Below are 107,685 nucleotides of genomic sequence, written 5' to 3'. Positions count from 1 at the left end.
CACCCGCCGGTGGACCGCGGCGACGAAGCGGTCCACCGGCGGGTGGGGCGTCCGGAGTTGGTCCACCGGCGGGTGGGGCGTCCGGGGTCGGACTATCGGCGGGTGGGATGTTCGGGGTCGGACCACCGGCCGGTGGGGCGTCCGAGGTCGGACTACCGGCGGGGGCGTCCGGGGTTAGAAGTTCTTGGTGCGGACGGACCAGGGGGACTTGTTGGCCAGTTCGGACAGGATGTACGAGCGGGCCGTGGCGTTGCCGTTGAGAGTCATGTCGAGGAAGTGGACCACGGTCGTCATGCCGTCGGTGCGCTGGGAGCCGGTGATGAAGCCGGTGTGGCCGGCCTGCGGGTGCTCGGCCAGTACGGCGGGCACCTGGACCAGGTCGTAATTGGCCCGGGTGTTGTCGTAGGCGATGTCGGAGGACCCGCCGTCCATGAACAGCACCGGGCTGTGCAGCTTGTTGAGCTCCGAGCGGGAGTACCCGAAGGAGCCGTCGGCGAACAGGCCGCTGTCGAGGGAGATGACGCTCTTGACCCGCGAGTCGGCACCGGCGATCAGCGCTTCGAGTCCGCCGCAGGAGTGGCCGGCGGTGGCGACCTTGGACAGGTCGAGGCGCTGGTAGAGCGCCGAGCCGCTGCGGGAGTTCTCCTGCTGGGCCCAGGTGATCGCGTCGGTCAGCAGCGACGGGATCGGGTTTCCGCTCGCCACTCCGTTCGAGGAGCCGTCGACCGACGCGGTGTCGACCACGACGAAGCCGTGGGCCGCGATGAACGTCAGTATCTGGACCACTTCGCTGCCGTCGGTGTGTGCGCAGGCGCCGTTGCCGAAGGCCAGCACGGGCAGGGTGCCCTCGACGGCCGACGGGTTGGACGGCCGGTACACGGTGTAGCGGTTGGTGCCGTAGGCGCCTTCACGGGTGACCGAGTAGTTGTTCTCGATGGCCGGGCGGCCCGACGTCGTGGGGGTGGGCGTCGGCGTGGGGGTCACGGTCGGCGTCACCGTCGGGGTGGGAGTGGGGGTGGGGGTGCTGGTGCCTCCGCTCCAGGTCCACTTCTGGTTGTTGCCGCCGTGGCAGGTGTAGAGCTGGATGGTGGTGCCGTTGGCAGTGCCCTGTCCGGTGGCGTCCAGGCACAGTCCGGACTGCACGCCGCTGATGGAGCCGTCGGAGTTGACGCGCCACTGCTGGTTGGCGCCGCCGTGGCAGGAGTAGATCTGGATCTTGGCGCCGTTGCCGCTGCCGCCGGCGTCCAGGCACTTGTTGCCGTAGACCTTGATCTCACCGGCGGAGGTGGAGGACCAGGTCTGGTTGGTCTGGCCGTTGCAGTCCCACAGCTGGACCCCGGTGCCGTCGGTGGTGGAGGCGTTGGGCACGTCCACACACCGCCCGGACGCGACACCCCTGATCGCGCCGTTGCCGCCGCCGCCAGGCCCGGTGGGAGTAGGCGTCGCGGTCGGCGTCACCGTGGGCGTCGGGGTGGGGTTGGGAGTGGCCGAGTTGAGGGCGTTGAGTACCGAGGTGTAGGCGGCCTTCTTGTTGCCGTTGCCGTCGAACAGCAGCGCGGTGGCGCCGGAGCCGAGCCAGGAGTCGGTGTCACGAACACCCCACACGGTGATGCCGACGCAGCGGGACACCGCCAGGCAGTCGTTGGTCACCGACTGGTAGGTGCTGGCCGAGCCGCCCTGGATGTCCAGCTCGGTGATCGCCACGTCCACGCCGAGGGCGGCGAAGCTGGAGATCGTGGTGCGGTAGTTGCTGCTATAAGGGCTGTTGCCGTTGAAGTGCGACTGCAGGCCCACGCAGTCGATCGGCACGCCGCGGGACTTGAAGTCGCGGACCATGTTGTAGACGCCCTGCGTCTTGGCCCAGGACCAGTTGTCGATGTTGTAGTCGTTGTAGCAGAGCTTGGCGGCCGGGTCGGCGGCGCGCGCGGTGCGGAAGGCCACCTCGATCCAGTCGTTGCCGGTGCGCTGCAGGTTGGAGTCGCGCCGCCCGCCGGAGTTGCCGTCGGCGAAGGCCTCGTTGACCACGTCCCAGTAGGCGATCTTGCCCTTGTAGTGGCCCATCACGCCGTTGATGTGGTTGATCATCGCATTGCGCAGGTTGCTTCCCGACATGCCCTGCATCCAGCCCGGCTGCTGGTTGTGCCAGGCCAGCGTGTGGCCGCGCACCCGCTTGCCGTTCTGGACGGCCCAGTTGTAGACCCGGTCACCGGCGCTGAAGTTGAACTGGTTCTGGTTGGGCTCGGTCGCGTCGATCTTCATCTCGTTCTCGGCCGTCACCATGTTGAACTCACGGTTCGCGATGGTGGTGTACGCCGAGTCACCGAGCTTGCCCGAGGCGATGGCCGTACCGAAGTACCGCCCGCTCTGCGCCGCCGCCGCACCCAGCGTGCTCGCCGCGGCGTCGGCCGGGCCCGGCAACGTCAGCGCCGCGACCGTGCCGAGCACGCCGAGAGCGCCGGCGAGCGCGACCCGAAGCCCTTTGAGCGGTCGCTTGGTTCCGGTGGGGGGTAGGGCGTTTGTGCCCATGCCTGAACCTCCATGAGTTACTGAATCAGGAAGAAGCGGGGAAGCCGCGCGAGCGGCATGGCCGGCGGGATCGACGCCACGTCCCGTCGCCGGAACGCACACCACCGAGGCGTCGCGGACGGCGTCCTTCGTCGCAGCACCACCGAGCTGGCAGGAGGAGGCCGCCTCGGGGAGTCAGTCTGGAAACCTGGCCGAAACAAGTCAAGGCCATCGCGAAACTTTCGGTTTCCCTGAAGTTCGCATATGGGCTCTGACCTCGGTCATGGCGGTCTGAAAATTGCGGTCGCGCCGGGCCGGGGAACGACATCGGGGTGTAACTTTCATCACCGCCCTCGCGAAGCCGGGTGCGGTGGCGGCCAAAACGGCAGATGAATCCCTCCGTCGCGTTCGCCGGCCGTCGCGCGCGACGCCCTGGGGCCTTGACTGCACGTTCCGGCTCGTATTTGCTCCGCCCAACCACCACCTCGACCCATCCGACCGAGAAGGGGGCGCGATGTAAGGTGACGCCGTGGCGATGGCGATTTGTGTGTTCTGCGCGTCCAGCCAGAAGATCGATCAGAAGTACCTCGACCTCGCGGAGGAGGTCGGCACCGAGCTGGCCCGCAGGGGGCACACCCTTGTCAGCGGCGGAGCCACGGTCTCGTGCATGGGCGCGATCGCCGGCGCCGCCCGCCGGGCCGGCGGGCGCACGGTGGGCGTGATGCCCCAGGCGCTCGTGGACCTGGAGATCGCCGACACCGACTCCGACGAGCTGATCATCACGGGCGACATGCGGGAACGCAAGGGGACCATGGACGCGCGCTCGGAGGCGTTCCTGGTGCTGCCCGGCGGCATCGGCACGCTGGAGGAGCTCTTCGAGATCTGGACCGCGCGCGTGCTCGGCCTGCACGACAAGCCGCTGGTCATCCTGGACCCGTGGGGCCTGTACGAGCCGCTGCGCCGCTTGGTCGACGGCATGTACGAGCAGGGCTTCACCCGCCCGAACGTCTTCGACGCCATCTCCTGGACCACGACGGTCACCGAGGCCCTGGAACACCTGGAGAAGCCCGCGCTGCCCCTCACCCCCCACCCCGACGAGATCGGCGAGTCGGCCACCGGCTGACCGGCCCCCCGTTCAGGCGGGTCGGACACGGCCGACCGGCGCCCCGTTCAGGCGAGGCCGCGGCGGGCCAGGGCCGGGGGGCGCCTGCCGGCGAGCGACTCGGTCATGTCGACCGCGCGCCGCACCTGCTCCTCGTGGTCGGTGCGGAAGACGCGGGCCCCCAGCCAGGCGAACACCGCCGCCGCGGCGAGCTGGGCGGTCTCGTCGCCCGACAGGGTCACCACGACGGTGCACCCTGCGCCGGCGAGCCGCTCGACCTCGGCGGCCGACCGGGCCTCCGCCCAGGAGGGGTCGAGCGGGCGGTCGGGGCCGGTCACGAGCACGGGCGTCATGCGACCGATGCTGCCATACCGGTGCCGCCATACCGGTGCCCCATGCCGGTCGCCTCACCCGGTGGGCTGCTCCGAGCGGCCCCTCCGCCGATGCGCGGCGGCGTACGGGATCAACAAGGCGCGCTCAAAGGCACCCATGTGGCACGATTCGTATGTGCTGGTCCTTCTCGCTGTCGCCGCGATCGCCGTGCTGTACTGCGTGGTCATCGTCTCGCAAGGGCGCGGCGGCGAGCTGACGGAGTTCGCCCCCGACGTCCCGCCCCTGGAACTGCCCACTCCGCGGCAGCTCACGGCCGTCGACTTCATGGCGCTGCGGCTGCCGATGAGCCTGGTCGGCTACCACACACAGACGGTGGACGAGACGCTGCAGCGGGCCGCGGTGGCCATCGGCGAGCGTGACACCCACATCGCCGTGCTGGAGCAGCGCGTCGCCGAACTGCTGGCGGGGCGCGTCCAGGCCCGTCAGGAGGCGCAGACGCGGCCGTCCTGGGCGCCCGCCGCCGAGCCTGGGCCGGTCAGGAAGGGCCAGGGGCTGGCCGCCGCGCCGCACCCCCTCGGCGAGTCCGAGACGCTGTCCTCCGGGCCGGAGGGCCCGTCGCGGTACGACGGCGCCACGGGGCCCCGGGTGATCGCGACGTCGGAGCCCATCGCGATGCCGGAGGAGTATCCCGCGCCGCCGAGGACCTTCTCGGGCCTGACGGCCCGCCCGCTGGACGAGCGGCCGGCGGAGGAGGGGACCGCCCCGGGGCCGGGCAGGCGCTCGCCGGACCCCGAGCCGGGCTCGAAGCACCACCAGCCGCCCGCGCCGGAGGCGCCGCGGGACGCCGGCGCCGCCGCGTCCGAGCCGGACGGCGAACCGCCCGCAGGGCACGGCGCCCCAGGCGGCGACACCGCCACGGCGGACGACCGCCCCGAGTCCACCGGCCAGAGCGGTAACCTCGACGTTCGTGGAACCTGAGCTCATCAGATGCGGCTGGGCGACCAGCGCTCCGGACTACATCTCCTACCACGACGATGAATGGGGCCGGCCGGTCCGCGGCGATGACCTGGTGTTCGAGCGGCTGACGCTCGAAGGCTTCCAGTCGGGCCTGTCGTGGCTGACGATCCTGCGCAAACGCGAGAACTTCCGCAAGGCGTTCTCCGGGTTCTCCATCGAGGCGGTCGCCGCGTTCGGCGAGGCCGACGTGGAGCGGCTGCTCGCCGACGCGGGCATCATCCGCAACCGGGCCAAGATCGAGGCGGCGATCGCCAACGCCCGCGCCGCCGCCGCGATCCCCGGCGGGGTCTCCGAGCTGGTCTGGCGCTACGCCGACCCCTCCTCGCCCGTGCCGCGCACCCTCGCCGACCTGCGGCCGACCACGCCCGGCTCCACGGCCCTGGCCAAGGAGCTCAAGCGCCACGGCCTGCGCTTCATCGGCCCGACCACGGCCTACGCGCTGATGCAGGCCATCGGCCTGGTCAACGACCACGTCGCCGACTGCTGGGTGCGCGACGGCATCGCCTGAGAACGGCGGGAGCGTCAGCGGCCCTCGTAGACGGGCCGCTGCTTGGCGAGGAACGCGCGGGTGGCGCTGTGGTGGTCCTCGGTCTTGGCGCAGGCGTCCTGCAGGTCGGCCTCCATCGAAAGGGCGTCCTCCAGGGGCTGCGCCGCGGAGAAGTCCAGGGCCTGCTTGATGGCGCCGTACGCGAGCGTGGGGCCCTGCGCGAGGCGCACGGCCAGGTCACGGGCGCTCCGCGCCAGCTCCTCGGCCGGCACGACCGAGGTCACCATGCCGAGCCGCGCCGCCTCGGCGGCGTCCACGGGGTCGCCCAGCATCAGCAGCTCGCGGGCCTTGGCCGCTCCGACCAGACGAGGAAGGGTCCACGAGGCGCCGGAGTCGGGGGCGAGGGCGATGGCGCTGAAGGCCATCGCGAAACGGGCGTTCTCGGCCGCGACCCTGAAGTCGCACGCCAGCGCCAGCGACACGCCCGCGCCCGCGGCGTAGCCGTTCACCGCGGCCACCACCGGCTTGCCCATGCCGGTGATCGCCAGGACGATCGGGTTGTAGTGAGCGCGGACGGTGCCGTCCAGGCCGGCCCCGGCCGCGAGGTTCTCGGCGTGCTCGCGCAGATCTTGGCCGGCGCAGAACCCTCGCCCGGCGCCGGTGAGCAGCACGGCGCGCACTTCCGCCTCGTCCCGGGCGCGTTCGAGCGCTTCGAGCAGGGCCGCCTTCATCACGACGGTCAGGGCGTTCATCGCGTCGGGACGGTTGAGCGTGATCGTCGCGACGCCCTGCTCGACGGCGTAGAGCACCTGCTCGCCGCCGGGCCGCGCGTCCATCGGCTGCTCCATCAGTGGACTCCTTTGTCCAGGTTGCGGTCGACGAAGGCGGCGGCCGCCGGGAGCAGCCGGGCCGCCTCCTGTTCGAAGTAGGCGCGGGCCTTGTCGCCCGGCCAGGCGGGCGGGAGGAGTTCGGCCGGCAGGCCGGGATCGCGGAACAGGAAGTTGCGCCATCCGTGGACCAGCCTGCTCCGCGCGGCGAAGATCTGGTCGTCCGGGGCGTCGCACGAGACGGCCCCGACCAGGTCGGCGGCCTGCCCCATCCACTCCTCGTAGGCCCGCGCGATGGCGCCCAGGTCCCACGCGCGGGCCACCAGCTCGCGCGGGTCACCGTCCAGAGTGCTCACGAAGCGGTCGGCGCGGACCCGCTGCTCCTCCAGCAGGGCGTCCAGCTCCGGCGAGGCGCGCGGCCCGACCCAGGTGGTCTCGCACAGGGGGGCGTAGCCGAGGAAGGCCAGGTCGGCACGCAGCCGCTCGCGCCTGGCCCGGTCGCGCACCGGCTGGAAGACCAGCACGTGCCACCGGCCCTGCCACACCGCCGAGCCCGTGCGGTAGATGCGCGAAGCGGCCTCGTCCAGGCGGCGCAGGCACTTGGGCGTGAGCGCGTACCCCGGCCCCTGGGCGAGCCGGACGGGGGTGAGCCAGTCCTGCCGCACCATCCGCGAGATCGCCGTGCGGACCGCCGGAGCGGCGATGTCGAGGGGGGCCAGCAGCCGCACCAGGGCGGCCACGGACGCCCGTCCGGCGCGGATGCGCAGGTGGTCGCCGTAGAGGTCGAAAAGCGCGGCGCGGGCGTTCACATAGACCAGTTTGATCGGCCGCAGGGCCCCGGACAACGCATTCTGGGAGGAGATCGTTACCCATGCGCGCTCGCGAGGCGGGATAATGGGACGTCACAGAAGACGTGAAAGCGGCGGGCGGCCGGGCGCGCACACGAGCGCGGCGGTGTCGTCCGGCCGAGGCAGGAAGGGATACACGCATGGCGGCGATGAAGCCGCGGACTGGCGACGGTCCGCTGGAGGTCACCAAGGAAGGACGGGGCATTGTCATGCGGGTCCCTCTGGAGGGTGGCGGCCGGCTCGTCGTCGAACTCTCACCGGACGAGGCCAGAGCCCTTGGCGACGCTCTGAAGAACGTCGTCGGCTGACATACCCCTGATACGACCCATCGACACAGGCGACTTGACGGCCCCGGCGGCCGGGTCAGACCCCCACGCCGGGGCTGTCGCACTTTCCAGGCCGGGGAGGCCACCATGCCCATCGAGACCGAGCTGAGCTTCGTCGACTCGCCCGCGCAGGACGCCGACCTGCTGGCGGTGCCGTTCGGGAGCGAACTCACCGCCGAGGTGGAACTGCCCGTGCCGGTCCCCGCCCTCCTCGCCCACCACGATGCCAAGGGCGATCCCGGCGAGGTCGTGGAGGTGCCGGTCTCGCACGGCGACGCGGTGCGGCGGGTCCTGCTGTACGGCATCGGCGACGGCGGGCCGCGCGCCCTGCGCAAGGCCGGCGGCGTGCTCGCCCGGCGGGCCCGGGGACGCCGGGCCATCGACATCGCCCTGCCCCCCGGCTCCGGCGAGGCGGGCTGGGCCGCTCTGGCCGAGGGAGCGCTCCTGGGCTCCTACACGATGCGCATCGGGGCGGTCCGGGCCAGGGCCGTCGAGGAGATCCGCCTGTCGGGCCCCGAGCGGGCCCGCGCGGCCGTCGAGCGCGCCGAGGTGACCGCCCGCGCCACGGCCCTCACCCGCGACCTGGCCAACACCCCGTCCTCGGAGAAGAACCCCGCCTGGCTGGCCGCCCGCGCCGCCGAGATCGCCGGGCGCGAGGGCCTCGCGGTCAAGGTGTGGGAGCCGGGCGAGCTGGCCGAGGGCGGGTTCGGCGGCATCCTGGCGGTGGGTCAGGGGTCGGTGAGCACGCCGCGGCTGATCCAGCTCTCCTACGAGCCCGAGGCTCCCGCGGGCCCGCACATCGTGCTGATCGGCAAGGGCATCACCTTCGACAGCGGCGGCTTGTCCCTCAAGCCGACCGAGGGCATGAAGTTCATGAAGACCGACATGGCGGGCGGCGCCGTGGTGATCGCCGTGCTCGGGGCGCTGCGCCGGCTCGGAGTGCGGGCGCGCGTCACCGGCCTGGTCGCCGCCGCCGAGAACATGCCCTCGGGCAGCGCGCAGCGGCCCGGCGACGTGATCACCCACTACGGCGGCCGCACGGTGGAGGTGCTCAACACCGACGCCGAGGGAAGGCTCGTGCTCGCCGACGCCCTGGCCTACGCAGACGACGTGCTGGAGCCCGACACCGTCATCGATCTGGCCACGCTCACGGGCGCCGTCGGCATCGCGCTGGGACGCGACATCGGCGCGGTGTACTCCACCGGCGACGACCTGGCCAAGGAACTGCTGGAGGCGGGCGCGAGGTCCGGCGAGGCGCTGTGGCGGATGCCGCTCATCGACGAGTACCGCGCCGCGCTCGACTCCGAGATCGCCGACCTGGCCAACGTGGACTCCGCGAACAAGTACGGCGGCGGCTCCATCACCGCGGCGCTGTTCCTGCGCGAGTTCACCGGCGGGCGGCGCTGGGCCCACCTCGACATCGCCGGCGTGGCCCGCAGCACCGCGGACGACGGAATCTTCACCAAGGGCGCGACGGGGTTCGGCGCCCGTTTGCTGCTCGACTGGTTCACCGCGCACTACGCCTGAGCCGGGCCGGCCGCCGGCCATGCCGGGACCGGGCCCACCGCGCACCACGCCTGAGCCCGGCCCGCCGCCCGTGCCCGCCCGTCAGTTGGCGATCTTGACGGCGGCCAGGAGGCCGTCGCCCAGCGGCATCATCAGCGCGCGCAGCCGGTCGTCCGACCTGATCAGCTTGCCCAGCTCGCGGATCGCCACGGTGTCCGGGTCGCGCTGCGCCGGGTCGGCGACCCGGTTGTGCCACAGCGCGTGGTCGAAGGCGACGATGCCGCCGAGCCGCAGCAGGCGCACGGCCTCCGCCAGGTAGTCGCCGTACTCCTGCTTCGCGGCGTCGCAGAACACCATGTCGTAGCCGCCGTCGGCCAGGCGCGGCAGCACGTCCAGGGCCCTGCCGCCGATCAGGCGCACCCTGCTGCCGGAGAACCCGGCTTCCGCGAAGGCGTGCCGTGCGAGCCTCTGGTGCTCGGGTTCGGCGTCGACGCTGGTCAGCGTGCCGTCGGGACGCATGCCGCGCAGCAGCCACAACCCCGAGACGCCGCAGCCGGTGCCGACCTCGACCACGGACCTGGCGCTGATCGCGGTGGCGAGGAAGCACAGGGCCGCGCCGCCGCCGGGCAGGATCGGGACGGCGCCCACCTCCATGCCGCGCCGTCTCGCGGCGCTGAGCACCTCGTCTTCGGAATGGAACTCCTCCGCGTAGGCCAGCGTGGCCTCCACCGGACTGGTCGGCGTCGGGGCCATCGGCCTCTCCTCCCCGCCTTCGCCGTGGCACGTATTGGTCGCAGCCTAGGGGAGTCGGGGCCGAACGGGAACTCACGCCACAACGGGTACGTTGCACGCTTTGAACGACCTTTGTTCAAGGCCTTCGAAGAACACGGTCCGGCCTCAATGGCCGGTGGGTACGCAGGAAGGGACGAAAGCAGGCACTATGGCTGTAGCGGTGGTCCCGGAGAGAGGAGTGCTGGTGGAGGACAACCACCAGGCCGATACTCCCGACAGTGCGTCGCCGGGGAACGATCCCCGGCTACCCGACGGAGGTTGGACGCCTCCCACATGGGAGGAGGTCGTGCGCGCCCATTCAGCGCGCGTCTATCGCCTCGCCTACCGGCTGACCGGCAACGTCCACGACGCCGAGGACCTCACCCAGGAGGTCTTCGTCCGGGTGTTCAGGTCGCTGTCGAGCTACACGCCGGGCACCTTCGAGGGCTGGCTGCACCGCATCACGACGAACCTGTTCCTCGACATGGCGCGGCGCAGGCAGCGCATCCGCTTCGAGGGGCTCGGCGACGACGCGGGGGAGCGTCTGCGCGGCCGCGAGCCGTCCCCGGCGCAGGTGTACGACGACGCCCAGCTCGAACCGGACATCCAGGCGGCGCTCGACTCGCTGCAGCCGGAGTTCCGCGCCGCGGTGGTGCTCTGCGACATCGAAGGCCTGTCCTATGAGGAGATCGCGGCGACGCTCGGCGTGAAGCTGGGCACCGTCCGCAGCCGGATCCATCGCGGTCGCAGCCAGTTGCGCGAGGCGCTCGAGCACCGTGCGCCCCGTCGCGACGAACTCCCCCCGACCGTCAGCAGGGAGGGAGCATGAGCCATCTCGGAGAGCGCGCCTCAGCGCTGATCGACGGAGAGCTCGGCCACGCCGAGCGCGAGCGCGCCCTGGCGCACCTGACGTTCTGCGCGGACTGCCGCGCGGAGCTGGACGCCATGCGGGCGCTCAAGAGCCGTCTCAGGTCACTCGAACCGCCCGCCGTGCCGGCGGACCTCACCATGTCCCTACTGCGGATGTCCGAGCCGGGGGGCCCCGTCCCGCCGCGCGTGCGTCCCTTTCCCACTCCGTCGTACTCGCTGAACGGCGCCCCGGCCGACAACCGGCCGGGCCGCCGCGGCGGCTTCTCGGGGCCGGGACGGCAGGCGGGCGGCCGCCGCGCCGGGTACGTCGCGGTCGGCGTCGCCTCGGCGGCCGTCGCACTCGGCACCTTGTTCATGGTGGGCGGCGTGAACAACCGGCCGCCGGCGCCGCCGGTGGAGATGTTCGCCAACCAGCACCGGGCGACCGCGCCGGCCGGCCAGGTCGTGCCCGGAAGGGGCGTCACGCCCACCAGCCACCCCTGACGCCCGGCCCGCGCACGGCCGCGCCGTCAGGCCGGGAGCCGGTCCCGTGCGGGCCGCTCCCGGCGCTGTAGTGGCTCCAGAGGCCGGTCAGCGAGCGGTCCGGTCTACGTCACGGCCGGGGCGGGCATACGATCGGAGGGACCCGTCAGGGCGTTTACGGCGCTCGTATGCGGTCCGAGCGACAATCTGTCGTAGCCACGTAGACCGGCCTCGGGAGTGAGCCTTCGATGACCGACGAGACACGTACCTTCGACAGCGGGGACGTGGACACTCCACCCCAGCGGTCCGGGGATGGCTCGACATCGGAGTCTCCAGGCGGCGGCATGCGGGTCAGGCCCGAGTTCCTGCCCGCGTCCGACGCGTGGCCGTCCGGCGAGCCGGGGCGCGACCCGTTCGCGGGTGAGCACTCCGGCCGGGGGCGTGAGGCCTCCACCGCCCAGTACGGGGCGCAGGGGCGCGATCCGTTCGCCGCCGAGCCCGGCGCCCCGGCGCGCGACCCGTTCACCGCCGAGGGCGGCACCATGGCGTTCGGGGCCGAGAGCCACCGGCCGGCCCCGCACTCCGGCGACGCCACCGGCCTGATCCCCTTCGCCGCCGAGGGCAGGCGGCCCGGTGACGACTCCGCCTCCGGGTGGGGCAACCCCGCCGGCGGCCCGCTGCCGCCCTCGCCGGCAGGCCCTGGAGGCCCCGCGGGCTTCGGCGGCCCCGGCGGGTTGTACGGCGCGCCGCCGCCCCCGCCGCCGCGTGGCGCCTACGGCATGGGCCCCGGCTGGGCGCCGCCGCCCGGCGCGCCGCCGGCCGAGACCGGCGGCTCCGGCTCGCGCGGCCCGCGCACCGGCGTGCTGGCCACCCTCGCCGTCGTCATCGCGCTGGTCGCCTCGATTCTCGGCAGCCTCGGCACCTACCTGCTCACCCGGTCCGGCGGCTCGGGCATCAACCCCTCCTACAGCCTCGGCACGCCGAGCGGCGTGGTCGTCAACCGTCCTCCCGACTCCGTGGCCGGCGTGGCCTCGAAGGTCCTGCCGAGCGTCGTCTCCCTCGAGGTGCGGGGCAACAGCGAGGCGGGCACCGGCTCGGGCTTCCTGATCAAGGGCGGGTACATCGTCACCAACAACCACGTGGTGGCCGCCGCGGCCCAGACCGGCACCATCAAGGTGACCTTCAACAACAAGAAGTCCACGACCGGCACGATCGTCGGGCGCGACCCGAGCTCCGACATCGCGGTGGTCAGGCCGGCCGACACCTTCGGCGCCCCCGAGATCTTCCTGGGCAACTCCGACCGGGTCGTCGTGGGCGACCCCGTCATCGCGATCGGTTCGCCGCTCGGGCTGTCCGGCACGGTCACCACGGGCATCGTCAGCTCCCTCAACCGCCCGGTCACCGCCGGCGGCGAGAGCGGCTCTGAGTCGTCGTTCATCAACGCCATCCAGACCGACGCGGCGATCAACCCCGGTAACTCGGGCGGCCCGCTGGTCAACGCCGCGGGTGAGGTGATCGGCGTGAACTCGGCCATCGCGACGCTCGGCAACTCCTCCTTCGGCGGGCAGAGCGGCAGCATCGGGCTCGGGTTCTCCATCCCGGTCAACCACGTCCGGCGCATCGCCGAAGAGCTCGTCACCACCGGCACGGCCAAGAAGTCCCGCATCGGCGTCTCGATCGACGAGAACTACACCGGCGAGGGCGTCCGCATCGCCGCCGCTCCGCAGGGCGGCCAGCAGCCGGTCACCCCTGGCGGCCCGGCCGACAAGGCGGGGCTCAAGCCCGGCGACGTCATCCTCTCGGTCGACGACACCCCGGTGACCCAGCCGTCGGAGCTGATCGTCACCATCCGCAGCAAGGCGCCCGGCGACAAGGTCACCATCAAGTACCAGCGGAACGGCAGCGAGCGCACCACCACCGTGACCATCGACGCCGTGCCCGTCCCGACGCCGCAGCCGTCCTGATCGGCGTCGGCTCATTGCGCCCCATGCCGGGTCACGCATTACTCTGGGAAGAACCATGTCGCCGTCGGACGAACCCGGCCGACGCCAGGCGTGGGCGTAGGAAAGCGTAGGAGATCACCGTGTTCGGACTCGGCTGGCCTGAGGTCTTGGCACTCGTGGTCATCGCCCTTCTCGTCTTCGGGCCCGAGAAGCTGCCCCAGGCCGCCGCCCAGGCGGGCCGCACGCTGCGGCAGATCCGCCAGATGGCCAACAACGCCAAGAGCGACCTGCAGGAGAACCTCGGTCCCGAGTTCGCCAACTTCGACCCGACCGACCTGCATCCGAAGAACTTCGTCAGGAAGCACCTGCTCCAAGATCTCGAGGACGACTGGAACCGACCGGCCGCGGACCACACCCCCGGCCAGAGCGAGCCGTACACCGACGCCTACGGCGGCACGGCCGACGTGTACGCCACCACGGCCGGCGACGAGCTCGGTTACGGCGAGATCCCCCCGTACGACGCCGAGGCCACCTGAGCCGCGACACCGAGGCCGCCTGAGCCCGTGCGCCGAGCCGCCTGAGCCGCCTGAGCCGGTGCGCCGAGGCCGCCTGAGCCTGTGACGCCGGGCCGTCTGGGCCGGTGACCTCCGAGGCCGCCGCGACGTCGAGGCCGGTCCGAGCCGCACGACATGCCGAAGGGCCGCCCCCGAGACCGGGGGCGGCCCTTTCGCGTGTCCGTCGTAGGACGGGCCCTCCCGGTCGCCGAGCGGCCGGAAGAGCGGGGCGCTCAGCGGCCGGACGGGGACAGGCCCAGTTGCAGGCCCTTGAGGCTGCTGGACCGCCTGCTCAGGCCGTCGGCGATGCGCCGCAGCTCGGTGGCGGCGGGGGAGTCGGGGTCGGTGAGCACGAGCGGCTTGCCCTCGTCGCCGCCCTCGCGCAGGCGCAGGTCGATCGGCACCTGGCCGAGCAGCGGGACGCGCGTGCCGAGGGTGCGGGTGAGGCCGTCGGCGACGGCCTGGCCGCCGCCCTCGCCGAACACCGCGATGCGCTCGTCGCAGTGGGGGCAGGGCAGCCACGCCATGTTCTCGATGACGCCGGCGATCTGCTGGTGGGTCTGCGAGGCGATGGACCCGGCGCGCTCGGCGACCTCGGCCGCGGCCTGCTGCGGGGTGGTCACGACCAGGATCTCGGCGCCGGGCATGCGCTGCGCCACCGAGATCGCGATGTCGCCGGTGCCCGGCGGAAGGTCCATCAGCAGCACGTCCAGGTCACCCCAGTAGACGTCCGCGAGGAACTGGTGGAGCGCGCGGTCGAGCATCGGGCCGCGCCACACCACCGGGCTGTTGCCCGGGGGCTTGAACATGCCGACCGAGATGACCTTGATGTCGTGGGCCACCGGCGGCATGATCATGTCTTCGACCTTGGTCGGCCGGTCGCTCACGCCGAGCATGCGGGGGACGGAGTGCCCGTAGATGTCGGCGTCCACGACGCCGACCTTCAGGCCCGAGGAGGCCATCGCCGCGGCCAGGTTGACGGTGACCGACGACTTGCCGACCCCGCCCTTGCCGCTGGCGACGGCGAAGACGCGGGTGAGCGAGCCGGGCTTGGCGAAGGGGATCTCCTTCTCGGGGCCCCGGTTGCCGCGCAGGCTCGTCTGCAGGGTCTTGCGCTGCTCGGCGCTCATGACGTCCAGCTCGACCTGGACGCCGCTGACGCCCTCGACCTTGGAGACGGCGGCGGTGACGTCGCGGGTGATCGTGTCGCGCATCGGGCAGCCGGCGACGGTGAGGTAGACGCCGACCCGCACCACCCCGTCGGGGGAGATATCGACGCTCTTGACCATGCCGAGGTCGGTGATCGGCCGGCGGATCTCCGGGTCGTTGACCGTCGCCAGGGCGGCCGTCACCAAATCTGGGGTGGGTGCCATGGATCCATGCTACGAACCCAGGGCCGATCCGACGAACTCCGCCTCTCCTGTAACGGACGGGAGTGATCGGCGAGGAGGCCGCGGCGGCTTCACGCGGCCTTCCGGGACGACCGCGCGACGTCCATGGTGACGGAGATCACTCGCGGGAGCGGGCCCCGGCGGCGGGCGGCGGGGCCGGGGAGCACGGCTCGTGGCGCACACCGACCGGCTCCGCGACGCGACGCGGTCGCGCGCGTGCACTACTCCCGCTGAGCGCCTACTCCCGCTGAGCGCCGCCGGCGCCGTCGGGACGGGCCGGGGACTCGAGGATGTCCTCCCGCAGGTGTTCCAGCTCGCCCCTGATGTAGTCGCGGGTCGCCAGCTCGCCCAGCGCCAGGCGCAGCCCGGCGATCTCCCGGGTCAGGTACTCCACCTCGGCCTGATTGCGCTCGCCCGTCAACCGGTCCTGCTCGCCCTGCACGCGGTCGCGGTCGGCCTGGCGGTTCTGCGCCAGCAGGATCAGCGGGGCCGCGTACGACGCCTGCAGCGACAGGATCAGCGTCAGGAAGATGAACGGGTAGGGGTCGAACGCCAGGTCCCTCGGGGCCAGGGCGTTCCAGAGCACCCACACGGCGATGAACCCGGTCATGTAGACCAGGAAGCGGGCCGTGCCGAGGAACCGGGCGATCTGCTCCGACAGGCGGCCGAACGCCTCGGGGTCGTAGTGCGGGCGGATGGTGCGGCGGATCTCGCGGGGCTGGTCCAGCCGGTTAACCGCCACCGCCCACCTCCCGCGCCGGGCCGCCGGTCGCCCCGGGGAGGCCGTCCCCGTTCGGCTCGCGTTCGTCGCGCTCGCGCCAGTCCGGCGGCAGCAGGTGGTCCAGCACGTCGTCGACCGTGACGGCGCCCACCAGCCGGCCCAGCTCGTCGACCACCGGGGCCGCCACCAGGTTGTAGGTCGCCAGATAGGACGTCACCCCGGGCAGGGACAGGTGCGGCCTGATGGGGTCGATGCTGCTGTCGATCGCGCCGCCCACGAGCGAGGACGGCGGCTCGCGCAGGAGCCGCTGGAAGTGCGCTACGCCCAGGAACTTGCCGGTCGGGGTCTCGCTCGGCGGCCGGGCGACGTAGACCTGCGCGGCGACGGCGGGGGTGATGTCCTGGCGGCGCAGCTCGGCGAGCGCCTCGGCGATCGTCGCGTGCGGCGGCAGCACGATCGGCGTGCTGGTCATCATGCCGCCGGCGGTGTTCTCGGCGTAGGTCAGCAGGCGCCGGACCGGGGCCGCCTCGCGGGGCTCCATGCGGGCCAGCAGCGCCTCCGCCTGCGCGGCCGGCAGGTCCTGCAGCAGGTCGGCCGCGTCGTCGGGGTCCATGGCGGCCAGCACGTCCGCCGCGCGCTCGGCGTCCAGCCGGCTGAGGATGCCGATCTGGTCGCGCTCGGGCAGCTCCTCCAGCACGTCGGCGAGCCGCTCGTCCTCCAGCGCCGAGGCGATCTCCGCGCGCCGTTTGTCGGGCAGGTGGCGCAGGGCGTTGGCCAGGTCGGCGGGGCGGGTCTCCTCGAAGGCTGCCAGCAGGCCGGCCGCGCCCTGGTCGGCCTGCGCCACGCCGAACCCGGTGACGTCCGACCAGCCCACGACCAGCGTCTCGCCGCGCCGCCGCCGCAGTCCGCGGCCCGCCGCGCCGCGCAGCACCGCGACCTTGGTGATGAGCCACTCGCCGGTCCTGCTCTGCTCCATGGCCAGGTCGAGCACGGTGACCTTCTCGCCGGCGAGGTCGACCGACAGGTCGAGCAGTTCGCCGATGGCCAGGGACTCGGTGGAGTGCTTCTCGAAGCGCCGCAGGTTGATGGTGCCGGTGAAGATCACTGCGTCGGCCTCGATGCTGCGAACCCGGGTGATCGGCAGGAACACCCGGCGGCGTGGCTGCACCTCGACGACCAGGCCGTGCACGCGCGGCGTGTCGTTCGGGCGCATGGCCACCACGACGTCCCTGGCCCGGCCGATCTGGTCGCCCGCGGGGTCGAACACCGGGGTGCCGGCCAGCCGGGCGACGAAGATCCTCACCTACCGCAGCGTACGAGGTCGCGGCACGCGCGCCGCGCCCGGCCCCCGTAAAAGCCGTCTCAACCTACGGTCGCACCTTGATCCCGCCGGAGGCCATATGACAGGATCAAAAGCATCTGACGGTCATTACAGGACGGTGGCGTATGAGAGGCGGAGTGCTCGCCATAGCGGTCGGGTCGGCCACGTGCTTCGGGTTCTCCGGCTCGATGGCGAAACTCGTCGGCCTGGGCGGCCTGACGCCCCTGCAGGCGGTGTGGGTGCGCATGGCGGGCGCCGCGCTGCTGCTGGCCGCGATCCTCGCCGTCTTCCGGCCGCGGGCGCTGCGCGTCCCCAAGGGGCGCCGCGGCTTCTTCACCGCCTACGCCCTGATCGCCGTCGCCGGGGTCCAGGCGCTGTTCTTCCTGGCCATCACCCGCCTGCCGGTCGGCGTGGTGCTGCTGCTGGAGTACGCCTCGCCCGTGCTGGTCGTGTGCTGGGTGCGGCTGGTCCGCCGCGTGCGGCTGCCGCGCGCCGCCTACGCGGGGGCGGTGGTCGTCCTCGCCGGCCTCGGCGTCGTGGTGGAGGTCTGGCACGGGATGGCCCTGGACGGCGTCGGCCTGCTGCTCGGCCTGATCGCCTCGGCGTGCTGCGCCGGATACTTCCTGATGAGCGACGGCTACGGCGACGACGTCGACCCGCTCGGGCTCATCGCCTGGGGCATGGCCGGCGCCGCGCTGGTGCTCGCGCCGCTCGCCCGGCCCTGGGAGGTGCCCTGGAGCGCCTTCGGGACGAGCGTCACCGTCAACGGCCGCACCATCCCCGTGCTCGCCGCCGCGCTCTGGCTCATCGTCGTCGCGACCGTCCTGGCCTACGTCACCGGCGTCACCGCCGTGCGGCGCCTGTCGGCCGCCATCGGGTCGACCGTGTCGTCCCTGGAGGTGGTCGCGGGCGCGGTGATCGCGTGGGCGCTGCTCGCCGAGCGGCTCGGCGCCGCGCAGATCATCGGCGGCGCGATCGTCCTCGGCGGGGCCCTGTTGGCTCAGACCGCCACGTCGGGCGTCAGCCGCACGATCGAGGCGCCCGAGGCCGCCCACCGGCCCGCCAGCCCCGTCGCGTCCGAGGCGTTGAGCCGTTCCTTGACCAGGGCCGCCAGCGCCCCGGCCTCGGTCTCCGACGGCGCCGACTGATCGACCGGCGCGACGTCGGCCTCGAAGGAGACCAGCTCGGCCCCGTTGTCCTTGCTGCGCAGCGTCACCCGCACGCGCGAGGACTCGGCGAGGCCGGGAAGCGCCTGCTCCCCGCCGCCGGTGACCAGGTAGATCGCGCCGTCGTGCCAGACGTGCCACGCGAGCCGGTCGCGGCCCGCCAGCGAGACCCACAGGACGCCCGACTTCTTGGCGCCCTCTTCGATCAGCGAGAGACTCATACCTCGCAATCTACGGCCGGGGTCCCGTGCCGTCCCACTCCTCGGGCGCCCGCGGTCGTGCGAGCGCCCGAGGAGCCCACCGGCCCACCGGCTCAGCGGCTGGGCGGCTGGGCGGGCTCACAGAGCTCAGCGGCTCATGTGGCTCATGTGGCGCAGCGGCTCATGTGGCGCAGCGGCTCATGTGGCTCGACGGCTCAGCGGCCGGCGAGCTTCCAGGCCGCGGGGAGCAGGCCCGCGGCCGCCACGACCTTGATCGCGTCGCCGATCAGGAACGGCACCACACCGGCGGCGAAGGCGGCAGGGAAATCCATGCCGGTGGCCACCATCAGCCACGGCAGGCCGACGGCGTAGATGAGCACCGTGCCGAGCGTCATCGTCGCGAGGGTGCGCGCCGGGGTGCGGTCGCCTCCCCGGCCGGCGAGCGCGCCGACGACCGAGGCCGCGAGGATGAAGCCGACGACGTACCCCAGCGTGGCGTTGCCGCCCGAAGGGGCGAACCACGGCACCCCGAGCTGGCCGATCAGCAAGTACAGCGACATGCCGAGGAAGGCGCGGGGCAGGCCGAGCGCCGCGCCCGCCAGCAGGACGGCGAAGGTCTGCAGCGTCAACGGCACGGGGGTGCCCGGCAGCGGGATGCTGACCTGCGCCGCGAGCCCGGTCAGGCCCGCCGCCCCCACGACCAGCACGACATCCCGAACCAGCTTTCCGGGGATGAGATCGGACAATACGGCGGGCCGAAGCGCCGCAGAGGCATCAGAAGCCATGACTATCTCCCTTACCGAGGCTATGTACGTCATTGTCCGTACAAACACTCGGAAATCGGTACAGGATCCGTGCCAACAACGGGTCCCCCCCTTTGTGACCGGCCCACAGCGGGCCGAGGAGGCCGAGGAGGCTAGCGTGTGCGCATGCGCTCACGTCGTTCGTGCCTCGCCGTGCCCGGCAGCAACACGCGTTTCCTGGAGAAGGCGCAGGGCCTGCCCGCCGACGAGGTCTTCCTCGACCTGGAGGACTCCGTCGCGCCGCAGGCCAAGGAGCAGGCCCGCAAGAACGTCGTCCAGGCCCTCCGCGAGGGCGACTGGTCGGGCAGGACCAGGGTCGTGCGGGTGAACGACCTGTCCACCGCCTGGACCTACCGCGACGTGATCGACGTCGTCGAGGGCGCCGGGGACGTGCTCGACTGCCTGATGCTGCCCAAGGTCGAGGACGCCGTCCAGGTCGCCTGGCTCGACCTGCTGCTCACCCAGATCGAGAAGGCGGCCGGGCTGCCGGTCGGGCGCATCGGCGTGGAGGCGCAGATCGAGAGCGCCCGGGGCCTGGTCAACGTCGACGCCATCGCCGCCTCCTCGCCGCGCCTTGAGACGCTCGTGTTCGGCCCGGCCGACTTCATGGCCTCGATCAACATGAGGAGCCTGGTCGTCGGGCGGCAGCCCCCCGGATACACCGAGGGCGACGCCTACCACTATGTGCTGATGCGCATCCTGATGGCCGCGCGTACCTTCGACCTGCAGGCCATCGACGGCCCGTACCTGCAGATCAAGGACCTCGACGGGTTCGGCCTGGCCGCCCGCAGGTCGGCGGCGCTCGGCTTCGACGGCAAATGGGTGCTCCACCCGACGCAGATAGAAGCGGCCAACGAGGTCTTCTCCCCCTCACAGGAGGACTACGACCACGCCGAGCTGATCCTCGACGCCTACGAGCACGCCACGACGGTGGACCGCCGCGGTGCGGTGATGCTCGGCGACGAGATGATCGACGAGGCCTCCCGCAAGATGGCCCTGGTCATCGCCGCCAAGGGCCGCGCCGCGGGTCTTCCCCGCACCAAGGCGTTCGAGCCCCCCGCCTCCTGACCGCGCGGCGCCGGCTCAGAAGGTCACGCCGAACGTCGTGAAGAACCAGAACGACGAGGTCAGCCAGAGGCCGGTCAGCGCGGCGAAGGCCAGCCCGCCGAGCAGGGGCAGCGTCCAGCCGGGCAGGTCGCGCTTGGGCAGCGAGAGCATCTTGGCGACGAACACCCCGTAGAAGAACGAGCCCAGCAGCGAGTGGACCAGCACCCGCGGCACGTCGAACTGCGCGCCCAGGGCGTACAGGCAGTGGAAGGCCACCGGCACCGACACCAGGAAGGCCGCGCGGCCCGACCAGCGATGCAGCGTGCCGGTCCAGGACGGGGCCCGCAGGCCGGGGATCCTGCCGTACATCGCGAGCGCCGAGACCAGTTGGACGATCGCGAGCACGAACGCGGCGGTCGCCAGCCACGACTTCATGGCCTGGGCGCCGGAGAAGCCGGCCAGGCCCACGGCGTATCCGGTCGGGGTGTGCGCGCGCCCGTAGACGCCGAGGGCGACGGCCACCAGTCCGCCGACGATGAGCGGGACGAGGTAGGGCGCGGATCCGGTGACCCGCGCGGGCGGGTCCTGCCGCTGAACGGGAGGAAGATCGGGGACGGTCATGGCGGGCGTTCCTTGTCGTGAGGGAGATCGTCTGGGCGTCGGTGTCAGAGGGTGTCGATGAAGGCGTCGGTGTCCTCGGGGATCAGTCGCGTGCCGCCGACGGTCACCGGGGAGCCGGGGGTGAGCCTCGGAGCGGCCTGCGCCGCGTCGCCGACGTCCACCAGGCCCACCTGGCGGCCGCCGGGCAGGACGATCCAGCCGCCGACGACCTTGGCGCCGCGAACGACGGCGGTCGCGCGGTACAGGCCCGACGGCTTCTTCACGAGCGGGGCGGAGAAGCGCCACTTGGCCTTGCCGACCTGGAGCCTGCCCTGGGCCTTCCCGCCGCCGAGCGCCGCGGTGATCAGCGAGCCGCCCTTGCCCGTCAGGGTGAGCGTGTTGTTCTCGGCGGTGCCCTTGAGCCACGACTCGATGCGGCCGTCGCAGAAGTAGGCGACCGCCTTGCCGTTCTTGATCGAGACCGCCACCAGCCCGCCGTTGCCCTGGGCGATGCCCGCGTACTCGGCGCGCTTGGGGGTGGGGTCGGCGGGCTCGGCGGAGGGAGAGGCGGACGCGGTCGCGGCGGCCGTCTCGCCGGGCTCCGGGGCGACCGAGGTGGTCGCCTTGGCGGCCGGGGCGCCGGCGGAGGCGGAGGAGGCGGAGGCGTTGTCGGTGCGCGGCATGGTCTGCGCGCTCAGGACGCCGATCCCGAGGGCGAGGACCACCCCCGCGCCGAGCGTGTGAAATGGCCCTGGCCTTTTCATGATCTACTCCTGAAGGATGTCGGGTTGTCGCATGCAGCATCGATCCTGGGCACGGCGGCGTCTATGAAGAAATGCGCACAACGGTTGCCAGGATCGAGAGGTTCTCCCAGAGCGCCGGGCGACCGCCGGGCGGTGAGAGGGTGCGAGGACAATGACGTATATGCACGACCCGTCACAGGCGCACCAGTCACAGCCGGATTCCGGGTCCACGGGCCAGGAGCATCCGCCCGCCGACCGGCCGCCCCACCGGCACCCCGCGCCCGGGAACGGCCCGGCCCCCGCCCCGGGCACACCGGCCCAGAACGCGCCCGCGCCTGCGTCCGGCACACCGGGCGAAGGCGACCTCGTGAACGATGCCGGCACACCGGATCAGGGCGGTCCTGCGAACGATGCCGGTGCGCCGGGTCAGGGCGGTCCGGCGTACGGAGCCGGCGCGTCGGGGGAGGGCGGGCCTGTGCGGGGCGATGGGGTGCCGGGAGATAGCGGGCCGTCGCAGCGGCCGGCCGCGCCGCCGTCGTCGCAGGGTGATCGGTGGCATCAGCCCGGCCCGCCGGCGGGCGGCGATGTGGGGTATCAGCCCGGCCCGCCGGCGGGAGGTGATCCGCGGTACCGCCCCGGGTCGCCGCCCGAGGGGGTTTCGCCCGACTACCCGGGTCCGCCGGGCCATCCGGGCGGCCCGCAGGCGTGGCAGGGGCCGCCGGAGCCGGCTCCGTGGGCCGTCCCGCCGTACTGTGGCGCGCGCTATGACCACCTGGCGCGTAACGCGGCCCACCGCTGGTGGCGCCCGATCGTGGGGACGGCCATCATCGCCATCGCCTTCATGGGCGCGGGCCTGGTCGTGATCTTCGTCGGAGTGGTCGTCGCCGAGTTCACCGGCGTCCCCGTTCTCATGTCGGACGACCGGCTCTTCGGGCAGCCGGTGTTCGAGCTGGCCGTCCTGCTGCTGTCGATCGCGGTGGTCCTGCCGGTGGTGTTCCTCACCGCGTGGCTGGTCCAGCGCCGGCGGCCGGGGACGCTCTCGTCGGTGGCCGGGCGGCTGCGCTGGCGGTGGCTGCTGCTGTGCGTCGGGGTGGCCTTCGGGGCGCTGATCCTCGGACAGGCCGCCATGATCGCCACGTACGCCGTGACCGGGGAGGACATCGGCGCCCTGTTCGGCTGGGCCGGGTGGGGCCGCTTCCTGCCCGGGCTCGTGGTCATCCTCCTGCTGGTGCCCTTCCAGGCCGCGGCCGAGGAGTACATGTTCCGGGGCTGGGTGATCCAGGCATTCGGCGCGTACGTGCGGACGCCGTGGCCGGGCATCCTGCTGGGCGCGGCCCTGTTCACCTCGCTGCACGCCTACACCGACTGGGGCATTCTCGACGTGTTCAGCTTCGGTGTGCTGATGGGCTGGCTGGCGGTGCGCACGGGCGGCCTGGAGGCGCCCATCGCGCTGCACGTGGTCAACAACGTCCTGAGCTTCCTGCCGGCCGCGGCCGCGGGCGAACTGGAGGGCGCGATGCGGCAGGGCGCGGTGCCATGGCAGGCCCTTTCCGGCACCCTGGTCCAGTTGACCTTTTTCGCGGTTGTCGTCGTAATAATCGCCCAAAAGCGGGCAATTCAGGCTGTCGCTCGATAAATCTGACTAGAGAGGTCTCGCCAGAATGCCCCTCGGCGTGTTGCCCTAAAGATGTGCGGGCCGGTGGTCGGCCCCAGGGAGGTGCGCGGTGCCGGCGAGGGCGAGAAGCGGCCATGGTTCTGTCCCGTTATGTGATCACCGGGCAGGGTTTGGGTATCGGTACGATCGCACGTGATCCGTTGCACGGGCGACGGATGCGCTGGAGTCCGGTGGAACGGTCCCAATATGCGGACCGAACGCCGGGGTAGCCTGCCGACGAGGAGGTGCTGAGCGTGGTCTCGGGCCCCCACGACCCGCGCTCGTCATGGCGGCCGGCGGACGACGACGCCGACCGCGACGTCACGCCACACCCTTCCAGGCCCCGCCAGGCCCGGACTTCTCCCCACGTTCTGCACCACTCCCCGCCGGGGCCGTCCGACTCGCCTTCGCGCGGCCTGCCCCTGGACTCCCCGTGGGCCCTTCCGCCCTTCGGCGCGCCGACCCCGGACGAGCGGCCCCCGGCGGACGATGACGACGAGCGCGCCGCCCAGGCGTCCAGGCCGTCCTCGGCGGGCCGCCATCCCTACGCGCGGCCGTACGGGGGCGGAGCCGCCGAGCCGCGCCACAGCGCCGGCCGGGCGTCGCCGGAGCCGCCGGTGGAGACCTCCTCCGCCTGGGCCCCCGAGGCCCCCTCCCCGCGCGGCGTCCCGTCCGAGCACACCCCCCAGTACGACTACGACGCCCATCCCGAATACAGCGCCGAACCGGGGTACGGCGCCCAGCGCGACCATGGCGCCCGCTCCGACTACGGTGCTCCGGCCGAGTCCGACTACGGCGCTCCGGCGGAGCCCGACTACGGCGCTTCCGCGGAGTACGAGCACGAGGTGGCACCGGTGGGGGACGAGCCGGCCTGGCCGCCGCGCCGCATCGTCGACCGGCCGGACAAGCTGGTCGCCTCCGGGCCCCCGCGCACGCCGTCCAGCGGGCCGCCGGCGCAGGGGATCTCGCGGGACCTGCAGGGTATCCGGGTCGAGCCCAGCATCCCGGCCGAACCCGAGGACGAGCCCCGCGCCCCGCGCCGATCGCGCTCCCACGGCGCCCCGTCCCCAGGCGCGCCCCAGCAGAGCGACCCGTACGCGCCCGGTGACCGGTTTCCGCGCGATCCGTACGCGCCCGGCGACGCCACCAAGAGCGACCCGTACGCGCCCGGCGACCCGTTCCCGCGGGATCCGTACGCGGCCGGCGACGCTTCCGAGAGCGACCCGTACGGGACCGCTGACCCGTTTCCGCGTGATCCGTACGCGGCCGGCGACGCCGCCCAGAGCGACCCGTACGCGCCCGGTGACCGGTTTCCGCGTGATCCGTACGCGGTCGGCGGCGCGTCCGGTAGGGACCGGTACGCGACCGGCGGGTTGTCCGCGCAGGGGGATCCGTACGCGGCCTACGACGACTCCCACGCCTCCGGCGATCTCTCCGATGAGGCCGCCACGGCGGGTGACCCTTACGCGGTCGGCCACGGGGCTCACGACGTCCCGGCGTTCGGCGCACAGCCCGAGGAGCGCATCGGCCGGCCTCCCGCGGGACGGACGGTGCCGCCCGACGTCCTGGTCGCCTCGGGCCCGCCCCGGCCGCGCGGCGGGCGCGGCCGCCACCATCGCGACCAGCCCGCCCCCCGGACTCCGCGCCCGACCCGCCGCCCCCAGTGGCGTGGCCGGGGACGCGGCCTGCTGACCCCGATCTTCGTGGTCGTCGTGCTGCTCGCGGCGGCCGGCCTCGGACTGGTGATCGTCAACTGGGTGAACTCCCCGGCCAGTTCAGGACTGCGGCTGGCCGCGGGCGACGGCGGCTCGGGCGACCAGGCGTTCGTGGCCCCGCCGGGCGTCAGCGGCAACGGCTCCAGCCAGGTGCTCAACGCCGTCACCTCCGTCGGCTCGACCGTCGTCGCGGTCGGCAGCGACACCACCAGCCCGGTGCCCCGGCCGCTGTTCCTGGTCTCCTCCGACCGCGGCAGGACCTGGCAGCTCGGCCGGGTGAGCGGGGCCACCGGGTACCAGCCCGCCGGGTCGGCCGGCCTGGTCACCGGCGGAGAGGGCCGCTGGCTCGCCGCGGGCACCGAGGTGCCCGGCGCGGCCGGGGTCAGGGGCATGTGGACCAGCACCGACGGGCGTTCGTGGACGGCCGTCGACCCCTCCCGGCTGTCGGCCTTCTGGAGCGGCGACCGGATCACCGACCTGGCGCGCACCGCCGGCGGCTTCGTGGCCGTCGGCTCCACGACCTTGACGGACGGCGGCAGCGGCCCGGTGGCCTGGGTCTCGCCGGACGGGCTCGCCTGGAGCCGCGTCGACACCGGCGAGATCGGCGCCACCGACAAGGTGCGCGCCATCCGCGCCGTCGTGGCCAGGGGGGACGCCGTCGTGGCGCTCGCCGACCCGGGCAAGGGCGACACGACCTCGGTCATCCTGCGATCCCCCGACGGCGGCAGGACCTGGCTGCGCACCGCCGCCGCGCTACCCGGCGTCCGCCCGGAGCCCGGCGCGCTCGCGGTGACCGGCAAGGGGTTCCTGCTGGTCCCGACCCTGCAGAAGTCCGGCGCGGGCGAGGTGCGGGTCTACTGTTCCGAGCTCGGGGACGAGTGGCGCCAGTGCGGGGTGATCGGCGGGCTCGGGCGCGAGGCGACCGGCGTGCGCGGCCTGGCCTCCTCCGCGGCGGGCGTCGCGGCGGTCGCCGAGTCGGGCTGGGAGAGGTACGCCGTGTTCACCAGCACCGACGGCGAGAGCTGGACCGAGAGCACCGACCTCGGCCAGATCCCCGGCACCCTGCGGGGCCTGGCGATCACCGACGCGGGCACGCTGGTGGCGGCCGGCGACCAGCGGTCCGGCGGCCTGGACAACCTGCCGGTGCTGATGATGGCCGACAAGGGCGAGCCCGCCGCCCCGGTGCCGCTCGCGCAGATCAGCGGGCTCACCCGCTCGGCTCGCGAGACCACCGCGCTGGTCACCGCCGGGGAGTCGTTCGTCGCGGTCGGCTCGGTCAAGGGCGACGCCGGCATCTGGACCAGCGCGACCGGGCAGAGCTGGAAGCCGGTCGCCTCGCCCGCACTGGGAGGGGCGGGCCGGCAGGCGTTCAACGACGTCGTCCACGGCCCCCACGGCTGGCTCGCGGTGGGCAGCACGACCGCCGACTCGGCGTTCGTCCGTCCGCTGCTCGCCACCTCCAGCGACGGCAAGACCTGGCGCGCGGGCCCCGAGTCGCCCGCGCTCGGGGCCTCCGGGCGGTACGCCGTGGTACCGCGCGTGGTCGCGGCCGGGCGGAAGGGCTACGTCCTGGCCGGTGACGACAGCGGCCCCGGCGGCGTGGTGGCCGCCCTGTGGTTCTCGCCCGATCTCAAGCGCTTCTCGCGGGCCGCGCCACAGAGCCTCCCGGCGGGCGGCGCCGACGTGCGCGTCGAGGACATCGCCGCCACGGGCGACGGCTACCTCGCGGTCGGCGGGTCGGGCGCGGCGGGCCGCACGTCCGGGGTGGTCTGGTCGTCGCGTGACGGGCTGAACTGGACGGCGCGCAAGCGGGTGATCCCCGAGGGGGCCCGCTCGGCGAGCCTGCGCAGGGTCGTGGTGCACGATCAGCGCATCGTGGCGGTGGGCGGCGCGACCGACGACAAGGGTGCGGAGCGGCCCTTCGCGGCCGTCTCGACCGACGACGGTGTGACCTGGGCGTACTCCTGGCTGCCTGCCGACGCGACGGCGACCGTGCTCGATGTCGCGGCATCCGGTGACGGGCTGGTGGCCGTCGGCTCCTACGGGCCGCCGGCCACCGAGGACAGCGCGGTCTGGACGTCCCAGGAGGGTACCGACTGGCAGCGGCACACGCTGACCGGCGACGGCATGACCGGGGACGGCGCCCAGTGGCTCGGCGCCATCGCCGTCGACGGCGACCGCGTCGTGGCCGTCGGCCGCTCGACGACCTACACCTCCGACCACCTCACCTTGTGGCGCACATCCTTCAGCCGCTGACCTCCCGTCCGGCCCGCCCGGGACCGTGGCCCGCCCGCCCGGGACCCCGGCTCACGCGCCGGATGCGGCGGGGAGGACGTGCCAGGTGGTCAGGACCTCGAGGAGGCCGGAGGTGAGGGGGAGACCGGCGAGCTCGTCCGGGGCGAACCAGCCCACGGCGGCGGCGTCGTCGCCCGCGTGCGGCGTCCCCGCCCCGGCGGTGGCGAAGTAGTCGTGGATCTCGTACACCACCCCGCCGGGACCCGGGCGCTCCACGGTGCCCGCGAGCTCGCCGACCGACACCGTGAGCCCCGTCTCCTCCATCAGCTCGCGCCGCAGCGCCGATTCGTCCGACTCGCCCGACTCAACCCGGCCGCCGGGCAGTGACCACAGCCCCTCGCCCGGCGGCCGCCCGCGCCGGACGAGAAGCAACCGGCCCGCGCCGTCGAACACCACTGCGCCAACGCACCTCTCCCGCATGTGCCAAGATTACGCCGCGATAACGGGATGGCCCTTGACTTACCCGCGCCGGCGGAAGCACCGTGGGTAACTGTGAGAGCCGCGCCCACCTGCCCTCGGTGTTTCGGCACGCTACGGCCGCCAAGCGCATGGTCAAGCGCTTGGCGTTGCGGCGTGCACGGCGCCGTACTGCCCTTCCACACCCGGCGTCCCTCCAGCGAGGCGCTGGAGGCGATCCGCAAGGAATCCGCGGTCCCCTTCTGGCTGCCGTGGCCGCTGCCGCCGAACTGGCTGGTGACCGGCTTCGGCGACGCCGGCGACGAGCGCACGGGCGCCCGCGCGGGCGTGGTGGTCTGCTCGGGTCCCTCGGTCACCCACGGGCCCGCCGACCTGATCATCGTCGCGGAGGAGCCCGGCATGGGGCTCGGCGCGGCCTTCGCCGGCCTGGACGGCCCCGACCCGGGTCCGGGCTTCGACGCGGGGCCGCCCAACGCCAAGGTCGAGGCGCGCGGGCACCCCACGGCGCTGTGGTGGGTCGAGGGGCCGCCCGACCGCGCCGTCTATGTCGGCGAGGCGATGGGCGACTGGCTGTGGGTGATCGGCTGGCCGGCCGAGGCGGGGTGCCTGGTCGCCCTGGCCCAGCTCTCGCTGCGTGACCTCCGCGAACACGACCAGGAACTCGACCTCCCCTACGGGGCGTTCTCCCCCCGGCTGGGCGAGGAGCCGTGACCCCCTCCGCGAGGCTCCACGGCCGTCCCCGGCGGGGGGACGGGCCGGCCCGAGCCGATCGGCGACAATGCGTCCCCGGTAAATATCGAGACGGGCACGAGTGTTCGGTAAGGTCGTGGCCGTGACAGCGCGTATCGAGCGAGTGGTGACCGAAGGCGTCGTGACGATCGACGGCGCCGAGCACAAGGTCGAGAACAACACCTGGATCGTGGGCGACGACGAGGAAGTCATCGTCATCGACCCCGCGCGCGACGCGGAGACGATCCTCTCCAACGTGGGCGACCGCGAGATCCTCGCCGTCGTCTGCACCCACGGCCTGCCCGACCACGTGGGCGGGGCCATCGAGGTGGCGGCGCGCGACGAGGCGGTCGTGGCGCTCAACCGCAAGGACCGCCAGCTCTGGCGTGAGACCTGGGCGGAGACCTACCCCGACATCGACATGGAGGACGAGGGCATCTTCGGCGTCGCCGATGTCGAGCTGGAGGTCATGGCCACGCCCGGCGTCACGCAGGGCGGCGTCTCGTTGTACGTCGAGGCGCTCGGGGTGGTCTTCACCGGCAAGACCCTGCTGGCCGACGGTCCCGGCAAGCTCGGCGGGGAGTATCCCGCCCTGGCCGACCAGCTCACCGCCATCGGCGAGCGGCTGTTCACGCTGCCGACGGACACGCGGGTGCTGCCCGCGCACGGCGAAGAGACCACCATCGGCGAGCAGGAGCCGCACTTCGACGACTGGCTGGCCGGGTCACTGACCCGCACGGGAGCGGCCGACGACGATGACGAGGCCGTGGCCGAGGGGCCGCTGGCCGACGGCACGCGCGTGTCGGGGATCAAGCTGAGCTTCGACGAGTGACGTGCAGCAACTCGGCCTGGAAGGCATGCCGCGACGGCTGTACTCCTGCACGCCGTCGAGGCTGAACACCTGGCTCGACTGCCCCCGTCGCTACCGCTTCACCTACCTCGACCGGCCGGCCCCGCCGAAGGGGCCGCCATGGGCGCACAACAGCGTCGGCGCCTCGGTTCACAACGCCCTGGCCGGCTGGTGGCGCGAGCCGTACGAGCGCAGGACCCCCGCCATGGCGGGGATCCTGCTCACCAAGGGCTGGATCACCGAGGGTTTTCGCGACCTGGAGCAGTCCACGCTGTGGCGCGACCGCGCCAGGGCCATGGTGTCGGGCTACACCAGCACGCTCGATCCGGCGGACGAGCCGGTCGGCGTCGAGCGGACCGTCGCCACGCGCACGGCGGTGATCGCGGTGTCCGGGCGGGTCGACCGCATCGACCGGCGCGGCGACGAGCTGGTCATCGTCGACTACAAGACCGGCCGGCGCCCGCTGACCGAGGACGACGCCCGCTCGTCGCTCGCGCTGGCCATCTACGCCGTGGCGTCCTCGCGCGTCCTGCACCGCCCGTGCCACAGGGTCGAGCTGCACCACGTCCCGACCGGCGAGGTCCTCGCGTGGGAGCACACCGGCGAGTCGCTCGGCCGGCACTTGAGCCGCGCCGAGGACATCGCCGTGGAGGCCTCCGAGGCCGACGAGCGCTACCGCGAATGGTCCGCCGCCAAGGCGACGGCCGGCGCGAGGGCGGCGGGTGCGAGGGCGGCCGGCGCGAGGGCGGCCGGCGCGCCGAGGGCCGCTGCGGCCGGGCCCGTCACCGTGCCGCCGCAGATCGACGCCGGCTTCCCGCCGCGTCCCGGCCCGGTCTGCTCGTGGTGCGACTACCGGCGCCACTGCCCCGAAGGTCAGGCGGCCGGCTCCGCGCACCAGCCCTGGGACGGCCTGGCCGCCGAATCCGGCTGACCCCGCCCCCCGGCATGGCCGGCCGCTGACGGCGCCGGAGGTCAGATGTGGGGGAGATGTTGTTCGGCGTGGTTCCAGAAGCGGGTCAGGGCGTGAGCGGTGGTCTCGGGTGCCTCCACGGCGGGGGAGTGCAGGGCGCCGGGGACCACGACGCATTCGGCGTCGAGCCGCTTGGCCATCTCGGACTGGATCGAGGGGGACCAGCCGTCGTCGTGCTCGCCGTAGAGCACCAGCGTGGCCAGGCCGACCTCACGGAGGTCCTCCAGCCGGTCGGCGGTGTCGAGCACCTGCCGGGCCATCGCGACCAGCCCGGTCAGCGAGTTGGAGAACAGCCTCCTGCGCAGGAAGGCGAGGATGTCGTCGGGCAGGCCGGCGACGATGGCCTCGGGTTCGAGGCGGTGGGTCCACAGGTGCGCGAGGCCGACCTCGGGCAGTTCGCGCAGCATGAGGCGGCACGCCTGTTCTCTGGGCCCGGTGATGCCGGACGGGCCCGAGCTCATGAGCGTGTACGAGGCGAGCTTCGTGGCCCCGCCGATGACGGCCTCGCGGGTGACCAGGCCGCCGAAGGAGTGCCCGAGCAGGTGGACGGGCTCGCCGTCGCCGACGGCCGCGGCGACGTGGTCGATGTCCTCGCCGAGGGCCTCACAGGTGTAGGCGGCCGGATCGTCGGGCCCCTCGGTCTCGTACTGCCCGCGCATGTCGATCGCCACGACGCGGCGCCCGGCCTGGGCGAGCGTCTGGAAGATCGCGATGAAGTCTTCCTTGCTGCCGGTGTACCCGGGCACCAGCAGAGCGGGCCAGCGCTCGGGGACGCCGCTGACGGGCAGCGCCTCCAGGGCCGCGAACGTGCCCACGGGAGTCGTGATCCGCTGCGCGCGGACACCGGGAGGCAGGGTCAGGAATCGCGGCGTGCTCACGCGGCACCACAATACTGACGGTCCATCAGCGTGACACCGTCAAACGCCCTATGCCGGTTTGCTGGTTGACTTTCCACTCTCTCACCCGATCAGATGGCGGTTCACCGCGACCAGCGCGCGCCGTTCGAACGGCGGGCCGCCCCCAAGGGCGTCCCGCCGTTCCGGCCGCTCAGGCCACGGAACTTCATGTGCCGCCTGGTCAGCCCCTCCGGGGACGCTGGTTGGACGGCCTGCGGCGCTGCTGCTGGCGCTCGGAGGCCGCGGAGGGGGCCACGTCATCGTCGGTCGCCAGGTCGGGCGACCGGAAGATGATCGAGAACGGAGAGGGCGGGATGATCCGCTCCGGCTCGGGACGCGCGACGGACGCCTCGTGCGCGACGGGCGCGACAGGCGCGACGGGCGCGGGAGGCGCCGCCGCGTCGAGCTCGTCGACGCCGATCAGCGCCTCCTGGGCGACGGGCGCGATCGCGTCGTCGTCCCGCACGACGGGAGAGGCTGCCTCGGCCAGGGCCTCGGTGAGGGCCGCCCTGTTCGCGCCCCTGCGGGAGCGCTTGAGGACCGGCGCCTCGGCGGCGGCCGGTTCCGGGGCCTGCACGACCGTGGACGGCTCGGGAGCCTGCCTGACCGCGACCGGCTCGGGAGCCTGCGCGACCGTGGGCGGCACGGGCTCCGGTGAGGTCGTCACGGCGGGCGCCGGGGCGGTGAGAACGGCCGGATCGGCGGGCTCGGGGGCGAGGATGTCGCCCTCGAACACCGTGCCGGCGTCCGTGCCCACGGGCTGCCCCGCCTCCGCCGCCTGGCCGGCGCGGGTGCGGCGGCGCTGGCGGTTGCGGGCCGGCCGTTCGCGGCGCTCCTCGCGCTCCCGACGGTCGTCGCGGTCACGGCGGTCGTCGCGGTCACGGCGGTCGTCGCGGTCACGGCGCGAGCGGTGCCGGCCGGTTTCGCCGAGGTCCTCGATCTGCTCGGCCTCCAAGCCCGCACGGGACCGCTGCGCACGCGGGAGCACGCCCTTGGTGCCCTCGGGGATGTGCAGGTCGGCGTAGACGTGCGGGGAGGTCGAGTAGGTCTCCACCGGCTCGGCGAAGTCGAGGCCGAGGGCGTTGTTGATGACCTTCCAGCGGGTGAGCTCCTCCCACTCGACGAAGGTCACCGCCACGCCGGTGCGCCCGGCCCGGCCGGTGCGGCCGATGCGGTGCACGTAGGTCTTCTCGTCCTGCGGGCAGTCGTAGTTGACGACGTGGGTGACGTCGTCGATGTCGATGCCGCGCGCCGCCACGTCGGTGGCCACCAGGACGTCGACCTTGCCGTTGCGGAAGGCGCGCAGCGCCTGCTCACGCTGCCCCTGCCCGAGGTCGCCGTGCACGGCCGCCGCGGCGAAACCGCGCTCTTTGAGCTGCTCGGACACCATGTCGCAGGCGCGCTTGGTCTCGCAGAACACCATCGTCAGGCCATGGCCCTCGGACTGGAGCATGCGGCCGACGATCTCGATCTTGTCCATGCGGTGGGTACGCCAGACGAACTGGATCGTCTTGGAGACGTCCTCGCTGTCGGCGTCGGCGTTCTCGGCGCGCACATGGGTCGGGCGCGACAGGTAGCGGCGCGACAGCTGGACGATCTCGCCCGGCATGGTGGCCGAGAACAGCATGGTCTGCCGCTCGGCCGGGACGAGCTTGATGATGCGCTCGATGTCGGGCAGGAAGCCCAGGTCGAGCATGCGGTCGGCCTCGTCCAGGACCAACATGGACACCTGACCGAGGTCGAGGTGCTTCTGCTTCACCAGGTCCAGCAGGCGGCCGGGCGTGCCGACGACGACGTCCACGCCCTGCTTGAGCGCCTCGATCTGCGGCTCGTACGCCCGTCCGCCGTACACGGTGAGGATGCGGGAGCCGAGCTTGCCGCCGGCGACCACGAGGTCCTCGGTGACCTGCAGGGCCAGCTCGCGGGTGGGCACGACCACCAGGCCGCGGGGCTTCTTGCGGTTCTTGCGGGGTTTGCCGACGCGCTGGAGCATCGCCACGCCGAAGGCGTAGGTCTTGCCGGTGCCGGTGCGCGCCTGGCCGATGACGTCCTGCCCGCTGATCGCGAGGGGTAGGGCCATCTGTTGAATCGGGAACGGGGAGACGATGCCCTCGGTCTCCAGGGCATCGGCGATCTCGGGTATGACTCCAAGGTCTCGGAACGTGGTCAGCTCGGCCTGCCTAAGTCTCCTGCGAAGGCGGGCTTCCGGGACCGCTGGCAGAAGGAACCTCGTGCCGGGTCCGCGCGGAAAAGCCAACCCTCATCTCGTCTCGGCGACCGCCGCGGCGTAACGCGCGTGGGGGCTATCAGGCGATGATCTCCCTGAAGACATACTGCGGTCGCACTCTTACAGAGCAGTGTACTCGATACCACAAGAGTGAGCCGATTTCTTGGTGTTCGACATCGCGAACGGCCGTGTCTTCAGGGGTTTCTCCCGCCTCGAGGCCATCTCCTGCCCCCCAGAACGGGCTCCGCGGACAAGGTTCGCAGCCGGGGTGCACGGGCGGGGGCCCACGGGCCGGGGCGGGACTCGTACCCTGCATCCATGAGTGATTCCCCTGCCGGTGTGGTCGATCTGCTCGGCGTCCTCGCCTACGCCGAGCTGACCGCGTTCCTCAGGCTCGCCGAGGACGCCGCCACTCTCGCCCCCACGCTGACCGACCGCGCCGAGCTCAGCGATCTCGCCGCCGCCGAATACGCCAACTTCCGGCTCCTGCGCGACCGGCTGTCCACGCTCGGCGTGGACCCCGAGGGAGCCATGGCGCCGTTCGTGGCGGCGCTGGACGACTGGCACGCGCAGACCAGGCCGGGCGACTGGCTGGAGGCGCTGGTGAAGGCGTACGTCGGCACCGGCATCGCGGCCGACTTCTACCGCGAGGCCGCCCGGCACGTGGACAAGGAGACCCGCGAGATCGTCGACGAGGCGCTGGCGGAGGAGGTTCGCTCGCAGTTCGTGGTGGAGCGGGTGCGCGCGGCCCTGGCGGACAACCCCAAGCTGGGCGGCAGGCTCGCGCTGTGGGCGCGGCGCATGGTCGGCGAGGCGCTCAGCCAGGCCCACCGGGTGGCGGCGGCGCGCCCCGACCTGGCCCTGCTGCTGGTCTCGGCCATCGCGCAGGCCCAGGACGACGCCGCCTCCGAGGCCGCCGGCGCACAGGCCGAGGCGGCCACCGACCTGGTGGAGATCGGGCGGTTGTTCGCCCGGCTCACCGAGGAGCACGGCCGGCGCATGTCGGCACTCGGCCTCGTCCCGGGGCCCTGAACGCGGAGTTTCGGACTTCTGGCGGAACAGGTGCCGTGATCGAGGGGCGCGAATGCCCCGAGCGGTTGTAGCGTGCGAACATGAGGGCCTCGCGCCGCTACGGCAGTTTCCTGATGAGATGTGGACCGAACCGCTGGACATCCCGGCCGGTGTTGCGAAGGGGGAGCGCCGGCTGCCCGGCGGTCAGTCACAAGCGGGACGAGGTGCGGCCCGCACGCCGTCCCTGTGGTTGCTCGCTCCAGTCGCGAGAGGAGTGCGCGGGCGTGTAGAGCCCGCGACGGTCGTCGCCGGGGGCCTCAGCGCGGGCCCCCGCTTCACCGCCCGCGCCCCGGGGGACGCGCCCCCGAAGCGGACGGTCAGACGGTGCCGCCGAACCCGACAGGACGCGTCTCGTCGCCGCCGATCTCGACGAAGCCGAGCGCGGACACCGGGACGACGATGCGCTTGCCCTTCACGTCGGTGAGGGAGAAGACCCCTCGATCGGCCGCCAGGGCGTTGCGCAGCTCCTGCTCCACGTCTTCGACGGACATCTCGGTCTCGACGATGATCTCTCGGTGCACGGAGCGCACGCCTATCTTGACTTCCATCGGGCTGCCTTTCGACGTCGGCGGGGAAGATGTGCTGGTGCCATCGTTACTCTTCGGCGGGTGGGCGACCGGCGTTGATCGCGTCAAGCGAACAGCCGGAGGCCGTTGATCGCCGCAGGCGAACAGCGGTACAAGGGCTCAGGTGGTGCGGGGGAAGCCGCCGATGCCCCGCCAGGCGAGGCGGGCCATGAGCTGCGTCGCGACGTCCTTGGGGATGGAGCCGTGGCTGGCGAGCCAGTAGCGGGCGCTCACCTCGGCCATGCCGACCAGGCCGACGCCGAGCAGGTGGGCCTCGTCGCTGGAGCAGCCGGTGTCCTCCTGGATCACCTGGCTGATCATCTCGGCGCTCTCGCGCAGCGAGCGCTCCATGCGCTGGCGCACCGGCGCGACGTTGCGCAGGTCGGACTCGAAGACCAGGCGGAAGGCCTCACCCTGGCTGGAGACGAAGTCGAAGAACGCCCCGATGGCGGCCTGGACGCGCTGCTTGTTGTCGGTCGTGGAGGCCAGCGCCTCGCGGCAGCGGTTGGCCATGTCGTCGACGTGCAGGTCGAGCAGGGCCAGGTAGAGCTCGAGCTTGCCCGGGAAGTGCTGGTAGAGCACCGGCTTGCTGACGCCGGCCCGCTCGGCGATCTCGTCCATCGCGGCCGCGTGGTAGCCGTTCTCCACGAAGACCTCCTGCGCCGCGTTCAGCAACTGGCGGCGACGGGCCATCCGGGGCAGCCGGGTGCCCCGGGGCTTGGCGTCCGGGGTAGCGGTCACGGGTCTCTCCTTGAGGACGGTTCACCCGCCGCGCGGCCGCTGGCAGCGCGGCGGTCGGTGCTGATCATGGTTCCGGTGCGAGGTTGACATCCTACGCGCGGGTAATCGGGATCAGCGATAGTCGTCGTCGTCCAGGTCCACGACGCGCTCCTGGTCGGCGGCGTCGGCCGGGTCGGCGTCGTAGGGGATCTCGAGCGGCCACTCGCGCCGTTCGCCGCGAATGATGAGGTGCTGCTCGATGGCGTCGGCCTCGGGGACCTCGGTCCGCAGTTCCTCGGCGACCTCGTCGAGGGGCTCCAGCGCGTCCAGCGGGACCTCGCGGCCGCTCAGGTCCATCTCCGACATCTTCCGTCCCTCCGTAGGCGGTGAGCGCTCGGTTCGCGCGCTCCATACCCCGATGCGTCCAGACTACGGCCCTTCCCCGGCCTGACTTCGCTCCGGCGGCGTCATGAGGTCGCCGAGTCGTGCGACGCGGTCGAGGACGTCCTCGGCGGTGAAGACCAGGTCGCCCGGACGGGCGCAGCCGGCGACCTCCTCCCAGGTGATCGGCGTGGAGGCGGTGGGGACGGGGTTGGCGCGCAGCGAGTAAGGGGTGACGGTGGTCTTGGCCGGGTTGTTCTGGCTCCAGTCGATGAAGACCTTGCCGGGGCGGAGCTTCCTGGCCATCTGGCTGACGATCTCCTCCGGGCTCTCCTTCTCCAGCCGCTGGGCGAGGGCCTTGGCGTACCCGGACGGGTCGTCCTCGCGGCCGGTCCACGGCACGTACACCTGCATGCCCTTGTTGCCGCTGGTCTTGGGGCACCCCGTGAGGCCGTCCTCGGCCAGCGCCTCGCGCAGCCGCAGCGCGACCCGGCAGCACTCGACGATCGTCGCGGGGGCGCCCGGGTCCAGGTCGAAGACCATGGTGTCCGGCGGCAGCGCGCGGCCCTCCTCGTCCACCCGCCACATGGGGGTGTGGAACTCCAGCGCGGCGAGGCCGGCGAAGTAGACCAGCGTGGGCAGGTCGTCGACGATCGCGTACTCGATGGTGTCGCGGTCCTTGGTGCTGCCCGGGGCGGGCAGGCGGGCCGTGCGCACCCACGCCGGCGTGTGCGCGGGGCGGTTCTTCTCGAAGAAGAACTGGCCGTCCACGCCGCCGGGGTAGCGCTTGACGGTGAGCGGGCGCCCGCTGAGGTGGGCGAGCATCGCGGGCGCGACCCGGCTGTAGTAGTCGATCACCTCTGCCTTGGTGAACCCCGCCTCGGGATACAGCACTTTGCCCAGGTTCGTCAGGGTCAGTTCCCGTTGATCGACCTTGACCCGGACCTTGTCCGCCACACGCACCACTTCCCCTGAGGTTTCTTTTCCCGTGCTCTCGTCCATCACCGTTCGAGCAGATAGTGGCTTGACCGGATACGGCATTCCACACTGGGTATCTGCCCATTTGGATACTGCTTTGCGCCCTTGCCGCTAGCGAACATGAGTTCGATAGCGGGGCTGAGGTGAGGAGAGGTCATGCGTAGCATCTGGAAGGGTGCCATCTCGTTCGGTCTTGTCACGATTCCCGTGAAGCTGTACTCGGCCACCGAGCAGAAGGACGTGTCGTTCCACCAGGTGCACCGCGAGGACGCCGGCCGCATCCGGTACAAGCGGGTGTGTTCGGTGGACGGCGAGGAGGTCCCGTACTCCGAGATCGCCAAGGGCTACGAACTGGCCGGCGGCGAGATCGTGGTGCTCACCGACGAGGACTTCGCCGACCTGCCGCTCAGCACCTCGCGCCGCATCGACGTGCTGCAGTTCACCCCGGCCGAGCAGCTCGACCCGATCTTGTTCAACAAGTCGTACTACCTGGAGCCCGAGTCCGCGGGCGTGAAGCCGTACGTCCTGCTGCGGGACGCCCTCGAACGGACGGGGCAGGTGGCGATCGTGAAGGTCGCGCTGCGCCAGCGCGAGTCGCTGGCCGCCCTGCGCATCCGCGAGGGGGTGTTCGTGCTGGAGACGATGCTCTGGCCCGACGAGGTCCGCGAGCCCGGCTTCGAGTTCGTGGACGAGGACGTCGAGGTCCGGCCGCAGGAGCTGCAGATGGCCGAGTCGCTGATCGAGACCATGGCCGGGGAGTTCGACCCCACCGAGTACCACGACGCCTACCGCGAGGCGCTCCAGCAGGTCATCGAGGCCAAGGTCGCGGGCAAGGAGCTCGTGCGGCCTGAGGCGGCCGAGCAGGCCGGCCCGGCGGTGGACCTGATGGCCGCGCTGCGCGCCAGCGTCGACGCGGCCAAGCGCGAGCGCGAGGGCGCGCGTGAGAAGGCCCCGGCGGACAAGAGGAAGCCGGCCGCGAAGGCCGCCGCCGGCCAGGCTGAGGAGAAATCGGAAAAGGCGGAGAAGGACACCAAGAAGCAGGCGCCGAAGCGCCGCGCCCGCAAGTCCGCCTGACGGCCGCCGTTTCCGCCGTGCGTCATCCACGGCGGGGACGCCGGGCACCGGGCAGGGGAGTGCCGGGACATTTCCCGAAATGGACGGAATCAACCCTGAATGGTGGCGTCGTCGAAACGCCTGCGGTCACCGAGCGCGGGGAAGGCCCCGGAGCGGAAATCGCTCCGGGGCCTTCCATTAGGTGCTAAGCGGCCTGTCGTGCCTCCGGGTGGGCTCGCCACCCGGAGGGCCGCCTAGGATCTTCGATCAACGGTCGCCGTGGTCGTCGTGCTTGTTGCCGTGGTGCTTGTGGCCGTGCCAGTGGTGCTCGGGCTTCCAGTGACGGCGGTCGTCGCGGAACCAGTTGTTGTGCCCGCCGCCGTGGCTGTTGTGGCCGATGATGGCGCGGAAGAAGCGCGCCTCGACGACCTTGAAGTAGCAGTTGCGGTGGCCGCCCCCGTGGCTGTGGTGGTGACGACGGTGCTTGCTGAAGCCCTTGCCGCCGCCCCAGTCGCCGTCGCCGTCGTCGTCCCCGTGGCCGCCCCAGCCGCCGTGGCCGCCGTGGTGACCTCCGTGGCCGCCCCCGTGGTGGCACTGGCCGCCGCCGAAGCCGCCGCCGCCGCCGAAGCCGCCGTCGAAGCCGCCGAAGCCGCCGCCGAAGTCGTCGCCCCAGCCGAAGTTGGTGGTGACGGCCGCGGACGCGGACGCGCTCGTGGCCGTGGTCGCGCCGAGGCCGACGACACCACCGGTGAGTGCAGCGGTGACGGTCAGCATGGCGGCGTATTTCTTGACGTCGGGCATTGCGTTTTCCCCCTTGACGCATCGGGTTGCCCAGCGGATGCATTTACTGGATTAGGAAGTAAATGCCGGATGACTCGTTATGAGTCTTCCCACATGTCTAGTTTTCCGGGCGACCCATACGACAAACGGTGATCGCTGCCTTTTGGCAGCTACTTAACCTGCCCTTATATCTTTCAGATCGTTATTTCCCGATTTGTCCGATATTTCCCGCGATCTTGTATCCTCTCCCCCCACCCCTCAGGACCCCAGCCCCGGCCCGCAGGGGCCCCGGCAGTCCTGGACGGGGGTTATCGTCGAAACCGAGGGTGAACGCGAGGGGGAAAGACGGTGGACGAACCGATACCGCACTGGCCAGGAGAGCTGCTCGACCTCGGCGATTTGGCCGTCTATGTGCGCTCGACGCCCGAGGGGCCGCCCGAGAAGGCCGTGTTCGTGCACGGGCTGGCGGGTTCGGCCACCAACTGGACCGACCTGATGGGCGAGCTGCGGGACGAGGTCAGGGGTTACGCCCTCGACCTGCCCGGAGCGGGCTACTCGCCCGAGCATCCCGGGGGCGACTACTCCGTGGCGGCGCACGCCGCGGCGGTGACGTCGCTGATCGAGAGGCTCGGCGGCCCGGTCCACCTGCTAGGCAACTCCATGGGCGGCGCCGTCTCGGTGCGGGTCGCGGCCACCCGGCCCGACCTGGTGCGCACGCTCACCCTCGTCTCACCCGCGCTGCCCGACCTGCTGCCCCGCTACGGTCCCGCCCGCGTCGCGATGTCGGCCACCCCGCGCATCGGCGAATGGGCGATGACCCGGCTGCGGGCGCTGCCGGCCGAACGGCGCATCCGCGCGACCATGGAGATGTGCTACGCCGACACCGGCCGGGTGCACCCCGACCGGCTGGAGGACGCCGTGGCCGAACTGCGCCGCCGCGACGAGCTGCCCTACGCCGGACCGGCCCTGGTCGGCTCCGCCCGCGCCCTGGTCGGCGAGTACTTCCGCCGGGGCGAGGAGAACCTGTGGCGGCTGGCCGGGCAGGTCACGGCGCCCACGCTGGTCGTCCACGGCCGGCACGACCGCCTCGTGCACCCCCGGATGGCCGCGCGCGCGGGCCGCACGTTCCCCGACGTGCGCCTGGTGCTGCTGCCGCACGCGGCGCACGTCGCACAGATGGAGTGCCCCGGGCTCGTGGCCCGCCACGTGCGCCTCCTGCTGCAGGACGGCGCCCGCCGTCCGCTGGCGAGGACGGGGTGAAATATCCGCAGAAAGCCCAGATGTCGAGGGATACGACCTTCGTCGGATAAGATCGCCGATTCGGGAATGCGGGGGCGACCGGGTTAGGTTGTGACAGACGGCGGGGCGCGTAGCCTGACGGGCGAGCCGCCAATTCGTGAATCCCCTGAAACGGGAGCGTAGAACTGTGTCGTTGCCACCGCTGGTAGAGCCGGCCGACGAGCTGACCGTTGACGAGGTGCGCCGCTACTCTCGCCACCTGATCATCCCCGACGTCGGGATGGCCGGGCAGAAGCGGCTGAAGAACGCCAAGGTGCTGTGTGTGGGCGCCGGCGGCCTCGGTTCCCCGGCCCTGATGTACCTCGCCGCGGCCGGTATCGGCACGCTCGGCGTCGTCGACTTCGATGTCGTTGATGAGTCAAACCTTCAGCGGCAGATCATCCACGGCCAGTCGGACGTCGGCCGGCTGAAGGCCGAGAGCGCCGCGGCGAGCGTGCGCGAGATCAACCCCCTGGTCAACGTCGTCATCCACAACGTCGCCCTCACGACCGACAACGTGATGGACATCTTCGCCGCCTACGACCTCATCGTGGACGGCACCGACAACTTCGCCACCCGCTACATGGTCAACGACGCGGCCGTGTTGCTGGGCAAGCCCTACATCTGGGGCTCGATCTACCGCTTCGACGGCCAGGCGAGCGTCTTCTGGGCCGAGTACGGGCCCTGCTACCGCTGCCTGTACCCCGAGCCGCCCCCTCCCGGCATGGTCCCCTCGTGCGCCGAGGGCGGCGTCCTCGGCGTCCTTTGCGCCTCCATCGGCTCCATCCAGGTCAACGAGGCCATCAAGGTGCTGACCGGCATCGGCGAGCCGCTGGTCGGCCGTCTGATGATCTACGACGCGCTGGAGATGAAGTACCGGGACGTCAAGGTCCGCAAGGACCCCGAGTGCCCGCTGTGCGGCAAGAACCCGACGATCACCGAGCTGATCGACTACGAGGCGTTCTGCGGCACGATCTCCGACGAGGCGGCGCAGGCCGCGACGGGCTCGACGATCACCGCCCAGGAGCTCAAGGACATGATGGACCGCGGCGACGACATCTTCGTCGTGGACGTCCGCGAGCAGAACGAGTACGAGATCGTCAACATCCCCGGCGCCGTGCTGATCCCCAAGGGCGAGTTCCTGCGGGGCACGGCCCTTGAGCGGCTGCCGCAGGACAGGAAGATCGTCCTGCACTGCAAGTCGGGCGCCCGCTCCGCCGAGGCGCTGGCGGTGGTCAAGAGCGCCGGCTTCTCCGACGCCGTCCACGTGGGCGGCGGCGTGCTGAGCTGGGTCAAGACGGTGGACCCCTCGCTGCCCACCTACTGACGCGACCTCGAACGCGACCCGCCCTCCCTAGCGGAGGGCGGGTCGCGTCATTTCAGCATTTGGGCGTTTTCAGGATGAGGCCGGGTCCGGGGGTCATCCGTCGGTGAGGGAGAGGCCGGAGCGGGCGACGATGTCGCGGAGGGCGGCGACGTGGGAGGTGTAGGCCCGGCGGCCCTCCGGGGTGAGCCTGAGCCAGGTGCGGGGACGCTTGCCGACGTGGCCCTTGCGGATCGCCACGTACCCGGCCGACTCCAGCGCGGCGGCGTGCTTGGACATCACCGAGTCGCTGACCTCGACCTCGTCGCGGACGAACGCGAACTCGGCCTCCTCCACCGCCGCGAGCAGCGACACGACGCGCAGCCGCACGGGGGCGTGGATCACCGGGTCCAGTTCGGCCATCAGCCGGCCTCGACGGCGGCCGCGATGCGCCGGCTGATCCACCGGCCGACGAGCGGGGCGGTGACCGCCATGAACGCCGTCATCGCCAGGCCGGCGTAGGTGCGGGCGTAGGGCACCCCGCCCCCGGACAGGAGCAGGGCGACCGCCAGGCACAGGCCGACGCAGACCGCCACCCAGGCGATGTACGTGACCAGCACCGAGGCGGTGACCAGGCTCCGGTAGAGTCGCTGCCGCTCGAAGAGCACCAGCGCGCCCACCGACCCCGCGAGCGCGAGCGTCAGGACGACGATGCCCGTCGCGGTCGCCGCGCCCGGGGTGCCGGGTTCGGTGAGGAACTGCATGCCGGTGACGAACAGGGCGACGCCGATCGGGTACCAGGCGGGGAACCATGGCCGGGCCCTGATCATCCGGGCCTGCGACTCGCGGATCTCGCGCAGGGTGCGCGCGGCCTCCTCGGGCGAGATGCCCGACGCGGGCTCCCAAGGGGTGTGCGCGGCGTCCTGTGGGGTGGTGTGCGACGCGGGCTCGAGAACAGTGTGCGCGGCGTCCTGTGGGGTGGTGTGGGCGGGGTCGCGGGGGGTGACGCGGGGGGCGTCTTCGGGCGTGGCGTCCATGTCGGCTCCTCACTTTCCACTTAGGAAAGTACTTTCCACTTTCCATAGCGTCAAGTACTTTCCAATGGGGTTTATGCGGATGGAACGCCGGATGTCCGCTTGTCCGGGGCGTTAAGGTCGGGCAGGTGAGTGTCCTGCGTACGTGGCCGTCCCTGGTGGTGGCGTCAGCGCTCACTCTGGTCTGCGCGGTGGCCGCCGCCGTGTCCGCCGGAGCCGCGGGGACCGAGTTGACCCGCGGCCCGAGCGCCACCGAGGTCCATCGGGCGTCGGCCGAGGAGACCGCGCGCCGCTGGCAGGTGTGGCCCGCGGGCAGGATCTTCCCCGCGGCCCTGCCGTACGTCGCCGAGCAGGGCGGGCAGGAGTACGCCCGCAGGGTCGGCATCTCCTCCCGCACCGACTGCTCGGCCGCGGTGGACGCCGCGCTCCGCGCGGCGCTGAAGGCCGCCCGCTGCCGGGCCGTGCTCCGGGCGACCTACCTGGACGCCCTCCAGGGCGTGGTCGTGACCGTGGGCGTCGCCGCCTTCCCCGACCAGGACTCCGCGCTCAGGGCCCGCGCCGCGTTCCCGCCGGGCGGCGTGCCCTCGCCCGGGCTGCGCGCCCTAGCCTTCCCGCAGACCGTCGCCGACCGCTTCACGGCCGCCGCCCGCCAGGCGTCCTCGCTGGCGCAGGCGGGCCCGTACCTGGTGGTCACCACGGCGGGCCAGGTCGACGGCAGGCCGGCCCGGTCGGTCGGGCACCAGCGCTCCACGATCTTCGCCTTCGCCTCCGACCTGGCCGAGCGCGTGCTGACCGCGCTTTCCACCCCGGCGCGGCCCGACTGCGCCGGCAAGGACTGGCAGTGCTGACCACGACGCCCGTCCGCGCCGGGCGGTCGCGAGGAGCGGCGCGAGAGCCGGTGCGAGGAGCGGCGCGAGGGCCTTCGCGAGAACCGTCGCGAGGATCGGCGTGGCGACCGCGCGCGACGCTGCTCCTCGCCGGGGCCGTGATCCTGGCCTTGGCCGTGCTCGCGCCCGCGTTCGTCCTGGGCGCCGCGCCCGCCCGCGCCGACCAGGTGCGCGGCAGCCAGCGGCAGGTGCTGCGCACCCTGGACGTGGCGCACGCCTGGCGGCTGACCCGGGGGGCCGGCGTCCTGGTCGCGGTCCTGGACTCGGGGGTCGACCCCCGGCACCACGACCTGGTGGGCTCGGTGGTCACCGGTCCCGACCTCACCCGGGGCGCCAACCCGCGCGGCACCCCGCCCCGCCGCCTGCACGGCACGTACATGGCCTCGCTGATCGCCGGGCACGGGCACGGGCCGGGACGCTCCGACGGGGTGATCGGGGTGGCGCCCGCCGCCCGCGTGCTGTCGGTCCGGGTGATCCTGGAGGACGACGAGCCGGGCTTCCACGCCTTCAACTCTCAGGCGCGGTTCGAAAACGTCGTCGCGCGCGGCATCCGGTACGCCGTCGACAAGGGCGCGCGGGTCATCAACATGTCGATCTCCAAGGACCGGCCCACCCGGCAGGAGCGGGCGGCCATCCGGTACGCGGTCTCCAAGGGTGTGGTGCTGGTGGCCGCCGCGGGCAACGACGGCGCGGGCCGCCGCGACGGGCCGTACTCCTACCCGGCGTCGCTGCCCGGGGTGATCTCCGTCGGCGCCGCCGACCACGGGCTGCACAAGGCGTCGTTCTCCAACCGCAACTCGCTGGTGCAGGTGGCGGCGCCCGGCGTCGACGTCTTCGGGGCCGGGCCCGGCGACCAATACTGGGTCGGGCGGGGCACCTCGCAGGCCACGGCGCTGGTGTCCGGCGTCGCCGCGCTGATCAAGGCCGAGTATCCGCGGATGTCCCCGGCGCTGGTCGCCCAGGCGCTCACCACCGGGGTCACGCGCAGGCCCGCCCGCGGGTACGACCCGGGCGTGGGCTTCGGCGTCGTGAACGCCGCCCGCGCGCTCGCCGAGGCGGCGAGGCTGGCGCGTCACCGCCACACCGCCGCGGGGCCCGGTGCCCAGGACGCCGACCTGCCCATGTCCGCCGGGCTCGGCGCCGGGCCCGCGCCGCTGCCGCCGGTGCGTGTGGTGCGCCGCGACACGGGCATGATCACTCTGTACGGCGGGATCGCCCTGGCCGCGACCGCGGGCACGGGGGTGAGCCTGGCGGCGGTGGTGGTGCTCCTGCGGCGCGGCGGGCGCGGCAGGCGGGCGAGGGCCGCCAGAGGCGCGAGGCGGACACCAGGCAATGTGAGGGAGGCGAGGGGGCCGGTGGCGGCGGGCGCCGACGTAGCATCGAAGTATGTCGCCTGAGGAGCCACGGGCGCGGCCGGTGACGCCCTGGCCCGCGCGTGCCGGTGGCGCGCGCGGCGCGCCTCGGCTCCCCGCGGGCGGCCTCCGCTCGCGCTCGGGGCCCTTCCGGTCCGAGGCCGGCCCGGCCGGCGGAGGAGTGCGGTCGTGGAGCGGCTCGCGTGCCCGCGCGGCGGGCCTGCGGGCGGCGCGAGACCGCGAGGAGCTCGAGCGCGGCATCCGGTTCCGCTCCCTGTTCTTGTTGATCATGGGCACGATCCTGGCCATCGCCGCGATCAACGTGCTGCTCGGCTCGGTCGGGGTGCTGCAGGAGACGCGTTCCCGGCCGCTGACGGTCGCGGAGCGCGCCCGCTACGCCGAGCAGGACGTCGCGCGGCGCTGGCAGGCGTGGCGGGCCGACGCCGTCTTCCCGGCCCAGGTCGAGTACCTCGGGCTCTCCCGGGTCCGCCAGTTCGCCCGCCGCGTGGGCATCGCTCCCGAGGCGCGGTGCCCCTCCGTGGTCGACGCCCCCGTCGCCTCGGTGCTGCGCCAGCACGGCTGCCGCACCATGCTGCGCGCGACCTACGTCGACCAGACCTCGACCTTCGTGGTGACCGTGGGGGTGGCCGTGCTGGCCGATGAGGAGAACCGGGTGGACACCGCCGCCGACCTTCCCGTGGACGACCGCGTCGGCGTCCGGCCGGTGGCCTTCCCCGGCACGGCCACCGACCGGTTCGGGGCCGCGCAGCGCCAGCGCACCGGCTGGACCGGCGCGGGCCCGTACATCGTCTTCTCCACCGCCGGGTACGCCGACGGCCGCACCCGCGCCGCCGTGCCGCCCGAGGAGATCACCCACAGCGAGCTGTGGCCGACGGCCCAGTCGATCGCCGGGCACATCGCCCGCGGTCTCGCCGCGCCTCCCGACATCCCCCGGTGCACCCAGGGGAACGTGTGTTGAGGGCGGCCGGCGCGCTCGGCGCGGCGCTCGCGCTCGCCGGGCTGCTCGCCGGGCCGGCGGCGGGGCAGGACGTGCGCGACCGGCAGCGGTGGGTGCTCGACGCGATCAACGCCGAGCAGGCGTGGAAGACCAGCCGCGGCGCGGGCGTGACCGTGGCCGTGATCGACAGCATCGTCGATGTCAAGACCCCGGTCCTGAAGGACAAGGTCACCGTCGCGCCCGACATGCGGTCGAGCATCTTCGACGACGAGACCATCTCCTCCGGCCCGCACGGCACCGCGATGGCCTCGCTCATCGCGGGTTCGGGGCGCGACGGCGGGCTCATCGGCGTGGCGCCCGAGGCGCGCATCCTGTCGGTCCCGGTGATCGACGAGAGGGAGCCCGAGGACAACCTGGTCGCGCCCGACGACGGCCTCGGGCTGCCGGCCGAGAGCCCGCTGTCGCGGGCGGTGCGGTACGCCACCGACCACGGGGTCCAGGTCATCAGCATGTCGCTGGGCGAGTACGCCGCCCAGCGCGCCGACCGCGAGGCGGTCGCGTACGCGCTGGCGCGCGGGGTGGTGCTGGTGGCGGCCGTGGGCAACGACGGCGACACGCAGGCGGCGCAGAAGCGCGGCACCTCCTTCTGGAGCTTCCCGGCGGGCTACGCCGGGGTGATCGGCGTCGGCGCCGTCGACCGCCGCGGCCGGCCGGCCGCGTTCAGCAGCGACAACCTGTCGGTGCTGGTCGGCGCGCCCGGCGTCGGCGTGCCGGCGGCGGTCCCGGGCGGCGGCTACGTGGAGGTGGAGGGGAGCAGCGCCTCCACGGCCCTGGTGGCCGGGGTGGCCGCCCTGATCAAGGCGAGATATCCGAGCCTCACCCCCGACCTGGTCTCCCGGGCGGTCTCCTCCTCCACCAAGAGGGGGCCACGCGACGGCTATGACGACAAGGCCGGGTTCGGCGTCGTCGACGCCGCCGCCGCGCTCGCCCGCGCGGGCGAGCTCGTCGGCTACCGCGGCTCGGTGGCGGTGCGCAAGGGCCTGCACTTCGGCGGCGGCACGACCGCCCCGGCCCCCACTCCGCCGGGGGCCGACCCCGTGCGGCTGTGGGTCTACGGCGCCGGCATCCTGCTCGGCCTGGTCGGGTTCGGCGGAGCCGTCGTCGTGCTCACCCGGCGGGCCGAACGGCAATGATCACATGCGGGCCGCGAACAGGGCGCTGTTCGGCGGAGGTTCGGTGGCATTTCGGATGCGTTCTGACCGTTGTGGCCCTTTTCCATACCGGCGAGCGGTCAAGATTCGCTAGGGTTCCCGTCTCGTGGGATACGAGTTGCGCGTACAATGCGAATCGCCGCTCGCCTACGCCGAGCTCACCGAGGTGACGGCGTCGGCGGACGCCGGCCTGGAACTGCGGGGAACGCCGGAGTCCGGCCAAATCTTCGCCCGCCACGGCGAGACCGAGCACGCCGTCGCCGTATGGCAGGGGCGCCTGTACGGGGAGCCGACCTCCGACTGGCAGGTCGCCCAACTCGCGCGCCTGGCCGGGATGCTGGGCGGCAGCCTGGTCGGCGAGGACGGCGAGGCGTACGGCATCCGTGAGGGCATCGTCGAGCAGGTCAACGGGGAGGCGACCTACGAGTTCGGCAAGCTGGAGGAGATCATCTCCCTCGGGCCCGCCCAGTGGAGCACGTGACCGGCGACCCGCCCCCCTTCGCCGAGCGGGTGCTCGACCTGGTCGAGCGCATCCCGCCGGGCAAGGTCATGTCCTACGGTGACGTCGCCGAGTACCTCGGCGAGGGCGGGCCGCGGCAGGTCGGCCGGGTGATGTCCACCTGGGGCGGCGGTGTCCCCTGGTGGCGCGTCGTCCGCGCGGACGGCCATCCGGTGCGGGGGCACGAGAACCGGTGCCTGTCCCGCTGGCGCGAGGAGGGCACGCCGATGAGGGGGGAAAGAGCAGACATGCGCCACGCCCGATGGCAGGGAGATCATCAGTGATTTCTCAGTAACTCGCATTACCATTCCAGAAACGCCCCTCGCGGTGAGACTGGAAAGGCGGTGCCTCCCCGATGGCCACCGGTGCCACGCCCGCGCGGAACGGTGACATCGTCGCCGACCGGCTGCGGGCCGCCCAGGACCTCCATGACAGGGGAGATCCGCTCGACGCCGTGATCGCGGCGGTCGACCCCGCGGGGCTGACCCGCGCCCAGCGCCGCAGGCTGCACTACGAGGCGCTCAACGGGCCGCTCGGCCTGCGCCTCGAGACGGCCGCCCGCCGGGACGCCACCCGCCTGCGCCAGGCCATCGACCTGCTGCGCGACTACCTGTCCGGCGTCGACGCCTCGGTCAAGCGGCGCCTGCCGGTCGCCCGCCGGCTCGCCTACCACCTCATCGAGCACCGCGACCCGCGCGAGCTCGCCGAGGGCGACGAGCTCGCGGGGCTGGTCGCGGCGACCGCCGAGCCGTCCAAGCGGGTGCGCCGCGGTCTGGCCTGGTACGCCGACCTGCCGGTCAGCGCGCCGCGGCCGCTGTTCCGGCTGCGCAGGTCCGACCTGGTCCCGGTGACCGAGGTCGCCGACGTCTCCTGGCACGAGGGGCGGCTGCGGGTCACCGGGCACGCCTATCTGGTGGGGCTGTCGGTGCGCAGCCGGCGCCTCAACCGCGCCACCGTGGTGCTGCGCGGCCCGCGCTGGGTGCCGCCCATCACGGCCCGCACCCGCCGCGCCTACCGGCCGCAGGCCACGCACGACGCCGCCGAACCCGGGTGCAACTACGACTGGGCCGGCTTCGTCGCCGAGGTCCGCCCGTGGTCGCTGCGCTGGCGCGCGGCCCTCCGCGCCGCCGTCCACGGCGCCCAGCGCATGCTGCGCGGCCGCCCGGCGGTCCCCGACACCACGACCTGGTGGGCCGACATCGTCATCTGGAGCCGGGGAGCCCGGGCCACCGGCGCCCTGCGCGGCCCGGTCATGGGCCGCACCGAACGGCCCGCGGGCCTGCGGGTCCGTCCCGGGTGGTGGGTGCGGCCGGCGTGGACCTCCGACCGGGTGTTCCAGGTGGTGCTGCAGCCGACGCGCGCCGAGCTGACCGGCGTGACCCACGACGGCGACCAGGTCGAGCTGACCGGTTTCCTTCCCGGGGTCAAGGCCACCAAGGGCCGGGCCCGTCTCGGCGGCCACCGCATGGCCGCCGACTTCACCCCGGTCGAGGGGGGCACGCGCTTCTCGGTCGCGCTGGCCGTGCCGGCGCTGATGAAGGAGCAGGACGCCCGCAGGCTGTGGGTGGAGCCGCGGGGCGATCCGGCCGCGCCGGTGATGATGGACGACGACGCCGAGACCCGCATCGGGGTCGGCCGCCGCGAGATCACCGTGCTGCGCGACCGCCGCGACCGCGCCGTCGTCGCGGCGCACCGCGTCTGGCCGGTCATCACCTCGGCCGGGTGGGGCGACGACGGGGTCCTCACCCTGGCGGGCACCTATCCCGACACCGAGCCCGGCCAGCGCGACCTGCTGCTGCGCCAGCGCGCGGGCCTGACCTACCGCGTGCCGCTGGCGCGGTCCGGGGCCGGTTTCTCGGTGCGCGTGCCGCCGGGCGCGCTGCCGCGTTTCGGCGGCACGGTGGCGCTGGGGTCGGGCACCTGGAGCCTGTCGGTCGCGGGCGGCAAGGGCACCACCGCGCCGCTGCGCGTCGACCACCGCCTGCTCGACACCCTGGACGAGGGCGTCCACATCGTCGACGGCCGCGAGTACCGCCTGGTGGCGACGCGTTTCGACGTGCCCGTCCTGGTCGCCGCCGAGCGCCGTCCCGACGACGAGAAGGGCGCGGGCGGCCTGTGGGCGCTGCGCCGGGTGCACTACCCCGCCGAGCGGCGCCGCGAGCTGCGCGACGCGACGGTGTACCTCTCCTTCGACGGCCGGTCCTACTCCGACAACGCCCGGGCGGTGTACGAGGAGCGGCTGCGCCGCGGCGACGACCGCGAGCACATCTGGGTGGTCAAGGACGGCGCGTTCGTCCCGCCGGACTCCGCCGCGCTCGGCCTCGGCCCGGGCATCGCGCCGACCATCGTGCGCGAGGGCAGCCGCGAGCACTACACCGCGCTGGCCCGGTCGCGGCACATCATCACCAACACGCTGCTGCCCCAGTGGTTCCGGGCCCGCGAGGACCAGATCTGCGTGCAGACCTGGCACGGCACGCCGCTCAAGCGCGTCGGCGGCGATCAGCGCCACATGTCACGCGAACCCCGGCCCGCCGCCTGGTACCGCCAGGCCGCCGAGGTCGCGAACTGGGACCTTCTGGTCACCCAGAGTCCGTGGGCGTCGGAGGTGCTGCGCCGGGCCTTCGGGTACGGCGGGGAGATCCTTTCCTCCGGCCTGCCGCGCAACGACGTGCTGTCCTCGCCCGAGCGGGCGGAGCTGGCGGCGGCCGTGCGGCGCGGCCTGGGCATCCCCGCGGGCAGGCGGGTGGTGCTGTACGCGCCCACGTGGCGCGACCACGACCGCAGGAACTCCTCGGTGCGCCTCGATCTGGCCGAGGCCCGGCGGGTGCTCGGCCGCGACCACGTGCTGCTGGTGCGGGGCCACATGATGCAGGCGCCGCCGGTGGCCGCCGGGCTGGTGGTGCCGGGGCCGGCGTCGCTGGTCCGGCCGGGGCCGGTCAGCCGTGAGTACCCCTTCGCCCTCGACGTCACCACTTATCCCGATATCGCCGACCTGCTGCTGATCGCGGACGTGCTGATCACCGACTACTCCTCGGTCATGTTCGACTTCGCCGCCACCGGCCGCCCGATGATCTTCTTCGGCTACGACTTGGAGCGTTACCGCAACTCCCGCGGCCTCTATCTCGACCTGCGCACCCAGGCCCCCGGGCCGCTGCTGGCCGAGAGCGGCGACGTCATCGAGGCCGTGCGCCTGATCGACGCCCTCTCCGGCGACTTCGCCGACCGCTACGACGAGTTCGTCCGCACCTACGCCCCCCGCGACGACGGCAAGGCCACCACCCGTCTCGTCGACCACACCTTCACGGCGGACCCCCACCACACCCCCGCCCGCTGACGTCGCCGGGCCGCGCCGTGGGGCGCCGGGGAGAAGATGTGTCCCGTTGTGCGGCCACCGCCATGTTCGCGGAAGCGCTGTCGGTCGGCTGGTAGTCCTGCGGTAGCGCCTGGGTACCCCGCAGTACGTCCGGCGTCGAAGCGATCATCTCCGCTGGCCGATCGAACCTCCCGATCACGTCCACTGTCTTGAGAGCGTGGGTGGAGGGAAGGCTGTGCTGCGACCGTGACCGAGCATACGCACGTACAAAGCCTGAGTGCCGGGAGTCGGATCCACGCCCATTTCATCGATCAGCGTGCGGCGTAGGCGTTGGTAGGTGATCGAGGCGTCATCTGATCGACCAGACCGATGTAGGGCCAGCATGAGTTGGCGGTGAGGTCGCTCGCGCAGGGGATATCGCATGGTCCATTGGCCAAGGTTCTCCACGATCTGGTGGTGCTGATCGAGTGCCAGTTGCACGTCGAAGAGGTCCTCGGTCAACGATCGGCGGTTCTCGTCGAGTTGTTCGGCCCAGGCCGACAGTCCGTCTGTTCCTCTCAGGTCGAACAGGGCGTCGCCGCGCCACAGCCGCAACGCCTTGTCGAAATGAACGGCCGCGCTGTTCAGTTCACCGTTTCGGCGGGCACTCCTACCCGCGGCGGCAAGGGCGTCGAAGAGCTGGGCGTCGGTGGAATGCGGAGGCGTGGCGAGAAGGTAGGCATTGCCGGACGTGCGCACGGGAGAAAGTTCGAGGTCATGCGGGGGCAGCAGACGACGCAGCCGGGCTATATAGGTGGTGAGGTTGCGCCGAGCCGAGTCCGGCGGGCGGCCGTTCCACAGCTGGTCGATCAATCTGTCGCGGTGGACCGCGATGTTCGCGTTGAGAAGCAGGAGCGCGAGTAGCTGGCGGTGTTTCGGTACGAGGCCGGCGATGACGTCCCCGCACGAATCGTAGGCAAGGAACGGTCCAAGCGCTGCGTATAACACGGGCCTCCTCGCATGAAGCAGCATGAAGCCGTCGGCCACCTTGAGGTTAAGTGATCTTCTGACCCGCTGCAAGGTTTCCAATCAGGTCCAAGATCGGAAATATGTCGCTTATGTGTAGGTGACTCGTAGCGTCGGGCGCGTATGCCCCTCGGCGGTCTGGACGGCGAAGGCGTCCGGCCCGGTCACCTGCACCCTCGACACCACCTCCACGGACGGCGCCGGGTACTACTGGGGGTTGGACGACGCCTCCACGCCGACCCTGGCCGAGGACAACGACGGCGGCGGCGATCCCAAGACGATCAGCATCGACCCTTCGCAGGGCTGGCACACGCTGTCGGTCAAGGCCCGCGACATGGCGCTGCGCACCTCCACGGTGACCGCCTACAGCTTCGGCGTGGGCGCCGGTGAGGTGACCGCGCCACTGGCCGGCGACCGTACACAGGCGGCCGTCACCCTGGCCTCCCGGGCCGCTCCCGGCGCCACCGGGGTCCGCTACGAGTACAAGGCCGACGTCAGCGCAAGCGGTGCATGGGCGGCGATCCCGACCGCGCACGTCACCGTGCCGGGATCGGCGACGCCGATCTCCGGCTGGCCGTACACCACCGTTACCACCGCCACCAGCGCCGTCTTCGGGTCGCTGTACTGGGACGTCGCGGCGACGATGGCCGCTGCCGGCCGCGGGGACGGCCCCGTCCAGGTGCGCGCCTGCTTCGTCAACGCCTCAGGCGAAGCGTGCTCAGACACACGCGAGTTCACCCTGGAACGGACCGCCTTCGGCTCCTCCTACGCCACCCAGCAACTCGGCCCGGGCACGGTCTCACTGCTGACCGGCGACTACTCACTATCAGCGACAGACGTGTCGGCCTTCGGGCTGTCTGTCTCCCGCGGCCACACCACGCTGGCACCAGCCGCCGCATCCGGGGCGGCCGGAGTGTTCGGCCCCGGCTGGACCGCGTCCTTCCCGGCTGCGGCCTCCAGCGTGTCGGGGATGAGGTTCGAGGATCACTCCGGCGCCGGTTATGTGCTGTTCGTCGGCACGGACGGGTCGACCGAGACCTACACCGTGCAGTCGGACGGCACATACCACGGCATCTCGGACGCCTCCGACGGGTCCACGGTCACCAAGGATTCGGCCACCCGCTTCACCTACACCGACGCCGAGGGGACCAAGACCGTCTTCGCCCTGTCGGGCGGAGCCTGGGCGGTCACCTCGATCGACGAGGCGGGCAGCGAGGACACCACCACCTATACCTACGACGCCTCCGGACGGGTGAGCCGCACGCTCGCCCCCGTCCCGGCCGGGGTCACCTGCACCACCCTGATGGCCGGGTGCAAGACGCTGGACATGACCTACTCCGGCAGCACCACGGCGACCGGAGTGTCCAGCGGGTGGGGTGACTACAACGGGCTGGTCAAGTCGGTCTCCTACACGGCGTACGACCCCGACACCTCGATGATGAAGACCACTACGGTCGCCACGTACGCCTACGACTCCACCGGCCACCTGCGTACGGTGACCGACTCTCGCACGAACCTGACCGTGACCTACTACTACGACGGTGCTGGCCGGATCTCCCAGGTCACTCCTCCTGGTCTGAACCCCTGGCGGATCGACTACGACAGCTCGGGCCGGGTGGCCGATGCCCAGCGCGAGGCCGGGGCGAACGATCTCGTTCAGGCCATGGCGTACGGTGTGCCGATCAACTCGCCCGTCGACGTCACCAGCGCCACCGCGGCGACCTGGTCGCAGAGCTCCGACCTGCCACGGACCGGCAGCGCGGTCTTCCCGGCCTGGCACGTGCCTCCTCAAGCCGGTGACGGCTCCTACGCTCCCACCTCCGGCGACTACCCGTACGCGGCGCTGACGTATATGGACGTCAACGGCCGCGCCGTGAACACAGCGACGTACGGGGCGGGTGCTTGGCAGGTCTCGGCGACGCGCTACGACGACAACGGCAACCTCGTGTGGGACCTGAGCTCGGGCAACCGCGCCGAAGCCGTGGTTCCCACATCCTCGACGGACGCCTACGTGGCCGGGCGCGCCAGCACCGCCGAGCGCGCGGACCTGCTGGCCGACCTCACGACCTACAACGACGATGGGGATGTCATCAGCAGCGACGGTCCCGCCCACCAGGTGATGCTCTCGGACGGCACACTCGCGTCCGCTCGCCAGCACACCGCCTACACCTACGACGAGGGCAAGCCCAACCCGAACACCGACTACCACCTGGTGACCACCACGACCGTTTCACCCCTGGTCGTCAACGGCGCCGGTACGGTCGGCACGGCCGACACTCACATTGAGAAGACCGGCTACGACCCCGTGGTCTCCGGCGACCCCTCCGGTTGGGACCTCTTCCAGGCGACGACCCAGAAGACCGTCGTCTCCGGAGGCACCGACATCGTCCGGATAACCCGCTACGACGACGCCGGCCGCCAAATCGAGCGGCGCATGCCATCCTCAACCGGCTCCGACGCGGGCACCACCACCACGATCTACTACACAGCCGCCGCCAACTCCTCGATCCCGTCCTGTGGCGGCAAGCCGCAGTGGGCAGGGCTGGTGTGCCGCACGGCCCCCGCCGGCAACCCCTCCAGCGGAGGAACGCTGCCGGTCACGACCATTTCCTACGGTTATTGGGGGCAGACCGCCCAGACCGTGGAGACGTCAGGCTCGGCCACGCGTACCTCTGTGACAACGGTGGACGCGGGGGGCCGTACGGTCACGATCAGCGTGACCGAGACCGGTGCGGGCAGTACGGCCTTGCCCAACCGCACCTACTCCATCGATACGGCGACGGGCCTCCAGACGGGCGTCACCGCCGGCGGCGTCTCGGTCACCACCTCCTACGACGCGCTCGGCCGGCCCTACTCGACCACCGACGCAGACGGCAACACAACGACCACCGCCTACGACACCTCCGGCCGGGTCACCACGGTCAACGACGGCAAGGGCACCTACACCTACACCTACGACGGTGCCGACGCCGCCGGAAGGACGGAGCGGCGCGGCCTACCTACGCAGATCACGGCCTCTACGGTCGGCACGTTCACTGCGGCCTATGACGCCGGGGGCAACCTGGTGCAGCAGGTCTACCCGAACGGGCTGACCGCCACGGGCGGATGGGACGACACCGGCAAGCAGACCCGACTCACCTACGCCAAGTCGGGCACCACCTGGCTGGCCTTCACCGCCGTCCCGGACGCCGACGGCCGCACGGTGGAAACGGCCGGGCCGAACGGCAGCCTGCAGCACTACACCTACGACATCGCCGGCCGTCTGACGAAGGTGGCCGACACCTACAACCTGTCGTGCGAGACTCGCATCTACGGCTTCGACGTCGACACCAACCGCACCTCCCGAGCAAGCTACCCGGCCGCCGACGATGGCTCATGCTCGACCTCGACCACGCCGACGACCATCACGCACACCTTCGACACGGCCGACCGAATCATCGACTCCGGGTACTCCTACGACGCCTTCGGGCGTACCACCGCCGTACCGGCCGCGTCAACGGCCAACGGAGCGGCGGCGACAGTCGGCTACTACGTGGGGGACATGGTGAGGACCCTCACCCAGGCGTCGACGACCAAGACCTTCGCCCTCGACCCTCTCGGACGAATCCGCCAGACCACCTCCGCAGCCGGCGCCCAGACCAATCACTACACGGACGATGGCGACTCCCCCGCCTGGATCAACGAGGCCAACGGGACCTGGACACGCTATGTCACCGCCTTCACCGGTCTGGAGGCGACCCAGACCAGCGGCGGCACGGTGACGCTGCACCTCACCAACCTGCACGGCGACCTGGTGGCCACCTCAGGAAATAGCAGTAGTGCTACAGGCGTGGACACTTACGCGGAACAGTCCGAGTACGGCGTTGACCGCGTCGGCAATACGACTGACCGCTACGAATGGCTGGGCGGTGCCCAGCGGACCAGTGACACCGTCGCCGACATCGTCCTCATGGGCGTCCGCCTCTACAACCCCGCCACCGGCCGGTTCCTCCAGGTCGATCCGGTTGAGGGAGGATCTGCCAACCGATACGAATACGCGGCGGGTGATCCGGTCAACAATTACGACCTCGATGGCCGTAGTCTATGGGAGAAGGCGCTGCGGCAGTACTGCGATTCGGTATCGTGTATCAGTGGCCGGCGCGTTTGCGACGAGCATGGCTGGTGCTCTATGAGTTGGTGGCTGCGCTTCCGGAAGCGTTACTGGGGCATCTGGATTCCAGCCGGGTGGAAATGGTCCGTTCTGGTGAACGGCTACAAGGCATTCGGAGCCAGTTACACGCATGCGGAGTGGGCGAGTTACTGGTTCCATGGATCCTGGGGAGCGCCGAGCAGGACGCATGGGCGTGGCTGGTATCCCCGATGCTGGACCGGCAGTAATTGCCACATGAACTCTACCGACGTCGTCTCTTTTGAGGCGATCATGCCAGCCATGTGGGGAAGGAGACCGGGAGTGATCAACGTGGATCACACCTGGTACTGGTAGCATCTGTGATGTTGGACAAGGCGGAGACGTCCTGTTTCCGCCGGAGTTGAGGATACTCCGGGGGCCCGCCCGTTCGGGCGCCCCGGAACCGCCTCTTCGTCGAGGCCGGCCGGTCGGGTATCCAGCCCGGTGGTTCTTCTCAGGAAGGGGAGCGCTTGAATCCTGGTGACGAGTTCGGGAAATGGCTCTCACTTCTGCGACAGGACGAGGCGTTGGATGTCGAGGTGGATCGCCTCGGCATGGACGCGATCACAGAGTTGCGGCGAATCCACGCGGAATACGGCTCGATCTTCGGAGACTCCTTTCGAGAGCGATTGCTGGCTCTGCGGTCGGCCTGTTCCAGGCACGCTCTTCGGTTGGTGCTTTCAGATGTTCCCGCCACCGTCCACTGGGATGTCACTCCCGCTGTGTCGCCGGCTCCGTCGTTTTGCGTCCAGGGTCCGGGAGTCGTTGTTCATGGCCGGGAGGTCTTTGGAATCGGATTCCTGGACACTCTGCTGGAGATCGCCGCGAACCTTCAAGCGGACTACATCGACGAGTTTCACCGCATTTGGCCGTTGTGTCCCCGTCATCAGCTCGGTCTGACGCCGGCCGAGCGGAACGGCACCGGTGTTTGGCTGTGCGGTAACGGTCCGCATGAGGTCGCGAGAATAGGAGAAATCAGAGACAGCCGACTTCGGGGGGTTCAGGGCGGCTGAAGAACTGATATCTCTCGGCTGCCGGGCGAAACCATGCGATCAGGGCGGCGGATGGGAAACGGAGCGTCTCGGTGAGTGTCGGGAAGGCCGGACGGGCGAGCGCGGCCTCCTGGTCTCCGTCGCGCTCCTCTCCGTGGCGCGGCGGGTGCCTCCCGATGGCCTGCCGGTTCACCTGACGACAGAGGCGGGCGGCGGAACCCTCTGTGGTCAGATGCCCGAACAGTTCAGATTGACCGCTTCCGCAACAAGCCTGTTACGCCCAAGGGTTGACCTTGACCGACGGTACGTGGATAACTGACCCGGGGGGTCATGCAACCCGTACCTTGGAGCAGTGGATGAGCGGCGTGCCCGCGCCCGCACTGGTAGGCCGCGCCTCCGAGTTGCGGGCTCTGATCGACGCGATGACCCGCCCGCCGGCCGTGGTCCTCGTCGAGGGCGAGGCCGGCATCGGCAAGACGCGTCTGGTCCGCGCCGCGCTCGGCCGGCTGGCCTCCGGCGACCGGGCCGTCCTGCTCGGCCACTGCCACCAGATCCGCGAGCCCTTCCCCTACGGCCCGGTGTTCGAGGCGCTGCGCGACATCGCCGGCCGGCTCCCCGAGCCCGGGGCGCTCAACCCGGTGACCGGCGCCCTGCGCGGTTACCTGCCCGAACTGTCCGGCGCGCTGCCGCCATCCCCGCCCCCGCTTGAGGACCCCCGGGCCGAGCGGCACCGGGTGTTCCGCGCCATCCGCGCCCTGCTGGCCGCCGTCGCGCCCGCCGTCCTGGTCATCGAGGACCTCCACTGGGCCGACGACGGCACCCGCGATCTGCTGCGCTTCCTGGCCGACCAGCCGCCCGCCGGGGTCACCCTCGTGGCCACCTACCGGCGCGAGGACCAGGGCGCGGGCCGCTCCCCCCTCGGCCGCGCCTACCGCCACCAGCCCGACACCACCAGCGTCGTGGTGCCGCTCGCCCCGCTGGACGTCTCGGACGTGGCGAGCCTGGCCGGGGCGCTGCTCGACAGGTCCGACCTGTCGTCCCGGTTCGTCGAGCGGCTGCATGAGCGCACGGCCGGCATCCCGTTCGTCGTGGAGGAGGTCGTGCGGTCCCTGCCCGGGGCGCTGGACCCGGACGCGCTCGACCGCGCCGCCGTGCCGCTGCTACTGCGCGAGGCCATGGCCGACCGCATGGCCGGGTTGTCGGCGGCGGCCGTCGGCGCGGTGCAGGCGGCGGCGCTGCTGCGGCTCCCCGCGGGCGAGCAGCTGCTCACGGCCGTCGGCGGCACCTCGGCCGGGCTGGGCGAGGCGCTGCGGGCCGGGGTCCTGCACGAGCACGCGGGCGGCCGGTACGGCTTCCGCCACGCGCTGGCCCAGCAGGCGGTGTACGACGCGATCCCCGGGCCGGAGCGCAGGTCCGGGCACGAACGGGCGATGGGCGCGCTGCTGGCGATGGACTCCCCGCCCATGGTGCAGCTGGCCTTCCACGCGCGGCACGCCGGCGACACCGAGGCGTGGCTGCGCCACGGCACCGCCGCCGCGCAACAGGCCGCCGCCCTCGGCGACACCGCCGTGGCGGTCGAGGTCATCGAGGGCATGCTGGACGATCCCGGCTTGCCCGCGCCCGAACGCGGCCCACTCGCCCTGATGCTCGGCCGCTTCGCGGCGACCGGCCTGTCCCACCAGCGGGTGGTGCGGCTGCTGCGCCACGTTCTGCGAGACGATTTCCTGTCCCGCGACCTGCGCGCCGAGGCCCGGCTGAGCCTCGGGGTCGTGCTGTCCAACCAGGCCGGCGACACCGCGGCGGGCCGTCCCGAGATCATGGCGGCCTGCGCCGAGCTGAGCCACCGGCCGACCCTGGCCGCCCGCGGCTGGGCGAGCCTGGCCATGCCGGGGTGGGGCGTCGAGCCGCTGGCCAAGCACCAGGAGTGGATGGAGCGTGCCGAGGAGCTCGTGGCGACCGCCGACGACCCCGAGCTGACCGCGGCCGTCCTGGCCAACCGGGCCTCCCTGGAGATGATCATCGGCTCGCCCCGCGCCTTCGCCGTGGCGGCGACGCTGCCCTCCGGCGACCCATCGACGGCGGTCCGGCGCGAGGCCGCCCGCGCGTACTGCAACCTGCACGACTCGGCGACGACGCTCGGCCACTACGCCGCCGCCGAGAGGTTCGGCCGGGAGGGGCGGCGGCTGGCCGCGGAGACCGGCGCGAAGTACCCCGCCTACCTGCTGGACGTCTCGACCATCCGCAGAGAGTGGCTGACCGGCCGCTGGGAGGGCCTGCGCGACCGCGCGGCCGCCCTCGGGGAGCTGGCGACCGAGACGCCGCTCATCGTGGTGGACCTGTGGCTGGTGCTGGGCTGGCTCGCCGTGGCCACCGGAGAGTGGGACGAGGCCACCAAGCACTTCCACAGCGCCGGCCTCGACGCGCCCGAGGCGCGGTACGTCCCCATCGTGCTGGCCGCCGCCGGCGGGATGATCGAGCTGCACCTGGCCCGCGGCGCGCTCGACCGCGCGGTCACCGAGGCCGAACGGGCGGTGGGCCTGCTGCGCCGCAAGGGGGTCTGGGTGTGGGGCGCCGGCCTGGTGCCCTCGGCCGTCGCGGCCATGGTCTGGGGCGGGCGGACGGGCCGGGCCGCCGACCTGGTCGCCGAGTACGCCCGCGGCATCGCCGGGCGCATCGCGCCCAACGCCGACGCCGCGCTGGAGGTGGCACGCGGCGCCCTGGCCGCCGCCGAACGCCGGCACGCCGACGCCGCCGCCCGCTACGCGCAGGCCCGCGAGGCCTACACGGCCATGCCGCAGCCGTACGCGGCGGCGCGGGCCGGCGAGGGGGAGGCGAGGGCCAGGCTCGCCCTCGGCGACGGCGGCGCCGCCGCGGCCTTCACCGAACTGGCCGAGCGGTACGGCGAGATGGGCGCCACCCACGACGCCGCCCGGTGCCGGCGCGTGCTGCGCGACATCGGCGTGGAGATCCACCTTCCCCGTCCGCGCGCCAACCGGCCGCTGCGCAACGGCGCCGGCGCGCTGTCGCAGCGCGAGCGGGAGGTGGCCCGGCTGGTCGCGCTCGGCCGCACCAACCGGGAGATCGCGGACGTGCTGTTCCTGTCCAGGCGCACGGTCGAGAGCCACGTCGCCACCGTGCTGCGCAAGCTCGGCGTCCGCTCCAGGACCGAGGTCACTCTGCCCGTCTGACCAAGATGTCCAGGCCGGGGAGGCGCCGGCGCGCCGGCGCCGCCGGGCACGCGGAAGCCCCCGGGACCAGGTGCGATCCCGGGGGCCTGGAAGTGCGCCGGCCTAGACGGTGATGGTCCAGGTGTCCAGGTAGCCGGTGTCGAGCAGGTAGTTGTCGGTGACCTCGAGCGCCCACTGGCCCGCCGCCACCTGGCTCACGGCGACCGAGTAGGTGCGGGTGCCGAAGGACGCGCAGCTTCCGCTGCCGCTGGACTTCAGCGTGTAGTAGGTCCCGCTCGGCCCGCGCAGCCGGATGCCCAGGTCGTACGCGCAGGGGTGGTTGATGGTCACGCTGACCTGCACCGGGGACACCGCGTTCCCGCTGGCGGTCGAGGTGACCGGGCTGGTGACCGTGGATCCGTCGTTGATGGTGTAGTCGGTGCCGTTGGTGAACGTGCGGGTGCCGGAGGTGCCCGTCACGGTCAGCGAGTACACCGCGGTGTGGGTGGCGCCCGTCCCGGTTCCGGTGATCGTCACACTGTAGGTGCCGGCCGGGGTCGAGCTACTGGTGGAGATGGTCAGCGTGGACGACGAGCCCGAGGTGACCGAGGACGGGCTGAAGCTCGCGCTCGCGCCGGAGGGCAGGCCGGACGCCGACAGCGCGACCGTCTGCGCGCTGCCCGCGGTGGTCGCCGTGGCGACCGCCGAGGTGGCCGACGAGCCCGGGGCCACCGAACCCGCGGTCGGGCTCAGCGTCAGCGAGAAGTCGTTGCTGGAGCTGGGGGTGCAGGACGGCTCACCGGACTGCGCGGGCACGTTGATCGAGTTCCACGCCGCTTTGGTGGTCGCGCACTCCGTGCTCGTCGCGCCGTACAGCTCCACGGCCGCCGCGAGGGAGGCCGAGCGGATGTTGGCGTACCGCCAGCTCGACGTCTTGCGCTGCAGGGCGCCCATGTAGATCTTGCCGGCCTTCTGGATGCCGAGACCGGTCACCGAGGAGGGGCCGCTGGAGCAGATCGGGCTGTTCGGCTTGCCACCGCCCGGCGCGGAGCCCTCGGCCAGCAGGTAGAACCAGTGGTTGAGCGGGCCGGCCGCCGAGTGCACCTCGGTGCTCGGGATCGAGGACGACCAGCAGTTGGGGTCGCCGGCGAGCGACGGGTTGTACATGTACCTGATCGGCCCGTCCCCGACGAGGTTGACCTCCTCGCCGACCTGGTAGTCCGGCGGGTCGTTGGGGTTGTTGGCGTAGGCCTCGGTGAGCGAGCCGAAGATGTCGCCGGTGGACTCGTTGATGCCGCCGTTCTCGTTGCCCGAGCCGGCGCCGCCGGGGGTGGTCTGGAAGATCGCGTGGCCGAACTCGTGGGCCACCACGTCGATCGGCGTGGCCTGGCGGGCGCCGTCCTGCGAGTGCCCGAAGTTGGTGTAGCTGCCGTTCCAGTAGGCGTTGACGTCGTTCAGGCCCACGCGGGTCGGGAAGCCGCCGCCGCTGCCGTTGATGCCGTTGCGGCCGAGCCACGAGCCCAGCATGTCCCACTCGCGCTGGACGCCGTACAGGGCGTCGACGCAGGCGGTCTCCAGGTTCGTCCCCGAGCCGTTGCCCCAGGCGTCGTCGGTGCCGGTGTACGCCGAGCCGTTCTGCCCGCCGCAGCGCAGGCCGCTGCGGGTGGAGTCGGTCATCGAGTACGAGGTGCCCGAGCCGCTGGTGTTGATCGTGACGCTGCCGTAGTAGTAGCCGTTGCCCGTACCCGCGCGCACGTCGTCGTAGGAGTCGGCGATCTCGCCGGTGGCGGCGTCGACGAAGACGTGCTGGATGCTCGGCTTGCCGGCGGCGATGCCGGAGACCGTCGCCTCCCACGTCAGGCGCGGCTTCTTGCCCCAGGCGAGCATCACCAGGCGTGGGGCGGCGCTGTCGTCCACCCGCTCCAGCTTGGTCTTGGCGGTCGCGGTGGCGCTCTCCGCGCTCACCGTGGGCGTGGTCGACAGGCCGGTGGGCATGGCGGCGGAGGCGGCCGCGGTGTCGCGCACCCGTCCCGAGGAGTCGGCGATCACGACCGCGTCGCCGCCGACCACCGGAAGGCCCTTGTAGGAGCGCTCGTAGGCGACGGAGTAGACGCCGCCCGCGCCGGCGGTCACGTTGGTGCGCTTGTAGACCTCGTTCAGGCTCAGCCGGAGGTCGTCGAGGCCGCTGGCCACGGCCTGATCCGCGGCGGCCGCGGCGCGCTGTGACGGGTCCGCGGCGGCGCGCTCGGCGGCGGCGACGGAGGAGTTGACCTCTTTCTTGGCCCCGGGCGAGGGCTTGGCGCCCGCGGGGGTGGCGGGTGCCACCACGGCGACCGTGGCCACGCAGGCCACGGCGGCCAGTAGAGCTCTGCGCCTCATGCGCGTTCTTCCTTTCTCTGCCTCCCACCTGCGCCGGTCGCCGGTCGGGCGGGCACGGCCGTCGCACCGCAGGGGGGTAGCCCGGCGGCATGACAGGTGGGATTGGGGGGTGATGAGAGAAATGAATGGCGAGCCCGGCGGACGGAGCGGTATGGGCGGGGGGTCTGGCCGCGCCATCCGCCGGAGAACATCTCCCATGGCGGGAGCGACGGCTACGGCGGGAGGGGCGGGAATGTCACGTCAGGGCGCTCCTGTTCTCGCGTCCCGGGCCGGGAGCGAACCGGCCCGCGCCCGAGACGCTAGGTGCGCGCGTGAGGGTTGAACATCCGTAGGTACATCCGTACATGTACGGAAAAATGCTCTGAAGTGGCTCTTATCCGGATGGAGAGCATGCGGGAACAGCGCGCCACTCTTCGGCCGGCTGATCGCGGGCCGGCTGATCGCGGGCCGGCTGATCGCGGGCCGGGTGGTGGAGGGCCGGGTGGTCAGGGGCCGGGGGTCGGGGGACGGGCGGCTCGGTCAGCCGCGGCCGTGCGGGGCGGTCCAGTCGGTCAGCGGACCGGCCGGGACGATGCGGGACGGGTTGATCTGAGGGTGGGTCTGGTAGTAGTGCCGCTTGATGTGGTCGAAGTCGGTCGTCCCGCCGAAGGCCGGGCGCTGGTAGAGATCGCGGGCGTACGCCCACAGGTTCGGGTAGTCGACCAGGCGGCGAAGGTTGGCCTTGAAGTGGGTGACGTACACCGCGTCGAAGCGCACCAGCGTCACCCACAGCCGCACGTCCGCCTCGGTCAGCCGGTCGCCGAACAGGTACCGGCCGGAGGCGAGGCGCTCCTCCAGTTCGTCCAGGGTCGCGAACAGGGCCTGGACCGCCTCGTCGTAGGGCTGCTGGCCGGTGGCGAAGCCGCAGCGGTACACCCCGTTGTTGACGGTGGCGTACACCCGGTCGTTCAGCTCGTCGATCTGCGGCCGCAGGTCGGCGGGGTAGAGGTCGACGGAGGTGTCGGCCCACCGCTCGAACTGGGTGCCGAGGTCGATCGAGATGTCGGGGAAGTTGTTGCTGACGATGCGCCCGCTCTGGCGGTCCCAGAGCACGGGGACCGACACGTGCCCGTCGTACCCCGGATCGCTCGCCTCGTACGCCTCGCGCAGCAGGGTGAAGCCGTTGACCGGGTCGGCCGTGTGGCCGGGGCCCTCGCGGAACGCCCAGCCGCGCCCGTCGCGGACCGGGTCCACGACCGACATCGACACGACGTCCTCCAGCCCCTTGAGCGCCCGTACGATGATCGACCGGTGCGCCCAGGGGCAGGCCAGCGACACGTAGAGGTGGTAGCGGCCCGGCTCGGCCGGGTACCCGCTGCCGCCGTCGGCGCTCACGCGGTCGCGGAAGCCGTACGGCGGGCGGGTGAACGCGCCGGTCGCGCTGGTGGACTTCTTCAGGCCGTAGTCCCCGTGGACGGTGAAGTCCACCGGGCTCGCCACGGCCGCCGTATCTGTCACCGAGGTGCTCCTTCCTGGCCGGCACAGGGCCTCCCGCTCAGGACTACACCATCACCGCCCGGCTCGCGCGGCGGGGCCGCCTCCGGGCGGCGGCGGCGCGGGCGCAGCCCGAAGATCAGTCCGGCGACGACCAGCGCCGCGCCCGCGATCTCGGCGCCGTTGGGCCGGCCGGTGCCGAGGACGACGGTCCCGACGATGGCCCCGACCGGCAGGAAACCGGAGAACAGCCCCGCGCGCTCGGCCCCGAGGCGGGGCAGCGCGTCGTACCAGCAGAAGAACGCGAACGCGGTCACCACGACCGCCAGGTAGACCAGCGCCGTCGCCTCGCCCGCCGTGGGAACGCGCAGCGCCGCCCGTCCGTCCACCGCCACGCCCGCCACCAGCAGCAGCGGCACCGCGGCGATCGTCGCATACGCCGAGACGCGCACCGCGCCCAGGCGCGCCAGCAGGGGCACGGCGAGCAACGAGAACCCCACCTCGCACGCGAGCACGCCCAGAGCCAGCACGACGCCGAGGGGCGTGCCCCCGCCGAGCCCGGTGGCCACCCCTGCGCCGCCCGCCACGATCGCGGCCGCCGCCACCAGATGCGGGGAGGGCCGTCGCCGCTCCATGAGCGGCCCGGCGAGGGCGAGGACCACCGGCACGGTCGCGACGACCGTCCCCACGGTCGCGGGGTCGGCGTGCCGGGTGGACTCGATGATAAAAACGTTGAAGACGGCCAGCCCGACGACGGCCAGCAACGCGATCAGCCCCATCTCCCTGCCGGTCAGCCGCAGGTGGGGCAGCCCGCGCGCCCGCATGACCGCCAGCAGCACCAGCCCGCCCAGCGCGTAGCGCAGGGCCTGGCCGCCGTAGACGGGGTAGTGGTGCAACGCCGGGGACACCGCGGCCAGCGTCCCGACGCAGAACATCGCCGTCGCGGCGCCCGCCGCGCCCCGCGCCCGGCCCCACCGGCCGGCCGCCGCCCGCGCGCCGCCGGCTGGTCGGCCGTTCTGCTTCCGCGATTTCACCGGCCGGCCGTCGTGGTCGCGCGGTCCCACCGGCCGTTCGTCCTTGTTGCGTGGTCCTAGTAGCCGGCCGTCGTGCTTCCGCGGTCCCATGGCCACCGCGCTCCTCTCCCGCATCGCCGGGGCCCGTGCTCCACGGGTCCGGGCGGTCGGTGCTCTTCGTGGACGTTGTTCGGTCCGGTCAGCCTGCCAACGGAAGGGCCGGGTCAACAGGTCCAAACGCGTGCCAACCCGCAGGGCCAACGAATCACCGGCGCGGTCGGCGTGTCGGATCGGCGATGCGGAGAATGCCTCGATATCGTGACCTGTCACCCAGGTCGGCGGCCGGATCGGGCACCGTACCGCTCGAGTCGGCACGATCTACACCTGTGGTCTGGTGGAATAGCGTGCTGTGAGTGGTCAGACGTACCGGTTGGTGCGGCGGGGAAGCGCGGGGCAGGCGATGCCTCCTGCTCTCGACGAGCACCAGCGGGCGGTCGTGCGCCACCAGGGCGGCCCGCTGCTCGTGCTCGCGGGCCCCGGCACCGGCAAGACCACCACGATCGTCGAGAGCGTCGTCGACCGCGTCGAGCGGCGCGGCACCGACCCCGAGCGGGTGCTCGTCCTCACCTTCAGCCGCAAGGCCGCCGAAGAGCTGCGCGAGCGTATCACCGCGCGCATGCGCCGCACCACGAGAACGCCGCTCGCGCTCACCTTCCACAGCTACGCCTACGCCCTGCTGCGCCGCGAGGCCGTGCTCGCGGGCGACCCGCCACCCCGGCTGCTGACCGGCCCCGAACAGCTCCTGGAAATCCGCCGCCTGCTGCACGGCGAGCTGGAGGACGGCGCGGCGCAGTGGCCCTCCGGCATGCGCGAGGCGCTCAAGACGCGCGGGTTCGCCGAAGAGCTGCGCGACTTCCTCGCCCGCGCGGCCGAACGCGGCCTGGACGGCGACGACCTGGTCGTCCTCGGCCGCGAGCACGGCCGGCCCGACTGGGCGGCGGCCGGCCGGTTCGCCTACCGGTACGCCGACCGCTTCGACCTGGACCCCACCCCCGCCCTCGACTACGCCGAGCTGATCCGCGCCGCCGCCGGCCTGCTGAACGACGTGGAGGTGCGGCGGCGCGAGCGCGCGGCCTACGACGTCGTGTTCGTGGACGAGTACCAGGACACCGACCCCGCGCAGGAGTTCCTGCTGCGGCGCCTGGCCGGCGACGGCCGCGACCTGGTCGCCGTGGGCGACCCCGACCAGTCCATCTACGGCTTCCGCGGCGCCGACGTGCGCGGCATCCTCGGCTTCCCCGATCGGTTCCGCACCGCCGAGGGCCGCGAGGCGCCGGTCATCGCGCTGCGGGTGTGCCGCAGGAGCGGTCCCGATCTGCTCGCCGCCTCGCGCCGCGTCGCCGCCCGCCTGCCGGCCCCGCCCGCCGTCCCCGGCGCCGAGTCGCCGTCCTCGCCCGCGCGCTCGCGCGCTGACGGCCATCGCGAGCTCACCACCCCCGAGGGTGCCGACCCTGGCGAGGTCCGGGTGCTGCTGGCCGACAGCGAGAGCCAGGAGGCCGCCGTGGTGGCCGACACCCTGCGCCGCGCCCACCTCCTCGAAGGGGTGCCCTGGAGCCGCATGGCCGTCCTGGTGCGCTCGGCGAGCCGGCAGGTGCCCATGCTGCGCCGCGCGCTGCTCACCGCCGGAGTGCCGGTCGTGGTGGCCGGTGACGAGGCGCCGCTGGTCCAGCAGTCCGGCGTCCGGCCGCTGGTCACCCTGCTGCGCGTGGCGCTCCACCGCTCCGCGCTCGACGTCGCGACGGCCGAAGACCTGCTCACCGGCCCGGTCGGCGGCACCGACGCCATCGGCGTGCGGCGCCTGCGCCGTGCGCTGAGGGCCGCCGAGCTCGCGGCGGCCTCCGCGGACGACGGCACGCCGCAGCCGCCCCCGCGCTCGTCCGACGAGCTGCTGGTCGCGGCCCTGCGCGACGTCCGCGAGCTGGTCCCGGTCGAAGACCACGTCGCCGCCTGCGCCGAGCGCGTCGCCCGGCTGATCGCCGTCGCCCGCGAGGCGGTCCAGCGCGGCGACACCGCCGAGGAGGCTCTGTGGGCGGTCTGGCAGGCGTCCGGGCTGGGCGACGCCTGGACCGAGGCCAGCCTGGCCGGCGGCGCGCGGGGCGCCCAGGCCGACCGCGACCTCGACGCCGTGGTGGCGCTGTTCGACCAGGCCGCGCGGTTCGTCGACCGCCTCCCGCACGCCGGGCCCGAGGTCTTTTTGGACGACCTGTCCTCCCAGGAGATCCCCGGAGACACCCTGGCCGAGCACGCGCCCGACGGCGAGGCCGTCCGCGTCCTGACCGCCCACCGCTCCAAGGGCCTCGAGTGGGACATCGTGGTCGTCGCCGGCGTGCAGGAGGGCGTCTGGCCCGACCTGCGCCTGCGCGGGTCGCTGCTCGGCGTCCAGGAGATGGTCGAGCGGGCCGGCGGCTCCGCGCTCGACGGCGCCGACGCCGCCGGGGCCGCTCTGGCCTCCAAGCTGCTGGCCGAGGAGCGCCGGCTGTTCTACGTGGCCGCCACCCGGGCCCGCCGCCGGCTGGTCGTCACCGCCGTCGGCGGCGAGGACACCGACGAGCGGCCCTCGCGGTTCCTCACCGAGCTGCTGCCCGGGGCCGTCGAGGAGGCCGCCGTCGACGACCGCGCCCGCTGGCTCAGCATGTCCGCCCTGGTCGCCGACCTGCGGGCCGCCGTGTGCGACCCCGGCAGGCCCGAGCCGATGCGCCGCGCCGCCGCCGCCCACCTGGCCCGCCTGGCGCGGGCGGGCGTCCCGGGAGCCCACCCCGACGAGTGGTACGCGCTCACCCCGCTCTCGGACGACCGTCCGCTGAGCTGGCCGGAAAACGTCGTCCGGGTCTCCCCGTCCGCGGTGGAGAACTTCACCAAGTGCGGGCTGCGCTGGCTGCTCGAGACGGCCGTGGGCGCCTCGGGCACCGACATGTCGCGCAGCCTCGGCAGCGTCATCCACGCCATCGCCGTCCTCGCCGTCGCCGGGCAGGAGGGCGACACCCTGGGCAAGCGGCTGGACGAGGTCTGGGGCGACCTCGACTTCGGCGGAGTGTGGTTCAACCGCAAGCAGCGCCAGGTCGCCGAGCAGATGGTCGCCCGCTTCCTCGCCTGGCACGAGCAGAACCCCCGCGAGCTGGTCGCGGTCGAGGAGGCCTTCACCGCCGAGCTGTCCGACGGCGTGCACATCCGCGGCCGGGTCGACCGCGTCGAACGCGACGGCGAGGGCCGCGCCGTGATCATCGACATCAAGACCGGCACCACCAAGCCGTCCGACCAGGACCTCGACCGCCACCCCCAGCTCGGCGTCTACCAGCTCGCCACGCTGCTCGGGGCGTTCGAGCGCCACGGCATGACCGAGCCGGGCGGCGCCGCGCTCGTCCAGGTCGGCAAGGCCGCGGGCAAGGAGGCCAAGGAGCAGCGGCAGGGCGCGCTCGGCGACGACCCCGACCCCGGCTGGGCCAAGACGCTGGTCAGCACCGTCGCCACCGGCATGGCCTCCGGGGTGTTCACCGCCACGGTCAACGACGGGTGCCGAACCTGCGCCGCCAAGGCCAGCTGCCCCGTCAACGACGGCGGAGGCCAGGTGTGCTGACGCCCCCTCCCGACCCCTCCCCGCGCCCGTCCTCACCCGCAGCCGGGCCGGACGACACCAGGCCCGCGCTGATCAGCCCGGCCGAGCTGGCCGAGAAGCTCGGCATCCCGCCGCCCACGCCCGAGCAGGCCTCCGTCATCGAGGCGCCGCTCGAACCGACCGTCGTCGTCGCCGGCGCCGGGTCGGGCAAGAGCGAGACCATGGCCGGCCGGGTGGTCTGGCTGGTCGCCAACGGGCTGGTCCACCCCGAACACGTCCTCGGCCTCACCTTCACCCGCAAGGCCGCCGCCGAGCTGGCCGCCCGCGTGCGCAAGCGGCTCTCCCGGCTGGCCGAGGTCGGCCTGGCCCCGGCCGAGCTGCTGGAGGCCGAGCCGACCGTCTCGACCTACCACGCCTACGCCGCGCGGCTGGTCACCGACCACGCGCTGCGCGAGGCGATGGAGCCCACCATGCGCCTGGTCAGCCCGGCCGTCTCCTGGCAGATGGCGGCCCGGGTGGTCGGCCGGTACGACGGCCCGATGGACCGCGTCGACCTCGCCCCGCCCTCGGTCACCGCCGCGGTCCTCGATCTGGCCGGCGAGCTGTCGGAGCACCTGCGCTCCCCGGCGGAGGTCCGCGAGATCGGCCACTGGCTGGACGAGCGCTACGCCCGGCTCACCGGCCGCCCCACCCTGCCCCAGCGCCGGCCGGTCCGCACGCAGGACATCCGCGAGCAGTTCCTTCCCCTGGTCGAGGCGTACGAGCGCGAGAAGCGCCGGCGGGAGGTCATCGACTACGGCGACCAGATGGCGCTCGCTGCCCGCATCGCCGACCGCCACCCCGATGTCGGCATGATCGAGCGGGGCAGGTTCTCGGTGGTCCTGCTGGACGAGTACCAGGACACCAGCCACGCCCAGCTCGTCCTGCTGCGCGCCCTGTTCGGCGGCGGCCACCCGGTGACCGCCGTGGGCGACCCCTGCCAGTCGATCTACGGCTGGCGCGGCGCCTCCTCCGGCAACCTCAAGCGGTTCGTCCACGACTTCCCGACGGCCACCGGCCGGCCCGCCCCCGTGCGCAGGCTCTCGGTCAGCTTCCGCAACGGTGAGCGGGTGCTCGACGTCGCCGCCCGCGTGCAGGGCCCGCTGCGCGCCGAGGCCCGCGAGGTGCCCGTCCTGGTCCCCGGCGGCAACCGCGTCGCCCGCGGGCGGGTGGTGTGCGCCTTCCACGACACCGCCGAGGACGAGGCGGCGTGGATCGCCGACGGCGTGGCCCGCATGCTCGGCAGGGAGATCGCCCCGGACGGCCTGCCGTGGGGCGAGGGTGAGCGCGACAAGCTCCGCGACAAGCTCAAGCCGGGTGGCGCGTGGGGCGGGGCCATGGCCCTGCAGCCGCAGGACGTCGCGGTCCTGGCGCGCAAGCGGGCCCAGTTCCCCGTGCTGCGCCGGGCCCTTGAGGCGCGCGGCATCCCGGTCGAGGTCGTCGGGCTCGGCGGCCTGCTCACCGTCCCCGAGGTGGCCGACCTGGTGGCGACGCTCCGCGTCCTGTACGAGCCGACGGCGGGCGACGCGCTCGTCCGCCTGCTCGCCGGGCCGCGCTGGCGCATCGGCCCCGCCGACCTGAAGGTCCTCGGCGACCTGGCCAGAGAGCTGACCATGGCCACCCGCCGCGGGCCGGCGGCCGACGACCCGCTCGAACAGGTCGTCGTCGACATGCGCGAGGAGCGCGGCAGCCTGGTCGACGCCCTCGACGAGCTGGCCGACCGCTCCGAGTGGCTCGAACGCTTCTCCCCGCTCGCCCGCGCGCGGCTGCCGCGCCTGGCGCACGAGCTGCGCGTCCTGCGCGCCCACGCCGGGCAGCCGCTGCCCGACCTGATCGCCGAGATCGAGCGGCGCGTCGGCCTGGACGTCGAGGTGGCATCTCGCGGCGGCGGACCGCTGGCCGCCCGCGCCGACCTGGACGCCTTCCTCGACGCGGCCTCCCGGTTCGCCGGCGACGCCGAGGACCCGACCCTGGGCGCCTTCCTCGCCTACCTCAAGGCGGCCGAGTCGGAGGAGTTCGGCCTGGAGGCCGGGCGGGTGGGCGAAACCAACAGCGTCAAGCTCATGACCGTCCACGCCTCCAAGGGCCTGGAGTGGCCGGTCGTCATCGTGCCGGGGCTCTCGCAGCTCACCACCCAGCGCGGCGGCCTGGCCAAGGGCAGCGTCTTCCCGGCGACGCCGGCGACCAACTCCCGGTGGACGGAGAACCCCCGCAAGCTCCCCTACCCGCTGCGCGGCGACCGGGCCGACCTGCCGGCCCTGGAAGGGCTGGAGAAGGACGACCTGGCCGAGTTCGACGAGCGCTGCCGCGAGCGCGACCTGATGGAGGAGCGGCGGCTGGCTTACGTCGCCGTCACGCGGGCCCACTACCTGCTGATCGCCTCCGGGTACCGCTGGGGGTCGGCCGCCAGGCCGCTGGAGCCCTCCAGCTTCCTGCGGGAGGTCCGCGACTCCTGTGGGCAGGTGGCGTACTGGGCGCCGGACGTCGAGGAGGACGCCGCCAACCCCCTGCTGGCCGAGCCCGCTTCGGCCGCCTGGCCGGCCACCCCCGAGGGCGAGCGGTACGAGGCCGTCCGCACCGGCGCCGACATGGTCCTGGCCGCCCTCGCCGCCTCCCCGCACCACTCCTCGGGCGCGTCCCCCGGCCACCCGGCCTCCTCTGGCGTGTCTTCCGGCCACCCGGCCTCCTCTGGAGCATCCCGGGATCGTCCGGCCTCCTCAGGGGCATCCCCGGATCGTCCGGCCTCCTCAGGGGCATCCCCGGATCGTCCGGACTCCTCGGGGGCATCTCCGGATCGTCCGGCCTCCTCAGGGGCATCCCCGGATCGTCCGGACTCCTCGGGGGCATCTCCGGATCGTCCGGTCTCGTCCGGCGTGTCCTCGGACCACCCCGTGCTCTCGGGCGCGTCGCCTGATGGCCCGGCCTTCTCCAGCGGCTCCGAGTCGCCGGGCGGGCCCGCCGTCGCCGCGGGGGTGGGTGCTCCCGGCGGCCCTGCCTCGCCCCCGATGCCCCCGATGCCCCCGATGCTCCCGGCGGACGACTTCGCGTGGGAGGAGGTCCCCTGGGACGACGACGTCCCGGAGGACTTCCCCTGGGATGACCTGCCCCTCGACGACGCCGTCGCCGAGGATCTCCCGCCCCTGGAAGATCCCGCCGAGGATGACTTCTGGCCCGAGGTCCCCCCGCACACGACCTCCTGGGACGCCCCTCCGCCGCCGTCCCCGCGTCCCGGCGCCGTCCTGTCCGACGCGGCGTCCTCCGGCGGCGCCCGCTCGGACGAGACGTCCTCCGACGAAGCCTCCTCCGACGAAGCCTCCTCCGATGCGGCGTCCTCCGATGCGGCGTCCTCCGACGGCGTTCCCTCGGACCCGGCGCCTTCGGGGTCGGTGTCCTCCGACGCGGCGACCTCACGGGTGCCGTCGACGCCGTCGCTGGACGACCTTCCGCTGAAAGAGTGGGAGCGCGAGCGCGTCCGGGCCTGGGCGCGCGACACCGAGCTGCTGCTCCGCGAGCGCGAGCAGAGCAGGCGGCGCGGCGGCGCGGTCGTGGAGTTGCCCGCGCATCTGACGGTGTCCTCGCTGGTCACCCTGGCGGCCGACCCCGCGGCGCTGGCCCGCCAGATCCGCCGTCCGCTGCCCCACAAGCCCGCGCCGCTCGCGCGCAGGGGCACCGCCTTCCACCGCTGGCTGGAGGGACGGTGGGGGCAGCAGCGGCTGATCGACGACTTCGAGCTGCCCGGCGCCTCCGACGATCTGTCCGGCGTCGACGCCCAGCTCGCCGAGCTGCAGTCGCGGTTCGAGGAGAGCCCGTGGGCGGCTCTGGAGCCGGTCGACCTGGAGGTCCCCTTCGAGACGATGATCGCCGACCGGCTGGTGCGCGGCCGCATGGACGCGGTCTTCGCCGACGGCGACGGGTACGTGGTCGTCGACTGGAAGACCGGCGAGCGTCCGCGCGGCGGCGCAGCCAGGGCCGCCTCGGTGCAGCTCGCCGCCTACCGTCTGGCCTGGTCGCACCTCGCCGGAGTTCCCCTGGGGAAGGTCGGCGCCGCCTTCCACTACGTCAGGGCCAACCAGACCGTCCGCCCGGTGGACCTGCTCGACTCCGCCGGCCTGGTCCGCCTCATCGAGTCGGTTCCCATGGACGGGTGACGGCCGGGCCCCACCCGCTGCCGGTGTTCTCACCTGGTGTTCTCACTCGGGGCCGGAGCCGACCGGGGCGTCGAGCGAGAGCTCGTCTTTGGCCAGCAGCGAGAGCCAGCGCAGGGTCTCGCAGATCTGGCCGATGGGGAACTGGAACTCCGGGGCGTCCCCGGCCGGGCTGACCAGGAACGCGGTGCCCCACAGCCTCGTGCGCACCGTGACCTTCGCCCGTGCCTTCCCGTCCGGCCCGTAGACGGTCAGCTCGGGCGGATGGCAGGCACGTTGCGCCGGGATCGCCTCGGTGCCGATGGCCAGGCGCATGCTCATGAAGACGCGGCAGCGGACGCCTTCAGCGAGCAGGTGGCGGCGCAGGACCGTGAGCAGGCCGGCGTCGTCGGCCGCGCGCTTCTCGGAAACGGTGTCATCGGCGCTCATCGTCATCGGCCCGATCTCGATCGGTGACAGGAGCCTTGACCGGTGCCGAATCCGCTGTTCTCTGCGGTGTCCCGCATCCGCTTTCATCGTCTATTTCGGAGTTATGTGCTTTCTCGGACATAGCCCCGCCCTCTCTGCGGCGAATCCCCCTGGTGCCCATCCCCACTTGGCGTTCGATCCTTACCCCGTGGAAGGGAATGTTCGCAACAAACGTTCGCCGCTTTCCGCAGGAGAGCCGATCGGCCGCAATTGCGAGAAGGCGCCGAGGCTGCGGCAATTGCGGGAACGCCGTGAAGGGAGGGCGAAATCGCTATGCCTAATCGCTCGATTTCCCGGCAAGTCACGGAAATCGGAAAATCTGCTGACAAGGCGAGGGTGGAAGAGTCACGCGCGAGGGGCGCCGTACCAGCGCCAGGTGGCCGGACGCGGACGTCCGGGAAGCTCGCCGCGGCCGGTCGCCCACAGCAGGGTGGGCCAGGGCTCGGTGTCGTCCGGAGCGTCGGGGAACAGGCGGGCGAGGACGCGAACGCACAGGTCGGCGGGCGGTTCCCACGCGAGCCCGAGCCCGTCGACGACGTCGTGCACGTGGACCAGCGCCTCCACGACGCCCATCGCGGCGAACCCCTCGGGGTCGGACGCCCCGTACACGTGGTACGTCCGGGTGTGCGGCGGCTTGGTGCGCACGATGGCGGCGAGCAGCGCCCCGGTCGCCTCCAGCATCCGCAACAGCCCCTCCGGCCCCGCCTCGGGGTCGGAGCGGAAGGCGCTGGCCGGGCCGCCGGGCCTGCGGCTCTCCCAGACGAGCGGCAGGTGCCGGTCCACGAACGGCGTCCTGGGGCCCTGCCGGATGGCGTAGGAGAAGAAGTCGTCACTCAGATGCTGGATGGTCTCCCAGCGGTCCCACTCCAGCGAGCCGGCCCTCTGGCGCCAGGCGTCCTCCGGCACCCGCCGCAGGGTCTCCACGGCCATCAGGACGGTCCGGTCGAGATCGTCCGCCGTGACGGCCGGCGAGGACGAGGCGGAAGGAGGGACCGGCTCCGGGGACACCTCTGCGTCCGATGATCGCGACATGCCCTCGACCGTATCGCCCGCACCCGGGTATCCCGCTTGGCACCCCCGCTCCGTGCCCGTGGCGCGGTACGCGCGGCCCGGCATCCGTCGCGCGGGCAGGTATGCAGGCTCCGGCCGCAGGTCGCAGGTCCGTTCGCGATCAAGGAAGTCCTGTCCAGGGGTGTGGGAGGCGGGCGGTGGGTCAGGACGCCGACAGCGCCTGGTCCAGCCGGGTGGCGAAGGCCACGTGCTCGGAACCGAAGCCCCCGTGGTCGCCGGGGAACGCGACCGGCTCGGCGCCGAGGAGCCCGGCCAGCGCGGTGGTGGCCCGGTACGGCGGCTCACCTTGCGACGCCTCGCCCACGGCCGGCACCACCCGCACCCCCGACGCTCGCAGCGCGGCGACGTCGACCGCGTAACGGGAGAACCCCGGCACCTCGTAGCCGATGAAGAACGCGAAGTTCCTCCCCATGCGCTCCATCATCTCGGCCATCCCGGCGTCCATCCCCCTTCCGGGCCGTGCGCCGCCGCGGCGTCCCCCTCACCAGCGGCCTGTCCTCCGGACGCGCCGTCCGCGCCGTCCGCTCCGCCTCCGTCCACCCTCTGGGCCCCGTCCGCCCCGTCCGCCCTGTCCTCCTCGGACGGCTCTCCGCCGCCCATGCCCATCGCGGCGGAGAGCGCCTGACCCGCGGCCTCGATTTCGGAAATTCTCCTCCGGTTCAGGTGAGGTAGTGGAAGCCGGGCTTGGGGTGCATGAGGAAGTCGTGGTGGGAGATGGTCCAGGCGTAGGCGCCGGCCAGGCCGAAGGCCACGATGTCCCCGACGTTGACCGCCATGGGGATCTGGCGGGCGAAGACGTCCTTGGGGGTGCAGAGCTGGCCGACCACGGTGACCGGCTCGGCGGTCGCGCCCGTGCCGGGGCGGCCCGTCGCCAGCACGGCCAGCGGCTGGTCGTGGCCCTTGGCCGCCGGGGTGCGCAGGTGGTGGGTGCCGCCGGTGACCACGGCGAAGACCTCGCCGTGGACGCGCTTCACGTCGATCACCCTGGTGAGGTACCAGCCGCAGTACGCCGTCAGCGCCCGGCCGGGCTCGACGCGCAACAGCTCGCCAGGCTCGCGCAGCTCCGCGAGCCCCCGCCCGTAGGTCTCCCAGTCGAACAGCTCGGACGGGTCGTGGTACGACACGGCCATGCCGCCGCCGAGGTTGACCTCCACGGCCGGCGCGTCCTGGCCGAGGTCCCGGCTCGTCGGGAGATGCCCTTCGCCGGACAGGTCGCGGGCGAAGCCCAGGATCGCCTTGGCCAGGTCGAGCAGGTCGGGCGCGCGCAGGCCGCTGGCCAGGTGGGCGTGCAGGCCGCGCGGCCGCACCCTGTTCTGCCGGCGCAGCAGCGAAAGGCACTCCCGCACCCCGCCGGGGTCCATGCCGAACGGCGTCGCGCCGCCGCCCATGGCCAGTGCGGCGCCCTCGACCGGCACGGCCAGGTTCACCCGCAGCAGCGCGTCGGCCGGGGCTCCGGCCTCGATGAGCCGGCGCAGCTCGCCGGGGCTCTCGACGTGCAGGCGGTGGACGTCCAGGGCCAGCTCGGCGTCGGTCTTGCCCGGGCCGCCGAACGCGAGGCGGGCCCGCGGCAGCACCGAGCGGACGTGCGCGACCTCGCCGCCGGAGGACACCTCGAAGCCGTCGGCGTACGGGGCCAGGGTGCGCAGCAGGGCGGGGTCGGGGTTGGCCTTGACGGCGTAGTACAGCTCGACGTCCCGCAGGGCCGCCCGGACGGCGGCGGCGTGCCGGTCGAGCGCGGCCAGGTCGTACACATAGGCGGGCAGGGCGTCGGCGAGGCGTTCGGCGCGTTCGCGCACCCGGTCGGGGATGTTCACGCCGGCACCCCCGCGAACGGGTTGGCCACGGGGACGTACCCCGCGTCGCGGTCGGCCGAGCGGGCCCACCGGGTGGTCAGGTTGGCCTTGGCGGGCAGCGGGGCTCCGGCCAGCAGGTCGCGCAGGGGGAGCGGGAGCCGGCCGCGGCCGGCGTGGCGGGCGACGCGCCCCCGGGCGTCCGCCCACAGCTCGTGGAGCAGGTCGTCGCGGGCGTGCGGCGCGGCCGTTCCCGCGACGGTGGCGGCGATCTCGGGGAGGTGGTTCACCATGATGCAGTAGACCACGCGGTTCCAGCCGCGCGCGGCGTCGTAGGTGGCGGCCCTGGTGACCGGATCCGGAAGCCCGGACAGGTCGTGGCGGCCTTCGACCAGCTTGGTGCCCTCCATGTCCCGAAATATCGCTTCAATTGGCATGCCGTGGGCGTCGATGCCGACCAGGACGTTCTGCAGGTGGGGCTCCAGCACCACGCCGTGCCCGAAATAGGCGTCCAGAACCGGCAGCGCCACGTGATCCACGTACGCGCCCCACCACCGCACCGGCTCGCGCCGCAGCGCGGTCACCACCGCCGCCGGCTCCGGCGCCTCGCCCTCCGGGACGGCGCCCAGGGCCGCCAGGGTCCCGGCGAGGATCGGGGTGACCCCGGGACCGGCGACCTCCCACGGGCTGGACCGGACGATGACGCCCAGCCCCTCCAGCAGGCGCGTCCCGAGCAGCGCCGAGCGGTACCCCGGTTCGGGCAGCCAGCGGGTGCCGGGCAGGCGCCGCGCCAGGCCGGCGAACACCGGCGCGAGCCGGGCGCTCACCTCGGCCGCCGAGGCCAGCTCGTACCAGGCGTTCTTGCGCACGCAGTTGGTGATGCGCACGTCGAGGCTGAACTTCAGGCACTTGCCGATCGCCGGCTCGTACACCGTGCGCACCGAGGAGGTCGGGACCGCGGGCAGCGCGGCGTCCCCGAGGTCCACCAGCCGCCCGTCCGCGAACGGGGCGGCCAGCTCGGCGGCGAGCAGCTCGAGCTGCCACGGGTGGGCGGGGAGCAGCGTGTACCCGGGCGGCGCCTCGCCGAGCCCGTCGAGGGCCCCGGGGTCGCCGCCGGTCGCCAGCACGTCGTCCCGCACGCCCAGCAGCCGCAGCGGGAACGCGGCGTGCGCCTCCGGCGCGTACCGGGCCCACCCCGCGCCGCCTCTGGACTTGGGGGAGGGGTGGAACGGGTGCCCGAGCACCAGCGCCTGCTCCGAGGCCAGCCACGGATCTCGGGGAGGCTTCGCGCCGGCCCGCTCGCGCAGCATGACCGCGATGGCCGCACGGCTCGCGGCGACCTGCCCGGCGAACTCCTCGTTACGCCGGAGCACGGGCCGAGCCGCGACGCAGCCCTCCCCCCGACCGGCGGCGGAGTCCTCCCCCCGACCGGCCCCGAAGTCGCCCGCCCCACCGTCCCCCGAAGCCGTGCCCACCTCGCCCTCGACCGCGCGCATCTCCTCGGGTTCGCCCCCGACCGACTGCACCTTGCCCGGCTCAGTCCCACCTGGACGGGCCTCGCCTGGTTCGGCCTCGACCGGGCGGATCTCCTCGGCTTCGGCGTCGACCGTGCGGAGCTCGTCCCGTTCGACGTCGACCGGGGGGATCTCGCCGAGTTCGGCCTCGACCAGGCGGACGAGGTGGTCGGCCGACAGCGGGCGCCAGGCGCCGTGCCACAGCCGTTCGGCGTCGCCGTCGAAGCGCAGTGCGATCCCTCCGGAGGCCGGCACGCGGATGAGGGTGCCCGCCAGCCGCAGCAGCAGGTACGGCGCGGCGGCCCAGACCTGTCCGCGCGGTCCGGCGACCTCCCGCACGCAGCACCGCAGCAGCGCCGCCAGCGTCGCCCGCTCCGCGGCGCGCCGCCACGCCGGCTCGGCACCCTCGGCCTTCCCTGCGCCTTCCGCGTGGTCCGTGTTCCCCGCGCCCTCCGTCTCGCCCGCGTTGCCTGTTCCCTTCCTGTAAGTCGCGTGGCCCGCGTTCCCTGCGCCCTCGGCCGGATCCGTGCGCCTTGGGCCTTTCGCCGGATCCGTGTGCCCTGAGTCATTCGCCGGGTTCGCGTTCCTTACGCCTTCTGCGCCTTCTACGTGCTTCATGCCTGTCGCGTCGCCGGCGTCCGGGCCGAGGGCGGAGTCGCATACGACGCCGTTCAATGGTCGGCCTCTCGCCGGAGGTGGTGGCGCAGGTAGTTCGGCCCGCTGGCGCCGTAGTGCTTGTTGATGTCGGCCGAGACGATGCGCGATCGGGCCACCAGGGTTCCGGCGCTGACCATGGACTTGCCGACCAGGCGGGCGGCGTCCAGCGTGCGGGCGCGCAGCAGCCGCGCCACCGGGTCGCCGCCGTACTCGGCCAGCGCGCTCTCCAGCGCCGGCGCGACCAGCTCGCCGTGGCCCGCGCCGAACGCCACCGCGGCGGCGGCCAGGTGCAGGGTGATCGTGACGAACACGTCCGCGAGCGCGTGCGGGTCGCCGTTGAGCATGCGCGGGTCGGCGAACGCGGGGACCTCCAGCCCCGCCGCGAGCAGCCGTTCCGGGGAGGCGAGCAACCCGTCGTCGTCCTTGACCAGCAACCGCATCGCCGCGCCGGGCCCCGCGTCCTCGTCGAAGACCAGGGCGAGGTTCTGCTGGTGCGCCTCCAGCGCGACGCCATAGGTGACGAATAGGCGGACATTCCAGGTGAACAGCACGCGCAGGTAGTCGGCCAGCAACGCGGCCACCTCGCCGCCCCTGTAACGGGCGGCCAGTTGGTCGATCACCCGGCCGCCGCCGGGAAACGGCGCGGTCAGGGCGGCGACCGGGACGATCTCGCCGGGGGGCAGCCTGCGCAGCATCCAGCCGAGGTGGTCGTGCCCCGCGTGCGCATAGGTCTGCTCGTCGGCGACCAGCACGTCCAGGCCGTCCTCGCGGCGCAGGATCTCGCGCAGCAGCAGCTCCGCCCGCGCGCCGTCCTCCAGCGTGCCCGGTTTGATGGACCGCCGGTTGCGCGCGCCCAGCGTGCTCGTCGTCAGGGGCAGCTTGAGGTGCGTGCGCGGGTCCACCTCCACGGTGCGCATCGACAGCGTGGGACGCACCGCCAGGTACGGCTCGTCCAGGAGCAGCACACCGGGCATCGCGCGGACGGCGGCCACGGTCAGCGGGTGCACCGGGAAGCGCAGGTGCTCGGCGTCGTGCGCGGGCCACCACGCGGGAAGCGCGCCCATGGCCGCCGGCCTGGTCACCCGCTCGACCGGCACGACCGCCCAGCGCAGCGGGAAAATCGGCGCGAACTCGGGGGCGTAGGCGGCGACCTCGTCGTCGGCGAGGCCGAGGCGGGCGCGCGAGGTGGGGTAGACCGGATGGTCGGCGAACGCGGCGAGCGTCTCGTAAGCGACCGTCCGGCTGAAAGACGCCTCATCGCCGGCGTGGGCGGAGGCCGGCAGAACGGAGCGCAGGCGGGCCAGGATCTCGTCCCGGCGAGGGTCGTGCAGCTCGTACGCGCGCAGCGCCGCGCGGCACTCCGCGGCGAAGGCGGCCACGCCCTCCGCGTCCCCGGGCGCGGCGCTCTGGACGAGCGCGTCGAGCACCTCGGCCAGGGTCAGCGACTGCCCGCGGGCGACCTTGAAGTCCTGGTACAGATGGCCCGGTGTCAGGCGCACCCGCCGCCCGGAGGGCAGCACGAGCTGGACGCCGTCCTTGGTGCGGGTCATCCGGGAGGCCAGGCCGCCGTAGTCCTCGCGGACCAGCGCGTCCAGCACCCGGGCGGCCAGATACGGCTCGCGCGGCCCCGCGTCCCGCGCACCGCCGGGACCGTCCGTGCCATCCGGCGCACCCGCCCCGTCCTGGCCGTCCTGGCCGTCCTGGCCGCCATGGCCGCCATGGCCGCCATGGCCGTGCGGGGCGCGATGGTCACGGGAAGGCTCGCCGGGACGGAGGCCGGAGGAGGTCTCCTCGCGCTCGGCGGTGGCCCGGGTCACTCGACCACCCACGGGGCGCGGGCGCGGAAGGCCTCGATGGCGCGGTCGACAGCCTGCCTGCCGGACCCGACAGCGCGGAGTATGCCGAGGTAGTCCCGGTTGGTGTGGGTCGGCTCCACGACGTCCCCGGGCGCGCGCAACGCGCGGTGGCGCAGGCGCACGCCGCCGATGGTCTCGGCCACGTCGCCCGGCCCCGCCTTGACGACCCCTGCCCGCTCCGCGACCAGGCTCAGCGCCGCGCCGTGACCGGAGACCGGCGGCGGGGTCTGTGCGGGCTCGCCGAGGTGCACCCGCAGGATGTGCTCGAACAGCGGCACCCCGAGCAGGTCGGCGAGCAGGAAGCCGCAGGTGTCGCCGATGAGCCGGTAGTTGACCTCCACGATCCGCGGACCGCGGGCGGTGATGACGTACTCGGTGTGGCAGGCGCCGAACCCGGCGCCGATGGCGGCGAGCGCCCGCACGACATGCTCGCGCGGCCCCGCCTCGACCCCTTCCGCGACGGACCGTCCCCGCGGCGCGTCAAGGGTGGGTGGGACGCGGTGGCCCGAGCCCGCGTCAGGGGCGTTCGGGACGGACGGTCCCCGGGGCGGGTCAAGGGCGGTGGGGACGTGGTGGCCTGGGCCCGCGTCAGGGGCGTGCGGGGCGGGCCGGCCAGGGAGCGCTCGCGGGTCCCAGTCGAGGCGCTCTTCCACGAAGTGCGGGAGGGGGCCGAGGGTGGTGTGGAAGCCGCCGAGGACGTGGAGCGCGCGCCCGTCGCCGAGGGTCTCCAGGGTGTGCAGGGGGCCCTCCAGGTACTCCTCGATCACGAGCGCGGCCCCCGGGCGCCGCGCGCGGATGCCCGCGACCGTCGCGGCCAGCTCCTCCGCGCCGGCGGCCAGCACGACGTCCTCGCTGGCGACCCCCTCGCGCGGCTTGACCACGACCGGGTACGCCGGCGGATCCGGCACCGGCTCGCCGGGTGCCACCTGCGCGGACCACACCTGCTCCACCCCCGCGGCGGCGAGCCGGCGCCGCATGAGCGCCTTGTTCTTTGCGGTCAGGCAGGCGCGCCAGTCTTTGGCCGGCAGCCCGAAGTAGTCGGCGGCCAGCGCGGTCTCGGGCTGGATGTGGTCGGAGTCGGAGAAGATCGCGTCGGGCCGGCGGTGGCGGGCGATCGCGTCGATGACCGCGCGCGCGTCGCGCACGTCGGTGCGCAGGGCCTCCACCCCGGTGTACCGCTCGGGCCGGTCGGTGAGCAGCGTCACCTCACAGCCGAGCGCGCGGGCGGCCGGCAGGAATCCATCGGTGACCGAGTCGGTCGGGTTCAGCGCGGTGAGGTACAGCCGCACGCAGAGCACCCCCCGGAATCAGGTAAGCCTTACCTAACTTGACCGGGTGAATCCTAGCCTCACCGCGATATCACTCGCTGCTGGACATGCTAATCACGCCGAATGTCCGTGTTGTGACCGCCCACTGGGCATTTCGGTCCGCCATCTTCAGCGGCATAGGATGGACAACCTGCTGGGAGGGAGACGCACGTGGGAGAGATGTCGCAAGGCCGGCGGCTGCTCGGTCCCCTGCTTCTGGCGCGAGGAGGCGTCGACAGGTCCGCCCTGCACCGCAACGACGAGGCCTGGTTGAAGACCGCGTGGGCCGACCCCGCGACGCGCGTCCTGCTCATCAGCGACGGCAACACGCTGATCCGCCGCGACAACGGCACGGCGAACCTGGTGTTCGTGTCCCCGCACCAGGCGCCGCCCGGCGAGCGTTACCTGCTCGGCGTCGACCCCGGCGGCGTCGCCTACTTCGCCGTCGCGGTGGAGGGCGAGCTGCCGCTTCCCCCCTCCGCGCCGCTGCCCGAGGGCACCGAGGTCGCCGAGGCGATCCAGGACGTGCCCGACTGGGCCGACGTCGCCACCGAGGGGCTGCGCAAGGCGGGGGCCGCGCTCGGCGACCGCGACGCCGGCCTGCTGGTCAACGCCGTCGCGCTGGAGGCCTGGCACGCCACCCACGAGCACTGCCCGAGGTGTGGTGGCCGCACGAACATCATCAACGGCGGCCACATGCGGGTCTGCCCGAACGACGGCAGCCAGCACTTCCCCCGCGTCGACCCGGCGGTCATCATGCTCGTCCACGACGGCGACGACCGCTGCCTGCTGGCCCGCGGCCCGCAGTGGCCCGAGGGCCGCTTCTCGGTGCTGGCCGGCTTCGTCGAGCCCGGCGAGTCGCTCGAGCAGGCCGTCGCGCGCGAGGTGTTCGAGGAGGTCGGCGTCACCGTCGCCGAGCCCCGTTATCTGGGCAGCCAGCCGTGGCCGTTCCCGCGCAGCCTCATGCTCGGCTTCTTCGCCAGAGCCACGACCACCGAGATCACCCGCGACCCCGAAGAGATCGCCGAGGCGCTCTGGCTCACGCGCGCCGAGCTGGGCGCGGCCGTGGAGAACGGTGACATCCGGCTGCCGCCGGGGGTCTCCATCGCCCGCCGCCTCATCGAGACGTGGTACGGCTCCTACCTCCCGGGCGACTGGTAGCCGAGGAGGAAACGCCCGGTTGCGGCGGCCGGACGGGGGCGCCCGGCGGCGGAACATGGCAAACCATCACCGGGACGGAGGCCCCGCAGCGAAACGGGCAACCCGCGATGAGATGGGCAACCCGTCAGTGGGGCAGAGGCCCGTAACGAGACGGGGTAACCCCGATCAGACCGGCAACCCCTCGGCGAGACAGGGCAACCGTCAGCGGGACGGGCACTCGCAGCGAGACGCCGGCGAGCGGGCCGAGCCTGTCGCCGGCGGGCGCCGAGGGGGTCGCGTCAGGCCTTCGCCCGCGCGAGCAGCCCCTTGAGCTGGATGACCGAGGGGTTGGTCAGGGCGGTGCCGTCTTCGAGCACCACCGTGGGCACGACCTGGTTGCCGTTGTTGACGCTCTCCACGAACTTGGCCGCGTCCGGGTTGGCCTCGATGTCGATCTCCTGGAAGGAGATGCCCTCGCGCATGAGCTGGCCTTTGAGTCTCTTGCAGGGACCGCACCAGCTGGTGGTGTACACCTTGAGCGCCATAGCCTGATTTATCCCTTCATCGTCGGCATCACCTGGCAACACCGCCGCTCCCGCTGGTGTTCCCGGCGTCCGACGCCGCGTCAGTGCGCGCCGACCCGGCGCAGCGAAGGCAGGTGTCCGGACGCGACCGACTTGGGGCTGCTCGTCGGCCCCGGCGCGGCGGGCGCGGCCAGTTTGCCGGCGACCCACTCGCGGATCCCCTCGGCGACGCCGGGCTCGCGGTAGAGCGGCGCGCTGTGGAAGTACCCCGGCACGACGCGGATGTTCATCGCCACGCCCACCTGGTTGAGCTGCTCCTTCAGCAGCTCGCTCTGGTAGGCGGGCACGAACTCGTCCGAGGAGTGGACCGTGAGGACGGGGGCGTCGTGCGCGCTGGCGTGCCAGGGCACCTCCATGCTGGACCAGACCTTTGCGCAGGCGCCGGTGGGACGGCAGCCGCCGGCCAGCGCGATGGCGCTCTGGCGGAGCTTGCGCTGGTCGAAGTCCGCGCCCTCGTCGCCGTCGGAGTAGGCGGTGAGCGGGGAGATCACCGGCGAGATGCCGACGACGCCGCGCAGCCCGGGCAGGCCGTCCTTGTAGGTGCCGACCGCGGTGGCGAGGTGGCCGCCCGCCGAGAACCCGATGACGACATAGCGGTCGGGGTCGAAGGAGAAGAAGTCGGCGTGCCGGCGGGCGGTGGCGATGGCGGCCAGCGTGTCGGTGCGCTGCGCCGGCCAGGCGGCCTCCTGCGACAGCCGGTAGTTGAGGTTGAAGACGGTGTAACCCATCGCGGCGTACGAGCGGGTGACCTCGGTCATGTACTTCTTGTCGCCGCTGTTCCACCAGCCGCCGTGGATGACGAACACGCCCGGCCTGCGGCCGGCGTGCGGATCCCACCACACGTCCATGCGCTGGCGGGCCGACTGGCGGCCGTAGGAGTAGGTGCGCACGATGGTCGAGGCCAGCACGTCTTCGCCGGGAGCCTGGGTGGTGCTGGGGGACGGTGTCGGCGTGGTGGTCGCGCCGGCGGGCGACGCGGCCGCCGGCGCGAGGAGTACGGTGGCCAGAGCGAGCGATCCCACCGTTACCGCGCTTCTCACTGGACGTCTTCCTTCCCCGAAATCATCGGCTCCCATTGTGGAGCAAACCTCGCACTCGCGCACGTACGAGAGCCCCGAACGCGCACAGCCGAGAGCGTAGGGCACCAACCTGGGAGCGTTTTCAGGTTGTCCACATGCAGGCCGCGCGGGCGGCCGGCTGCTGGAAGGATGATGCCAGCACACCGTCCGCATCGCACGTTAGGAGGCCCAGTTTGGAGCGCGAAGACGCCCTCGCCGGGCTCGACCCGGAGCAGCGCGAGGTGGCCGAGGCGGTGCGGGGGCCGGTGTGCGTGCTCGCGGGCGCCGGCACCGGCAAGACCAGGGCGATCACCCACCGCATCGCCCACGCCGTCCGCTCCGGCGTCGTCGACGCACAGAGCGTGCTCGCTGTGACCTTCACCACGCGCGCCGCGGGCGAGCTCAAGCAGCGCCTGCGCGCACTCGGCGCGACCGGCGTCCAGGCGCGCACCTTCCACGCCGCCGCGCTGCGCCAGCTCACCTATTTCTGGCCACGCGTGATCGGCGGCGAGCCGCCGAGGGTCGTGGAGTCCAAGCTGCCTCTGCTGGTCGAGGCGTGCCGGGTGGCGCGGCGCACCCCCGACCGCGGCGAGCTGCGCGATGTCGCGGCCGAGATCGAGTGGGCCAAGGTCACCCAGGCGACCCCCGAGGAGTACGCCGCCCTCGCCGCCAAGGCCGGCCGCACGCCGCCGATCCCCGCCCAGGAGGTCGCCCATCTCTACGAGGCGTACGAGACGCTCCGGCGCCAGCGCCACCTGGTCGACTTCGAGACCATCCTCGAGCTCACCGCGGCGGTGATGACCGAGCACGAGGAGGTCGCCGCCGAGATCCGCCGTCAGTACCGCTACTTCGTGGTCGACGAGTACCAGGACGTCAACCCGCTGCAGAAGCTCCTGCTCGACACCTGGCTGGGCGGCCGCGACGACATCTGCGTGGTCGGCGACCCCAACCAGACCATCTACTCCTTCAGCGGCGCCACCCCGCGCTATCTGACCAACTTCGCCGTCGAGCACCCCTCTGCCACGGTGGTCAAGCTCGTGCGCGACTACCGCTCCACGCCGCAGGTCGTCGGGCTGGCCAACAGCCTGCTGGCCAAGGCGCGGACGCCGCACCGGCTCGAACTGGTCGCGCAGCGGCCCGACGGGCCGCGGCCGGTGTTCGCCCAGTGCGACGACGAGCCCGCCGAGGCCGCGGCGGTCGCCGCGCGGGTCAAAGAGCTCATCGCCCAGGGCGTGCCCACGCGCGAGATCGCCGTGCTCTTCCGGGTCAACGCCCAGTCCGAGCTGTACGAGCAGGCGTTCACCGACGCCGGCGTCCCCTATCTCCTGCGCGGCGCCGAGCGCTTCTTCGAGCGGCCCGAGGTCCGGCAGGCCGTCGTGCTGCTCCGGGGCGCCGCCCGCTCGGCCAACGACGAGCAGCCCCTCGCGCAGGCCGTCCACGACATCCTCGGCGGCATCGGGCTCACGGCCGAGGCCCCCGGCGGCGGCTCCGCCCGCGAGCGGTGGGAGTCGCTGAACGCGCTCGCCGAGCTGGCCGAGGACATGGCGGCCGAGGGCGGCGACCTCGCGCGCTTCGTCGCCGAGCTCGAGCGCCGCGCCACTGAGCAGCACGCCCCGCCGATCGAGGGGGTGACGCTCGCCTCCCTGCACGCCGCCAAGGGCCTCGAGTGGGACGCGGTCTTCCTGATCGGCCTCACCGACGGCATGCTGCCGATCGTCTACGCCGAGACCCCCGAGCAGATCGAGGAGGAGCGGCGCCTGCTCTACGTCGGCGTCACCCGCGCCCGGGCCCATCTGCACCTGTCCTGGGCCCTGGCCCGGTCGGCGGGCGGCCGCAAGGCGCGGCGCGCGTCCCGCTTCCTCGACGGCCTCACCGGCACGGCCGCCTCCGCCGCGCCCGGCCCGGCCCGGTCCGGCCCGCGTGAGCGCCGCGCCGCGCAGGCCCGCGTCGCCGTGCCGATCTCCTGCCGCGTCTGCGGCAAGACCCTCACCGTGGCCGCCGAGCAGAAGCTCGGCCGCTGCGCCACCTGTCCCGCCGACTATGACCAGGAGCTCCTCGAGCGGCTTAAGCTCTGGCGTACGAATGCGGCGAAAGAGGCCAAGGTGCCGACGTACGTCGTATTCACGGACGTTACGCTCCAGGCACTGGCCGAGCGGGTCCCCACCACCGAGGAGGACCTGCTCTCGATCGCCGGCATCGGACGCGTCAAGCTCGAGCGTTACGGCCAGGCCGTCCTGGACATCTGCCGCGGAGGGGAAGTGACGTGAACGAGGCGCTCAAGGAGGTCCTCGACCTGCTCGACCTGGAGCAGATCGAGCAGGACATCTTCCGGGGCAGAAGCCCGGAAGAGCGCATCCAGCGCGTCTTCGGCGGGCAGGTGGCGGCGCAGGCACTGGTCGCGGCCGGACGCACCGTGCCGGGCGACCGCACCGTGCACTCCCTGCACGCCTACTTCATCCGGCCCGGCGACCCGGCGGTCCCGATCGTCTTCAACGTCGAGCGGGTGCGCGACGGCCGCTCGTTCACCACCAGGCGGGTCGTCGCCATCCAGCACGGCAAGGCCATCTTCACCATGTCGGCGTCCTTCCACGTCCTGGAGGAGGGCATCGGCCACCAGGCGGCGTCCATGCCGTCGGTGCCCGACCCCGAGACGCTGCCGCTGTTCCAAGACCGCATGCTCGACCTCGTCGGCGACACCGAGCCGTGGCGGAGCTGGCTGGCCAAGCCGCGCCCGGTCGACGCCCGCTATGTCACGCCGCTCACCTGGGAGGCCTACCGCGACCCCTCCCTGCGCGGCTCAGAGACGCAGGTGTGGTTCCGGTACGACGCCGACCTGCCGGACGACCCGCTCCTGCACGTCGTGCTGGCCGCCTACGCCTCCGACTACACGCTGGTCGACACGGTGCTGCTCACGCACGGGCTCGCCTGGGGCGCCTCCAACCTCACCGGTGCGTCCCTCGACCACGCCATGTGGTTCCACCGGCCGCTCAAGGTCGACGACTGGGTGCTCTACGCCCAGGAGTCGCCGTGGTCGGGCAACGCCCGCGGCCTCGCCCAGGGGCAGATGTTCACCGCCTCCGGAGACCTCGCCGTGTCGGTCGTCCAAGAGTGCATGATCCGTGTAGCAAATCCGTGAAATAGCAGGTAGAAAATAAGTTGCCGGGCCCCTGGGTCCGCGTTTAGAGTCATGCACAAGCCGGTCGGACGATCCCCGTCCAACCCCGCAATCACCTGGGAGGTGAGCCTCGTGAAGCAGATTCTCATTCCGACTTGCGCCACGCCGTGGCTCGCTTCCCCGCGTGGCAGTGCCATGCGCGGTGCCGCCCCGGTCATGGGCGCCGCCCGCTTCACCGCCCCCGTCGCCACGCCGGCCGCCGTTCTCACGGTCGCAGGCCCGGCGAAACTCCGACAGGAGAAGACCGCCCGCATCCTGGCCGATGCGGCCGCCTTCGCCTATGGCACCACCGTCGTGATCGCCGAGCACGCGGCCGCCCTCGGGCGTCCGTTCGGCGACGAGCAGACCAGCAGCACCGCCAATGGTGGGGTGCAGGGTCCGCCACCCTGGAGGCACCCGGTCATAACCTGACCGGGAACAAAAAGCGCCTCCAGGCCGCGGATCCGTACCCAGGATCCGCGGCCTTCTTGTTTTCCAAGCCGCCAGATCCGACACCCCAAGAGGTAAACGACCAGATCAACCAGCAAACAGAGAGGTGACGCAGATGGCGGTTTGGACGACCATGGACCTGGTCGACGAAGCCGATATCCCGTGTCGTACCGACCCCGACCTGTGGTTCGCCGAGTCCCCTGAGGACGTCGAGTTCGCCAAGGCCCTCTGCGGAGGGTGCCCGATCCAGAAGGCCTGCCTCGCCCGCGCGCTGGAGCGCGAGGAGCCGTGGGGCGTCTGGGGCGGAGAGCTCGTCCTTCGCGGAGCCGTCGTTCCGAGGAAGAGGCCGCGGGGCCGCCCCCGCAAGACCCCGGTCGCAGCCTGACCCACCAGCACAGATCTTCCACACCAGACTTCATGACCCGAAAGGCCACCACGATGAGCTTCCTGCCTACCTGGAGCAGCGAGATCCCGTATATCCGCCAGGAACTGGTACGGGACCGAATACAGGCCCTGCACAACGAGGCCGAGCAGCAACGTCTCGTCCTTCGCCTCCAGCGTATCCGCCGGGCCCGCAAGCAGGCCGAACGCGCCTCCCTGCGGCTTAGGAACGCCTTGGCCCGCATGGCCTAGCGCGGTGACCGCACACGTTCACCGGGCGCGGCTCCTCACTCCGTCGTCACCGGGTCGGCGCGCCGTGATACGGCGACGCCGGCTACGACGCCCGACCTGGTGACCTTCATCACCGGCACAATCCTCGGGCGGCCGCTCCTCTCTCACCGGGCGGCCGCCCCTTCCGGGGGTGGGCTCTCACCTCCCACCCCCGCCCGGCCACTCGCCTCCCGCCGAGTGGCCGCGTCACCCGACCGGGTGACCCAGGGGCGGACCGGCCCGCACGGCCGGGTCCGCCCCTTTCGGTGTTCTCCGGATGACGGCCAGGTTCGCTCCTTTCGCCGTTCGCGGGGATGATGGGTACGCCCGCAAGCGGAGGGAAGAACGCCATGGTCCGCCAGGAAGGTCCCGCCACGGACGGCGCCGACCTCGCCGACCTCGCCGGGCTGCGGCGTAGGCTCGTCGAGCGGGTGCGCGAGCGCGGCGGGGTGCTCAGCGAGCCGGTGGCGGCCGCGCTGCGGTCGGTGCCGCGGCACCTGTTCGTGCCGGGCACGCCGCCGGAGGCCGCCTACCGCGACCTGCCCATCGTCACCAAGCGGGACGCCGACGGCCGGCCGATCAGCTCCTCCTCCCAGCCGACCATCATGGCGATCATGCTGGACCAGCTCGGGGTCGAGCCCGGCCACCGGGTGCTGGAGATCGGCGCGGGCACCGGGTACAACGCGGCGCTCATCGCCCACCTCGCCGGCCCCGGCGGTGCGGTGGTGAGCGTGGACATCGACCGGGACGTCGCCGACGCCGCGCGAGCACACCTGACGGCGGCCGGCCACCCAGGCGTGCGCGTGGTGTGCGGGGACGGAGCGCGGGGGTTCGCCGCGCAAGCTCCCTACGACCGGGTCATCGCCACGGTGGGGGTGTGGGACCTCGAACCCGCGTGGCTGGACCAGATCGCTTCCGGCGGGCGCGTCGTCGTCCCGCTCGACCTGCGCGGGGTCCAGTGCTCGGTGGCCCTGGAGCGTGCGGAGGGCCACTGGACCAGCCGCTCGATCCAGCCCTGCGGCTTCATGCGCATGCGCGGCCCGGCCGCCGGTCCCGAGCGGACGTACATGCTGGACCGGGACGCCCAGCTCATTCTGGAGTCGCCGGCCGGAGGTGACCTCGACGCCGCCGCGACCCGGGCCCTGCTGGCCGGCCCCGCCGCCGGACGCGAGACCGGTGTGACGGCGGGCACGGCGGAGGTCTGCGCCGGGTTCAACCTGTGGCTGGCGGTCCACGAGCCGCGCTGGTTCTCGCTGGCCGAGAGCGGCGCCTCCGGCCTGCTCGAACGGGCGCCGCTGGCGATGGAGGGGTACACGCTGACCTACGGCGTCCTCGGCGACGACGGCCTCGCGGTGCTGCGGCGCGGCGAGGGAGCCGACTCCTGCTTCGCCCTGGTCGTCGACGGCTACGGGCCCGCCCTCGCCGAGCCGGCCGAACGCCTCGCCGCGCACGTCCGCGAGTGGGACGCCGCGGGACGTCCGGCGACCGCCGACCTCCGCCTGGACGCCCACCCGAGGGACACCTCGGACGCCGCCCTGGACGGCCGAACGGTCATCGACAAGACTCACACCCGTCTCGCCCTCTCGTGGCCGAACCGGCTGTGAGGGGCGGGCTCGGCGGGTGAGGTCGGGTGGTACGGACGCCGTTGGTGGGGTGCCGGCATCGGAGGAACCTCACGAGCCATCGGTGAGGGGGAATCCGCGACCGAAGGCTCGTTCGACGGCGATGCGGGTAAGCCACCCGAGGGCCGCGGTGAACAACGGCGGCCACGCGACCGGCCCGAGGGAGTAGGCGATCAGCACCACGAGCGGGATCCACACGCGGTGCACGGCCTGGTAGAGCATGCCGGGCGGACGAACCCCCGCGAGCCGAGCCAGGTCGCACAGCACGAAGAACAACAGCGCGGCCGCGGTGGTGGGCAGGCCGTACTTGACGCTCTCGAAGACCGCGAACGCCGCCAGGAACAGCGCGAGCGCCCCCCATCCGATCTTCCGCGGCCGACCGCCGACCGGCGGGCCCGGTCGCGACACGTCATCGGGTGTGCGTTCAGTCGTCACACGCACAGCGTAGGAGGAGAGAGTAGGGAGAGGGAACGGGCAGTGCCCGGCACGATGACCGTCGTCAGCCCACTGGACCAGAGCTTCCAGCACGGAGGCTGCCGCGCACCTCGGATCGATACGGCTCTAGGCGGGAGGCGGGAGGGCCGTTGTCAGGGCAGTGGACGAGAGCCTCCAGCATGAAGGCCGCTGCGCGCCTCGGATCGGCACGGCCTTAGGCGGAGGCGGGAGGGCCGTCGGCGAAGCCGGGGACCCAGCGGACGACCTCGTCGCGGAAGCGGGCCGTGGCGCCGAGCTGGCACAGCACACCGATGCCGGCCGCGTGCACCCGGTTGATCAGTACGTAGGAGGGGGGCAGGTTGAGCTGGCGCACCACGTTGTTCGGCCGCAGGTCGGTGACCGTCGCGACCTGCCGCTGCAGCCACTCGCGGCTGAAGGTGAACTCCTCCACTCGGGTCGGCTCGACGTAGGGGGCGAGGAAGGCCCGCAGGGCCTCGACGTCGACCTCGATGTGGGGGCGAATGAACCCCTCGTCGCGCAGCCCCTGGACGACGGCGCGCATGTCGCCCTGGTTGAAGATGCGGGTGAGCGTGCCGAAGACCTCCGGATAGCCGTCGGGCATGCGGTTGACCGCTCCGAAGTCGAGCACGCCCAGCCGGCCGTCCGGCAGGACGCGGAAGTTGCCCGGGTGCGGGTCGGCGTGCAGCATGCCCGCGCGGGCGGGGGAGCTGAACAGGAACCGCACGAACAGCAGCCCGGCGCGGTCGCGCTGCTCCTTGGTGCCATCGGTGATGATCTTCGACAGCGGGGTGCCGTCCAGCCACTCGGTGACGATGATCTGCTCGTTCGCGGCGATGACATCCGGCACGAAGAAATCGGGGTCGCCGTGGTAGGCGGTGGCGAAGCCGTGCTGGGCCTCCGCCTCGCGCAGGTAGTCGAGCTCCTCGGTCACCCGCTCTCTCAGCTCGCCGAGTACGGCTTTGATGTCCAGCCCCGGAAGCAGAACCCCGAACAGCTTGCCCAACCGGGCAAGCTGGTTGAAGTCGGACAGCAGGGCCTTGCCTGCGCCCGGATACTGGATCTTGACGGCGACCTCGCGCCCGTCCTCCCAGACGGCCTTGTGCACCTGGCCGATGGAGGCGGCGGCCGTGGGAGCGTCATCGAAGCTCTGAAAGTGCCGCCGCCAGTCGTCGCCGAGCTGTTCGGCGAGGACGGCGTGCACCGTCGCGGCCGGCAGGGGCGGCGCGGCGTCCTGCAGCTTGGTGAGCGTGGCACGGTAGGGCCCGGCGATCTCGGGCGGCAGCGCCGCCTCGAAGATGGAAAGGGCTTGGCCGAGCTTCATGGCCCCGCCCTTGAGCTCGCCGAGGACGCGGAAGATCTGTTCGGAGGTGCGTTGCTGAATCTCCTGCGCCACGATCTCGGCGGACTTCCCGCCGATGCGCTTGCCCAGGCCCAAGGCGGTGCGGCCGGCGAACCCCAAGGGGAGCGTCGCCAGCTTGGCCGAACGCGTCACTGCGTGTTGGGGGAAGTCGCTCACGCGACCATTGTTAGCGGACCGAAGTGCTTTCGACTACAACGACATTGCGGATGGGCCTCCCACGACCGTTTTTTCCAACCCCAATCAGGCATTACGTCGACTGTGCAGTTCGTCACAGTGGGCTCCGCGCCGTCGACACAACCCAGTGCGTGACCGGCCGCATGCGCCGCGACCAGCGTTGACAGCACCGTGTCGCAGGCGATCTCACCGGCCGGGAACCCGCCCAGCCGGGCGCCGATCATGGGCCACGACGGGTCGCGGTCGCGGCGGATCAGCTCCAGGCAGCGCAGGCACGAGGTGACTCCGGGGATCACCAGCGGGCCGACCGAGCCGACGCCCTCCGCGGCGGTGGCCAGCAGGTGCGGGATGCCCAGCGCGACCAGCTCGTGCGCTATGAGGCCGTCCAGCGGGCCCACCGGCGCCAGGACGACCAGGTCGGGACGGCTGGCGCCGTCGGAGAGCTGGGAGGCGGTGCCGCCGGTCCAGGCGTTGACGCCCGGCGCCACCCGGCGCGCGGCGGCCACCGCGCCGTCCTCCCTGCGGTGGCCGGCGTCGGCGAACGACAGCCCGCCGGGGACGACGTCCTCGTGCCGGGCCGTGCCCGGATCGACCACGCACAGGTGCCCGACGCCCGAGGCGGCCAGCAGCACGGCGATCTGGGCGCCGACCCGCCCGGCGCCGTACACGCGGACGTGCGCCGCGCGGCGGCGTCCGAACGCCGACAGCCCGCCGTCGCCCGCGTCGGCGGGTGACAGCGACAGCGCGTCGAGGTCGGGCCCGAGCCGCGCGCGTTCGCCGGAGGTCAGGTCGCGCAGCGGCGCGGGCCGCGTGGCGGCGTCGTCCAGCACGCCGTGCTCGGACAGCAGGGCCACGACCCGCCGGACGGTGGCCTCGTCGAGGTCGCCGCGGGCGATCAGCTCCTCCAGCGTGCGCGTGCCGTCGAGGCCCTCGACGAAGCGGCGCACGCGCGGCTCCAGATCGGTGAGCACCACCGCGCGCGACGGATGGACGCCCAGCTGGAGGGTGCGGTCGTCACGGTGAAGACGGCGCAGGGCGGGCTTGAGCCGAGGCCGGACGGGTGGCGCGGGCGGCCGCCGGCGGGACGGGGGAGGGGGAGCGGCGGGGAACCGCGGAGAGGAGGTCACGATCGCGCAGCCTGCCACGGACACCGCCCCGCCCGGCGGCCGTTGTCCCCACCTGTGGATAAGTTCGGCGCGGATTCACCGTGGTCGGCGGCGGCATGTGGGACACATGAGGGCGCTGAGTTGACTGAACATCGGGCGAACGTTGATTGACCAGGGAAAACGTTGTTCACCCCCTGTGGAAATACGGCACTGTCGGCTACCGTGCATATGTGCCCCCCGAGACAGTCGAGGTCCGCCGGAGTGCACGCCGCCGGCGGACCGTATCCGCATATCGCGATGGAGACAAGACCATCGTGTTGCTGCCTGCCGGTCTGAGCCGCACCGACGAGGAACAATGGGTCCGGCGCATGCTCGATCGCCTCGCCGCCAAAGAGCAGCGCAGGCGCCCGAGCGACGACGACCTGCTCGAACGGGCCCGCGATCTCGCCGTGCGCTACCTGGACGGCAAGGCGGTGCCCTCGAGCGTGCGGTGGGCGGAGAACCAGCGGCACCGCTGGGGGTCGTGCACCCCCGACCACGGCACCATCCGGCTGTCGACGCGCCTGCGCGGCATGCCCGCCTGGGTCGTCGACTACGTCATCATGCACGAGCTGGTCCACCTGCTGGTGCCCAGCCACGGTCCCCGGTTCTGGGCCCTCGTCGAGCGCTATCCAAGGGCCGAACGGGCACGCGGGTTCCTGGAGGGGTACTCCATGGCGGCGAACGGTACGGTCGAGGAATGCTGAACCCGCGCGACGGCCGTTCCTCCACAGGGGTGGCGGCCACCGCTGGAGCCCGATGAGGCAGGCCGCGGTCCTGGTCACTCCGGCCATGGGCAAGGGCGCCCCGCCCGGCGTGGACTCCGGCGAGTTCCTGCTGGCACTGGCCGAGGACACCTACGAGATCGTCGCCGGGCTCGACCTGGTCGAGCCCGTCATCCTGGCCGCCGGCGTCGACGGGCTCGAGGACCTCGCCTGGCCCGGCACGCGGGTGATCGCGCTGCCCGACTCCGGCGGCGTCGCCGAGGCGTTCGCCGCGCTCGCGCCGTACGGCGAGGAGGCCGTCGTGATCAGCGGCGACGCCCCCGACCTGCCCCCGCTGCTGATCGGCAAGCTGTTCCGCGAACTCGGCCGCGCGCCCATCGCGGTCTGCCCGGCCGAGGGCGGCGGGGCCGTGGCGATGGCGGCCCGGCTGCCGTTCCCCGACTGGGCGAAGGCCGGGCTGGAGGAGGACGACGTGGTCGCGCGGCTGCGCGCGCAGGCGCCCGGCAGGCGGATGGTCGCCACCGGCCCCGGCTGGCACCGGCTGCGCGTCCCCGCGGACGTCGCCCGGCTGGACCCGGGCCTGGAAGGCTGGGACAACACCCGGGCCCTGCTCACCGGCCGATGACGGCCCCCCAAGCACCCCAGCGGTGAGGGCCGCCGGGCCGGCAGGCGGTCAGCCGGCGGCCGGCAGGGACAGCTCGGTGATGACCGCGCGGTGATCGGTGCGCGGGACGGTGTACACGTGGTAGCCGAGCACCGAGATGCGCCGGTCGGCGAGCACGTGGTCGATCGTGATCAGCGGCGGCAGCTTCTTGTTCGCCGGCCAGGTCGGAGTCAGGCCGCCCCCGGCGGTGTCGCCCGCGTCGCGGTACCCGCGCGCGACCACCTTGCGCATCTCGGCGTGGTCGAGGCTGGCGTTGAAGTCGCCCGCCAGGATGCGGAACGGCCCCGACGCCGGCCCCGCCGGCAGCGCGCGCAGCCCCTCGGTCCACTCGGTGACCTGCGGACCCAGCGGCGGCAGAGTGTGCACGTCGACGATCTGGACCTGCGCGCCGCCCGGCAGGGTGAGCTTGGCCGCCGGCATGTTGTGCCCGATGACCTGGAACAGACCGTCCAGGCGGGTGATCGGATGGCGGGAGAAGATGCCGCTGCCCGCCGCGCTCCACTCGTCCTGCAGGTAGCGATAGGGCATGAGGTCCTTCAGCCCCGCCGCGTCCAGGGCCTCCACGGCCCCCGGAGTGAGCTCCTGGGTGTTCAGGACGTCGGGGCGGTGGCGGCGCACCAGGTCCACGACGGTCCGGGCGTCGCCGTGGCCGAAGAACAGGTTCGACGTCATGATCGTGAACGGCACCCCGGAGGACGCCTGCGCGACCGGCGCGTCCCCGAACGCGCGAGGCAGCACGCTGACGCCGAGCGCGGCGGTCGTCGCCAGAGCCACCGCGGTCACGGCCTTCCTGCGCGACAGGACCCCGAGCAGGACCGGCAGGAGCGAGCCCGCCGCGGCGTACGGAGTCGCGGTCATGATCTGCGCCGGGAACGATCCACGCTCCAGGCCGCCGAGCCGCCACACGGCCCAGGCGGCGAACGGGGTCACCGCGAGCCAGGCGAGCTTCCCGGAAACGCGGAGGCGCCGGGACGGGGTCACGATCACGCCCCCCACCGGTGTGTCGGTCGTGATGTTCACCAGTCCCCCGGGCATGCTTCGGCAGTACTTCTAGAGCCTATCCAGCCTGTGTATGACCCGCGTGAAGACGCGGCGCGCGGACCTCGTGTCACCGGAGAGGCAGAGATCTCAGACGGGCCGCTGCGGGCTCGCGTCCAGCAGCAGCGCGCGGGCGCGGCGCGCGAGCCGGCGGGTCGCCTCGTCCGTCGGCTCGGGGATGTCCTCGACGGGCACCCAGCGAAGCTCCAGCGACTCCTCGCTGATCACGAACTCGGCGCCCGGCGGCGCCACGGCGCCGTACTCGACGTCCAGGTGCCAGCTGTGCGGGGGATGGCACCACACCCGGTGCCGGTCGAGCGCGAGCGGGCCGGGCAGGAGCCGCAGGCCCGCGATGCCGGACTCCTCCGTCGCCTCGCGCAGCGCGGCTTCCTCCAGCGACAGGTCGGCCGGCTCGCAGTGCCCGCCCATGGGCAGCCACATCCCGGCCTTCGGGTGCAAGGTGAGCAGCACCTTGCACCCGTCGTGCGAGAGCACCGCGGTGGTGGCCGTCAGGTGGCCCGGCGCGCACGAGCGCCACATGGCGTCGTCGTACCGGCCCAGGTGCGAGAGGAACTCCTCGCGGAGCGACTCCTCGCCGGCGGTCGGCGCGGACCAGCCGGACAGCGCGGCCAGCGCCCGCTCGTGGAGCGTCATCCCTCGCCGGGCCCCGCGGACCCGCGTTCAGGACCGGCCTCGCCGGGCTCTTCCCCGCCCGGACCGTCCTGCGGCGCCTGGTCCTCCTCGAACGCCGACAGGTCGAGCTTGGTGCCGCCGCGGACGAACGCCTCGGGGTCGTCCAGGTCTGCGGCGGCCGGCATCAGATCGGGGTGGGACCACACCGCGTCGCGCCCGTCGACGCCGCGGGCGGCGGCCAGGGCCTGCCACAGCGCGGCGGCCTCGCGCAGCCGGCGTGGACGCAGCTCAAGACCCACGAGCGTGGCGAAGGTGCGCTCGGCGGGCCCACCGGTCGCCCGGCGGCGGCGCATGGTCTCCGACAGGGCGGCGGCCGAGGGCAGCTTGCCTTCGGCGGCGGCGTCGACCACCGTGCCGACCCAGCCCTCGACCAGGGCGAGGATGGTCTCCAGCCGCGACAGCGCGACCTTCTGACGCTCGGTCTCCTCGGGCTTGAGCAGCGCGCCGCCGCTCAGAGCCTCCTGGATCTGCTCGGGGTTGCTGATGTCGAGCCCGCGGATCTGCTCCTCCAGGGCGGAGGTGTCCACGGTGATGCCCTTGGCGTACTCCTCGACGGCGCCGAACAGCTGGGTGCGCAACCACGGGACGTGCTGGAACAGCCGATGGTGCGCGGCCTCCCTGAGCGCCAGATAGAGGCGGATCTCCTCGGAGGGGATCTCCAGGCCGTGGCTGAAGGCGGCGATGCCGCCCGGCAGCAGCGCGGCGGTGTCCGACAACGGCAGCCCGATGTCGGAGGAGCCGATGACCTCGGGGGCCAGCGCGCCGAGGGCCTGGCCGATCTGGCTGCCGACCATCATGCCGCCCATCTGGCGCATCATGCCCATCAGCGGCCCAAGCTGCGCGGCCATCGCCTGGTCGCCGCCGAGCCCGCCGAGCCCGGCGCCGCCCAGAGCGCCGCCCATGGTGTCGACCATGCGCTCGGCGATCGGGTCGCACAGCTGCTTCCACACCGGGACGGTTTTCTCGATCCACTCCGAGCGGCTCCACGCCTCGGGCGCGGTCAGCCCGCTCGGCAGCTCGGTCACCTCGTTCAGCCAGAGGTCGGCGAGGCGGAGCGCGTCGACGATCTGGCGGCGCTCCCCCTCCATGACGCTCGGATCGCCTTCGGCGACCACGGCGTGGCGGGCGATGTTCTTGGCCATGTCCCAGTTGACGGGACCGGAGCCCGCCGGAGCCGAGAGCATGTCGGCGAACTGGCGCATGGCCGCGGCCATCTGCTCCGGATCGCCGAACATCGCGAACGGATTCTCGTTGGGGTCGTTTTCGCGACCTGGCAGGTCAGTCACCGCTCTACCTCGTGCAGGATGGAGGAGTCCACATCCGCCACGTTATCCGTCGCAGGGCGGATCAGTGCAAAGTGAGGACCTCGTGACTACCTCGAAACGCCTCCGCCCGCCGGTCGTCGCCGTCACGGGCGCGGCATCCGGTCTGGGGAGGGAGTTCCTCTCCCGGGTCGCCTCGTCTGCGGATTTCCGCCGCGTCGTGGCGATCGACGATCAGCGGGGGGACGTCGCGGACGTCACCTGGCGGGTGATCGACGTCCGAGATCCGCTCTTGGCGAACCGCATCTCCGACGTGGACGTGCTGGTGCACCTGGCCGCCGATTACCGGCTCGACTCCGACCCGGGCGAGCGCCGCGGGTACAACCTGCGGGCCGCCCAGACGGTGCTCACCGCCTCGGCCGCCGCGCGCGTCCGGCGGGTGGTCGTCGTGACCAGCGCCATGGTCTACGGGGCGGCGCCGGACAACCACGTCCCGCTGCCCGAGGACGCGCCGGTCGCCGCCGAGCCCGACTCCGGCGTCGTCGGCGACCACCTGGAGATCGAGGCGCTCGTGCGCCGCGCCCTGCGCAGCCACCCGGGCCTGGAGGTCACGGTGCTGCGGCCGGCCGCCGTCGTCGGCGCCGGTGTGGACACCGTGGTCACCCGCCACTTCGAGGCCCCCCGCCTGCTCACGGTCAAGGGCTCGGCCCCGCGCTGGCAGTTCTGCCACGTCGAAGACCTGGTCTCGGCGCTGGAGCTCGCGGCGCTCGGCCAGGTCTCGGGGGTGGTCACCGTGGGCAGCGACGGATGGCTGGAGATGGAGCAGGTCGAGGAGCTGTCGGGCCTGCGGCGTTTCGAGCTGCCCGCCGGGCTCACCTTCGGCACCGCCCAGCGCCTGCACCGGCTCGGCATCACCCCGGCTCCCGCGACCGACCTGCACTACGTCGTCTACCCGTGGGTGGTCGACTGCGCCTCCCTGCGCGCGGCCGGGTGGAAGCCCGCCTGGACCAACGAAGCGGCGTTCCAGCAGCTCCTGGAGCTGCGCGAGGGCCGCCACGCGGTCGTCGGCCGCCGCCTGCCGGGCAAGGAGGCCACCCTGACCGCCGCCGGGGCCACCGTCGCGGTCATCGGCACCGCCGCCATCGTCCGCCGGGCCCGCAGGCGCCGTCGCATCTGACCGTGCTTGCGTGGCTCGCCGCACTCGGCGGGCTCGGGGCGCGGCGGGGGCGGGAGAGACCGGATGTGGGGGGCGACACAGTAGGCTTCGAGGGGTGACCGCCATTCGTTTGCTGGGCATTCGGGACACTCCGCTGTCGGTGGAAGAGGTGCTCGCCGCCGTCGGCGACCACGGGGCCGGGGGGACGACGCTCTTCGTCGGCACCGTGCGCGATCATGACAACGGCAAGCCGGTGACCCTGCTGTCGTACTCGGCGCATCCGACGGCCGAGGCCGAGCTGCGCCGCGTGGCGGAGAAGGTCGCCGCGGACTTCCCGGTCACGGCGCTCGCGGCCGTCCACCGGGTCGGCGAGCTCAAGCTCGGCGACGCCGCGGTGATCGTCGCGGTGGCCGCCGCGCATCGGGGCGAGGCGTTCGAGGCATCCCGCCGCCTGATCGACGACCTGAAGAGCGAGGTCCCGATCTGGAAGCACCAGGTGTTCACCGACGGCTCCACCGAGTGGGTCGGCGCCGGCGGGTGATCCGCCCCGCCGGGAAGCTGCGATTGACCTGGATGTCCGCCCTGTGTGTGTCCGCGTAACCACGGACGTGGTAAGCGCATAGAGTTGCCACCATGTCCCGACGACGTCTGACGTTGATGATGGCGGGCGTCCTCACGCTCGTGCTGGGTGGGGCGGGCGCGCTGCTTCCGGTGCCGTACGTCGCGCTGAGCCCGGGCCCGACCGAGAACACCCTCGGCGACGTGAAGGGCAAGCCGGTCATCAGCATCTCGGGCCACCAGACCTACCCGACCTCGGGCAAGCTCAGCCTGGTCACCGTCGCCTACCAGGGCGGTCCCGACGCGCACATCGACCTGCTCACGGCCCTGCGCGGCTGGATGGACCCGACGGTCGCCGTCGTCCCGGAAGAGACGATCTTCCCCAAGACGGTGTCGGTCAAAGAGGTCGAGCAGCAGAACACCCAGGAGATGAGCAGCTCCCAGCAGGACGCCACCGCGGCGGCGCTGAACGAGCTGAAGATCCCGGTCGGCTACCTCGTGGCCGTGGCCAGCGCCCAGAAGGGCAGGCCCGCCGACGGCAAGCTGCGCGCGGGGGACGGCATAGCGACGGTCGACGGCACTCCGGTGCGCACCGTCGACGAGGTCGGGGCGCTGGTCCGCAAGCACAAGACGGGCGAGCAGGTCGACTTCGGCATCGTGCGCGACGGCAAGCCGATGAACGTCCAGGTCGGCACCGTCGCAGGCAAGGACGGCCCCATCGTCGGGGTGATGATGGGCGGCACGCGCTACAAGTTCCCGTTCGAGGTCACCGTCAACGTCGGCGACGTCGGCGGGCCGAGCGCCGGGCTGATGTTCTCGCTCGGCATCTACGACAAGCTCACGCCCGGCGAGCTCACCGGCGGCAAGTCGATCGCCGGCACCGGCACGATCACGCCGGACGGCAAGGTCGGCCCGATCGGGGGCATCCAGCAGAAGATGGTCGGCGCCCGCGACGCCGGCGCGACGGTCTTCCTGACCCCCGCCGACAACTGCGACGACGCCGTTCCCGCCGTGCCCAAGGGTCTGCGCCTGGTCAAGGTCTCCACCATGCACGAGGCCGTCCAGGCGATCGAGGCGTTGCGCACGGGTTCCGGGCCGGTGCCGAGGTGCTCGTCCCGATGACGCCGTGGCCGACGTGATCGCCGCACGCGACCGCGCCGCGGGGAACCCGCCGCCCGTCCGGGGCGTTGGGTCACGTGGACACGCGCGTCTCATCCAGCGGCGCCGCACGATCTCCGACCCTGCCCGCGGGCGGCCTTCGATGTGGGGCGTCCGCCGGCGAACCCGGCGCACGTTGTGCCCCGGCGGTGCCCAGGGCTCAGAGCGTGACCGCGCCATCACCGGTGTAGGTTGCCAAGACACGGACCGTTACTCGTGAAATCTAGGGGTGGGCCTTGACCTTCCGGAACCCCGGCGCGGGTCGGGCGATGCGTTTGCCCCGCCGGCCGCGGCTTCTCGTGCCCGTCGCGATCACTCTGGTCGCGATCGTCATCTTCTTCTTCGTCTTCGCCGGCATCTTCACCGACTGGCTGTGGTTCGACTCGGTCGGCTACACCACGGTGTTCTCGACGATGCTGGTGACCCAGTTGCTGCTGTTCGTCTTCGGCGCACTGCTGATGGGCGGCATTGTCGGCGGGAACATCCTCATCGCCTTCCGGTCGCGGCCGCTGTTCGGCATCGGCATGTTCGGCGGCTCCGCGCAGGGTGCCGACCGCTACCGCGCGGCGCTCGACCCGCACCGCAAGATGATCTTCATCGTCGGGCTGGCGGTCCTGGGCCTGTTCACCGGGTCCTCCACCGCCGGCCAGTGGAAGACCTGGCTCCTGTTCATCAACGGGACGCCGTTCGACAAGGTCGACCCGCTGTTCAAGATGGACGTCTCGTTCTTCATGTTCACCTATCCGTTCATCCGGATGGTGCTGAACTTCCTGTTCACGGCGGTGATCATCTCGATCATCGCCGCGGCGATCGTCCACTACCTGTACGGCGGCTTCCGGCTCAACTCGCCCGGCCTGCACGCCACGCGCGCCGCCCGTGTCCACCTCTCGGTGCTGGTCGGCCTGTTCGTGCTGCTGAAGGCCGTGGCCTACTGGGTCGACCGTTACGGGCTGGTCTTCTCCGACCGCGGCAAGGTGTTCGGCGCCTCCTACACCGACGTGAACGCCGTGCTCCCCGCCAAGAGCATCCTGGCGATCATCGCGCTGATCTGCGCCGTGCTCTTCTTCGCCGGCGTCATCCGCCCCGGCGGCATGCTGCCGGGCGTCGGCCTCGGCCTCCTGGTGCTGTCGGCCGTCCTGGTCGGCGGTGTCTACCCGGTCCTGGTCGAGCAGTTCCAGGTCAAGCCGAACCAGCAGAGCAAAGAGCGGCAGTTCATCGACAGCAACATCAGGGCCACCCGAGATGCCTACGGCGTGGCCTCCACCGAGGTCACGCCGTACAGCGCCAAGACGCAGGGCAGCCAGCAGGAGATCGCGAGCGAGGCCTCCACGATCCCGGGCGTCCGCCTGCTCGACCCGACGGTGCTGCCCGCGACCTACGAGCAGCTCCAGCAGATCAAGGGCTACTACCAGTTCCCCGAGTCGCTCGACGTCGACCGGTACACCATCGACGGGGTGTCGCGCGACACGGTCGTCGCGGTGCGCGAGATCGGCCGGCCGCCCGACCGCAACTGGATCAACGACCACCTGGTCTACACCCACGGCTTCGGCTTCGTCGCCAGCCCTGGCAGCAAGACCGACCCGCAGGGCAACCCCGACTTCCTGGTCAAGGACATCCCGCCGACCAACGGCCTCGGCTCGTTCGAGCCGCGCATCTACTTCGGCGAGCACTCTCCCGACTACTCGATCGTCGGCGGCGGCAAGAACATCGAGCTCGACTATCCCGAGCAGAGCGGCAACGGCCAGGGCAGCGGCCAGGTGAACACCACCTACCGCGGCAAGGGCGGCGTGCCCATCGGCAACTTCTTCACCCGCATGCTCTACGCCGCCAAGTACGGCGAGACCAACATGCTCCTGTCGTCCAGCATCAACGACCAGTCCCGCATCCTGTACAACCGCGACCCGAGGTCGCGGGTCCAGCAGGTCGCCCCGTTCCTCACCCTGGACGGCGACCCGTACCCCGCGATCGTCAACAACCGCGTCCAGTGGATCATCGACGGGTACACCATGTCGGAGGACTACCCCTACTCCCAGCGCCGCAGCTTCGGCGACATGACCCGCGACACCTCCACCGACCGGTTCCTGACGCCGCAGCAGCCCCGCGACCAGATCAACTACATCCGCAACTCGGTCAAGGCGACGGTGGACGCCTACGACGGCACCGTCACGCTGTACAGCTGGGACGACAACGACCCGCTGCTCAGGACCTGGGAGAAGGCCTTCGGCGGCGTCATCCAGCCCAAGTCGAAGATCCCTCCGGAGCTGATGGACCACCTGCGCTACCCGGAAGACCTCTTCAAGGTGCAGCGCGACGTCCTCGGCCAGTACCACGTGACCAACCCCGACGCCTTCTACGGCGGCCAGGACTTCTGGAAGGTCCCCGAGGACCCGGCCAGTTCCAAGACCAAGCAGCCGCCGTACTACGTGACGATGCGGATGCCGAACGAGACCGATCCGAAGTTCTCGCTGACCACCACCATGGTGCCCAACAACCGGGACAACCTGGCGGCGTTCATGTCGGTGGACGCGACGGGCGGTGCGGACACCAAGATCCGCATCCTGCAACTCCCCAGTGAGACGACGATCCGCGGTCCCAAACAGGCGCAGAACGCCTTCGACACCAAGGCTGCGAGCGTCCTCAACGATCTGCGCATCGGCGGCACCACCGAGACGCTGAACGGCAACCTGCTCACGCTGCCGTTCGGCGGTGGCCTGCTGTACGTCCAGCCGGTCTACGTCCAGCCGAAGGTGCAGAACTCCGCGCGCTACCCGACCCTGTTCCGCGTGCTGGTGATGTTCGGCAACGACGTCGGCGTCGGCAACACGCTCAAGGACGCGCTGGACCAGGTCTTCGGGCAGAGCGCGCAGACGCCGTCCAACCCGACGACGCCCGGCGAGCCGCAGACGAGCGTGGTCACGACCGACCTCGCCACCGCCTACAACAACGCCCAGAAGGCCTACGACGACGGCCAGAAGGCCATCAAGAGCGGCGACTTCGCGGCGTACGGCGAGGCGCAGAAGCGGCTCGCCGACGCACTGAAGCAGCTGCAGTCGGCACTGGACAAGCAGAAGGCCGCCACGCCGGCGGCCTCTCCGTCCGCGTCCCCGTCGGCGACCACCACACCCAACCCCGCGTCGGTCTCGGCCACGCCGACACCGAGCGCCTCACCCGCGCCGAGTTCGTAGCCCGCTCTCGGGCCGGGGGCCGCGAGGCTCCCGGCCCGAGACCGGCGAGGCGCGACGATTTGCCAGTGCTCTTCACGGCCGATAGTCTCTTCAATGCAAGCCGACGCGGGGTGGAGCAGCTCGGTAGCTCGCTGGGCTCATAACCCAGAGGTCGTAGGTTCAAATCCTACCCCCGCTACCACGAAGGCCCTGGTCACAGAGATGTGACCAGGGCCTTTCCCGTTTCCCGGCCTCACCGGCTCCCCGCGGCGGCGGCTTTCACACCAGCCGGGCGCCCTGCGCGGGCTTTCACACCAGCCGGGCGCCCTGCGCGGCGAACATCGCCACATCGATCACCGCCACCACGACGGTCACCGCGAAGGCCGCCCGTCGCAGGTTCCCCCGCGCGGCCGCCAGGCCGCCTCCCAGGGCCAGCACGACGGCGGCCAGCCCCGCCACGGCGGGCGCGCCGGCATGTCCGCCCGGACCGAGGGCGATGACGACCGACGCGGCCACGAGCAGGACGGCGGCGCCGACGCGGGCGCCGGTGGCCCCGAGGCGCTGCGGCAGACCGCGCACGCCGAGGGCGAGGTCGTCCGGCAGGTCGGGGATCACGTTGGCGAAGTGGGCGCCCATGCCGAGCAGCGCCCCGGCCGCCATGGCCCACGCGGCCGGCCACGGGTGCCCGGGCAGCCCGAGGGTGATGAACGCCGGGAGCAGCCCGAAGGCGGCGGCGAAGGGGAGCGGCGAGGCCGCCGTGGCCTTGAGCCGCAGGTTGTACAGCCAGCCACACGCCACGGCGGCCAGGTGTACGAGCCCGGCCGCGAGGCCGTTCGCCAGCGACAGCGGCACGCACGCCGCCAGGGCCACGAACGCGGCGCGGGCGACGGTACGCGGCGCCAGGCCCCCGCCTGTCCCGTCCGGAGTGCCGGGCCCGGCGGCGAGCGGCTTGTCGGCCCGGCCGATGGCCTGGTCGCGCCTCCGGTCGATCCAGTCGTTGCTCCAGCCGATCGACAGCTGACCGCTGAGCACCGCCGCACCGGCGAGCAGGGTGCCGCCGGCGCCCCTGCCGACGCCGGCCGCGAGGGCCGAGCCCATCGCCGTGACGACCACGGTGGGCCCCGGATGGCTGGCCCGGATCAGCGCGAGCATGTGATCTCCCTGCTTCCCCGCCGCCCACGCCGCTTCCGCGGCGCGAACGGCGCAATCGAACCTGTGATCGAACGCTGTCGGCCCTCTCGGATAGTCTGCCGCTATGCGGATCGCGGTGACGGCGGACGCGGAGGGCGGCACGCTGCGGCCCTCGGGGGAGCATGCCAGGCGGGTGGGCGATCTCGCACGGGCCGTCGGCGATCTCGAGCGCTCCGCGCGCCCCCGGTGGGTCTGGGCCGACACGCGCGCCCTGTACCCTCCGCTGATCGCCAAGGGGGTCCGGGTGGCGCGCTGCCACGACGTCACCCTCACCGAGTCACTACTGCTCGCCCACGAGGGCAGGTACGGCGAGCCCAGGTCGGCGCAGGCCGCCTACGCGCGGCTGCGCGGCCTGCCGGTGCCCGTGGACGAGGCCGGTCCGCACGCCGTCCAGGACACGCTCTTCGAGCCCGAGCCGGCCGAGGTCGACGTGAGCGAGGTGTACGCCGACCAGCTCAGGCGCATCGAGGCCGCCGAGCATCCAGGCCGGTTCCGCCTGCTCGTCGCCGCCGAGTCCGCCGGGGCGCTGATCGCGGCCGAGATGAGCCACGACGGCATGCCCTGGCGCGAAGACCTGCACGATGAGCTGCTGAGCGAACTGCTCGGCCCGAAGCCCGTGCACGGCATGCGCCCGGCCAAGCTCCAGGCCCTCGCCGACCAGGTGAGCGCGGCTTTCGGGCAGACGGTCAACCCCGACTCGCCGCAGCAGATCGTCAAGGCGTTCAAGTCGGCCGGCCTCAGCGTCGCCTCGACCAGGTCCCATGTGCTCAAGCAGGTCGACCACCCGGCGGTCGCGCCCCTGCTCGCCTACAAGGAACTCGCGCGGCTGCACAGCGCCCACGGCTGGACATGGGCCCACCAATGGGTCCGCCGCCACCGGCTCCATCCCGAGTACGTCGTCGCGGGGGTGGTCTCGGGCCGCTGGGCGACCAGCGGCGGCGGGGCGTTGCAGATCCCCAAGGTGATGCGCCGGGTGGTGGTCGCCGACGAGGGGTGGAGGCTGGTCGTGGCCGACGCGGCGCAGCTCGAGCCCCGGGTGCTGGCGGCGATGGCCGGTGATCGCGGTCTGGCCCGCGCGGCCGGCGAGATCGACCTGTACGCGGCCCTCGCGCAGGCGTTCGGCGGAGCCCGCGACAACGCCAAGATCGCCATGCTGTCCGCGATGTACGGGGGCACCAGCGGCGACGCCGCGAAGCTGTTGCCCATCATGCGGCAGCGGTTCCCGCTCGCCTACGCCTTCGTCGAGGAGGCCGCCAAGGCCGGGGAGGACGGCCGGCTGGTGCGGTCCTGGCTCGGGCGCACGTGCCCGCCGCCGTCGGCGCACTGGCTGAACCTGGTCTCCGGGCCCGAGGGCGGCCGCGCGGCCCGCGACCGCGGGCGCTTCACCCGCAACTTCGTCGTGCAGGCGACAGCGGCCGAGTGGGCCCTCACGCTGATGGCGTTGCTGCGGGGGCTGCTGCCGTCCCCCGCGAGGCTGGTGTTCTTCCAGCACGACGAGGTGATGGTCCACTGCCCCGAAGAGGTCGTGCAGGAGGTGTCGGCGGCGGTGAGCCGGGCGGCGGAGGAGGCCACCCGGCTGCTGTTCGGCCAGACGCCCGTGCGCATTCCAATGGAGGCCGTAGCGGTCTCCTGCTACGCCGACGCCAAATAGCTCACGCCCGCTCGCGCTCGGCCCACGCGGTGGCCCTGATCAGCGACAACGACTTGCGACCCGCCCAGCCGAGCAGGCAGACGCTGAAGACGATCTGGATGGCACGCAGCCACCCGGGCGTGGCCGTGGCGGCGAAGACCACCACGCCCAGCCAGAGCATGCCGAACACCGCTACCAAGGTGACAGCCGCCCAGTTCAGCCCCCGCATCAACATGGGGGAAGTCTCCCAGGGCGACTCTCATGTCACGGCAAAGCCAGTCATCTCGACACGTGAGCTTGCTGTGCCGATTTGGCGTGGAATATCGATCAGCGAGGCAGCCTGCGGGCGGTGCCCCCGCACCGGCGCATCCGAGCGCTCGCCCGGGGGCGGCTCGCCGGCCGCTGCTCAAGGTTGGCGAGCAGGGCCTCCGCCGACCGGACGTCCGACAGGATGCGCAGGACCTCCTCGTCGCCGTCGGGAAGCTGTCCCTTCTTGCCCAACTCGTGCCGCAGGAATGTCAACGGGTCGGCGTCCCCGATCGCCTCCGCGGCGACGGTCGCCCGAGCGGCCGTCAGCAGGCCAAGGTAGTGGGCGCGAAGCGTCGCCTCGCGCAGTCGCGCCTGCTCCAAGTCGTCGAGCAGGGTGCCGGCGATCTGCAGGAGATCGTCGGAGCCGCCCTTCTCGGCCGCGATGTGAGCACGGATGTCGTCGAACTCCGACCGCGTCATGATGACCACCTCCACGGGCGGGGTCCCGGGCGCCGGGGTGGCGCCGAGGGAGTCCCGCACCCTCTTCGTAACGTGTGGCGATTGCGGATGACTTGCCGACGGGTTGCCCCGGCGCGAATCGCTCGCTGTTTGGGATGGCTGAGAGGCGGGAAAGGTTTACCGACTATCAAAGTGGCCTCGGGCACTCCTGGGATGCTGCTAGAGTTTCCCCTCGTTGGGCGGCGATCAGGCCCCGAGAGATCCAAAAAATCTTCCGGATGACTGGCTGTGCCCGCAATCCTCTTGCTGTCCGGTTCCTCCCGGTTGATGCCTGGAAGTTGCATCTGTCCGGTTGGCCTGGTAAACTCGAGGGGTTGCCCTGGGAACGGGGTGGCGAATTTTAGCAGGTTTCGATGATTGACGGCAGATCGGTTGATTTGACGGAGATCGTCGGAAACTGGTAAAGTTTAAGAACACGAGATGAACGCCCCAGTCGGGGGTCGGGTCCTTGGGGGTCTGGTTTCCGGTGGTGTACGCGTCCGTTTCTTGAGAACTCAACAGTGTGTTAAAAGCCAGTGCATGATTATGCATTTTCCCGTCTTCCGTG

General features: G+C 72.5%; 89 protein-coding genes and 1 tRNA gene. 47 read left to right on the top strand and 43 right to left on the bottom strand.

Annotation, left to right across the window (positions count from 1 at the left end; all coding sequences use genetic code 11):
- Positions 1-174 precede the first annotated feature (174 nt).
- Positions 175-2,526, bottom strand: a complete 2,352-nt coding sequence (locus ACWEN6_RS33730; RefSeq protein ID WP_452575954.1) for an endo-1,4-beta-xylanase — start codon at positions 2,524-2,526, stop codon at positions 175-177.
- A gap of 514 nt (positions 2,527-3,040) precedes the next feature.
- Between ACWEN6_RS33730 and ACWEN6_RS33725 the strand changes: the two genes are divergently transcribed.
- Positions 3,041-3,628 carry an LOG family protein gene (locus ACWEN6_RS33725; protein ID WP_354927472.1) on the top strand — a complete coding sequence of 196 codons (588 nt, stop codon included), beginning with the start codon at positions 3,041-3,043 and terminating at the stop codon, positions 3,626-3,628.
- 47 nt (positions 3,629-3,675) lie between these two features.
- Here the strand turns inward: ACWEN6_RS33725 and ACWEN6_RS33720 are convergent, their stop codons facing one another.
- The gene (locus ACWEN6_RS33720) at positions 3,676-3,960 is read right to left on the bottom strand and encodes a hypothetical protein (protein WP_452575952.1); all 285 of its coding nucleotides are present in this window, start codon (positions 3,958-3,960) and stop codon (positions 3,676-3,678) included.
- A gap of 154 nt (positions 3,961-4,114) precedes the next feature.
- On the opposite strand from ACWEN6_RS33720, the gene ACWEN6_RS33715 reads away from it, so the two are divergent.
- Entirely contained in the window at positions 4,115-4,918 is an 804-nt protein-coding gene (locus tag ACWEN6_RS33715) for a hypothetical protein (RefSeq protein WP_452575950.1), read from the top strand.
- Positions 4,908-5,465: a DNA-3-methyladenine glycosylase I gene (locus ACWEN6_RS33710; protein WP_452575948.1), complete on the top strand. Its 558-nt coding sequence runs from the start codon at positions 4,908-4,910 to the stop codon at positions 5,463-5,465. Before ACWEN6_RS33715 ends, ACWEN6_RS33710 begins: the two co-directional genes overlap by 11 nt.
- Positions 5,466-5,479: 14 nt before the next feature.
- On the opposite strand, the gene ACWEN6_RS33705 is transcribed toward ACWEN6_RS33710, so the two are convergent.
- Both ACWEN6_RS33705 and ACWEN6_RS33700 read right to left on the bottom strand, forming a co-directional pair.
- Positions 5,480-6,292 (bottom strand): enoyl-CoA hydratase-related protein, encoded by an 813-nt coding sequence (locus tag ACWEN6_RS33705; protein ID WP_452575946.1) that lies wholly within the window; start codon positions 6,290-6,292, stop codon positions 5,480-5,482.
- On the bottom strand, positions 6,292-7,080 hold the full coding sequence (locus ACWEN6_RS33700; protein WP_452575944.1) for a PaaX family transcriptional regulator: 789 nt from the start codon (positions 7,078-7,080) through the stop codon (positions 6,292-6,294). Before ACWEN6_RS33700 ends, ACWEN6_RS33705 begins: the two co-directional genes overlap by 1 nt.
- A 179-nt stretch (positions 7,081-7,259) precedes the next feature.
- On the opposite strand from ACWEN6_RS33700, the gene ACWEN6_RS33695 reads away from it, so the two are divergent.
- Both ACWEN6_RS33695 and ACWEN6_RS33690 read left to right on the top strand, forming a co-directional pair.
- Positions 7,260-7,427 (top strand): DUF3117 domain-containing protein, encoded by a 168-nt coding sequence (locus tag ACWEN6_RS33695; RefSeq protein WP_114033903.1) that lies wholly within the window; start codon positions 7,260-7,262, stop codon positions 7,425-7,427.
- A gap of 105 nt (positions 7,428-7,532) precedes the next feature.
- Positions 7,533-8,972, top strand: a complete 1,440-nt coding sequence (locus ACWEN6_RS33690; RefSeq protein WP_452575942.1) for a leucyl aminopeptidase — start codon at positions 7,533-7,535, stop codon at positions 8,970-8,972.
- An 81-nt stretch (positions 8,973-9,053) separates the two neighbouring features.
- Here the strand turns inward: ACWEN6_RS33690 and ACWEN6_RS33685 are convergent, their stop codons facing one another.
- A complete protein-coding gene (locus tag ACWEN6_RS33685; protein WP_354840405.1) occupies positions 9,054-9,704 on the bottom strand; it encodes an O-methyltransferase in 651 nt (216 codons plus the stop codon).
- A gap of 187 nt (positions 9,705-9,891) precedes the next feature.
- Between ACWEN6_RS33685 and sigE the strand changes: the two genes are divergently transcribed.
- The 4 genes from sigE (at position 9,892) to ACWEN6_RS33665 (ending at position 13,533) form a co-directional block, all read left to right on the top strand.
- Positions 9,892-10,551 carry an RNA polymerase sigma factor SigE gene (gene sigE, locus ACWEN6_RS33680; protein WP_452575940.1) on the top strand — a complete coding sequence of 220 codons (660 nt, stop codon included), beginning with the start codon at positions 9,892-9,894 and terminating at the stop codon, positions 10,549-10,551.
- Positions 10,548-11,075 (top strand): anti-sigma factor family protein, encoded by a 528-nt coding sequence (locus tag ACWEN6_RS33675; protein ID WP_354840411.1) that lies wholly within the window; start codon positions 10,548-10,550, stop codon positions 11,073-11,075. Before sigE ends, ACWEN6_RS33675 begins: the two co-directional genes overlap by 4 nt.
- A 227-nt stretch (positions 11,076-11,302) precedes the next feature.
- On the top strand, positions 11,303-13,018 hold the full coding sequence (locus tag ACWEN6_RS33670; RefSeq protein ID WP_452575938.1) for a S1C family serine protease: 1,716 nt from the start codon (positions 11,303-11,305) through the stop codon (positions 13,016-13,018).
- A 119-nt stretch (positions 13,019-13,137) separates the two neighbouring features.
- Positions 13,138-13,533 (top strand): sec-independent translocase, encoded by a 396-nt coding sequence (locus ACWEN6_RS33665; protein WP_354840417.1) that lies wholly within the window; start codon positions 13,138-13,140, stop codon positions 13,531-13,533.
- A 251-nt stretch (positions 13,534-13,784) separates the two neighbouring features.
- Here the strand turns inward: ACWEN6_RS33665 and ACWEN6_RS33660 are convergent, their stop codons facing one another.
- The 3 genes from ACWEN6_RS33660 to ACWEN6_RS33650 form a co-directional block, all read right to left on the bottom strand.
- On the bottom strand, positions 13,785-14,924 hold the full coding sequence (locus tag ACWEN6_RS33660; protein ID WP_354840420.1) for an Mrp/NBP35 family ATP-binding protein: 1,140 nt from the start codon (positions 14,922-14,924) through the stop codon (positions 13,785-13,787).
- 256 nt (positions 14,925-15,180) lie between these two features.
- Positions 15,181-15,684 carry a DUF1003 domain-containing protein gene (locus ACWEN6_RS33655; RefSeq protein ID WP_452575936.1) on the bottom strand — a complete coding sequence of 168 codons (504 nt, stop codon included), beginning with the start codon at positions 15,682-15,684 and terminating at the stop codon, positions 15,181-15,183.
- Complete coding sequence (locus ACWEN6_RS33650; RefSeq protein WP_452575934.1) at positions 15,674-16,966, bottom strand: magnesium transporter MgtE N-terminal domain-containing protein; 1,293 nt, start codon at positions 16,964-16,966, stop codon at positions 15,674-15,676. Before ACWEN6_RS33650 ends, ACWEN6_RS33655 begins: the two co-directional genes overlap by 11 nt.
- Positions 16,967-17,109: 143 nt before the next feature.
- Here ACWEN6_RS33650 and ACWEN6_RS33645 point away from each other — a divergent pair, with 143 nt between their 5' ends.
- Complete coding sequence (locus ACWEN6_RS33645; RefSeq protein WP_354927452.1) at positions 17,110-18,132, top strand: EamA family transporter; 1,023 nt, start codon at positions 17,110-17,112, stop codon at positions 18,130-18,132.
- 433 nt (positions 18,133-18,565) lie between these two features.
- Here the strand turns inward: ACWEN6_RS33645 and ACWEN6_RS33640 are convergent, their stop codons facing one another.
- Positions 18,566-19,135, bottom strand: a complete 570-nt coding sequence (locus ACWEN6_RS33640) for a biotin transporter BioY (protein ID WP_452575932.1) — start codon at positions 19,133-19,135, stop codon at positions 18,566-18,568.
- Positions 19,136-19,279: 144 nt separating this feature from the next.
- On the opposite strand from ACWEN6_RS33640, the gene ACWEN6_RS33635 reads away from it, so the two are divergent.
- The gene (locus ACWEN6_RS33635) at positions 19,280-20,221 is read left to right on the top strand and encodes an HpcH/HpaI aldolase/citrate lyase family protein (protein WP_354840434.1); all 942 of its coding nucleotides are present in this window, start codon (positions 19,280-19,282) and stop codon (positions 20,219-20,221) included.
- 15 nt (positions 20,222-20,236) lie between these two features.
- Here the strand turns inward: ACWEN6_RS33635 and ACWEN6_RS33630 are convergent, their stop codons facing one another.
- A complete protein-coding gene (locus ACWEN6_RS33630; RefSeq protein ID WP_452575930.1) occupies positions 20,237-20,821 on the bottom strand; it encodes a DUF6529 family protein in 585 nt (194 codons plus the stop codon).
- Between the two features lie 44 nt (positions 20,822-20,865).
- Positions 20,866-21,564, bottom strand: a complete 699-nt coding sequence (locus tag ACWEN6_RS33625; RefSeq protein WP_452575928.1) for a hypothetical protein — start codon at positions 21,562-21,564, stop codon at positions 20,866-20,868.
- Between the two features lie 790 nt (positions 21,565-22,354).
- Between ACWEN6_RS33625 and ACWEN6_RS33620 the strand changes: the two genes are divergently transcribed.
- Together ACWEN6_RS33620 and ACWEN6_RS33615 are read left to right on the top strand one after the other, a co-directional pair.
- The gene (locus tag ACWEN6_RS33620; RefSeq protein ID WP_452575926.1) at positions 22,355-23,179 is read left to right on the top strand and encodes a CPBP family intramembrane glutamic endopeptidase; all 825 of its coding nucleotides are present in this window, start codon (positions 22,355-22,357) and stop codon (positions 23,177-23,179) included.
- A 263-nt stretch (positions 23,180-23,442) separates the two neighbouring features.
- Entirely contained in the window at positions 23,443-27,168 is a 3,726-nt protein-coding gene (locus ACWEN6_RS33615) for a hypothetical protein (RefSeq protein ID WP_452575924.1), read from the top strand.
- A gap of 51 nt (positions 27,169-27,219) precedes the next feature.
- On the opposite strand, the gene ACWEN6_RS33610 is transcribed toward ACWEN6_RS33615, so the two are convergent.
- Positions 27,220-27,627: an NUDIX hydrolase gene (locus ACWEN6_RS33610; RefSeq protein WP_452575922.1), complete on the bottom strand. Its 408-nt coding sequence runs from the start codon at positions 27,625-27,627 to the stop codon at positions 27,220-27,222.
- A 27-nt stretch (positions 27,628-27,654) separates the two neighbouring features.
- On the opposite strand from ACWEN6_RS33610, the gene ACWEN6_RS33605 reads away from it, so the two are divergent.
- The 3 genes from ACWEN6_RS33605 (at position 27,655) to ACWEN6_RS33595 (ending at position 30,134) form a co-directional block, all read left to right on the top strand.
- Positions 27,655-28,335: a DUF6758 family protein gene (locus ACWEN6_RS33605; protein ID WP_452575920.1), complete on the top strand. Its 681-nt coding sequence runs from the start codon at positions 27,655-27,657 to the stop codon at positions 28,333-28,335.
- Between the two features lie 121 nt (positions 28,336-28,456).
- Positions 28,457-29,185 carry an MBL fold metallo-hydrolase gene (locus ACWEN6_RS33600; RefSeq protein ID WP_452575918.1) on the top strand — a complete coding sequence of 243 codons (729 nt, stop codon included), beginning with the start codon at positions 28,457-28,459 and terminating at the stop codon, positions 29,183-29,185.
- A gap of 1 nt (position 29,186) precedes the next feature.
- Positions 29,187-30,134 carry a RecB family exonuclease gene (locus ACWEN6_RS33595; protein ID WP_452575916.1) on the top strand — a complete coding sequence of 316 codons (948 nt, stop codon included), beginning with the start codon at positions 29,187-29,189 and terminating at the stop codon, positions 30,132-30,134.
- Positions 30,135-30,175: 41 nt separating this feature from the next.
- On the opposite strand, the gene ACWEN6_RS33590 is transcribed toward ACWEN6_RS33595, so the two are convergent.
- Positions 30,176-31,051 (bottom strand): alpha/beta fold hydrolase, encoded by an 876-nt coding sequence (locus ACWEN6_RS33590; protein ID WP_452575914.1) that lies wholly within the window; start codon positions 31,049-31,051, stop codon positions 30,176-30,178.
- A gap of 199 nt (positions 31,052-31,250) precedes the next feature.
- Positions 31,251-33,149, bottom strand: coding sequence for a DEAD/DEAH box helicase (locus ACWEN6_RS33585; protein WP_452575912.1), 1,899 nt, complete (start codon positions 33,147-33,149; stop codon positions 31,251-31,253).
- A 465-nt stretch (positions 33,150-33,614) separates the two neighbouring features.
- Between ACWEN6_RS33585 and ACWEN6_RS33580 the strand changes: the two genes are divergently transcribed.
- A complete protein-coding gene (locus tag ACWEN6_RS33580; RefSeq protein ID WP_452575910.1) occupies positions 33,615-34,328 on the top strand; it encodes a ferritin-like fold-containing protein in 714 nt (237 codons plus the stop codon).
- A 356-nt stretch (positions 34,329-34,684) separates the two neighbouring features.
- On the opposite strand, the gene ACWEN6_RS33575 is transcribed toward ACWEN6_RS33580, so the two are convergent.
- The 4 genes from ACWEN6_RS33575 to ligD form a co-directional block, all read right to left on the bottom strand.
- Positions 34,685-34,915: a DUF3107 domain-containing protein gene (locus ACWEN6_RS33575; RefSeq protein ID WP_354840466.1), complete on the bottom strand. Its 231-nt coding sequence runs from the start codon at positions 34,913-34,915 to the stop codon at positions 34,685-34,687.
- A gap of 138 nt (positions 34,916-35,053) precedes the next feature.
- A complete protein-coding gene (locus ACWEN6_RS33570) occupies positions 35,054-35,674 on the bottom strand; it encodes a TetR/AcrR family transcriptional regulator (RefSeq protein WP_214412694.1) in 621 nt (206 codons plus the stop codon).
- Positions 35,675-35,785: 111 nt separating this feature from the next.
- Complete coding sequence (locus ACWEN6_RS33565; RefSeq protein WP_452575908.1) at positions 35,786-36,019, bottom strand: hypothetical protein; 234 nt, start codon at positions 36,017-36,019, stop codon at positions 35,786-35,788.
- A 63-nt stretch (positions 36,020-36,082) separates the two neighbouring features.
- Positions 36,083-37,000 (bottom strand): non-homologous end-joining DNA ligase, encoded by a 918-nt coding sequence (gene ligD, locus ACWEN6_RS33560; RefSeq protein WP_452575906.1) that lies wholly within the window; start codon positions 36,998-37,000, stop codon positions 36,083-36,085.
- Between the two features lie 168 nt (positions 37,001-37,168).
- Here ligD and ku point away from each other — a divergent pair, with 168 nt between their 5' ends.
- Positions 37,169-38,086: a non-homologous end joining protein Ku gene (gene ku / locus ACWEN6_RS33555; protein WP_452575904.1), complete on the top strand. Its 918-nt coding sequence runs from the start codon at positions 37,169-37,171 to the stop codon at positions 38,084-38,086.
- 246 nt (positions 38,087-38,332) lie between these two features.
- On the opposite strand, the gene ACWEN6_RS33550 is transcribed toward ku, so the two are convergent.
- A complete protein-coding gene (locus ACWEN6_RS33550; RefSeq protein ID WP_452575903.1) occupies positions 38,333-38,866 on the bottom strand; it encodes a hypothetical protein in 534 nt (177 codons plus the stop codon).
- Between the two features lie 327 nt (positions 38,867-39,193).
- On the opposite strand from ACWEN6_RS33550, the gene ACWEN6_RS33545 reads away from it, so the two are divergent.
- Positions 39,194-40,105, top strand: coding sequence for an alpha/beta fold hydrolase (locus tag ACWEN6_RS33545; RefSeq protein ID WP_452575901.1), 912 nt, complete (start codon positions 39,194-39,196; stop codon positions 40,103-40,105).
- A 166-nt stretch (positions 40,106-40,271) separates the two neighbouring features.
- Positions 40,272-41,450, top strand: a complete 1,179-nt coding sequence (moeZ, locus tag ACWEN6_RS33540; RefSeq protein WP_452575899.1) for an adenylyltransferase/sulfurtransferase MoeZ — start codon at positions 40,272-40,274, stop codon at positions 41,448-41,450.
- A gap of 93 nt (positions 41,451-41,543) precedes the next feature.
- Here the strand turns inward: moeZ and ACWEN6_RS33535 are convergent, their stop codons facing one another.
- Positions 41,544-41,849, bottom strand: a complete 306-nt coding sequence (locus tag ACWEN6_RS33535; RefSeq protein WP_452575897.1) for a winged helix-turn-helix domain-containing protein — start codon at positions 41,847-41,849, stop codon at positions 41,544-41,546.
- Positions 41,849-42,463 carry a hypothetical protein gene (locus tag ACWEN6_RS33530; RefSeq protein WP_452575895.1) on the bottom strand — a complete coding sequence of 205 codons (615 nt, stop codon included), beginning with the start codon at positions 42,461-42,463 and terminating at the stop codon, positions 41,849-41,851. Before ACWEN6_RS33530 ends, ACWEN6_RS33535 begins: the two co-directional genes overlap by 1 nt.
- A gap of 125 nt (positions 42,464-42,588) precedes the next feature.
- Between ACWEN6_RS33530 and ACWEN6_RS33525 the strand changes: the two genes are divergently transcribed.
- The 7 genes from ACWEN6_RS33525 (at position 42,589) to ACWEN6_RS33495 (ending at position 50,701) form a co-directional block, all read left to right on the top strand.
- Positions 42,589-43,308, top strand: coding sequence for a hypothetical protein (locus tag ACWEN6_RS33525; RefSeq protein WP_452575893.1), 720 nt, complete (start codon positions 42,589-42,591; stop codon positions 43,306-43,308).
- Between the two features lie 137 nt (positions 43,309-43,445).
- Positions 43,446-44,744, top strand: coding sequence for a S8 family serine peptidase (locus tag ACWEN6_RS33520; RefSeq protein ID WP_452575891.1), 1,299 nt, complete (start codon positions 43,446-43,448; stop codon positions 44,742-44,744).
- A gap of 136 nt (positions 44,745-44,880) precedes the next feature.
- On the top strand, positions 44,881-45,678 hold the full coding sequence (locus ACWEN6_RS33515) for a hypothetical protein (protein ID WP_452575889.1): 798 nt from the start codon (positions 44,881-44,883) through the stop codon (positions 45,676-45,678).
- Positions 45,672-46,850 carry a S8 family serine peptidase gene (locus ACWEN6_RS33510; protein WP_452575887.1) on the top strand — a complete coding sequence of 393 codons (1,179 nt, stop codon included), beginning with the start codon at positions 45,672-45,674 and terminating at the stop codon, positions 46,848-46,850. The genes ACWEN6_RS33515 and ACWEN6_RS33510 overlap by 7 nt, the downstream gene beginning before the upstream one ends.
- Positions 46,851-46,974: 124 nt before the next feature.
- Positions 46,975-47,349, top strand: a complete 375-nt coding sequence (locus ACWEN6_RS33505) for a hypothetical protein (RefSeq protein ID WP_452575885.1) — start codon at positions 46,975-46,977, stop codon at positions 47,347-47,349.
- Positions 47,337-47,651, top strand: a complete 315-nt coding sequence (locus ACWEN6_RS33500; protein WP_380829711.1) for an MGMT family protein — start codon at positions 47,337-47,339, stop codon at positions 47,649-47,651. Before ACWEN6_RS33505 ends, ACWEN6_RS33500 begins: the two co-directional genes overlap by 13 nt.
- Before the next feature lie 71 nt (positions 47,652-47,722).
- Positions 47,723-50,701, top strand: coding sequence for a CDP-glycerol glycerophosphotransferase family protein (locus tag ACWEN6_RS33495; protein WP_452575883.1), 2,979 nt, complete (start codon positions 47,723-47,725; stop codon positions 50,699-50,701).
- A gap of 174 nt (positions 50,702-50,875) precedes the next feature.
- On the opposite strand, the gene ACWEN6_RS33490 is transcribed toward ACWEN6_RS33495, so the two are convergent.
- Positions 50,876-51,748: an AfsR/SARP family transcriptional regulator gene (locus ACWEN6_RS33490; protein ID WP_452575881.1), complete on the bottom strand. Its 873-nt coding sequence runs from the start codon at positions 51,746-51,748 to the stop codon at positions 50,876-50,878.
- 37 nt (positions 51,749-51,785) lie between these two features.
- Between ACWEN6_RS33490 and ACWEN6_RS33485 the strand changes: the two genes are divergently transcribed.
- The 3 genes from ACWEN6_RS33485 to ACWEN6_RS33475 all read left to right on the top strand — a co-directional run bounded on the left by ACWEN6_RS33485 (position 51,786) and on the right by ACWEN6_RS33475 (position 60,033).
- Positions 51,786-56,168: an RHS repeat domain-containing protein gene (locus tag ACWEN6_RS33485; RefSeq protein ID WP_452575879.1), complete on the top strand. Its 4,383-nt coding sequence runs from the start codon at positions 51,786-51,788 to the stop codon at positions 56,166-56,168.
- A gap of 155 nt (positions 56,169-56,323) precedes the next feature.
- On the top strand, positions 56,324-56,866 hold the full coding sequence (locus ACWEN6_RS33480) for a hypothetical protein (protein WP_452575877.1): 543 nt from the start codon (positions 56,324-56,326) through the stop codon (positions 56,864-56,866).
- Positions 56,867-57,201: 335 nt separating this feature from the next.
- On the top strand, positions 57,202-60,033 hold the full coding sequence (locus tag ACWEN6_RS33475) for an ATP-binding protein (protein ID WP_452575875.1): 2,832 nt from the start codon (positions 57,202-57,204) through the stop codon (positions 60,031-60,033).
- A 102-nt stretch (positions 60,034-60,135) separates the two neighbouring features.
- Here the strand turns inward: ACWEN6_RS33475 and ACWEN6_RS33470 are convergent, their stop codons facing one another.
- From ACWEN6_RS33470 to ACWEN6_RS33460, 3 genes are all read right to left on the bottom strand, one after another.
- Entirely contained in the window at positions 60,136-62,391 is a 2,256-nt protein-coding gene (locus tag ACWEN6_RS33470) for a M4 family metallopeptidase (protein ID WP_452575873.1), read from the bottom strand.
- Positions 62,392-62,910: 519 nt separating this feature from the next.
- Entirely contained in the window at positions 62,911-63,888 is a 978-nt protein-coding gene (locus tag ACWEN6_RS33465) for a glutathione S-transferase family protein (protein ID WP_452575871.1), read from the bottom strand.
- Entirely contained in the window at positions 63,885-64,988 is a 1,104-nt protein-coding gene (locus tag ACWEN6_RS33460; protein WP_452575869.1) for a DMT family transporter, read from the bottom strand. Before ACWEN6_RS33460 ends, ACWEN6_RS33465 begins: the two co-directional genes overlap by 4 nt.
- Positions 64,989-65,337: 349 nt before the next feature.
- On the opposite strand from ACWEN6_RS33460, the gene ACWEN6_RS33455 reads away from it, so the two are divergent.
- Together ACWEN6_RS33455 and ACWEN6_RS33450 are read left to right on the top strand one after the other, a co-directional pair.
- Positions 65,338-68,511 (top strand): ATP-dependent helicase, encoded by a 3,174-nt coding sequence (locus ACWEN6_RS33455; protein ID WP_452575962.1) that lies wholly within the window; start codon positions 65,338-65,340, stop codon positions 68,509-68,511.
- Positions 68,512-68,579: 68 nt separating this feature from the next.
- Positions 68,580-72,677 (top strand): UvrD-helicase domain-containing protein, encoded by a 4,098-nt coding sequence (locus ACWEN6_RS33450; protein ID WP_452575960.1) that lies wholly within the window; start codon positions 68,580-68,582, stop codon positions 72,675-72,677.
- A gap of 42 nt (positions 72,678-72,719) precedes the next feature.
- On the opposite strand, the gene ACWEN6_RS33445 is transcribed toward ACWEN6_RS33450, so the two are convergent.
- The 7 genes from ACWEN6_RS33445 to ACWEN6_RS33415 form a co-directional block, all read right to left on the bottom strand.
- On the bottom strand, positions 72,720-73,109 hold the full coding sequence (locus ACWEN6_RS33445; RefSeq protein WP_452575867.1) for a hypothetical protein: 390 nt from the start codon (positions 73,107-73,109) through the stop codon (positions 72,720-72,722).
- Between the two features lie 378 nt (positions 73,110-73,487).
- Positions 73,488-74,174: a hypothetical protein gene (locus ACWEN6_RS33440; RefSeq protein WP_452575865.1), complete on the bottom strand. Its 687-nt coding sequence runs from the start codon at positions 74,172-74,174 to the stop codon at positions 73,488-73,490.
- A gap of 181 nt (positions 74,175-74,355) precedes the next feature.
- A complete protein-coding gene (locus ACWEN6_RS33435) occupies positions 74,356-74,646 on the bottom strand; it encodes a hypothetical protein (RefSeq protein WP_452575863.1) in 291 nt (96 codons plus the stop codon).
- Positions 74,647-74,872: 226 nt separating this feature from the next.
- Positions 74,873-76,027 carry an alanine racemase gene (locus ACWEN6_RS33430; RefSeq protein ID WP_452575861.1) on the bottom strand — a complete coding sequence of 385 codons (1,155 nt, stop codon included), beginning with the start codon at positions 76,025-76,027 and terminating at the stop codon, positions 74,873-74,875.
- Positions 76,024-77,856 carry an IucA/IucC family protein gene (locus tag ACWEN6_RS33425; protein WP_452575859.1) on the bottom strand — a complete coding sequence of 611 codons (1,833 nt, stop codon included), beginning with the start codon at positions 77,854-77,856 and terminating at the stop codon, positions 76,024-76,026. The genes ACWEN6_RS33430 and ACWEN6_RS33425 overlap by 4 nt, the downstream gene beginning before the upstream one ends.
- Before the next feature lie 332 nt (positions 77,857-78,188).
- Positions 78,189-79,991 carry an IucA/IucC family protein gene (locus ACWEN6_RS33420; RefSeq protein ID WP_452575857.1) on the bottom strand — a complete coding sequence of 601 codons (1,803 nt, stop codon included), beginning with the start codon at positions 79,989-79,991 and terminating at the stop codon, positions 78,189-78,191.
- Positions 79,988-81,319, bottom strand: coding sequence for a siderophore biosynthesis protein (locus tag ACWEN6_RS33415; protein ID WP_452575855.1), 1,332 nt, complete (start codon positions 81,317-81,319; stop codon positions 79,988-79,990). The genes ACWEN6_RS33420 and ACWEN6_RS33415 overlap by 4 nt, the downstream gene beginning before the upstream one ends.
- A gap of 198 nt (positions 81,320-81,517) precedes the next feature.
- On the opposite strand from ACWEN6_RS33415, the gene nudC reads away from it, so the two are divergent.
- Positions 81,518-82,498 carry an NAD(+) diphosphatase gene (nudC, locus tag ACWEN6_RS33410; RefSeq protein WP_452575958.1) on the top strand — a complete coding sequence of 327 codons (981 nt, stop codon included), beginning with the start codon at positions 81,518-81,520 and terminating at the stop codon, positions 82,496-82,498.
- Positions 82,499-82,776: 278 nt separating this feature from the next.
- On the opposite strand, the gene ACWEN6_RS33405 is transcribed toward nudC, so the two are convergent.
- Both ACWEN6_RS33405 and ACWEN6_RS33400 read right to left on the bottom strand, forming a co-directional pair.
- The gene (locus ACWEN6_RS33405) at positions 82,777-83,022 is read right to left on the bottom strand and encodes a mycoredoxin (RefSeq protein WP_380832079.1); all 246 of its coding nucleotides are present in this window, start codon (positions 83,020-83,022) and stop codon (positions 82,777-82,779) included.
- An 80-nt stretch (positions 83,023-83,102) separates the two neighbouring features.
- The gene (locus tag ACWEN6_RS33400; RefSeq protein ID WP_452575853.1) at positions 83,103-84,101 is read right to left on the bottom strand and encodes an alpha/beta hydrolase; all 999 of its coding nucleotides are present in this window, start codon (positions 84,099-84,101) and stop codon (positions 83,103-83,105) included.
- Between the two features lie 212 nt (positions 84,102-84,313).
- On the opposite strand from ACWEN6_RS33400, the gene ACWEN6_RS33395 reads away from it, so the two are divergent.
- The 6 genes from ACWEN6_RS33395 to fxlM all read left to right on the top strand — a co-directional run bounded on the left by ACWEN6_RS33395 (position 84,314) and on the right by fxlM (position 89,978).
- Entirely contained in the window at positions 84,314-86,386 is a 2,073-nt protein-coding gene (locus ACWEN6_RS33395) for an ATP-dependent DNA helicase UvrD2 (protein ID WP_452575851.1), read from the top strand.
- Entirely contained in the window at positions 86,383-87,255 is an 873-nt protein-coding gene (locus tag ACWEN6_RS33390) for an acyl-CoA thioesterase (RefSeq protein ID WP_354840552.1), read from the top strand. Before ACWEN6_RS33395 ends, ACWEN6_RS33390 begins: the two co-directional genes overlap by 4 nt.
- Before the next feature lie 111 nt (positions 87,256-87,366).
- Positions 87,367-87,705, top strand: coding sequence for a hypothetical protein (locus ACWEN6_RS33385; protein ID WP_452575849.1), 339 nt, complete (start codon positions 87,367-87,369; stop codon positions 87,703-87,705).
- Between the two features lie 133 nt (positions 87,706-87,838).
- On the top strand, positions 87,839-88,108 hold the full coding sequence (locus tag ACWEN6_RS33380; RefSeq protein WP_354840558.1) for a WhiB family transcriptional regulator: 270 nt from the start codon (positions 87,839-87,841) through the stop codon (positions 88,106-88,108).
- A gap of 53 nt (positions 88,109-88,161) precedes the next feature.
- The gene (locus tag ACWEN6_RS33375) at positions 88,162-88,356 is read left to right on the top strand and encodes a hypothetical protein (protein ID WP_452575847.1); all 195 of its coding nucleotides are present in this window, start codon (positions 88,162-88,164) and stop codon (positions 88,354-88,356) included.
- 368 nt (positions 88,357-88,724) lie between these two features.
- Entirely contained in the window at positions 88,725-89,978 is a 1,254-nt protein-coding gene (gene fxlM, locus ACWEN6_RS33370; protein WP_452575845.1) for a methyltransferase, FxLD system, read from the top strand.
- Between the two features lie 69 nt (positions 89,979-90,047).
- On the opposite strand, the gene ACWEN6_RS33365 is transcribed toward fxlM, so the two are convergent.
- The 3 genes from ACWEN6_RS33365 to ACWEN6_RS33355 all read right to left on the bottom strand — a co-directional run bounded on the left by ACWEN6_RS33365 (position 90,048) and on the right by ACWEN6_RS33355 (position 93,113).
- Positions 90,048-90,431, bottom strand: coding sequence for a DUF4260 family protein (locus ACWEN6_RS33365; protein ID WP_452575843.1), 384 nt, complete (start codon positions 90,429-90,431; stop codon positions 90,048-90,050).
- A 214-nt stretch (positions 90,432-90,645) separates the two neighbouring features.
- Positions 90,646-91,968: an ABC1 kinase family protein gene (locus ACWEN6_RS33360; protein ID WP_354840568.1), complete on the bottom strand. Its 1,323-nt coding sequence runs from the start codon at positions 91,966-91,968 to the stop codon at positions 90,646-90,648.
- Positions 91,965-93,113 carry a ThiF family adenylyltransferase gene (locus ACWEN6_RS33355; protein WP_452575841.1) on the bottom strand — a complete coding sequence of 383 codons (1,149 nt, stop codon included), beginning with the start codon at positions 93,111-93,113 and terminating at the stop codon, positions 91,965-91,967. The genes ACWEN6_RS33360 and ACWEN6_RS33355 overlap by 4 nt, the downstream gene beginning before the upstream one ends.
- 209 nt (positions 93,114-93,322) lie before the next feature.
- Here ACWEN6_RS33355 and ACWEN6_RS33350 point away from each other — a divergent pair, with 209 nt between their 5' ends.
- Together ACWEN6_RS33350 and ACWEN6_RS33345 are read left to right on the top strand one after the other, a co-directional pair.
- Positions 93,323-93,838 carry a M48 metallopeptidase family protein gene (locus tag ACWEN6_RS33350; RefSeq protein ID WP_354840574.1) on the top strand — a complete coding sequence of 172 codons (516 nt, stop codon included), beginning with the start codon at positions 93,323-93,325 and terminating at the stop codon, positions 93,836-93,838.
- Between the two features lie 52 nt (positions 93,839-93,890).
- Positions 93,891-94,481 (top strand): hypothetical protein, encoded by a 591-nt coding sequence (locus ACWEN6_RS33345; RefSeq protein ID WP_354927392.1) that lies wholly within the window; start codon positions 93,891-93,893, stop codon positions 94,479-94,481.
- 48 nt (positions 94,482-94,529) lie between these two features.
- On the opposite strand, the gene ACWEN6_RS33340 is transcribed toward ACWEN6_RS33345, so the two are convergent.
- The 3 genes from ACWEN6_RS33340 to ACWEN6_RS33330 all read right to left on the bottom strand — a co-directional run bounded on the left by ACWEN6_RS33340 (position 94,530) and on the right by ACWEN6_RS33330 (position 97,486).
- Positions 94,530-95,555, bottom strand: coding sequence for an endonuclease/exonuclease/phosphatase family protein (locus tag ACWEN6_RS33340; RefSeq protein WP_452575839.1), 1,026 nt, complete (start codon positions 95,553-95,555; stop codon positions 94,530-94,532).
- Positions 95,556-95,648: 93 nt separating this feature from the next.
- Positions 95,649-96,212, bottom strand: a complete 564-nt coding sequence (locus tag ACWEN6_RS33335) for an NUDIX hydrolase (RefSeq protein ID WP_452575837.1) — start codon at positions 96,210-96,212, stop codon at positions 95,649-95,651.
- On the bottom strand, positions 96,209-97,486 hold the full coding sequence (locus ACWEN6_RS33330; protein ID WP_452575956.1) for a zinc-dependent metalloprotease: 1,278 nt from the start codon (positions 97,484-97,486) through the stop codon (positions 96,209-96,211). The genes ACWEN6_RS33335 and ACWEN6_RS33330 overlap by 4 nt, the downstream gene beginning before the upstream one ends.
- A gap of 115 nt (positions 97,487-97,601) precedes the next feature.
- Between ACWEN6_RS33330 and ACWEN6_RS33325 the strand changes: the two genes are divergently transcribed.
- The 5 genes from ACWEN6_RS33325 (at position 97,602) to ACWEN6_RS33305 (ending at position 103,751) form a co-directional block, all read left to right on the top strand.
- Positions 97,602-98,690, top strand: a complete 1,089-nt coding sequence (locus ACWEN6_RS33325; protein WP_354927384.1) for an NAD-dependent epimerase/dehydratase family protein — start codon at positions 97,602-97,604, stop codon at positions 98,688-98,690.
- Positions 98,691-98,784: 94 nt separating this feature from the next.
- Positions 98,785-99,210 carry a molybdenum cofactor biosynthesis protein MoaE gene (locus tag ACWEN6_RS33320; RefSeq protein ID WP_354840591.1) on the top strand — a complete coding sequence of 142 codons (426 nt, stop codon included), beginning with the start codon at positions 98,785-98,787 and terminating at the stop codon, positions 99,208-99,210.
- Positions 99,211-99,302: 92 nt separating this feature from the next.
- Positions 99,303-100,349, top strand: coding sequence for a YlbL family protein (locus tag ACWEN6_RS33315; RefSeq protein WP_354840593.1), 1,047 nt, complete (start codon positions 99,303-99,305; stop codon positions 100,347-100,349).
- A 305-nt stretch (positions 100,350-100,654) separates the two neighbouring features.
- Complete coding sequence (locus ACWEN6_RS33310) at positions 100,655-103,570, top strand: UPF0182 family membrane protein (RefSeq protein WP_452575835.1); 2,916 nt, start codon at positions 100,655-100,657, stop codon at positions 103,568-103,570.
- Between the two features lie 104 nt (positions 103,571-103,674).
- A tRNA-Met gene (locus ACWEN6_RS33305) sits at positions 103,675-103,751 on the top strand.
- Between the two features lie 107 nt (positions 103,752-103,858).
- Here ACWEN6_RS33305 and ACWEN6_RS33300 read toward each other — a convergent pair.
- Positions 103,859-104,701 (bottom strand): UbiA family prenyltransferase, encoded by an 843-nt coding sequence (locus ACWEN6_RS33300; RefSeq protein ID WP_452575833.1) that lies wholly within the window; start codon positions 104,699-104,701, stop codon positions 103,859-103,861.
- A gap of 103 nt (positions 104,702-104,804) precedes the next feature.
- On the opposite strand from ACWEN6_RS33300, the gene ACWEN6_RS33295 reads away from it, so the two are divergent.
- On the top strand, positions 104,805-106,391 hold the full coding sequence (locus tag ACWEN6_RS33295; protein ID WP_452575831.1) for a bifunctional 3'-5' exonuclease/DNA polymerase: 1,587 nt from the start codon (positions 104,805-104,807) through the stop codon (positions 106,389-106,391).
- A gap of 1 nt (position 106,392) precedes the next feature.
- Here the strand turns inward: ACWEN6_RS33295 and ACWEN6_RS33290 are convergent, their stop codons facing one another.
- Both ACWEN6_RS33290 and ACWEN6_RS33285 read right to left on the bottom strand, forming a co-directional pair.
- On the bottom strand, positions 106,393-106,605 hold the full coding sequence (locus ACWEN6_RS33290; protein WP_354840605.1) for a hypothetical protein: 213 nt from the start codon (positions 106,603-106,605) through the stop codon (positions 106,393-106,395).
- Positions 106,606-106,697: 92 nt separating this feature from the next.
- Positions 106,698-107,099 carry a hypothetical protein gene (locus tag ACWEN6_RS33285; RefSeq protein ID WP_354840608.1) on the bottom strand — a complete coding sequence of 134 codons (402 nt, stop codon included), beginning with the start codon at positions 107,097-107,099 and terminating at the stop codon, positions 106,698-106,700.
- Positions 107,100-107,685 lie beyond the last annotated feature (586 nt).

It is taken from the genome of Sphaerisporangium sp. NPDC004334 (assembly GCF_053602655.1).
This window is presented reverse-complemented; position numbering and strand designations above follow the sequence as displayed.

Excerpts from the sequence above, each read along its gene's own strand:
- ACWEN6_RS33290 (WP_354840605.1), bottom strand. The coding sequence starts at position 106,605 with ATGTTGATGCGGGGGCTGAACTGGGCGGCTGTCACCTTGGTAGCGGTG.
- ACWEN6_RS33405 (WP_380832079.1), bottom strand. The coding sequence starts at position 83,022 with ATGGCGCTCAAGGTGTACACCACCAGCTGGTGCGGTCCCTGCAAGAGA.
- ACWEN6_RS33720 (WP_452575952.1), bottom strand. The coding sequence starts at position 3,960 with ATGACGCCCGTGCTCGTGACCGGCCCCGACCGCCCGCTCGACCCCTCC.
- ACWEN6_RS33690 (WP_452575942.1), top strand. The coding sequence starts at position 7,533 with ATGCCCATCGAGACCGAGCTGAGCTTCGTCGACTCGCCCGCGCAGGAC.
- ACWEN6_RS33300 (WP_452575833.1), bottom strand. The coding sequence starts at position 104,701 with ATGCTCGCGCTGATCCGGGCCAGCCATCCGGGGCCCACCGTGGTCGTC.
- ACWEN6_RS33675 (WP_354840411.1), top strand. The coding sequence starts at position 10,548 with ATGAGCCATCTCGGAGAGCGCGCCTCAGCGCTGATCGACGGAGAGCTC.
- ACWEN6_RS33530 (WP_452575895.1), bottom strand. The coding sequence starts at position 42,463 with ATGGACGCCACGCCCGAAGACGCCCCCCGCGTCACCCCCCGCGACCCC.
- ACWEN6_RS33475 (WP_452575875.1), top strand. The coding sequence starts at position 57,202 with ATGAGCGGCGTGCCCGCGCCCGCACTGGTAGGCCGCGCCTCCGAGTTG.
- ACWEN6_RS33340 (WP_452575839.1), bottom strand. The coding sequence starts at position 95,555 with ATGCCCGGGGGACTGGTGAACATCACGACCGACACACCGGTGGGGGGC.
- ACWEN6_RS33645 (WP_354927452.1), top strand. The coding sequence starts at position 17,110 with ATGAGAGGCGGAGTGCTCGCCATAGCGGTCGGGTCGGCCACGTGCTTC.
- ACWEN6_RS33550 (WP_452575903.1), bottom strand. The coding sequence starts at position 38,866 with ATGCCCGACGTCAAGAAATACGCCGCCATGCTGACCGTCACCGCTGCA.
- ACWEN6_RS33625 (WP_452575928.1), bottom strand. The coding sequence starts at position 21,564 with ATGAAAAGGCCAGGGCCATTTCACACGCTCGGCGCGGGGGTGGTCCTC.
- ACWEN6_RS33285 (WP_354840608.1), bottom strand. The coding sequence starts at position 107,099 with ATGACGCGGTCGGAGTTCGACGACATCCGTGCTCACATCGCGGCCGAG.
- ACWEN6_RS33630 (WP_452575930.1), bottom strand. The coding sequence starts at position 20,821 with ATGACCGTCCCCGATCTTCCTCCCGTTCAGCGGCAGGACCCGCCCGCG.
- ACWEN6_RS33705 (WP_452575946.1), bottom strand. The coding sequence starts at position 6,292 with ATGGAGCAGCCGATGGACGCGCGGCCCGGCGGCGAGCAGGTGCTCTAC.
- ACWEN6_RS33585 (WP_452575912.1), bottom strand. The coding sequence starts at position 33,149 with ATGGCCCTACCCCTCGCGATCAGCGGGCAGGACGTCATCGGCCAGGCG.
- ACWEN6_RS33635 (WP_354840434.1), top strand. The coding sequence starts at position 19,280 with ATGCGCTCACGTCGTTCGTGCCTCGCCGTGCCCGGCAGCAACACGCGT.
- ACWEN6_RS33460 (WP_452575869.1), bottom strand. The coding sequence starts at position 64,988 with ATGGGACCGCGGAAGCACGACGGCCGGCTACTAGGACCACGCAACAAG.
- ACWEN6_RS33610 (WP_452575922.1), bottom strand. The coding sequence starts at position 27,627 with ATGCGGGAGAGGTGCGTTGGCGCAGTGGTGTTCGACGGCGCGGGCCGG.
- sigE (WP_452575940.1), top strand. The coding sequence starts at position 9,892 with ATGGCTGTAGCGGTGGTCCCGGAGAGAGGAGTGCTGGTGGAGGACAAC.
- fxlM (WP_452575845.1), top strand. The coding sequence starts at position 88,725 with ATGGTCCGCCAGGAAGGTCCCGCCACGGACGGCGCCGACCTCGCCGAC.
- ACWEN6_RS33445 (WP_452575867.1), bottom strand. The coding sequence starts at position 73,109 with ATGACGATGAGCGCCGATGACACCGTTTCCGAGAAGCGCGCGGCCGAC.
- ACWEN6_RS33435 (WP_452575863.1), bottom strand. The coding sequence starts at position 74,646 with ATGGCCGAGATGATGGAGCGCATGGGGAGGAACTTCGCGTTCTTCATC.
- nudC (WP_452575958.1), top strand. The coding sequence starts at position 81,518 with ATGTCGCAAGGCCGGCGGCTGCTCGGTCCCCTGCTTCTGGCGCGAGGA.
- ACWEN6_RS33455 (WP_452575962.1), top strand. The coding sequence starts at position 65,338 with ATGCCTCCTGCTCTCGACGAGCACCAGCGGGCGGTCGTGCGCCACCAG.
- ACWEN6_RS33295 (WP_452575831.1), top strand. The coding sequence starts at position 104,805 with ATGCGGATCGCGGTGACGGCGGACGCGGAGGGCGGCACGCTGCGGCCC.
- ACWEN6_RS33440 (WP_452575865.1), bottom strand. The coding sequence starts at position 74,174 with ATGTCGCGATCATCGGACGCAGAGGTGTCCCCGGAGCCGGTCCCTCCT.
- ACWEN6_RS33730 (WP_452575954.1), bottom strand. The coding sequence starts at position 2,526 with ATGGGCACAAACGCCCTACCCCCCACCGGAACCAAGCGACCGCTCAAA.
- ACWEN6_RS33315 (WP_354840593.1), top strand. The coding sequence starts at position 99,303 with ATGTCCCGACGACGTCTGACGTTGATGATGGCGGGCGTCCTCACGCTC.
- ACWEN6_RS33330 (WP_452575956.1), bottom strand. The coding sequence starts at position 97,486 with ATGTTCGGCGATCCGGAGCAGATGGCCGCGGCCATGCGCCAGTTCGCC.
- ACWEN6_RS33640 (WP_452575932.1), bottom strand. The coding sequence starts at position 19,135 with ATGGCTTCTGATGCCTCTGCGGCGCTTCGGCCCGCCGTATTGTCCGAT.
- ku (WP_452575904.1), top strand. The coding sequence starts at position 37,169 with ATGCGTAGCATCTGGAAGGGTGCCATCTCGTTCGGTCTTGTCACGATT.
- ACWEN6_RS33605 (WP_452575920.1), top strand. The coding sequence starts at position 27,655 with ATGGCCCTTGACTTACCCGCGCCGGCGGAAGCACCGTGGGTAACTGTG.
- ACWEN6_RS33335 (WP_452575837.1), bottom strand. The coding sequence starts at position 96,212 with ATGACGCTCCACGAGCGGGCGCTGGCCGCGCTGTCCGGCTGGTCCGCG.
- ACWEN6_RS33470 (WP_452575873.1), bottom strand. The coding sequence starts at position 62,391 with ATGAGGCGCAGAGCTCTACTGGCCGCCGTGGCCTGCGTGGCCACGGTC.
- ACWEN6_RS33685 (WP_354840405.1), bottom strand. The coding sequence starts at position 9,704 with ATGGCCCCGACGCCGACCAGTCCGGTGGAGGCCACGCTGGCCTACGCG.
- ACWEN6_RS33695 (WP_114033903.1), top strand. The coding sequence starts at position 7,260 with ATGGCGGCGATGAAGCCGCGGACTGGCGACGGTCCGCTGGAGGTCACC.
- ACWEN6_RS33495 (WP_452575883.1), top strand. The coding sequence starts at position 47,723 with ATGGCCACCGGTGCCACGCCCGCGCGGAACGGTGACATCGTCGCCGAC.
- ACWEN6_RS33375 (WP_452575847.1), top strand. The coding sequence starts at position 88,162 with ATGAGCTTCCTGCCTACCTGGAGCAGCGAGATCCCGTATATCCGCCAG.
- ACWEN6_RS33380 (WP_354840558.1), top strand. The coding sequence starts at position 87,839 with ATGGCGGTTTGGACGACCATGGACCTGGTCGACGAAGCCGATATCCCG.
- ACWEN6_RS33565 (WP_452575908.1), bottom strand. The coding sequence starts at position 36,019 with ATGTCGGAGATGGACCTGAGCGGCCGCGAGGTCCCGCTGGACGCGCTG.
- ACWEN6_RS33670 (WP_452575938.1), top strand. The coding sequence starts at position 11,303 with ATGACCGACGAGACACGTACCTTCGACAGCGGGGACGTGGACACTCCA.
- ACWEN6_RS33660 (WP_354840420.1), bottom strand. The coding sequence starts at position 14,924 with ATGGCACCCACCCCAGATTTGGTGACGGCCGCCCTGGCGACGGTCAAC.
- ACWEN6_RS33535 (WP_452575897.1), bottom strand. The coding sequence starts at position 41,849 with ATGGCCGAACTGGACCCGGTGATCCACGCCCCCGTGCGGCTGCGCGTC.
- ACWEN6_RS33725 (WP_354927472.1), top strand. The coding sequence starts at position 3,041 with ATGGCGATTTGTGTGTTCTGCGCGTCCAGCCAGAAGATCGATCAGAAG.
- ACWEN6_RS33580 (WP_452575910.1), top strand. The coding sequence starts at position 33,615 with ATGAGTGATTCCCCTGCCGGTGTGGTCGATCTGCTCGGCGTCCTCGCC.
- ACWEN6_RS33345 (WP_354927392.1), top strand. The coding sequence starts at position 93,891 with ATGAGGCAGGCCGCGGTCCTGGTCACTCCGGCCATGGGCAAGGGCGCC.
- ACWEN6_RS33310 (WP_452575835.1), top strand. The coding sequence starts at position 100,655 with ATGCGTTTGCCCCGCCGGCCGCGGCTTCTCGTGCCCGTCGCGATCACT.
- ACWEN6_RS33575 (WP_354840466.1), bottom strand. The coding sequence starts at position 34,915 with ATGGAAGTCAAGATAGGCGTGCGCTCCGTGCACCGAGAGATCATCGTC.